General features: G+C 68.1%; 91 protein-coding genes and 1 pseudogene (2 of these 92 running past the window's edge). 49 read left to right on the forward strand and 43 right to left on the reverse strand.

Annotated elements, in window-relative coordinates:
- Positions 1 to 2,470, forward strand: the 3' portion of a protein-coding gene (gene hrpA, locus FJ887_RS15495; RefSeq protein ID WP_140955580.1) for an ATP-dependent RNA helicase HrpA. The gene continues 1,850 nt to the left of window position 1, outside the view; 2,470 of the gene's 4,320 nt are visible here — the last part of the coding sequence; its start codon lies off the left edge, out of view; it ends in the stop codon at positions 2,468 to 2,470.
- A gap of 104 nt (positions 2,471 to 2,574) precedes the next feature.
- On the opposite strand, the gene FJ887_RS15500 is transcribed toward hrpA, so the two are convergent.
- Complete coding sequence (locus FJ887_RS15500; RefSeq protein WP_140955581.1) at positions 2,575 to 2,955, reverse strand: hypothetical protein; 381 nt, start codon at positions 2,953 to 2,955, stop codon at positions 2,575 to 2,577.
- Between the two features lie 103 nt (positions 2,956 to 3,058).
- Between FJ887_RS15500 and FJ887_RS15505 the strand changes: the two genes are divergently transcribed.
- The 6 genes from FJ887_RS15505 (at position 3,059) to FJ887_RS15530 (ending at position 10,745) form a co-directional block, all read left to right on the forward strand.
- Positions 3,059 to 4,651 (forward strand): peptide chain release factor 3, encoded by a 1,593-nt coding sequence (locus tag FJ887_RS15505; RefSeq protein ID WP_140955582.1) that lies wholly within the window; start codon positions 3,059 to 3,061, stop codon positions 4,649 to 4,651.
- Between the two features lie 124 nt (positions 4,652 to 4,775).
- A complete protein-coding gene (locus tag FJ887_RS15510; protein WP_137824246.1) occupies positions 4,776 to 5,861 on the forward strand; it encodes an inositol-3-phosphate synthase in 1,086 nt (361 codons plus the stop codon).
- A gap of 280 nt (positions 5,862 to 6,141) precedes the next feature.
- Positions 6,142 to 7,725: an AbgT family transporter gene (locus FJ887_RS15515; RefSeq protein ID WP_137824245.1), complete on the forward strand. Its 1,584-nt coding sequence runs from the start codon at positions 6,142 to 6,144 to the stop codon at positions 7,723 to 7,725.
- Between the two features lie 242 nt (positions 7,726 to 7,967).
- Positions 7,968 to 8,753, forward strand: a complete 786-nt coding sequence (locus FJ887_RS15520) for a Bax inhibitor-1/YccA family protein (RefSeq protein ID WP_137824279.1) — start codon at positions 7,968 to 7,970, stop codon at positions 8,751 to 8,753.
- Between the two features lie 36 nt (positions 8,754 to 8,789).
- Positions 8,790 to 9,119, forward strand: coding sequence for a hypothetical protein (locus tag FJ887_RS15525; RefSeq protein WP_137824244.1), 330 nt, complete (start codon positions 8,790 to 8,792; stop codon positions 9,117 to 9,119).
- Between the two features lie 3 nt (positions 9,120 to 9,122).
- Positions 9,123 to 10,745: a molybdopterin-dependent oxidoreductase gene (locus tag FJ887_RS15530; RefSeq protein ID WP_137824243.1), complete on the forward strand. Its 1,623-nt coding sequence runs from the start codon at positions 9,123 to 9,125 to the stop codon at positions 10,743 to 10,745.
- A 4-nt stretch (positions 10,746 to 10,749) separates the two neighbouring features.
- On the opposite strand, the gene FJ887_RS15535 is transcribed toward FJ887_RS15530, so the two are convergent.
- Positions 10,750 to 12,765, reverse strand: a complete 2,016-nt coding sequence (locus tag FJ887_RS15535; protein WP_137824242.1) for an acetoacetate--CoA ligase — start codon at positions 12,763 to 12,765, stop codon at positions 10,750 to 10,752.
- Positions 12,766 to 12,968: 203 nt separating this feature from the next.
- Between FJ887_RS15535 and FJ887_RS15540 the strand changes: the two genes are divergently transcribed.
- The 4 genes from FJ887_RS15540 (at position 12,969) to FJ887_RS15555 (ending at position 16,664) form a co-directional block, all read left to right on the forward strand.
- A complete protein-coding gene (locus tag FJ887_RS15540) occupies positions 12,969 to 13,181 on the forward strand; it encodes a hypothetical protein (protein WP_137824241.1) in 213 nt (70 codons plus the stop codon).
- Complete coding sequence (locus FJ887_RS15545) at positions 13,178 to 14,716, forward strand: sodium/proline symporter (protein ID WP_137824240.1); 1,539 nt, start codon at positions 13,178 to 13,180, stop codon at positions 14,714 to 14,716. The genes FJ887_RS15540 and FJ887_RS15545 overlap by 4 nt, the downstream gene beginning before the upstream one ends.
- Positions 14,717 to 14,954: 238 nt before the next feature.
- On the forward strand, positions 14,955 to 15,359 hold the full coding sequence (locus FJ887_RS15550; protein ID WP_137824239.1) for a hypothetical protein: 405 nt from the start codon (positions 14,955 to 14,957) through the stop codon (positions 15,357 to 15,359).
- 156 nt (positions 15,360 to 15,515) lie between these two features.
- Positions 15,516 to 16,664: a DUF8462 domain-containing protein gene (locus FJ887_RS15555; RefSeq protein ID WP_137824238.1), complete on the forward strand. Its 1,149-nt coding sequence runs from the start codon at positions 15,516 to 15,518 to the stop codon at positions 16,662 to 16,664.
- 79 nt (positions 16,665 to 16,743) lie between these two features.
- Here the strand turns inward: FJ887_RS15555 and FJ887_RS15560 are convergent, their stop codons facing one another.
- Complete coding sequence (locus FJ887_RS15560; protein ID WP_232623537.1) at positions 16,744 to 17,154, reverse strand: VOC family protein; 411 nt, start codon at positions 17,152 to 17,154, stop codon at positions 16,744 to 16,746.
- A gap of 18 nt (positions 17,155 to 17,172) precedes the next feature.
- Between FJ887_RS15560 and FJ887_RS15565 the strand changes: the two genes are divergently transcribed.
- A complete protein-coding gene (locus FJ887_RS15565; RefSeq protein ID WP_137824236.1) occupies positions 17,173 to 18,108 on the forward strand; it encodes a helix-turn-helix transcriptional regulator in 936 nt (311 codons plus the stop codon).
- A 2-nt stretch (positions 18,109 to 18,110) separates the two neighbouring features.
- Here FJ887_RS15565 and FJ887_RS15570 read toward each other — a convergent pair whose 3' ends face one another.
- On the reverse strand, positions 18,111 to 19,673 hold the full coding sequence (locus FJ887_RS15570; RefSeq protein ID WP_137824235.1) for a malate:quinone oxidoreductase: 1,563 nt from the start codon (positions 19,671 to 19,673) through the stop codon (positions 18,111 to 18,113).
- Between the two features lie 108 nt (positions 19,674 to 19,781).
- On the opposite strand from FJ887_RS15570, the gene FJ887_RS15575 reads away from it, so the two are divergent.
- Positions 19,782 to 20,702, forward strand: a complete 921-nt coding sequence (locus FJ887_RS15575) for a LysR family transcriptional regulator (protein WP_137824234.1) — start codon at positions 19,782 to 19,784, stop codon at positions 20,700 to 20,702.
- Here the strand turns inward: FJ887_RS15575 and FJ887_RS15580 are convergent.
- Positions 20,699 to 21,619 carry a LysR family transcriptional regulator gene (locus tag FJ887_RS15580; RefSeq protein WP_137824233.1) on the reverse strand — a complete coding sequence of 307 codons (921 nt, stop codon included), beginning with the start codon at positions 21,617 to 21,619 and terminating at the stop codon, positions 20,699 to 20,701. The two genes, FJ887_RS15575 and FJ887_RS15580, sit on opposite strands and share 4 nt — an antisense overlap.
- 167 nt (positions 21,620 to 21,786) lie before the next feature.
- Here FJ887_RS15580 and FJ887_RS15585 point away from each other — a divergent pair, with 167 nt between their 5' ends.
- From FJ887_RS15585 to FJ887_RS15600, 4 genes are all read left to right on the forward strand, one after another.
- Entirely contained in the window at positions 21,787 to 22,950 is a 1,164-nt protein-coding gene (locus FJ887_RS15585; RefSeq protein WP_212743271.1) for a PrpF domain-containing protein, read from the forward strand.
- 176 nt (positions 22,951 to 23,126) lie between these two features.
- Positions 23,127 to 24,494 (forward strand): SLC13 family permease, encoded by a 1,368-nt coding sequence (locus FJ887_RS15590; protein WP_137824232.1) that lies wholly within the window; start codon positions 23,127 to 23,129, stop codon positions 24,492 to 24,494.
- Positions 24,495 to 24,764: 270 nt separating this feature from the next.
- Positions 24,765 to 25,898 carry a metallophosphoesterase family protein gene (locus FJ887_RS15595; protein WP_137824231.1) on the forward strand — a complete coding sequence of 378 codons (1,134 nt, stop codon included), beginning with the start codon at positions 24,765 to 24,767 and terminating at the stop codon, positions 25,896 to 25,898.
- Positions 25,895 to 28,540: an AAA family ATPase gene (locus FJ887_RS15600; RefSeq protein ID WP_137824230.1), complete on the forward strand. Its 2,646-nt coding sequence runs from the start codon at positions 25,895 to 25,897 to the stop codon at positions 28,538 to 28,540. The genes FJ887_RS15595 and FJ887_RS15600 overlap by 4 nt, the downstream gene beginning before the upstream one ends.
- Before the next feature lie 49 nt (positions 28,541 to 28,589).
- Here the strand turns inward: FJ887_RS15600 and FJ887_RS15605 are convergent, their stop codons facing one another.
- From FJ887_RS15605 to xsc, 6 genes are all read right to left on the reverse strand, one after another.
- Complete coding sequence (locus FJ887_RS15605; RefSeq protein ID WP_137824229.1) at positions 28,590 to 30,338, reverse strand: class I adenylate-forming enzyme family protein; 1,749 nt, start codon at positions 30,336 to 30,338, stop codon at positions 28,590 to 28,592.
- A 180-nt stretch (positions 30,339 to 30,518) separates the two neighbouring features.
- Positions 30,519 to 31,685, reverse strand: a complete 1,167-nt coding sequence (locus FJ887_RS15610) for an acyl-CoA dehydrogenase family protein (RefSeq protein ID WP_137824228.1) — start codon at positions 31,683 to 31,685, stop codon at positions 30,519 to 30,521.
- Positions 31,686 to 31,829: 144 nt separating this feature from the next.
- Complete coding sequence (locus FJ887_RS15615) at positions 31,830 to 32,756, reverse strand: CobW family GTP-binding protein (RefSeq protein WP_137824227.1); 927 nt, start codon at positions 32,754 to 32,756, stop codon at positions 31,830 to 31,832.
- Positions 32,756 to 34,432 carry an amidohydrolase gene (locus FJ887_RS15620; RefSeq protein ID WP_137824226.1) on the reverse strand — a complete coding sequence of 559 codons (1,677 nt, stop codon included), beginning with the start codon at positions 34,430 to 34,432 and terminating at the stop codon, positions 32,756 to 32,758. Before FJ887_RS15620 ends, FJ887_RS15615 begins: the two co-directional genes overlap by 1 nt.
- Positions 34,422 to 35,888: a sodium:solute symporter family protein gene (locus FJ887_RS15625; RefSeq protein ID WP_137824225.1), complete on the reverse strand. Its 1,467-nt coding sequence runs from the start codon at positions 35,886 to 35,888 to the stop codon at positions 34,422 to 34,424. Before FJ887_RS15625 ends, FJ887_RS15620 begins: the two co-directional genes overlap by 11 nt.
- Positions 35,889 to 35,949: 61 nt before the next feature.
- Positions 35,950 to 37,770, reverse strand: a complete 1,821-nt coding sequence (gene xsc, locus FJ887_RS15630) for a sulfoacetaldehyde acetyltransferase (protein ID WP_137824224.1) — start codon at positions 37,768 to 37,770, stop codon at positions 35,950 to 35,952.
- 178 nt (positions 37,771 to 37,948) lie between these two features.
- On the opposite strand from xsc, the gene FJ887_RS15635 reads away from it, so the two are divergent.
- The 3 genes from FJ887_RS15635 (at position 37,949) to FJ887_RS15645 (ending at position 41,610) form a co-directional block, all read left to right on the forward strand.
- A complete protein-coding gene (locus tag FJ887_RS15635; protein ID WP_137824223.1) occupies positions 37,949 to 38,764 on the forward strand; it encodes an IclR family transcriptional regulator in 816 nt (271 codons plus the stop codon).
- 73 nt (positions 38,765 to 38,837) lie between these two features.
- Entirely contained in the window at positions 38,838 to 39,845 is a 1,008-nt protein-coding gene (locus FJ887_RS15640; RefSeq protein ID WP_249356414.1) for an AAA family ATPase, read from the forward strand.
- A 1-nt stretch (position 39,846) separates the two neighbouring features.
- Complete coding sequence (locus FJ887_RS15645) at positions 39,847 to 41,610, forward strand: cobaltochelatase CobT-related protein (RefSeq protein ID WP_350457230.1); 1,764 nt, start codon at positions 39,847 to 39,849, stop codon at positions 41,608 to 41,610.
- Positions 41,611 to 41,671: 61 nt separating this feature from the next.
- Here the strand turns inward: FJ887_RS15645 and FJ887_RS15650 are convergent, their stop codons facing one another.
- From FJ887_RS15650 to FJ887_RS15680, 7 genes are all read right to left on the reverse strand, one after another.
- Complete coding sequence (locus FJ887_RS15650) at positions 41,672 to 43,219, reverse strand: APC family permease (protein ID WP_137824221.1); 1,548 nt, start codon at positions 43,217 to 43,219, stop codon at positions 41,672 to 41,674.
- Positions 43,220 to 43,280: 61 nt separating this feature from the next.
- The gene (locus tag FJ887_RS15655; RefSeq protein ID WP_140955585.1) at positions 43,281 to 44,450 is read right to left on the reverse strand and encodes a phosphotransacetylase; all 1,170 of its coding nucleotides are present in this window, start codon (positions 44,448 to 44,450) and stop codon (positions 43,281 to 43,283) included.
- Between the two features lie 7 nt (positions 44,451 to 44,457).
- Positions 44,458 to 45,831, reverse strand: a complete 1,374-nt coding sequence (locus tag FJ887_RS15660; RefSeq protein ID WP_250786265.1) for an aspartate aminotransferase family protein — start codon at positions 45,829 to 45,831, stop codon at positions 44,458 to 44,460.
- Positions 45,832 to 46,001: 170 nt separating this feature from the next.
- A complete protein-coding gene (gene pdxR, locus FJ887_RS15665) occupies positions 46,002 to 47,519 on the reverse strand; it encodes a MocR-like pyridoxine biosynthesis transcription factor PdxR (RefSeq protein WP_140955587.1) in 1,518 nt (505 codons plus the stop codon).
- Between the two features lies 1 nt (position 47,520).
- The gene (locus FJ887_RS15670) at positions 47,521 to 48,414 is read right to left on the reverse strand and encodes a universal stress protein (protein WP_140955588.1); all 894 of its coding nucleotides are present in this window, start codon (positions 48,412 to 48,414) and stop codon (positions 47,521 to 47,523) included.
- Positions 48,415 to 48,671: 257 nt separating this feature from the next.
- On the reverse strand, positions 48,672 to 49,514 hold the full coding sequence (locus tag FJ887_RS15675) for a fumarylacetoacetate hydrolase family protein (protein ID WP_140955589.1): 843 nt from the start codon (positions 49,512 to 49,514) through the stop codon (positions 48,672 to 48,674).
- 52 nt (positions 49,515 to 49,566) lie between these two features.
- Positions 49,567 to 50,445, reverse strand: coding sequence for a VOC family protein (locus FJ887_RS15680; protein WP_140955590.1), 879 nt, complete (start codon positions 50,443 to 50,445; stop codon positions 49,567 to 49,569).
- Positions 50,446 to 50,542: 97 nt separating this feature from the next.
- Between FJ887_RS15680 and FJ887_RS15685 the strand changes: the two genes are divergently transcribed.
- Positions 50,543 to 51,262, forward strand: a complete 720-nt coding sequence (locus tag FJ887_RS15685) for a FadR/GntR family transcriptional regulator (RefSeq protein ID WP_137824214.1) — start codon at positions 50,543 to 50,545, stop codon at positions 51,260 to 51,262.
- A gap of 33 nt (positions 51,263 to 51,295) precedes the next feature.
- On the opposite strand, the gene FJ887_RS15690 is transcribed toward FJ887_RS15685, so the two are convergent.
- Positions 51,296 to 52,267, reverse strand: a complete 972-nt coding sequence (locus FJ887_RS15690; protein ID WP_181365668.1) for a helix-turn-helix domain-containing protein — start codon at positions 52,265 to 52,267, stop codon at positions 51,296 to 51,298.
- A gap of 152 nt (positions 52,268 to 52,419) precedes the next feature.
- Here FJ887_RS15690 and FJ887_RS15695 point away from each other — a divergent pair, with 152 nt between their 5' ends.
- The 3 genes and pseudogenes from FJ887_RS15695 (at position 52,420) to FJ887_RS15705 (ending at position 56,237) form a co-directional block, all read left to right on the forward strand.
- Positions 52,420 to 54,249: an FAD-dependent oxidoreductase gene (locus FJ887_RS15695; protein ID WP_140955592.1), complete on the forward strand. Its 1,830-nt coding sequence runs from the start codon at positions 52,420 to 52,422 to the stop codon at positions 54,247 to 54,249.
- Positions 54,246 to 55,274, forward strand: a pseudogene (locus FJ887_RS15700) (maleylacetate reductase); the annotation flags it as partial. The gene FJ887_RS15695 and the pseudogene FJ887_RS15700, both read left to right, overlap by 4 nt.
- Before the next feature lie 33 nt (positions 55,275 to 55,307).
- Positions 55,308 to 56,237: a hydroxyquinol 1,2-dioxygenase gene (locus FJ887_RS15705; protein ID WP_181365674.1), complete on the forward strand. Its 930-nt coding sequence runs from the start codon at positions 55,308 to 55,310 to the stop codon at positions 56,235 to 56,237.
- Between the two features lie 19 nt (positions 56,238 to 56,256).
- Here the strand turns inward: FJ887_RS15705 and FJ887_RS15710 are convergent, their stop codons facing one another.
- The 4 genes from FJ887_RS15710 to FJ887_RS15725 are packed head-to-tail and all read right to left on the reverse strand — an operon-like array spanning position 56,257 to position 60,922.
- The gene (locus FJ887_RS15710) at positions 56,257 to 56,979 is read right to left on the reverse strand and encodes a DeoR/GlpR family DNA-binding transcription regulator (protein WP_140955593.1); all 723 of its coding nucleotides are present in this window, start codon (positions 56,977 to 56,979) and stop codon (positions 56,257 to 56,259) included.
- Positions 56,979 to 58,025, reverse strand: a complete 1,047-nt coding sequence (pdxA, locus tag FJ887_RS15715; RefSeq protein ID WP_140955594.1) for a 4-hydroxythreonine-4-phosphate dehydrogenase PdxA — start codon at positions 58,023 to 58,025, stop codon at positions 56,979 to 56,981. Before pdxA ends, FJ887_RS15710 begins: the two co-directional genes overlap by 1 nt.
- Before the next feature lie 42 nt (positions 58,026 to 58,067).
- Complete coding sequence (locus FJ887_RS15720) at positions 58,068 to 59,438, reverse strand: four-carbon acid sugar kinase family protein (RefSeq protein ID WP_140955595.1); 1,371 nt, start codon at positions 59,436 to 59,438, stop codon at positions 58,068 to 58,070.
- Positions 59,435 to 60,922: a GntP family permease gene (locus FJ887_RS15725; protein ID WP_140955596.1), complete on the reverse strand. Its 1,488-nt coding sequence runs from the start codon at positions 60,920 to 60,922 to the stop codon at positions 59,435 to 59,437. Before FJ887_RS15725 ends, FJ887_RS15720 begins: the two co-directional genes overlap by 4 nt.
- A gap of 179 nt (positions 60,923 to 61,101) precedes the next feature.
- Between FJ887_RS15725 and FJ887_RS15730 the strand changes: the two genes are divergently transcribed.
- On the forward strand, positions 61,102 to 63,378 hold the full coding sequence (locus FJ887_RS15730) for a heavy metal translocating P-type ATPase (RefSeq protein WP_140955597.1): 2,277 nt from the start codon (positions 61,102 to 61,104) through the stop codon (positions 63,376 to 63,378).
- 4 nt (positions 63,379 to 63,382) lie between these two features.
- Here the strand turns inward: FJ887_RS15730 and FJ887_RS15735 are convergent, their stop codons facing one another.
- The gene (locus tag FJ887_RS15735; protein ID WP_140955598.1) at positions 63,383 to 64,297 is read right to left on the reverse strand and encodes a VOC family protein; all 915 of its coding nucleotides are present in this window, start codon (positions 64,295 to 64,297) and stop codon (positions 63,383 to 63,385) included.
- 288 nt (positions 64,298 to 64,585) lie between these two features.
- On the opposite strand from FJ887_RS15735, the gene FJ887_RS15740 reads away from it, so the two are divergent.
- The 4 genes from FJ887_RS15740 to FJ887_RS15755 all read left to right on the forward strand — a co-directional run bounded on the left by FJ887_RS15740 (position 64,586) and on the right by FJ887_RS15755 (position 69,015).
- Positions 64,586 to 66,109, forward strand: coding sequence for a sugar ABC transporter ATP-binding protein (locus FJ887_RS15740; RefSeq protein ID WP_140955599.1), 1,524 nt, complete (start codon positions 64,586 to 64,588; stop codon positions 66,107 to 66,109).
- Entirely contained in the window at positions 66,110 to 67,165 is a 1,056-nt protein-coding gene (locus FJ887_RS15745; RefSeq protein WP_140955600.1) for an ABC transporter permease, read from the forward strand.
- A 38-nt stretch (positions 67,166 to 67,203) separates the two neighbouring features.
- Complete coding sequence (locus tag FJ887_RS15750) at positions 67,204 to 68,175, forward strand: ABC transporter substrate-binding protein (protein ID WP_137824203.1); 972 nt, start codon at positions 67,204 to 67,206, stop codon at positions 68,173 to 68,175.
- 135 nt (positions 68,176 to 68,310) lie between these two features.
- Complete coding sequence (locus FJ887_RS15755; protein ID WP_137824202.1) at positions 68,311 to 69,015, forward strand: FadR/GntR family transcriptional regulator; 705 nt, start codon at positions 68,311 to 68,313, stop codon at positions 69,013 to 69,015.
- Positions 69,016 to 69,018: 3 nt separating this feature from the next.
- Here the strand turns inward: FJ887_RS15755 and FJ887_RS15760 are convergent, their stop codons facing one another.
- The 7 genes from FJ887_RS15760 to rraA all read right to left on the reverse strand — a co-directional run bounded on the left by FJ887_RS15760 (position 69,019) and on the right by rraA (position 75,729).
- Positions 69,019 to 69,780 (reverse strand): SDR family NAD(P)-dependent oxidoreductase, encoded by a 762-nt coding sequence (locus tag FJ887_RS15760; RefSeq protein ID WP_140955601.1) that lies wholly within the window; start codon positions 69,778 to 69,780, stop codon positions 69,019 to 69,021.
- Between the two features lie 60 nt (positions 69,781 to 69,840).
- Positions 69,841 to 70,863, reverse strand: a complete 1,023-nt coding sequence (locus FJ887_RS15765; protein ID WP_140955602.1) for an aldo/keto reductase — start codon at positions 70,861 to 70,863, stop codon at positions 69,841 to 69,843.
- Positions 70,860 to 71,750, reverse strand: a complete 891-nt coding sequence (locus tag FJ887_RS15770; RefSeq protein WP_140955603.1) for an amidohydrolase family protein — start codon at positions 71,748 to 71,750, stop codon at positions 70,860 to 70,862. The genes FJ887_RS15765 and FJ887_RS15770 overlap by 4 nt, the downstream gene beginning before the upstream one ends.
- Positions 71,747 to 72,163: an RbsD/FucU family protein gene (locus tag FJ887_RS15775; RefSeq protein ID WP_137824198.1), complete on the reverse strand. Its 417-nt coding sequence runs from the start codon at positions 72,161 to 72,163 to the stop codon at positions 71,747 to 71,749. The genes FJ887_RS15770 and FJ887_RS15775 overlap by 4 nt, the downstream gene beginning before the upstream one ends.
- 26 nt (positions 72,164 to 72,189) lie before the next feature.
- Complete coding sequence (locus tag FJ887_RS15780) at positions 72,190 to 73,572, reverse strand: sugar porter family MFS transporter (RefSeq protein ID WP_212743269.1); 1,383 nt, start codon at positions 73,570 to 73,572, stop codon at positions 72,190 to 72,192.
- A gap of 105 nt (positions 73,573 to 73,677) precedes the next feature.
- Positions 73,678 to 75,018: an enolase C-terminal domain-like protein gene (locus FJ887_RS15785; RefSeq protein ID WP_137824197.1), complete on the reverse strand. Its 1,341-nt coding sequence runs from the start codon at positions 75,016 to 75,018 to the stop codon at positions 73,678 to 73,680.
- 243 nt (positions 75,019 to 75,261) lie between these two features.
- Entirely contained in the window at positions 75,262 to 75,729 is a 468-nt protein-coding gene (rraA, locus tag FJ887_RS15790; protein WP_137824196.1) for a ribonuclease E activity regulator RraA, read from the reverse strand.
- Between the two features lie 112 nt (positions 75,730 to 75,841).
- Here rraA and FJ887_RS15795 point away from each other — a divergent pair, with 112 nt between their 5' ends.
- The 3 genes from FJ887_RS15795 to FJ887_RS15805 all read left to right on the forward strand — a co-directional run bounded on the left by FJ887_RS15795 (position 75,842) and on the right by FJ887_RS15805 (position 77,689).
- Positions 75,842 to 76,003 carry a hypothetical protein gene (locus tag FJ887_RS15795; protein ID WP_171006940.1) on the forward strand — a complete coding sequence of 54 codons (162 nt, stop codon included), beginning with the start codon at positions 75,842 to 75,844 and terminating at the stop codon, positions 76,001 to 76,003.
- A 100-nt stretch (positions 76,004 to 76,103) separates the two neighbouring features.
- Positions 76,104 to 77,447: a Na+/H+ antiporter NhaA gene (gene nhaA, locus FJ887_RS15800; RefSeq protein WP_137824195.1), complete on the forward strand. Its 1,344-nt coding sequence runs from the start codon at positions 76,104 to 76,106 to the stop codon at positions 77,445 to 77,447.
- Positions 77,448 to 77,539: 92 nt separating this feature from the next.
- Complete coding sequence (locus FJ887_RS15805; RefSeq protein ID WP_171006942.1) at positions 77,540 to 77,689, forward strand: hypothetical protein; 150 nt, start codon at positions 77,540 to 77,542, stop codon at positions 77,687 to 77,689.
- A gap of 57 nt (positions 77,690 to 77,746) precedes the next feature.
- On the opposite strand, the gene FJ887_RS15810 is transcribed toward FJ887_RS15805, so the two are convergent.
- Positions 77,747 to 79,360, reverse strand: coding sequence for an NERD domain-containing protein (locus FJ887_RS15810; RefSeq protein ID WP_137824194.1), 1,614 nt, complete (start codon positions 79,358 to 79,360; stop codon positions 77,747 to 77,749).
- 116 nt (positions 79,361 to 79,476) lie between these two features.
- Entirely contained in the window at positions 79,477 to 80,415 is a 939-nt protein-coding gene (locus FJ887_RS15815; RefSeq protein ID WP_137824193.1) for a LysR family transcriptional regulator, read from the reverse strand.
- Positions 80,416 to 80,536: 121 nt separating this feature from the next.
- Between FJ887_RS15815 and FJ887_RS15820 the strand changes: the two genes are divergently transcribed.
- Both FJ887_RS15820 and FJ887_RS15825 read left to right on the forward strand, forming a co-directional pair.
- Entirely contained in the window at positions 80,537 to 81,559 is a 1,023-nt protein-coding gene (locus FJ887_RS15820; RefSeq protein WP_249356408.1) for an MBL fold metallo-hydrolase, read from the forward strand.
- Between the two features lie 5 nt (positions 81,560 to 81,564).
- Positions 81,565 to 83,010 carry an MFS transporter gene (locus tag FJ887_RS15825; RefSeq protein WP_140955604.1) on the forward strand — a complete coding sequence of 482 codons (1,446 nt, stop codon included), beginning with the start codon at positions 81,565 to 81,567 and terminating at the stop codon, positions 83,008 to 83,010.
- Between the two features lie 29 nt (positions 83,011 to 83,039).
- Here the strand turns inward: FJ887_RS15825 and FJ887_RS15830 are convergent, their stop codons facing one another.
- The gene (locus FJ887_RS15830) at positions 83,040 to 84,005 is read right to left on the reverse strand and encodes a LysR family transcriptional regulator (RefSeq protein ID WP_137824190.1); all 966 of its coding nucleotides are present in this window, start codon (positions 84,003 to 84,005) and stop codon (positions 83,040 to 83,042) included.
- 113 nt (positions 84,006 to 84,118) lie between these two features.
- Here FJ887_RS15830 and FJ887_RS15835 point away from each other — a divergent pair, with 113 nt between their 5' ends.
- The gene (locus FJ887_RS15835) at positions 84,119 to 87,172 is read left to right on the forward strand and encodes a cytochrome P450 (RefSeq protein WP_137824189.1); all 3,054 of its coding nucleotides are present in this window, start codon (positions 84,119 to 84,121) and stop codon (positions 87,170 to 87,172) included.
- Positions 87,173 to 87,259: 87 nt separating this feature from the next.
- Positions 87,260 to 88,612, forward strand: coding sequence for an MFS transporter (locus FJ887_RS15840; protein WP_137824188.1), 1,353 nt, complete (start codon positions 87,260 to 87,262; stop codon positions 88,610 to 88,612).
- Between the two features lie 47 nt (positions 88,613 to 88,659).
- Here the strand turns inward: FJ887_RS15840 and FJ887_RS15845 are convergent, their stop codons facing one another.
- Positions 88,660 to 89,364, reverse strand: coding sequence for a response regulator transcription factor (locus FJ887_RS15845; RefSeq protein ID WP_137824187.1), 705 nt, complete (start codon positions 89,362 to 89,364; stop codon positions 88,660 to 88,662).
- A 69-nt stretch (positions 89,365 to 89,433) separates the two neighbouring features.
- A complete protein-coding gene (locus FJ887_RS15850; RefSeq protein WP_249356405.1) occupies positions 89,434 to 90,807 on the reverse strand; it encodes a sensor histidine kinase in 1,374 nt (457 codons plus the stop codon).
- Between the two features lie 551 nt (positions 90,808 to 91,358).
- On the opposite strand from FJ887_RS15850, the gene FJ887_RS15855 reads away from it, so the two are divergent.
- Positions 91,359 to 92,249: a DUF4352 domain-containing protein gene (locus tag FJ887_RS15855; RefSeq protein WP_137824185.1), complete on the forward strand. Its 891-nt coding sequence runs from the start codon at positions 91,359 to 91,361 to the stop codon at positions 92,247 to 92,249.
- Between the two features lie 110 nt (positions 92,250 to 92,359).
- Here the strand turns inward: FJ887_RS15855 and FJ887_RS15860 are convergent, their stop codons facing one another.
- Positions 92,360 to 93,148 (reverse strand): fructosamine kinase family protein, encoded by a 789-nt coding sequence (locus FJ887_RS15860; RefSeq protein WP_137824184.1) that lies wholly within the window; start codon positions 93,146 to 93,148, stop codon positions 92,360 to 92,362.
- Positions 93,149 to 93,204: 56 nt separating this feature from the next.
- On the opposite strand from FJ887_RS15860, the gene FJ887_RS15865 reads away from it, so the two are divergent.
- Positions 93,205 to 93,933 carry a DUF429 domain-containing protein gene (locus FJ887_RS15865; protein WP_137824183.1) on the forward strand — a complete coding sequence of 243 codons (729 nt, stop codon included), beginning with the start codon at positions 93,205 to 93,207 and terminating at the stop codon, positions 93,931 to 93,933.
- Between the two features lie 29 nt (positions 93,934 to 93,962).
- Here FJ887_RS15865 and FJ887_RS15870 read toward each other — a convergent pair whose 3' ends face one another.
- A complete protein-coding gene (locus FJ887_RS15870) occupies positions 93,963 to 94,865 on the reverse strand; it encodes a macrolide 2'-phosphotransferase (protein WP_140955605.1) in 903 nt (300 codons plus the stop codon).
- A gap of 201 nt (positions 94,866 to 95,066) precedes the next feature.
- On the opposite strand from FJ887_RS15870, the gene FJ887_RS15875 reads away from it, so the two are divergent.
- Both FJ887_RS15875 and FJ887_RS15880 read left to right on the forward strand, forming a co-directional pair.
- Positions 95,067 to 96,203, forward strand: a complete 1,137-nt coding sequence (locus FJ887_RS15875; RefSeq protein ID WP_137824181.1) for a hypothetical protein — start codon at positions 95,067 to 95,069, stop codon at positions 96,201 to 96,203.
- Positions 96,204 to 96,271: 68 nt separating this feature from the next.
- On the forward strand, positions 96,272 to 96,418 hold the full coding sequence (locus tag FJ887_RS15880) for a GPGG-motif small membrane protein (protein ID WP_009374756.1): 147 nt from the start codon (positions 96,272 to 96,274) through the stop codon (positions 96,416 to 96,418).
- A 164-nt stretch (positions 96,419 to 96,582) separates the two neighbouring features.
- Here the strand turns inward: FJ887_RS15880 and FJ887_RS15885 are convergent, their stop codons facing one another.
- Positions 96,583 to 98,397: an FAD-dependent oxidoreductase gene (locus tag FJ887_RS15885; protein ID WP_137824180.1), complete on the reverse strand. Its 1,815-nt coding sequence runs from the start codon at positions 98,395 to 98,397 to the stop codon at positions 96,583 to 96,585.
- Between the two features lie 199 nt (positions 98,398 to 98,596).
- Here FJ887_RS15885 and FJ887_RS15890 point away from each other — a divergent pair, with 199 nt between their 5' ends.
- From FJ887_RS15890 to FJ887_RS15915, 6 genes are all read left to right on the forward strand, one after another.
- Complete coding sequence (locus FJ887_RS15890) at positions 98,597 to 99,283, forward strand: FadR/GntR family transcriptional regulator (protein ID WP_137824179.1); 687 nt, start codon at positions 98,597 to 98,599, stop codon at positions 99,281 to 99,283.
- A 69-nt stretch (positions 99,284 to 99,352) separates the two neighbouring features.
- A complete protein-coding gene (locus FJ887_RS15895) occupies positions 99,353 to 100,672 on the forward strand; it encodes an amidohydrolase (protein WP_137824178.1) in 1,320 nt (439 codons plus the stop codon).
- Positions 100,673 to 100,729: 57 nt separating this feature from the next.
- Positions 100,730 to 102,235 carry a succinyl-CoA:acetate CoA-transferase ScpC gene (gene scpC / locus FJ887_RS15900; protein ID WP_137824177.1) on the forward strand — a complete coding sequence of 502 codons (1,506 nt, stop codon included), beginning with the start codon at positions 100,730 to 100,732 and terminating at the stop codon, positions 102,233 to 102,235.
- A 175-nt stretch (positions 102,236 to 102,410) separates the two neighbouring features.
- On the forward strand, positions 102,411 to 103,385 hold the full coding sequence (locus FJ887_RS15905) for an alpha/beta hydrolase (RefSeq protein ID WP_137824176.1): 975 nt from the start codon (positions 102,411 to 102,413) through the stop codon (positions 103,383 to 103,385).
- Positions 103,386 to 103,436: 51 nt separating this feature from the next.
- Complete coding sequence (locus tag FJ887_RS15910; RefSeq protein WP_137824175.1) at positions 103,437 to 104,429, forward strand: hypothetical protein; 993 nt, start codon at positions 103,437 to 103,439, stop codon at positions 104,427 to 104,429.
- A 203-nt stretch (positions 104,430 to 104,632) separates the two neighbouring features.
- Complete coding sequence (locus FJ887_RS15915) at positions 104,633 to 105,574, forward strand: SDR family NAD(P)-dependent oxidoreductase (protein WP_137824174.1); 942 nt, start codon at positions 104,633 to 104,635, stop codon at positions 105,572 to 105,574.
- On the opposite strand, the gene FJ887_RS15920 is transcribed toward FJ887_RS15915, so the two are convergent.
- On the reverse strand, positions 105,571 to 106,878 hold the full coding sequence (locus tag FJ887_RS15920; protein ID WP_137824173.1) for an ArgE/DapE family deacylase: 1,308 nt from the start codon (positions 106,876 to 106,878) through the stop codon (positions 105,571 to 105,573). The genes FJ887_RS15915 and FJ887_RS15920 overlap by 4 nt on opposite strands.
- 319 nt (positions 106,879 to 107,197) lie before the next feature.
- On the opposite strand from FJ887_RS15920, the gene FJ887_RS15925 reads away from it, so the two are divergent.
- From FJ887_RS15925 to FJ887_RS15935, 3 genes are all read left to right on the forward strand, one after another.
- On the forward strand, positions 107,198 to 107,668 hold the full coding sequence (locus tag FJ887_RS15925) for a nuclear transport factor 2 family protein (RefSeq protein ID WP_137824172.1): 471 nt from the start codon (positions 107,198 to 107,200) through the stop codon (positions 107,666 to 107,668).
- The gene (locus FJ887_RS15930; protein WP_349290508.1) at positions 107,665 to 109,107 is read left to right on the forward strand and encodes a purine-cytosine permease family protein; all 1,443 of its coding nucleotides are present in this window, start codon (positions 107,665 to 107,667) and stop codon (positions 109,105 to 109,107) included. Before FJ887_RS15925 ends, FJ887_RS15930 begins: the two co-directional genes overlap by 4 nt.
- A gap of 1,124 nt (positions 109,108 to 110,231) precedes the next feature.
- Positions 110,232 to 112,628, forward strand: coding sequence for a DUF222 domain-containing protein (locus FJ887_RS15935; protein WP_137824171.1), 2,397 nt, complete (start codon positions 110,232 to 110,234; stop codon positions 112,626 to 112,628).
- Between the two features lie 94 nt (positions 112,629 to 112,722).
- Here FJ887_RS15935 and FJ887_RS15940 read toward each other — a convergent pair whose 3' ends face one another.
- From FJ887_RS15940 to FJ887_RS15950, 3 genes are all read right to left on the reverse strand, one after another.
- Positions 112,723 to 113,424, reverse strand: coding sequence for an MBL fold metallo-hydrolase (locus tag FJ887_RS15940; protein WP_249356401.1), 702 nt, complete (start codon positions 113,422 to 113,424; stop codon positions 112,723 to 112,725).
- A gap of 101 nt (positions 113,425 to 113,525) precedes the next feature.
- Entirely contained in the window at positions 113,526 to 113,750 is a 225-nt protein-coding gene (locus tag FJ887_RS15945) for a hypothetical protein (RefSeq protein WP_137824169.1), read from the reverse strand.
- A 389-nt stretch (positions 113,751 to 114,139) separates the two neighbouring features.
- On the reverse strand, positions 114,140 to 115,343 hold the 3' portion of the coding sequence (locus FJ887_RS15950) for an ABC transporter permease (protein ID WP_249356398.1). Its footprint extends 134 nt past the window's final position; the window shows 1,204 of its 1,338 coding nt (coding positions 135-1,338); its start codon lies beyond the right edge, outside the window; it ends in the stop codon at positions 114,140 to 114,142.

Consider the following 115,343-nt stretch of genomic DNA (forward strand, 5'->3'; position numbering starts at 1 on the left):
GGCCGAGTTCCTCAACTTCGTCCGGATCCGCGAATGGCAGGACCTCGTCGGCCAGCTCCGCTCCCTGCTCGGGTCCGCGGGCATCCGGGTCGACCGTCCGACCTGGCGTCAGGGCGACGCCGAGGCGGCTGCCGGCGGTGCCGATGACCGCGGCAGCCGTGCCGGGCGAGACGGCGGCGGACACCAGGGGGCGAACCGCCGTGGTCAGGGCCGCGGGCAGGGGGCGGTCGCCTCGGCGAGGTCATCGTCTGAGAACCGGATCGGATTCGCCGAACTCACGGCGGCGAAGAAGCAGGCGAAGAAGGCCCGCGGGGGAGTCGACCCGGGCCGCGGAGCCGACGCCGCGGCGATGAAGCTCGACCCGCGGGCCGTGGCGATCCACCGCGCGCTGCTCACCGGGCTGCTGTCGATGATCGGGTCGCGCTCGGAGAAGCACAAGGACTACCAGGGGGCGCGCGGCACGCGGTTCGCGATCTTCCCCGGATCGGGACTGTTCAAGGTCAACCCCGACTTCGTCATGGCCGCCGAGCTTGTCGAGACCTCGCGGCTGTGGGCGCGCACGGTGGCGGCGATCGACCCCGACTGGGTCATCGACGCCGCCGGCGACCTCGTGACCCGGCAGCATTCGGAACCGCACTGGTCGCGGACGGCGGGGGCGGCGATGGTGCACGAGAAGATCGCGCTCTTCGGCGTCACGCTTGCCAGCGACAGACGGGTCGGCTACGGCACGATCGACGCGGCCGCGGCCAGGGACATGCTCATCCGCAACGGCCTCATCGACGGTGACTGGCGGGAGCGCTTCGGTTTCCTCGACCACAATGCCGCCGTCGTCGAGGAGGCCGAGGAACTCGCCTCGCGGACCCGGAACCGTCGGGTCCTCGATCAGGACGACGCCCTCTTCGACTTCTACGATGCCAGGATCCCCGCCACCGTCACCTCGGTGGCGGACCTCCGGTCGTGGTGGAAGGGGCAGAAGCGGCGCGATCCGCACCTGCTCGACCTCACGACCGCGGTGCTGCTCAGCGACGACAGCGAGTCGCTGACCGCCTCGGTGGCGGAGGACTATCCCATGGAATGGGAGCTCGCCGATGGGACGGCGGCGAAGCTGCGCTACTCGTTCGACCCCGGATCGACGGAGGACGGGGTCACCGTCGAGATCCCGGCAGCCGCGGTCCCGCTCGTCGATCCCGACGAGTTCAGCTGGCAGGTGCCGGGTCTGCGCGAGGAGCTCGTCGCCGCCTACATCCGGTCGCTGCCGAAGAACAAGCGGCGCTACTTCGTTCCCGCCCCGGACGTGGCGCGGGAGATCCTGCCCGCCCTCACCCCGTATCAGGGAAGTCTTCCCGAGGTGCTCGCCGCCCACCTCAGTGACCGCGCGGGCGGCGGGGGCCTCCAGGACCTCGTGCCGATCACCGTGTCGGCCGACGACTTCGATCGGGAGCGGATTCCCGCGCACCTGCGCATCCGCTTCCGCCTCGTCGACGGGACGAGGACCGTCGGCCTCGGTGAGGATCTCAGCGTCCTGACGAAGAGTGCGAAGCCGCAGGTGAAGAAGGCACGCGTGAAGGCCTCGGCATTCACCGAGAAGCGGGGACTGACCTCGTGGAGCGTCGGGCAGCTGGCCGATCCGGACACTGCCGAGGCCGGTGTCGTGCCCGGACTCGCCGATCGGGGCGAGAGCGTCGATCTTGTCGCCTTCGACACCGCGGTGCAGGCGCGGTTGGCCAGCCGGGAGGCCGTCATCACCCTGCTCAGCCTGGGCGCGGGTGAGGCGCTGAAGTATCTGCGCGAGGGGCTGACGACGGAGGAGAAGCTCGTCCTCGCGGGGCATCAGAAGCGCTCCGATGAGCTGCTCGCCGCCATCGTGCGCGCCGGCGTGCGCGGCATCGTCGAGTCCGAGCTCGGACCTGCCGAGACGTCGTGGGTCGGCGATGAGGCGGCATTCTCGCAGCTTCGGACTGCGGTGAATGCGCAGATCACCGAGGTGACGGCGACATTGCTGCCTGCGGTCGTCACGGCGCTGCGCCGCGCCACCGAGCTCGAGAAGCTCATGTCGTCGGCGTCGTCCCTGACGATCCTCGCCAATCTCGCCGATGTCCAGGCGTGGAGCGGATCACGGGTCAGTGCGGCGGCGATCGCGGCGATGACACCGGCGATGGTGAGCGCTCTGCCGCGGTGGGTCGAGGCGGAGAAGGTCCGCATCGGCGCCATGCAGGACTCACCGATGCGCGACCGTCAGCTCATGGATCGGGTGACCGGCAGCGCCGAGGCGGTGGCGAAGAAGCTCGCGGCCCGTTTCCCGGGACTGGGATCCGAGTCGTGGGACCGCTGGCTGGTCGCGGTGCCGAGTGAGTGGCGAACGGTGCTCGTCCAGCTCGAGGAGCTGCGTGTCAGCCTCTACGCGAACGGGTTGGGCACTCCGCAGCCGGTCTCTGAGAAGCGCATCGCGAAGGCCCTGGCCCTCCTGTAACGGGCCGCCGGTATCGCCTCGGTGCCCTCGACCCATCTCGCACGTGGAGTCGCATGCACACCGCGGGCACGGGGTGCAGGTCGCGCCGCGGCGAGGTCCCGGACCTACATCGGGGCGGGGTTGCCGCTGAAGAATCCGGCGAACAGCCACCACAGGGGTAGCGCCGCGGCGACGAGCAGCGCCGCAGCCGCCCAGGAGATCCGCCAGCGCCACGTGCGGCGGCGCGAACCGATGAAGAGGAACGCGATCCACAGCAGCACGCAGAGGGCACCCGAGAGGCTGAGGAAGACGATTCCGATGGTGTTCCACCCCGTGGTGCCGAGATCGAACATGTACTTCGCGATCTGCGCGATCCACAGGGAGAAGATCACCGCCAGCGCGAGCAGCGGGACCCCGAGGACGCCGGCGATGATGAGCGGGGAGGCTCTCAGCCACCGCTCCTTCGGCTCCGACCGGCCGGCATAGTCAACGTATTCCTCAGTCATCGCCCCTCAGCCTAAGCGGACTCTTCGAAAGGAGCCTGAGATCGCGGTCGACTGTGACTGATCGGACAGGGACTCCCGGCTCGATCGGCGGTAGGATATTTTGGTGACTTCTGGCCAATATTCTGACAAAGAGATCCGCACGCAGGCGGCGCGTCGCCGCACCTTCGCGGTGATCTCACACCCGGACGCCGGCAAATCGACGACCACCGAGGCGCTCGCCCTCCACGCGAAGGCGATCGGTCAGGCCGGAGCCACCCACGGTAAGGCGGGCCGCCGCGCGACCGTCTCCGACTGGATGCAGATGGAGCAGGACCGCGGAATCTCGATCTCCTCGGCCGCCCTCCAGTTCGAGTACCGCGACGCGGTCTTCAATCTCGTCGACACCCCCGGCCACGCGGACTTCTCCGAGGACACCTACCGCGTGCTCTCCGCCGTCGACTGCGCGGTCATGCTCATCGACGCCGCGAAGGGCCTCGAATCGCAGACGATGAAGCTCTTCGAAGTCTGCGCCCACCGCAACATCCCGATCATCACCGTCGTCAACAAATGGGACCGCCCGGGCCTCGACCCGCTCGCCCTCATGGACGAGGTGCACGAGCGCACCGGCCTCCTGCCGACGCCGATGACCTGGCCGGTCGGCCATTCCGGTGACTTCCGCGGCGTCCTCGACCGCGTCACTGGCGAGTACACGAAGTACACGCGCACCGACGGCGGTGCGACGATCGCCGGTGAGGAGACGCTGTCGGCAGAGGCCGCCGCTGAGCTCGAAGGCGATGCGTGGACGACGGCGGTCGACGAATCCGACCTCCTCGACATGGAGGACCAGAACCACGACCAGGCGACGTTCCTCGCCGGCAGGTCGACGCCGGTGATGTTCGCCTCGGCGGTGCTCAACTTCGGCATCCACAAGCTCCTCGACATGCTCGTCGACCTCGCCCCGGCCGCCGAGGCGCGCGAGGACAAGGACGACAACCCCCGGGACGTCGACGCTCCCTTCTCCGGGTTCGTCTTCAAGGTGCAGGCCGGGATGGACTCCAACCACCGCGACCGTCTCGCCTACATCCGGGTCTGCTCGGGCGTGTTCGAACGCGGCAGCGTGCTCACGCACTCAGCCACCGGCAAGCCGTTCGCGACGAAGTACGCGCAGCAGGTCTTCGGCCGTGACCGCGACGTCGTCGATGAAGCGTTCCCCGGTGATGTCGTCGGCCTCGTCAATGCCAGCGCGCTGCGCGTCGGCGATTCGCTCTACCTCGACAAGAAGGTCGAGTTCCCCGGCATCCCGACGTTCTCGCCCGAGCACTTCATGGTCATCCGCGCCAAGGACTCCTCGAAGTACAAGCAGTTCCGGCGCGGCATCGAACAGCTCGACCACGAAGGAGTCATCCAGGTGCTGCGCTCTGACCTGCGCGGGGACCAGGCACCGGTCCTCGGGGCCGTCGGTCCGATGCAGTTCGAAGTCGCCGAGGACCGGATGAACAACGAGTTCAACGCCCCGTGCTCGCTCGAACGCCTCAACTTCTCCCTCGCCCGGCGGACGACTCCCGAGTGCGTGCCGACCCTGGCCAGGGAACGCAACGTCGAGGTGCTCAGCCGCTCCGACGGCGAGCTGCTCGCGCTGTTCTCCGACCGCTGGCGCCTGCAGGGAGTGGAGAAGAACCACCCCGACCTCGTGCTCGAACCGCTCGTCGTCAGCTGACGAGGCCCCGGCGCGGACGGGTGCTCCGCGGTTTTGACGTGATCACTAAGATGGATATTCGGGTTCGCGCGCACGCGCAGCAGCCCGGACTGCGGGGAGACCCGAGAGGACAGAAGGAGAGTTCGTGGGAACGAAGAAGATTCGAGTCGCCATCGCCGGTCTCGGCAACTGTGCGTCGTCGCTGATCCAGGGTGTTGAGTACTACCGGGATGCTGCCCCCGGCACGAAGGTTCCCGGACTCATGCACGTGGAGTTCGGCGACTACCACGTCGGTGATCTCGAATTCGTCGCCGCGTTCGACGTCGACGGCAAGAAGGTCGGCACGGACATCGCCGAGGCGATCACCGCGAGTGAGAACAACACGATCACCATCGCCGAGGTGCCCCCGACCGGTGTGACCGTCCAGCGCGGTCCCACGCTCGACGGTCTCGGCCAGTACTACCGCGAGACGATCGTCGAGTCCGACACCGACCCCGTCGACGTCGCCCAGGCCCTGCGCGACGCCGAGGTCGACGTCCTCGTCTGCTACCTGCCCGTCGGTTCCCAGGACGCCACCGAGTACTACGCGCAGGCCGCGATCGACGCGAAGGTCGCCTTCGTCAACGCCCTGCCCGTGTTCATCGCCGGGACGAAGGAATGGGACGAGAAGTTCCGGGCCGCCGGGGTCCCCATCGTCGGTGACGACATCAAGTCCCAGATCGGTGCGACGATCACCCACCGCGTCATGGCGAAGCTCTTCGAGGATCGCGGCGTCGTCCTCGACCGGACCTACCAGCTCAACGTCGGCGGCAACATGGACTTCAAGAACATGCTCGAACGCCAGCGCCTCGAGTCGAAGAAGATCTCGAAGACCCAGGCTGTGACCTCGAACACCCACGCCGAGCTCTCCGCCCGCGACGTCCACATCGGCCCCAGCGACTATGTCGAATGGCTCGATGACCGCAAGTGGGCGTTCGTCCGACTCGAGGGCCGCAACTTCGGCGACGCCCCCGTCTCCCTCGAATACAAGCTCGAGGTCTGGGACTCCCCGAACTCCGCCGGCGTCATCATCGACGCTGTGCGCGCCGCGAAGATCGGCCTCGACCGCGGTGTCGGCGGTGCCCTGATCTCCGCGTCCTCGTACTTCATGAAGTCCCCGCCGGAGCAGAAGAACGACGACGCGGCGCACGAGGCCGTCGAAGCCTTCATCCGCGGAGACAGCGAACGCTGACCGTCCCCGCGCCGAACGCGACCTGCCGCACAGATGCCGGTCACCCCGACAGGGTGGCCGGCATCTGTGCATCCAGTCCGGCCGCACCATCGCCGGGTCATCCTGCCGCACGTCACATGACGGGCAGTCCTCATCGCGACCGGTCCGGCAGCCGGCCGAATCCTGGTATCTTGTCTCAGTGACTGCGCTCACAGGATGACACGATCCGCCGGGTGACGCAGTCGGCCGCAGAGCACCGAGGTGCCCGGCGGCGCACCGCCGACCCGACCCAGGAGACACCATGTCGACGAGAACAGCCGACACCGACACCCAGGCGCAGAACCCCGACCGACTGAGCTGGCTGATGCGCGTGCTCGTCGTCATCGAGAAGGCCGGCAACAAGCTGCCGCATCCCTTCTGGCTCTTCCTCTCCCTCGCCGTCATCGTCATGATCCTCTCGGCGATCTTCTCGGCCACCGGACTCAGCGCCGTCAACCCGGCCACGGGGGAGACGGTGTCGGTGACGAACCTCTTCACGACCGAATCCCTGCGGGAGATCGTCGGCGGGGCCGTGATGAACTTCGTGACGTTCCCGCCCCTCGGGCTCGTCATCATCGTCCTCCTCGGCGTCGCCGTGGCCGAACAGTCCGGTCTCATCCCGGCGATGCTGCGCGGCACGATCGCCGGGGCCTCGCCGAAGTGGATCACCTTCATCGTCGCCCTCGCCGGCACCGCCTCGTCGATCGCCTCCGACGCCTCGTACATGATCATGATCCCGCTCGGCGGGCTCGCGTTCCGGGCCGTGGGCCGCAACCCGCTCCTCGGCTGCATCGTCGCCTACGCGGCGACCTCCGGCGGGTACTCGGCGGCACCGATGGTCAACGCGATGGACACCGTCCTCGGTGGTCTCTCCACCTCGGCGGCGCAGATCATCGACCCCGACTACGTCGTCAGCCCCGTCGCGAACTTCTACTTCAACTTCGTCTCGATGTTCGTCGTCGCCGGTGCCATCACCCTCGTCACCGAACTCCTCCTGTCCAAGCGCGCCGACGCGATGGTCCTCGACGAACCCGACGAGGACGATCCGGAGGTCTTCGACGTCAAGATGGCCCTCGACGCCAAGGAGAAGCGCGGCGTCCTCTTCGCCGTCATCACGATCGTCGTCTGCGCGGTCGTCCTCTTCCTCCTTGCCCTGCCCGCCGATTCGTTCCTCCGTGACGACGCCGGCGGCTTCGGCCCCGAATCCGGACTCATGGCCGGCATCGCCGCGATCATCGGCTTCGGCTTCTTCATCGTCGGCATCGTCTACGGGTACGCGACCGGGTCGATCACGAAGATCTCCGACATCCCCGACATGATGGGCAAGGGGCTGCTGCCGTTCGTGCCCGTCATCGTCCTCTTCTTCGCCGCCAGCCAGTTCCTCGCGCTGTTCAAGATGTCGAGCCTCGGCGAGATCCTCGCGATCCGAGGCGCGGACCTCTTCGGCTCGCTCGAGACGAGCACTTTCGTCATCCTGCTCGGCGGCTGGCTGCTCGTCGCCCTCGGCGCGCTCTTCCTCACCTCCGGGTCGGGTCTGTGGACGCTCATGGCCCCGGTCCTCGTGCCGATGTTCATGCTCCTGTCGATCTCCCCGGAGACGACGCAGGCGCTCTACCGGATCGGCGATTCGACGACGAACATCATCTCCCCGATGTCGCCGTACTTCGTCGTCGTCCTCGGCTTCATCCAGCGGTACAAGAAGGACGCGGGCATCGGCACGCTGCTGTCGTTCACGATCCCGCTCTCGTTCACGATGTTCCTCTTCTGGGGTCTGCTCTTCTTCATCTGGTGGTTCACCGGCATCCCGTGGGGCCCCGGCGCGGCCCTGCACTACTCGATGAACTGAGCCCCCACCTCGCCGAGGCGGTCCACCGCTGGCCTGGGCACGCCGGGGACGGCCCGGTCCCGTCCCCGGCGGCGGAATACCCGGGCAGGCAGAAGTGTTGCAATCATGCAACGCTCTGTCCCCGGACCCCGCAGTCCTCAGTGGTCGTCCAGGTGGCCCGGCTAGACTGAGACGCGACGTTCGACTCGCACGACCGCGAGACCACTGCTCAGATCGAAAGGAACTCGACCGTGAGTAACCCCATGATGGACCGCACCATCAGAGAAGGCGTCCAAGCCGGACGCAACCAGCAGCCGGTCATGTCCGACCAGCAGCTCAACGACCTGTTCAACCAGCCGGCAGCGCAGGAGCGCAACACCGGTCGTCCCGTCGACGACCGGGCGATGACGTATGACGACGTCATGATGAAGACGGGCATCCTCTTCGCGATTCTCCTCGCCGGCGCCGTCCTCGGATGGTTCGTGCCCGTGCTCGCCTTCCCGGCGATGCTCATCGGCCTCGTCCTCGGTCTCGTCAACGCGTTCAAGCGCGAACCGAACAAGGGCCTCATCATCGGCTACGCCGCCTTCCAGGGCGTCTTCCTCGGCGGCATCTCCGCGATCTTCGAAGCCCAGTGGGACGGCATCGTCCTCCAGGCCGTGCTCGCGACGCTGTCCGTCTTCGGCGTCATGCTCGCCCTCTTCAAGTTCAAGGGTGTGCGCTACGGCTCGAAGATGATGAAGTTCATGCTCATCGCCGTCGGCGGTTACGCGGTATTCTCGCTCATCAACTTCGGCTTCGCGCTCTTCACCGGCACCGGCGGCGCCCGATCGATCGAGGTCTTCGGCATCCCGCTGGGCATCGTCATCGGCATCGTCGCGACCGTGCTCGCCGCGATGACCTTGATCATGGACTTCCAGATGATCGAGGAAGGCGTCAAGCAGCGCATCCCCGAGCGCTTCTCGTGGCTGTGCGCGTTCTCGCTCATGACCACGCTCGTCTGGCTCTACATCGAAATCCTGCGCCTCCTCTCCTACTTCAGGAACTGAGGCCTGCGCGCCGAATCCGGCGCGTAGGATGAGGACATGAACGACACGACGGCGGACCTCGACACCGAGGTCCGCCGTCTGCGTGTCCGCATCATCGGACTCACCCCCACCCAGCTCGCGCAGGTCGGGGAGTCCGCGGCGGGGACGCGGAGGCAGACCATCGCCGAGGCGCTCGCGGAGTTCTCGCGGATCGGCTCGGCGGGCCGCCCGGTGCCCGACATCGGCGACCACAGTCTCGCCGACCAGGTCGTCGTCCTCATCGACACCGGCATCGCCGCCGCGAAGGCCCTGCCGCCCGCACAGGGGCAGGAGATGCTCGAGCGTCTCCACACCGCCGCCGTCGACCTCCGTCGGAACCTGGCCTAGACCATGGCCGGCCGCCGCACGCTCGTCTTCGCCGCCGCCGGTGCGGTCGCCGCCCTCGTCTACTTCGGTGCCTCCGAGTTCCTTGCCGGGGTGCTCGGAGGCGCCTCGGCGCCGCTGCTCGTCTTCGGGCAGACGCTCATCCCGCTCATGCCGACGGTCCTCATCAAGGCCGCCATCGCGGTGTTCGGGACGCACGACAAACTCGCCCTCATCATCACAATCGCTGCCGTCGGCGTCGGCGGCGGCGGCCTCATCGGTCTGCTCGGGCGCACCCGACGCGGCCTCTCACTCGTCCTCCTCGCCGGCCTCGGTGTCCTCCCGATCGTCCTGCTCGTCACGACGGGCGGAACGCTGCTCGACGTCGCTCCCGCGCTCGGCGGCGTGCTCCTCGGGTGCGCGGTCTACCTCGGGCTGCTGCGCCTCGGCGCTCCGGAGGCGGCCCCGGGCGTACCCGCGCCGGAGCACACACACCTCGTCGGGGTCGGCACCGGCGGGACCGGACTGTCCGAGCCGGCGTCGCCCGCCGTCGACCCATCCACCGCCGCCGGTCCGGATCGGCGGATGTTCTTCGGCATCGCTGCGGGTCTGAGCGCTCTCGGCATCGCCGCCATCGCCGCCGGCCAGTCCGCGGCGGTGCTCGCACGGAATGCGGCAGGCACGGTCACCCGGCTCGTCCTGCCCCGCCCGGCCGCCTCGGCGCCTCCGATCTCCGACGGTGCCGACTTCGACGTCGAGGACCTCGCCCCGATCGTCACCCCGAATGCGGAGTTCTACCGCATCGACACGGCCCTCGTCCCGCCCGCGGTCGCCGCGGATTCGTGGTCGCTGCGCATCCACGGCATGGTCGACCGGGAGGTCACGGTGACGATGGAGGAGCTGCTCGCTCTCCCGCTCGAAGAGCACTATGTGACGCTGACCTGCGTGTCGAACGAGGTCGGCGGCGACCTCATCGGGAACGCGAAATGGCTGGGGTACCCGGTCCGCGAACTCCTCGCCCGGGCCGGTCCGCAGGCAGGCGCCGACATGGTGCTGTCGGGGTCCGATGACGGCTTCACCGCCTCGACGCCGCTCGAGGTCCTCACCGACGACCGTGCCGCGCTGCTGGCCGTGGGGATGAACGGGTCGCCCCTGCCGCGCGACCACGGGTTTCCCGCCCGCCTCGTCGTGCCCGGGCTCTACGGGTTCGTGTCAGCGACGAAATGGGTGACGAGTCTCGAGGTCACACGGTTCGCCGACAAGCAGGCGTACTGGACGACGCGCGGGTGGTCGACCCACGGACCCGTGCTCGTGGCCTCCCGCGTCGACGTGCCCCGGGCGGGGTCGACCGTGGCGGCACAGGACGGTCGCGTCGTCACCGCGGGCATGGCGTGGGCGCAGCACTCCGGGATCGCACAGGTGCAGGTGCGCATCGACAACGGCGAGTGGAACACTGCCGAGCTCAGTGAGGAGCTCACCGTCGACACGTGGCGGCAGTGGAGGTTCGTCTTCACCGGAGTCGCACCCGGGTCGCACACGGTGACGGTGCGGGCGACGGACAAGGACGGCAACGTCCAGATCTCCGACCGCAGGCCGGCGATCCCCGGCAGCGCGACTGGACTGCACGACCGGGATTTCCGCGTCGCCTAGGGCATCAGCCGGTGGCGTGGCTGCGGGCGAAGTCGACGTACCAGTCGACGATCGTCGGGTCGACCGCCGTCGTGCGGTTGACGGCCGCGGGGTCACCGCCCTGGATGACGCGCTTGATCGGCACCTCCATCGTCTTGCCCGTCCGCGTCTTCGGGATGCCGGGGGCTGCGATGATCTCATCGGGCACGTAGCGCGGGGACAGGCGGGTGCGGATCGCCTCGGTGATCGCCGACCTCAGGTCGGCGTCGACGTCCGTGCCCGGACGGGGCACGACGAAGAGCGGCATGTAGTAACCGCCACCGGGCAGTTCGGCACCGAGGACCATCGATTCGGCGACACCGGGCACCTGGTCGACGACATGGGTGATGTCGGCCGAGCCCATGCGGATGCCGCCGCGATTGATCGTCGCATCCGACCGGCCGTGGATGACGTATCCGCCGCCGGGGATCTTCGTCGCCCAATCGCCCTGTCGCCACAGGCCCGCGAAGTCGTCGAAGTACGCCGCCCGGTACTTCGCCCCGTCCGGGTCGTTCCAGAACATCACGGGCATCGAGGGCATGGGGGCGGCGATGACGAGCTCACCGACCTCTCCCTCGACGCTCTGCCCGTCGCCGTCGACGATGCGGGCGTCGACGCCGAGGTAGGGGCCCTGCAGTTCGCCGAGCCACACCGCCCCGAGCGGGTTCGACCCGAGGATGCCTGAGGCGACGTCCGTGCCGCCGGAGTCGGAGCCGACGAGCATGTCGGCCCTGATCGCCTCGTACGCCCAGGTCCAGGTCTCCGCCGGCAGGGGAGAGCCGGTCGAGATGATCGTGCGCAGGGAGGAGAAGTCGAGGTCGTCCTTCGGCACCACCCCGGCGCGGGCACCGATCGAGAGGACCGCGGCGCCTGCGCAGAAGAGGGTCGCACGCTCGGCGCTGCAGATGGCCAGGTGTCGATCCGGTCGCTGCCAGGTCGGGGCGCCGTCGTAGGTGATGATCGTGGCCCCGCGCATCATCGCGTCGATCATGAGGTTCCAGACCATCCACGTCGTCGAGACCGCGAAGTGGACGCGGTCGCCGGGGCGGACGTCGTACTGGAGGGCATTGGCCTTGAGCGATTCGAGGACGACGCCGCCGTGGGAGTGGACGATGCCCTTGGGCCGACCGGTCGTGCCGGAGGAGTAGAGCACCCAGAGCGGATGGGAGAAGTCGACCCGCACATACTGCGGCTGCGCCTCCTCGGCGATGATCTCGCTCCAACGTGCGCTCGGAACCGTGAGGGACGCGGTGTCCGCGTCGCTGCCGGGGCCTCCGTTCGCCTCGTGGTCGTCGGCGGCCGGCGGTGTGAGGGTGTCGATGAGGATGTGCTGGCGCACGGTCGGCAGGGCCTCGAGGATGGCCGGCAGCTGGGCCAGCTGGTCGCGGTGAGCCCCGCCGAATTCGTGGGAGTCGACGGTGAAGAGGACGCGCGGTTCGATCTGGGCGAAGCGGTCGGCGATGCCGTCGACCCCGAAGTCGGTGTTGACGACCGACCAGATCGCCCCGAGGCTCGCCGTCGCGAGCAGGGCGACCGGGGTCTGGGCGATGGCGGGCAGCACCGCGCACACGGTGTCGCCGGGGCCGACGCCGAGGCGGCGCAGATGGGCGGCGAGCGAGGCGACCTGGGCGCGCAGCTGCGCCCACGTCAGGGTCTCCCGCGCCCCGGTTTCGTGGAGGCCGACGACCGCCTCGGCGTCCGGGGTCTCTTCGGCCTGCCGGAGCAGGTTCTCCGCGTAGTTGAGGGCGGCATCGGGGAACCAGCGGGTCGCGGAGATCGACTCGCCCTCGCGGACGGGACCGGTGCCGCGTTCGCCGATGACGTCGAAGTGGGACCAGATGGCCTCCCAGAACTCGTCGAGGTGGGAGACGCTCCAGGCGTGGAGGTCGGCGTAGTCGCTCGTCTCCACCCCGTGCGTGTCGGCGAGCCAGGTCATGAACGCCCGGAGCTGCGAGTCCTCGACGCGCTGCGGGCTCGGCTGCCAGAGTTCGGTCCTGTCCATGCGTGACTCCCATCGGTCGGTCAAGACGATCGAGCACGATTCCTGACCGCAGAGGCCGTCGCACCGCGCTGAGCTGGTTCCATCTTGTCACGACGAGGGGCGGGTGAAGCGCAGGCTCGGGTTGGGCGGTAGTGTCGCTGACACAGACGCGCAGCGCGGAGCATGGTCTCCGACTGCTGCGCTCCGTCCCGCGTCACAAAGAGGTGGTTCTCGTGTTCGGTCTGCCGACGACGACCGTCGTCATCATCTTCGGCATCCCCGCGCTCTGGGTGGTCTACACCCTCGTCTTCGTGTTCCTCTCACGCCGCTGGGGTGCTGAGGACGCCGCCGGCGGCGCACCCGGTCCCCTCACCGACGGACCGGGCGGCCCCACCGGCACGGGCGGCCTGGGGCATGGAACCGGAGACCGGTCATGAATATCGAAACCTGGTTCCTCATCATCTATTTCATCGCCATGGCCGGAATCGGCGTGTGGACGGTGCGCATCGGGTCGCAGGGATCGGAAGGCTACCTCCTCGGTGGGCGCAGCCTGGGACCGGCGGTCACGGCTCTGCGACTCCAGTCCTCATCGATGTCGGGGTACATGTTCCTCGGCGCCGGGTCGCTCGGCTACACGCAGGGGTACTTCTCGCTGTGGTACGCGATGGGGGACATCGGCGGCGGAGTGCTCAACCTCTCGATCCTTGGCCGGCGGATGCGCAAGCTCTCCCAGATCCTCGGTTCGCTGACGTCGATCGGCTATCTCGAACAGAGGTACCCGTCGAAGTGGATCCGGTTGATTGCCGCCCCCATCGCCCTGTTCTGCATCTTCTTCTACGTCATGAGCCAGTTCATCGCCGGTGGTCGCGGCCTCGAGATGGTCACCGGGATTCCGTACGCGTGGGCCCTCCTCGTCGCCGTCGGCGTCATCGTCTTCTACACCTTCCTCGGCGGGTACCTCGCGGTCGCCTATACGGACTTCGTCCAGGCGATCATCATGTGCGTGGGCATGGTGTGGATTCTCATCGGCACGCTCCAGGCCGTCGGCGGGTTCACCGCCGGCAATGAGGCGGTCGGCGAGATCAATCCGAATCTGCTCACGATGTGGGGCCCCGGCGGCTACGCCGATGTCCAATGGGGCGTCATCGTCGGCGCTGTGCTCGTCTTCTCGATCGGGTACATGGGGTGGCCGCACGTCAACGTCAGCCACATGGCGATGAAGAAGCCGTCGGTGGCGCGGGCCGCGAGCCTCTACGCGACCGGATTCAACCTGCTCTTCATCCCCGCGCCCTACATCGTCGGCATCATGGCGCTCGTCATCCTGCCGGGCCTCGACAATCCGGAACTCGCCGTGTTCCAGGTCGCCGATGCCGTGCTGCCGAGCTTCGCCGTCGGCATCGTCATGGCCGGCATCATGGCCGCGATCATGTCGACCGCCGATGCCCTGCTGCTGCAGTCCGGGACGATCGCCAGTCAGGACCTCTTCCAGCGCTTCGTCAAACGAGACATGAGCGAGCGCGCTTCTGTGTGGGTCTCACGCTTCACCGTCCTCATTCTCGCCGCGGTCGGCTATGTCGTGGCGGTGGGCGATCCGCCCGCCGTCGCCGAGGTGGTCATCTTCTCCACGACCGTGCTCGGTGCCGCGTTCGTCCCCGTCTACGTCGCCGCCGCGTGGTGGAAGAAGGCGAATGTGCCCGGGGCGATCGCTTCGATGGTCGCCGGCACCGTGTCGTCGGTGGGGTGGCAGCTCAGCGGACTCGTCGACGTCACCGGCATCGACCCGATGGGTGTCGGGATCGTGACCTCGACCCTGGCGATCATCGTCGTTTCCCTGGCCACGCAGCGGTCATATCCGGTGCCCGCGCACATCGTCGAAGCGCTCGAGGAGACGGCGAAGATCGGACCGATTCCCGCACGGATGCTCACCGGGCAGAACGACGCGCTCTCCTCTCAGGTGCCCAAGGATGCGTGATCCGACGTCGTCTGCCGACTCCGCCGACCAGCCACCGAACCCAATGCGAGGGCCCGAACTCGACGAGGACGGGTCCGACGCGATCGAGTCCGGTGACGGTCGTCGATCCGCTCGAATCCTTCGGTTGACGGCCCCGGTCACTGCCGCCGAGGCGGTCGCGGTGTTCCGACGCAAGCTCCCTGGTGCGGAGGCTGAGGCCAGAGCCGAGGTCCACCCGTTCTGGTGGTGTGCGATCGGCGTGCGGACTCGCGGCAATTTCTCTCGGCGGGGACAGCCAGCCCACGGTGGCATCGTCCACGTCCTCGTCAACGCCGCAACGGGGAGAGCCGCAATTGCCGACTTCAGTCCGCGGACCGAACCGTTGACGATTTCGGATCGGCACAGCGCTTCAGCCTGGTCCCACCTCGTCGGCGACGACGCCGGTCGGGCCGACGCCGAGCGCGCCGCGCGCAACCTGGTGCGCACCAGCGTGACGCGGACCGTCAAGCTGGGCATGCGCATCGAGCTCGAACAGGCGGGACAGGCCGAGTTCGTGCTCAAACCGAATTGGCTGGTCACAGGCGCGAATTCGACGCACACCGCAACGTTTCTCGTCGACGGTCTCGACGCGTCGCACTACATCGTGCGGGTTGCGAAGCGGTGACCGCGGGAGCGCCGCACCTCGCGACACCCACCGGTCGTGAGGTGCGCGAATTCGGGAGCACACCCGAAGTCGCCGACCGCGTACGGGAAATACGGAATATACGGTAATGTACGGTCGAGAGTGAAGACCTATCGTCACACCCACCTGGGGGTCCCGATGACCATTGTCATCCCGCCGTCGTCGGCGGCCAACGAGGAGTCGCCGTATCGGCCCGGATTCGGCACGACACCGCCTGTGGCGGTCGGTCGCCAACCGGAGGTCAACGCGTTCGCGCGGGCGCTCGATCAGCGCGGCGGCACGGGACGCACCGTGTTCGTCACCGGCCAGCGCGGTGTCGGCAAGACGGTGCTGCTCAACATCTTCGAAGACGTCGCGGAGTCACGGCAATGGCTGACCGTCCGGGAACAGGCGTCGCCGGGATTCGTCTCCCGGCTCACGCAGGCCCGGCTGCCCGAAGCGCTCGAGGCCCACGACGCCCATGAGACGACGAAGTCGAAGATCGTCGGCTTCACGCTGCCCGGGGGTGCCGGTGGTCTGACCACCCGGACCGAGACGACGAGCGCCCTGCAGCCGGACTTCCGACACCACCTCATGTCCGTCCTCGAGATCCTCGACGCCCACGGCACCGGGCTCGTCATCGCCCTCGACGAGGTGCACCGGTCGAACCTCGACGAGTTCCGGGCCGTCACCGACGCCGTGGCGTATGCGATGTCCCAGGAGGCCCCGCTCGCGTTCGTCGCCGCGGGCCTGCCGGCGAGCATCGACACGATCGTCAACGACGAGGTCTCGACCTTCCTCCGCCGGGCCGACCGGATCAACCTCGGCAGCTTCTCCGCTGAGGACACGACACTCGCCCTCCGGCTTCCCGCGGAGGAGGCAGGGAAGGACTTCGACGAGGAGGCCCTCGACCTCGGCACGCAGGTCTCGCTCGGCTACCCGTACATGGTCCAGATCATCGGCGATCTGGCCTGGCGGGCGGCCGGAGAGGCCGACCGCATCACCCGCGCCGACGTCGAATCGGTCGTCGACGAGGCCAAGCAGATCCTCATCCAGCAGATCTACGAACCGACGCTCGCCGCACTCACCCCCGGGGCGCGGAAGTACCTGTCAGCGATGGCCGACGACGAGGACGTCTCGCACACCGGGGAGATCGCCGACCGCCTCGGCGCGAAGAAGCAGACCGCCAACGACTACCGCCGCATGCTCCTCGCCCACGGGGTCATCGAGGCGCCGGCGCACGGGATCGTGCGCATCGTCATTCCGCACTTCCGGGAGTACGTGCGCGACCGCACCGGGGACAGCTGACCGTCAGTGCCCGCGACGGGCGGGTCGGTGCGGGCACCAGGGCTCCAGGTGGGCGCCCCGACACCGAGGCGGTCGGCACTCAGCCCCAGGCCTTGGCGTCCGTGACGCAGAACGGATGACCGGCGGGGTCGAGGAGGACGACCCACGTGTCCCCGGGCTGCGGATCGGCCCGGGTGGCGCCGAGCTCGACGATCTTCGCGGCCGCAGCCTCGACGTCGTCGGCGGCGAGGTCGAAGTGGAACTGCTTGCGTCCATCGTCGGGCCAGTCGGGTCGCTGGTAGTCGGGGATCGTCCCGATGCCGAGCGCATTCGACGGCCCGGTGAGCATCGCATAGTTCTCGTCGGAATAGGAGATCGGCCAACCGAGGACCGCCGACCAGAATTCGCCGAGTGACGCGGCGTCCGGAGCGTCGAGGGTGACCATCGCGAGCGCCGCGACGGGGGCCTGGGAGGTGTCGGTCGGGGTCGAGTTCGTCTCTGTGTCAGTCATGTCTGCCATTCTGGTGTCATGGACGACGACGTCGCTAGGAAAAATCCGCCAAGTGCGGCGTCCGGCGCGCTCGCCTTCGGGCCTGCGAACCGACCGCCGGATCACTGGCTCGGGCGGGTGCTGCGCCCGAGGGAACTCCTCGATCACGCGCGCTACGCCACCGCGGTGCCCGATGAGGCGCTCAGCCCGTGGGTGGAGCGCTACTGGTCGGTGACATGGGATCTCGGGCCGGGGGAGCGGTACCGGGCGACGACGGTGTCGGAGCCGGCGGTCAACCTCACCTCCGAGTGGGGTCGGCTGCGGCGCGCCGATACACCGGGGCCGGGGATGTGGGTGACCGGTCCGGTGACGCGGACGTGCTTCGACGTCGGACTGTCCGGCCGCGGCGGGGTCGTCGGGGTGAAGTTCCGCCTCGGTGGGACGCTCGCCTTCGCCCGGGAGCGACCGGCGAGCATCCGCGATACAACGGTCCCTGCGGCGCAGTGGTTTCCCGGCATCGATGAGGATCTCGAGGTGCCGCAGGCTCTGCCCGCCGCCGCCGAGGTGCTCGACCGTTGGCTGCTCGCGCGCGGTCCCGTGGTCACGGACGGGTACGCCCGGGTCCGTCGCGCGCTCGCCCTCATGGCCGATCCCGCAATGACGAACCTCGGCAGGCTCGCCGCGGGCATGGCGATGAGCGAGCGCAGTCTGCAGCGTCTCTTCCTCGACCACTGCGGGGTCGGCGTCAAGCGGATCCTCATCAAAGCGCGGGTGAGCGACGCGGTGGCCGCACTCGATCGCGGGTGGGACGGCCCGCTCGGTGACTTGGCGAACGAGTTGGGCTGGTTCGACCAGTCGCACTTCACCACCGACTTCCTCCGCCACACCGGTTACCGGCCCGCCGAGTACGCGGCGGCATCGACGCGTCAGGCACCACAGACTGGGGCCGGCCGCGGAGAGGAGGTCCGTCTGTGAGCTCAGAGCCCTGATTCGAGCGTCCGCGACGGTGACCCCAGCCCGAGCGCCCGGTTCGTGGCGGCGGTGCTCGACGCCACGGCCTCGGCGTCCCAGGAATCTCGCTCGAGATCGGGAATCGCCCGTCCCAGCGTCGCCTTCCACCGGCGGCGCCACGGCGCCGGGAACGCGCGGCGCAGCAGATCGACCATGATCGGCACCGCCGTCGACGCACCGGGCGAGGCACCGAGGAGTCCGGCGATCGACCCATCGGCGGTCACGACGAGCTCGGTGCCCTGCTGGAGCACACCGATCCGCTGCGGATCCGGGGTGACGAGCTGGGCGCGCTGGCCGGCGGGGATGAGCTCCCATTCGTTCTGCCTCGCCCGCGGATAGTAGCGGCGCACCTGCGCGAACTTCCGCGCCGGGCTCGCGGCAAGCTGGCCGATGAGGTACCGGACGAGGCCGAGATTCTGCAGACCGGCAGCGGCGATGACATGGAGGTTGTCGGGACGCAGCGTCGTGAAGAAGTCACTGAGCCGGCCGTTCTTGAGCAGCTTCGTGCTGAAGGTCGCGAACGGTCCGAACAGCAGGTGCTCCTCGCCGTCGATGATGCGCTTGTCGAGGTGCGGCACGGACATCGGCGGAGCGCCGACCTCGGCCTGGCCGTAGACCTTCGCGTCGTGGCGGCGGACGACCGACGGCGTCGAACACCGGTAGAACGCCGCCCCGACCGGCAGCACCGCATACCCTCTGACCTCAGGGATTCTCCCTTTCTGCAGCAGGCGCAGGGCATAGCCGCCAGCCCCGACGAACACCGTGCCGGCGCGCAGCGAGAAGCGACGCGACCCTCCACCGGAGTCCGTGGGGTGCGCAGTGCCGGTGACGACCCAGCCTTCGCCGTCGCGGCGCAGCCCGGTGACCTCGTGCCCGGTGAGCACCTCGCCGGCCGCGTCGTGCCGGTCCCGCGTGTTCCCATCGGTCCCGGTGAACACTGCCGTCAGCGCTGTCGTCAATGCTCCGAAGTCGATGTCGGTGCCCCGCGGTGACCGGGCAGCGGCCATCGGCTCGTCCCCGGATTCTCTGCCGTCCATGGTCAGCGGCGCCCACTCGGCGATGACCTCGGGGTCCTCGGTGAACTCCATGTCGGCGAAGAGCGGATCGGTGCGCAGCGTCGCCACGCGCGTGCGCAGATAGTCGACGTCACGGTCACCGAAGACGAGATTGACGTGGGCCGCGGAGTGGATGAAGTCGGATGGGTCGATGAGACCCGCCTCGGCGAGGAAGGACCACCACTGGCGGCTGAGCTGGAACTGCTCGGCGATCGCCGCGGGCTTCCGTCCGTCCTGCGGATCGGGCATGTAGTTGAGCTCGCAGAACCCCGAGTGCCCGGTCCCGGCGTTGTTCCACGGATCGCTGCTCTCCGCGGCGATGGCGGAGGCCTTCTCGAGCATGACGATGCGCCATGTCGGTTCGAGGACGGCGAGCATCGAGCCGAGCGTCGCCGACATGATGCCGCCGCCGATGAGGACGACGTCGGCGGCGACGAGATCGGCGGTCGAGTCCGACCGAGTGCGGGTGGTCATCGTGGGCTCCTCGTGGTCGAGCGTGAGAACGGGCGGTGGGTTCTCCTCCACGATGCGCCCGTGCAGAATCATCCGTCCAATGAGCAGATCGATGGGTATGATCCGAATATGGATGAATTGGTCGATGCGCTCTTCCCGCAGCTGCGGGCCCTCGTCGAACTCGCCGATCAGGACGGCCATATGACCGATGCCGCTGCCGCGCTCGGGGTTCCCCAGTCGACGATGAGCCGACGCATCCACGGTCTCGAGCGTCACCTCGGCGTGCCGCTCATCGTGCCCGCGGGGCGCGCGGTCGTCCTCACCGCGCAGGCGCGGACCCTCGTCGCAGAGATCCGCAGGCCCCTGGCGGAGATCGGCGGGGCTGTCACCGACCTCGCCGAGGCGGCCGATCCCGACCGCGGCGTCATCCGGTTCGGCTTCCCGCTGACGATGGGTGCCGGGGTCATCCCCGACCTGCTCGCGGCCTTCAGTGCCGAGCATCCCGGCATCCGCCTCGACCTCAAGCAGGCCCACGGCGCCGTGCTCGTCGACGACCTGCGCAGTGGTCTGCTCGACGCGGCGATCATCATTCCGCCGCCGCGGCAGCTGCCCCACGAAGTGCTTGCGAGCCAGCTCATCGTCGCTGTCGTCCCCACCGGACACCGCCTGGCGAACCGGAGAACCGTGTCGCTGACCGAACTCGCCGAGGAGCGCTTCATCGCGAATCCCGAGTCCTACAACCTCCGCACCCTCACCGATGCGTGGTGCCTGCAGGCCGGTTTCGCGCCCCAGGTGAAGACCGAGGTCACCGAGTTCTCGACGATCCGCGAGTTCGTCAGCCGGGGCATGGGCGTGGCTCTCCTGCCGCGCAGCGTCCGCCCCGTCGACGGCCTCGCCGAGGTGGCCCTTCGCGGTTCGGGCTATGTGCGCGAGGTCGCCCTCGTCACCGCGGTGCGCCGACCCAGCCGGGTCGTCCAACGTCTCCACGACTTCATCGTCGACCGCGCAGGGGAGTGGACGGTCGCCGACGGGATCCGCCGGCCCTCCTAGCTGCGCCACTCCTTCGACCCGCTCACTGCACGGAACGAGCGGACGAGAGCGAGCGTCGCCGGGGACTGAACGCGTTCAGCGAGCTTGGCGAGCACGATCCGCCGCGGGGCGGGATTGCCGCGCAGGGCGACGACCTTGACGTCGGGCCCATGCGATCGCACCGCCAGGCGCGGTGCGATCGCGACGCCGAGCCCGGCGGCGACCATCCCGAGGAGTTCGGGGTAGTCATAGGCCTCGAAGACGACGCGCGGGTCGAACCCGGCGTCCCGGCAGATCCGGCTGAGCACCGAGGCGACCGGATGCGACGAGCGGGTGATCCACGGATCGCTCGCCACCTCCTCGAGCTCGACGATGCGGCGGCGGGCGAGCCGGTGGGTGGCCGGCAGCAGCAGCATCGTCGGCTCCCGGACCAGCGTCGTCTGGACGGGGATGTCGGCGCTGATCGGCGCCCATGGATAGTCCCACAGCGTCGCGAGGTCGACCTCCCGTCGCTCGAGCGCCTCGGCGATCCGGTCGAGTCGATAGCTCTTGACGGTCACCTCGATGTCGGGATGGAGGTCATGGAAGTGGAGGAGGACCTTCGGCATGATCGAGGCGGCGAACGTCGGGAACGTCGCGATTCTCACCTCACCGCGATCGAGCTGCGCGAACGCCGCCATATCGTTCTTCGCCGCGGCAAGCGCATTGTCGATCGTCATCGCATGCGCGCAGAGCTTGATGCCGGCATCGGTGAGCCGCATGCCCTTGGGATGCCGAACGACGAGCGGAAGCCCGACCTCGCGTTCGAGTTTGCTCATCTGCTGGGAGACCGCCGAGGTCGACAGGGCCAGTTCGTCGGCCGCCGCGGAGAGGCTGCCTGTCCGATAGACGAGAAGCAGGAGGAGAAGCCGGTCGACGTTATACGGCGCTGAACTCATGGTTTAAGAATAGCTTAGATCAAGTCAACTAAGTATTGATTGAACTTAATCAGCACCCGTGACACCTTGATTCCCATGCATCGCTGCAGTCCCCGCACTGCAGACGAACAGCCGAACAAACAGTTGCCGGCACCGCAGCCGGGTCGAGACGAATCGAGGACATCCAGGTGGACAGCCAACTCCACGGACAGTGGTACCGAGGCGGCACATCGAAGTGCTGGCTCTTCTCCGGCGACGAGATGCCGGCCGACCGCGCGCAGATCGCACTCGCCCTCACCGCGGCCTTCGGCTCCGGTGACGACCGCCAGCTCAACGGCATCGGCGGGGCGTCGTCGACGACGTCGAAGGCGGCGATCATCTCGCCCTCGGCGATCCCCGGCATCGACATCAGCTACCTCTTCGCCCAGGTGGGCATCGGGGCGACCGCCGTCGAATTCACCTCGAACTGCGGCAACTGCGCCTCGGCCGTCGCTCTCTACGCGATCCAGAACGGACTCGTCCGCCCCACCGGGGACCGCACGAGCGTGCGCATGATCAATGAGAACACCCGCTCGGTGCTCGTCGCCGAGGTGGCCACCCCTGACCGCCGGATCCCGACCGACGGCGTCGAGACCATTCCCGGCAGCGCGATGCCCGGCGTGCCCGTCAACGTCTTCTTCGACAACGTCGACGGCGTCTCGACCGGGGAGCTCCTGCCGCTCGGTCAGGCGACGACGGCGCTCGACGTCGGCACCCGCACGGTGACGGTCAGTGCGATCGACGCCGGGGCGCCGGCCTGCTTCGTCGCAGCAGATTCCCTGGGCATGACCGGCACGGAGACCCTGCCCGAGGTGCGTCTGCGGGTGCCGGAGCTGCTCGCCGTGCGCACCGCGGCCTCCCCGGCGATGGGGCTGAGCGTCGAGGGGGAGGAGGTCAGCCCCGCCGTGCCGAAGATCGGCATCGTCGCCGCCCCGCAGGACTACGTGACGTCGACGGGGGAGCGGATCGCCGCCGGCGACTGCGACATCCTCGTCCGGATGGTCTCGATGTTCGATCCGCACCCGGCGATCGGCATCACCTCGGCGATCGCCGTCGCCCGCGACGCCTTCGTCGAAGGCAGCCTCGTCCACGACATCCTCGGCGCCGACCACCCCATGCGGGACACTCCCACCGACGACGACCGGGAGGTGAGCATCCGCATCGGCACCCCCGCCGGTGTCGTCGCCTGCCGCGTCCAGCTCGACGCCGCCGGCCGGGTCATGCGCCTCGGCGTGCGGCGGGTGGCCCGCCGGATCGCCAACGCAGCCATCGACCTCCCCGACGTCGACATCGCCCTGCCGCTCGTCGGCTGAGGCCAGCACCGGAGGTGGGCCCGCACCCGCACGATACCGCCGCCCCAGCACCAGCGACACCCGTCGCACACACGGTGACCGACGCGGCCACCTCGGCGCCCAGAGCCCGGACCGACCGGACAGCGCCCAGCAAGTTCAGGCACGATCACACTGACAATGAAGTTGGAGGACACCTCATGACCCTCGTGCAGATTCTCATCCTCGTCGTACTGGTGGTGATGTTCATCGCTGCCACGAAATGGCCGATCAACATCGGGATCATGGGGTTCGTCGGCGCCTTCGTCTTCGGCACCTTTGTCTTCGGGATGGATGACAAGGAGATCCTCGAAGAGTTCCCGGCGAGCATCGTGCTCACGATCGTCGGCGTGACCTTCTTCTTCAGCATGGCCCAGCGCAACGGGACCATCAAGATCCTCGTCGACCTCGCGGTCAGGGCGGTGCGCGGGAGACTCGGCATCGTGCCGTGGATCTTCTTCGGCATCGCCTCGATCCTCACCTCGCTCGGCACCTTCTCCCCGGCCGCCGTCGCCCTGCTCGCCCCCGCCGCCATGGGCTTCAGCGCGGCCTCGGGCTACAGCGGAGTCGTCATGGGCGCGATGATCATCAACGGCGCCCACGCCGGGGCCTTCTCCCCGATCTCGGTCTCGGGCATCATCGTCCGCGACATCGCGAAGGAGAACGGGTTCGAGATCCACACGGGCGCGCTCTTCCTCGCCTCCTATGTCATCAACGTCATCGTCACGATCCTCACCGTCATCGTCATGAAGGCCCTCGGCCGGCTGCGCACCACCCCCGAACCCGAGGCCGTCACTGACGGCACGGACGACAACCTCGGCGCGGGCAGCAGCGGACCCGGCACGGGACGCGACGGCAGTGCGGGTCCCGGTCAGACGGACGGGGGCGGCGGTCTCGCCCTCAAGGCACCGGAGCAGGTGCGGACGTCGACCCTGACCCCGCAGGTGTGGCTGACGCTCGGACTCATCGGGGTCATGGTCATCGGCGCGGTCGGCTTCGAACTGCCCATCGGCTTCCTCGGCCTCACGTGCGGTCTCGTCCTCGCCTTCACCTCGATGCGCCATGCGGACACGTTCGTCTCCGGGATCTCATGGTCGACGGTGCTCCTCGTGTCGGGAATGATCGTCTACATCAGCCTCCTGACCAAGGCCGGAGTCATCGATTCGCTCTCGACGATGGCGGTGGCGCTCGGCGTGCCCCTGCTCGTCGCCGTCGTCCTCTGCTACGTCATCGGCATCAGCTCGGCCTTCGCCTCCTCGACGGCCCTGCTCACCGCGTTCATCCCGCTGTCGATCCCGCTGCTCGAGCAGAGCGATCTCAGCGCGACCGCGGTGATGGCGGCGCTGGCGATCTCGGCGACGATCGTCGACGTCTCCCCGTTCTCGACCAACGGCGCTCTCATCATCGCCAATGCCAAGGGCACGGCGGCGAGGACGATCTGGCGCGACCTCATCATCTACGGGGCGATCGTCGTCGCCCTTGCCCCGCTGCTCACGTGGCTGCTCCTCGTCGTCACCGGCATCATGTGACGCGCAGACGCCGCCGTCACCTGGCATCGCACTGCCCGTGCTGATCCCCTGGGACGGCGCAGCGGCCCGGAGGGGTCCGACCGAACGGTCGGGCCCCTCCTCCCGTCCCGCCGCCTCATTTCCCGCCACCTCGGCCATTGCGCCGGCAATCGCCGAGGTGGCGGGACGGGAGCCGCGCCCGGTCATGACGTGCGTCACTGTCCGTGTCAGGCCCGTCCCGTAGCCTCGGGAGCGTACATAGGATTGAGGCAGACGTGAGGAGGGAGACCGATGAGATTCATCGCCACCGGGGACTGGCAGCTGGGCATGACGGCCCACTTCCTCAGCGCCGAGGCGCGCCCCCGCTACCAGCGCGCCCGGCTCGACGCGATCCGCCGGATCGGTGAGCTCGCGACCGCGCGCGAGGTCGACTTCGTCCTCGTCTGCGGGGACGTCTTCGAATCCAATCAGCTCGACCGGGCCATCGTCTCCCGCACCTTCGACGTCCTCGCCGACTTCACGGTGCCCGTCGTCCTCCTCCCCGGCAACCACGATCCCCTCGATGCGTCCTCGATCTACGACTCCCCGTCGTTCGTCTCCCGGCAGCCGGCCGGGGTCCGGGTCCTCCGGGACTCCACCCCCACCGAGGTGGTCCCCGGCGTCGAGGTCGTCGGGGCTCCGTGGTTCTCGAAGCGACCGCTGACCGATCTCGTCGCCGCGGCCACGAAGAACCTCGCCGAGGTGCCCGCCGGGCAGGTGCGCATCATCGCCGGCCATGGTGCCGTGAGCTCGCTCGACCCCGACCGCGATTCGCTGGCGACCATCGACGAGGCGGGGCTGGAGAAACTGCTGAGGGAGGACCGTGCGCAGTTCGTCGCCCTCGGCGACCGGCACGCCACCTACTCTGCGGCCGAGCGGATCTGGTACCCCGGGTCACCCGAAGTGACCTCGCGGCGCGAGGATGATCCCGGCAACGTCCTCCTCGTCGACATCGACAAGGAGACCCACGCCGTCGACGTCGAGAAGATCCCCGTCGGGCAGTGGACGTTCACGGTCATCGAGGCCGATGTCGACTCCGACGACGATGTCGCTGCCCTGGAGACCCGCCTCGGGCAGATCCCGGAGAAGGATCGGACCGCGGTGTGGCTCATCCTCCGCGGCACCCTGTCGACGGCAGCGAAGGCCCGCCTCGACGAAGTGCTCGACCATGCCGGGGATCTCTTCGCACTCGTGTCCGTGTGGGAGCGGCATTCGGACATCGCCGTGGTCGCCGCCGATGAGGACTTCGCCGGGCTCGGGCTGAGCGGGTACCTTGAGGATTCACTCGATGAGCTCGCCGCACGCGCCACCGCGGACGACGCCGCGGCCCTCACGGCGCAGGACGCTCTGGGCCTCCTCTACCGATTTGCGAGGAGCGGAGCATGAGACTGCACTCGATCCGACTGCGGAACTATCGCGGCATCACCGACGCGAGGGTGGAGTTCTCCAACGGCGTGACGATCGTCGAGGGCCCCAACGAAGTGGGCAAGTCCTCGATCCATGAGGCGATCACCCACCTGAGGGAGGACAAGGCAAGTTCGAAGAAGGCGAGCATCAAGGACCTCCAGCCCATCGGCGTCGACGCGGGCCCCGAGGTCGAACTCCACCTGACCAGCGGCGACGTCGAGATGACGTACGCGAAACGGTGGCTGCGCAGCCAGTCGACGACACTGTCGATCCTCCGTCCGCACCCCGAGCAGCTCTCCGGCGATGAGGCCCATGAGCGCTTCGCAGCGATCCTCGCCGACACCGTCGACGTCGACCTCCTCGTCGCCCTCGACGTCGCGCAGGGAGAGAGCCTCGCACAGGCGCCGATGGCCCAGATCAGCGCCCTGCAGTCGGCGCTCGGGGAGACGGGCGTCGAGGTCGCCGACCACGATGCGTTCCTCGAGAGGGTCGACGCCGAATACGCGAAGCACTTCACGAAGTCGGGCCGGCCGACGGGGGAGTACGGTGAGCTGCAGAAAGCCGTGCCCCAGGCGCGTGAAGCACTCGCGTCCCTCGTCGACCGCAGCGAGAGCCTCGATGCGCTCGTCGACCGGCATGCGCGGGCAACGGCCCGACTCGAGTCCGTCCGGGATGGGCTGGCCCGGGCGCTGAGCGAACGCGAGGACGCCGACGCTGCGTTCGCCGCCGTCGCCGAGCTGCGCACCGCGGTCGACGCGGCCGAGGATCGCGCCGAGGCGGCCCGACGGGAGTCCGCGCTCGCCGCCGATGCGGTGGAGCGGCGCACGACCCTCCTCGCCGAAGCCACTGCCGCCGAGACAGCGGTCCGGACAGCGCAGACCGCTGCGGCCGATCTCGAATCCTCGCACGCGGAGAGGGAAGCTGCGTTCGAGGACGCCAAGCAGCTCCTCGGGGAGAAGCGGTCTGCGCTGGTCGACGCCCGGGAGCAGACGAAGAATGCCGCCCGCGATGTGGCACGCGCGAGGGCCCGCGGCGAGGTCACCGCGCTGAGGACTCGACTCGACGAGATCCGGACGCTCGAGGACAAGCGGAGCCGGGCACGGGCGGTCGTCGGGTCGATCGCTGTCACCACCGCCGATGTCGACCGTCTGGTCGGGCTCGGCACCGAGGTGCGCATCGCGACCGGCGCGAAGCGGTCGGCGGCCGCACAGGTGCGAGTCACCCGCCTCGGAGAGATCCCCATCGCCGTCGACGGCGTCGACATCGCCGCCGAGGAGACGGGCGAGGCCGCCGTCGTCGACGATGTGCGCATCGCCATCGAGGGCGTCGCCGATATCACCGTGAGCCCGGGAGCCTCCCCGGTCGACCTCGATCGTGCCGTGACGACTGCCGAACGTGCGCTCACCGCCGAGATGGAGCGCCTCGGTGTCGAGTCACTCGACCAGGCGCGGGCGCAGGCGAATCGCCGAGCGGATGCCGAGGCGATCGTCACCGAGACGACGGCGACGCTGACGGCGGTGCTCGGGCGGGACAAACGTGACGACCTCGATGCGAAGCTCGCGCGCGCCGAGGCGCTCATCGCCGGTGATAACGGCAGCACGGAGGACGCCCACGACAAGGCCGCCCGTGACGACCGGAGCGCCGACGGTGTCGCGTCCGTCGACGAGCTCGAGGAGATCGTGGCGGAGGCCGAAGCAGCGGCGGACGCGGCGCAGACAGCGGTCGCCGAGGCCGAAGCCGACCTCGAGCGCACCCGCGCCGTCCGTGACGATTCGCGGGTCGACACGGTGCGTGCGCAGACGACGCTGCAGGAGGCTCGGACGCAGTCTGAGCGGTTGCAGGCGGCGGTGGCCGCCGCGCAGGCCGACCACTCCGATGAGAGTCTCGACGCTGCCCGGAATGCGGCTGGGACACGGGCTGAGGAGGCCGAGGCGGCGTTCGGCGAGGCGAGAGCGGCCTATGAGGCGGCCGATCCTGAGACGCTTGAGGCCCGGCGCGACAACGCCCGCAAGGTCGTCGCCGACAACGAGGCGCAGCAGACTGCGGATCGGCAGGAGGTCGACCAGCTCACGGCGCTCATCGACGATCGCCTCAGTGAGGGCATCTTCGAGAAGGTCGAGGCGGCACGGGAGTCGCTCGAGACGGCGGAGGCGAGACTTGCCAGGGTCGAGCGGAGTGCGCAGGCGATCGCGCTGCTGCGCTCGACGGTCTATGCGCACAAGGCCGAAGCCCAGCGGAAGTATGTGGCGCCGTTCAAGGAGCAGATCGAGCGGCTGGGCCGGATGGTCTTCGGACCGACCTTCGCTGTCGAGGTCTCCGAGGACCTCGAGATCGCCTCACGGACGCTCGACGGCACGACCGTGCCCTTCGACTCGCTCTCGGGCGGAACGAAGGAGCAGCTCTCCCTCATCGGGCGCCTCGCTGTGGCCGCCCTCGTCGATCCGCGGACCGGTGCCCCGGTCATCCTCGACGATGCGTTCGGGTTCGCCGACCCCGAGAGGCTTTCCGCCCTCAACGTCATCCTCGGCCGGATCGGCGAGACCGCGCAGGTCGTGCTGCTCACCTGCCAGCCCGACCGGTTCGCCCGTGTCGGCGGGGCGTCCCGGGTGAGCCTGGGGTAGGTCGGTGGGGCCGGGTCGGTGCGATCTGGGGGTCGGCCCGGACATGGGATCAGCCGGCTGCGGCTCCACGGTCGCCTGAGGCTGCCTCCGTGGCCGCCTGCGCCGCCTCGGCGGCATCGGCGCGGATCGTGCGGCGCAGGATCTTGCCCGAACTCGTCTTCGGCAGCTCGTCGACGAACGTTACCTGGTGCGGAGCCTTGAACGAGGCGAGACGGTCACGGCAGTAGGCGATGATCTCCTCACGCGTCGCCTCGGCGCCGGGCTGCAGGGTGACGAACGCGGCGACGTCCTCACCGCGGTACTCGTCGGGAACACCGACGACGGCAGCCTCCTGAATCGCCGGATGGGTGTAGAGGACGTCCTCGACCTCACGCGGCCACACCTTGTAGCCGGAGGCGTTGATCATGTCCTTCTTCCGGTCGACGATGAACAGCCACCCGTCCTCGTTCATGTAGCCGACATCCCCGGTGCGCAGCTCTCCGGCCGGGATCTGATCGGACGTGGCCGTGGGGTTGTTGATGTACTCCGAGGCCACCTCGGGGCCCGAGATCGCGACCTCGCCGAGTTCGCCCGGGCCCACCGGCTCACCGGAGTCGTCGAGGATCCGCACCATCGTGTCCGGCTGGGGGAGTCCGCATGAGAGGTTGCCGCTGTCGGGATCGACCGGGGCCTGCAATCCGTACGGCACGCTGACCGCCTGCCCCATCGTCTCCGTCAGCCCGTACCCCTGGCCGATGTCGATGCCGAGCTTCTCCTTGAACTTCGTGACGAGTCCCTCGGGCAGTGGCGCGCCTCCGGACATGACGCGCTTGAATGAGGAGAAATGGTCAGCGGTGACGGCGGGGTGGGCGAGCATCGCCGTGTAGACGGTGGCCGGTCCCGCCATGTACGTCGGCCGCTCCCTGACGATGAGTCCGAGGAACGACTCCGGTTCGAACCGGTAGTTGAGGATGAGGCGCGCGCCACCGGAGACCGCGGCGATGAACTGGCAGATGAACCCGGTGATGTGGAAGATCGGGGCGAGTGTGAGGTAGCCGTCGCCGGGTTCGAACCACGAATTGCGCATGTTGTAGCGGGAGTTGCTCGAGACCGCCGCGTGCGTGCCCGATGCTCCCTTCGACCGACCCGAGGTTCCTGAGGTGTAGACGACGAGTGCTTCGTCCTCGGGCGCGACGTCGACGGGTGTGAAGTCCGAATCGAGGTAGGCGCCGACGACGGCTTGGAAGTCCGGCCCGCCGAGGTGGTCCGGCGCACCCGGTTCCGGACTGACCCCGGGGGTTCCGGGAAGGGCGTCGAACATCCCGAAGAGCTTCTCGGGACCGTCGACCTGGTAGCTGCGGTCATCGGCGAGCACGATGGTGGGAATGTCCGCGGCAAAGGGCCGGACGCGATCGAGATAGGCCGCCTTCGACACGACGAGCGCTCTGACCTCGGCGTCGGAGAACACGTGCTCGAGTTCCCCGCGGTACATCGGATTGAGGGGAACGACGACACCGCCGGCCTTCCAGATCCCATAGGTCGCGATCATGAAGGCCGGGGTGTTCTGGTCGTAGATGCCCACCCGGTCCCCGGGTGCGATGCCCTGGTCGCTGAGGTAGGCGGCGAACGCTGTCGAATACCGGTCGAACTCCGCCCAGGTCGGTGCGAACCCGAAGTACGTCAGCGCCACCTCGTCGCCGTGCGCCGCGACGGTTGCCGCGAGGTCCCGCAGCGTCGTCGACGTATCGAGGACGTGCGGGGTCGGGGCGATGTCGCCCCACGTCGTCATCCACGGTCGAGTATCGAACCAAGAGCTCATCGCGTCATCGCCTCCAGCGTCGTCGGCGGTCGCGCACGCGCATCGTCGGTGATGAAGTCCGCGCCGACCCTCCGAGTGAACATTCGTTCAGTGCCATTCACCCTATTGAGGAGAAGCCGGGTGCGTCAATGATTTTCTGTGATCGGCATCACAGGTTGATCGGGCTCTGGTGCCACGGCCTCAGCGTGTGCGGTGGCGCTGCGCGATGTCGCGGCCGATGAGTTCCTTCATCACCTCATTGGCTCCGCCGAAGATCGCCTGGATCCGGTTGTCTTTGAATACGCGCGCGATGGGGTATTCGAGCATGTAGCCGTAGCCGCCGAAGAGCTGGAGGCAGCGGTTGACGACTTCGATCTCGAGGTCGGAGCCGAGGTATTTCGCCTTGGCGGCGTCGACTGCGGTGAGTTCGCCGGCGTTGAGGGCCAGCGCGCACCGGTCGATGAACGCCTCGAGAGCGTCGACCCGGGTCTCGAGCTCGGCGAGTTCGAAGCGGGTGTTCTGGAAGTCCCCGATCGTTTGGCCGAACGCCGGTCGGTCGAAGACGTAGTCCGCCGTCCATGTCAGGGCGGCGCGCGCTGCAGCCAGGGTGCCCGAGCCGATGAGGAGGCGCTCGGTGGGGAGGTTGACCATGAGGTGGATGAAGCCGTTGTCGAGTTCGCCGAGGAGGGCGTCGGCCCGAACGCGGACATCGGTGAACGAGAGCTCCGCGGTGTCCTGCGCGTCCATCCCGAGCTTCCTGAGCTTGCGCCCGCGCTCGAAGCCCGGAGTGTCGGCGTCGACGATGAAGAGCGACGTGCCGCGCGCGGCCTTGGCCTCGGGGTTCGTGCGGGCGACGACGATGACGAAGTCGGCGTGGATGCCGTTGGTGATGAAGGTCTTCGCCCCGTTGAGGATCCAGTCGTCGCCGTCGCGCACGGCCTTCGTCGTGATGCCCTGGAGGTCCGAGCCGGCATTCGGCTCGGTCATCGCGATCGCGCCGATCATCTCACCGGTCGCGAGACCGGTGAGGTACTTCTCCTTCTGCGCCTGCGTTCCGAAGGCCATGAGGTAGCCGGGGACGATGCCGTCGGACACGCCCCAGCCGGCGGTGACGCCACCGACGCCTCGACGGGCGATCTCCTCCGACCGGACCATCTCGAAGCGGAAGTCCTCGACGCCGGCGCCGCCGAACTCTTCGGGAATGGCGAGCCCGATGATGCCGGCCGCCGCGGCCTTCTCCCACATGTTCCTGTCGACGAGGTGGTTCTCCTCCCACTCCTCGACGTGCGGCACGACCTCCCGGTCGAGGAAGGCGCCCACGGTGTCGCGGAAGGCTTCATGGTCATCGTCGTACAGGTTGCGCTTCACCGGGTTCGTCCTCCGTTGGTGCCGTGAGCGGGCCGCCTCCGCCTCGTCGCGGAGCTCGTGACTCCAGTCACTGATCGTTCGTTCAGTTTGGCACCCGCGGTGAGGACGGTCAAGCAGAGACGCACCGTCGGAAGGCTGAATCAGTCAGCGCACCGCCGCCAGCGCGGACGCGACCGTGTCCACGGTCCTCTGCGCGTCGTCTCCGGCGGCGATGAGCACGATGGTGCCGAGTGCCATGTCCGGCGGCGCACATGATCGCGGCAGGGGGCGTGACTCAGCGTGCCCGGACGCCAGATGCACTTCGTGCCAGCATCCGTGCGTGTCTCTGATGAACCCCTTGGCGCGAGCGAGCAGCGCTCGGTTGTGGGAGAGGATGGCGAGGATCTCGGCCGGATCCACAGCATCGAGTCCGTCAACCGTGCGTGAGCTGTGGATACCACCTGCATCGGGTGCCGACGCAGAGGAGCGGGGGACCGTGCCCGCCATGGGGCGGTCCTCGGTTCCGCGGAGCCGAACAGGGAAATCCGGGGGAATGTCGTCGAGGATCTCGGCGTTCGGGGCCAACCGCAGACTCGCCTGTCGGGTCCATGCGATGTCCGCGGCGGAGGCACGGTCCGATTTGGTCACGAGGACGATGTCGGCCCCGCCGATCTGGCGTTCGACGAGATCGGAGACGAACCGGTCGGACAGCAGTCTGCGGAGATTCGTCGCATCGGCGCAGACGATGATCGGACCCGGCGAGAAACCGGGAAAGCGCCGCCAGGCTCCGAGCACAGTGGGATCGCCGACCCCACTGACCTCGACGAGGACCTGGTCGACATCGTCGCGGTCGGAGAAGGCGCGCATCACGCGACTGAGGTCATCGGTGATCTGACAGCAGATGCAGCCGTTTGTCAGTTCGACGGTGTCCTCGGTCTGTGACGCCACGAGGGAGGCATCGATGCTGATCTCTCCGAAATCATTGACGAGCACAGCTGTGCGTCCGAGGGTCCCCGCCGCCAGCAGAGCGTTGATGAGCGTCGTCTTGCCTGAGCCGAGATAGCCGCCGATGATGCCCAGACGTGCGCTCATCAGCTGTCTGCAGGGTCGGCGATGCGGGAGTCGAAATGGCGGCCGCCGACGACGGTGCCGCGGACGTGAATATCGCCGATCCGGTCGGGGGCGACCTCGTACGGGTCGGCAGCGAGGATGGCGAAGTCGGCGTACTTGCCCGCCTCGAGCGAACCCACCTCGTGGTCCATGTGGAGCATATGGGCCGCTCCCAGCGTGATTGCCCGCACGGCCTCGTCGACGCTGATCGCCTCGCCGCCGCCGATCACCCGTCCGGTCTGGCTCTTCCGCGTCACGGCGTGAGTCATGGTGCGCAGCGGTCCCAACGGGGTGACCGGCGAGTCCGAATGCAGGGAGATCGGGACTCCCGCCCGCAGTGCGGTGGCGGCAGCGTCCATGCGTCGGGCGCGATCGGGACCGAGAGTGATGTCCATGTGCTGATCGCCCCACGCGAAGATGTGATTGGCGAAGATGTTCGCGCAGGCGCCCAGCGCTGCCAGGCGCCGGTACTGTGCGGCCGTCGTCAGCTGGGAGTGCGTGCACGTGTGCCGGTGGTCCGGCCGGGGGGATTCGGTGAGGACGCGCTGCAGAGTCTGGAGGAACAGCTCGGTGGCCTGGTCGCCGTTGCAGTGCACGTGGATGAGCAGTCCTGCGCGGTGGAAGACGCTGAACGCCGCGTAGAACTCCTCGGGGGTGACGTTCCACAGCCCATTGGGCTCATCCCCGAAATAGCCCGGCGCTTCAAGACGCGCGGTGAATCCCTGGATCGAGCCATCGAGCATGAGTTTGACATTGCCCAGACGCAAGTGCGCCGATGACTGTCCCGCAAGGTCGACGAGGCGCTCGGCATCATCGCTCAGTGACGGCCTCGGCGCTCCAACGCCCGCACCGAAATGGAAGACATTGAGCCGAGCCGGGAAGGTCTCGTCGACGACGCTGCGATAGAGGTCGACGCCGGCATCATCCATCAGCGTCAGTGACCCGAGGTCGGTCAGCGTCGTCGTCCCGGTGTTCACTCCCTCCTGTCCGAAGGCCCGCAGCGCCGCCGCGTCGATGCTCAGCGGACCGGTGCCCTCGGTCAGGTCACTGACCAGCGCCATCGCGGTGAACTCCCGCAGTTCGCCCGTCGGTGCTCCAGACGAGTCCTTGACCACGCCCGGCACCATCGTCTCTGCGCTGATGTCGTAACGCGACATGACCGCGGAGTTGACCACGCATGCATGCACGCTCGTGTGGATGACATGGATCGGCCGGTGCAGCGACACGGCGTCGAGGTCGGCTGCGGTGAATGCCTGCCCAGGGAAGTAGATGGGGTCGAATCCCCACGCGAGCAGCGGCTGCTGCGGATCGTCGAGCTCAGCCTCGGCGACCCTGAGCCGTTCGACGACTTCGTCGATGCTTGTGCAGCCGGGCCAGTGGTGTCCGCTGGGCTCTGTACGGTCGAGGTAGCCGACATACGTCTGCTTCCACACATTGCCCGTGCCGGCATGGGTGTGCGCTTCGACGAATCCCGGGAGGATGACAGCATCCGCGTAGCGCTCGTCGAGGACAGCCCCCGGGTAGGTGAGCAGCTCCTCGACGGTGCCCACCGCACGGATCCGCTCTCCGCGCACGGCCACGGCCTCAGCGGTGGGGTACGACGGATCGCCGGTGTGGATCCGCCGCGCGGGGTAGACGATGGTGTCCTCAGGATTCATTGCTCAGTGTCCTCGATTCGTGGTCGGCGGCCGATTCGTCGGTCGGTGTCTCGCGTCCCTCCAGCGCGTAGGCGGTGACGGACTCGTTGGCAGAGTGCCGAGACACCAGGCTGACGGTCACCAGGGTAATCGCTGAGACGAGAAGTCCTGGCGCGATCTCGTGCAGACCGAAGGGAGTGCCCGACAGCCTCCACACCACCGCCGCGGCGGCAGCCGCCACCATGCTGACGATGACCCCGGTCGACGTGGCCCGGCGCCAGAACATCGCCGCGAGGACGGGCATGACGAGCGTCGACGCGGTGAACGTCAGCGCCAGCTCGTAGATTGCGATGATGTCGTCGATGAGCAGGGCAATGACCAGCCCGAGCACCGCCATCGCGCCGACCGACATCCGCGAGACGAAGAGGATCTTCCGGTCCCCGGCACCGGGGTTGACCCACCCCTGATAGATGTCCTTGGAGATGTTGATGGCCCCGCTGAGGAGAAACGAGGTGGCGCCGGTGAGCAGCGCAGCGACGAGCGAGACCATGAGCAGGCCTCCGAGCCACGGCGGGAAGATCTCGGAGATGAAGCTCGTGTAGACGAGGTCAGGTTTGGTGTCGGCGGGAAACCGCTGGAGGGCGGCGATGCCGATGAGGACGGCGACGACGCTGACGAGGCCGGACACGATGAAACCGATCGTCACGGCCGAGTATCCGATCCTCGGCGTCCTGGCGGCGGTCAGCCGCTGCCAGGTGGTCTGCCAGACGATGTAGAAGGGCCCGAAGATGAGGAACCAATTGAGGAGTTCCATGCCGCCGATGCTGTCGAACTCGAGCAGCTGCGGGGGAGTGGCTGCCACGACCTCCGCCGGACCGCCGAGCGCGGCGATGCCGACGACGAGAGCGAGGACCACCCCGACGAGGATGACAACAGTCTGGATCGCGTCCGTCCAGGCCACACTTGGCAGTCCGCCGATCATGGTGAACGCGAGCGTGACGAGGAAGCCGAGGAGCACTCCCCAGAACGTCGAGATCGGCGTCACCGACGACAGCAGGGCTGCCATACCGACCAGCTGCATCCCGAATGTCGGAGTCATGTAGAGCAGTCCGGTGATGAGGGCAGGGATGAGGGCTGCGGCTTTGCCGAACCTGCGGGCGAAGAGCTCCGGCAGCGTATAGAGCCGGAGCCTGCGGATCGTCGGGCCGAGGACGATGACGGTGGCGATGGTGAAGCCGACGAAGGCGAGGCTGGTGATGAGGTAGGAGACACCGAGGGTGAACCCCTTGCCGGCGGCGCCGATGAGGGCCGCGGAACCGGTGACGGTGGCGATCACCGATCCGCAGATGGGGAAGAAGCCGAGACTGAAATCGCCCATGACGTAGTTGTCGGCCGTCTTGACGGTCTTCGACGAGCGGAGGCTGACGGCGAAGAGCAGGGCGAGGAACGCGAGTATCCAGACGATGTACCAATTCAATGGAGTCTCCCTACGGCGAAGGGGCGCACGGCCTGCTGCCGCGCGCCCCTGGTCCTCATCCTCAGACGTAGTCCTTGTACTTGTCGAGTGTGCGGACCGGCATCCGCAGTGCGTCGCGCCGGAACGGATCGCCGAGCTCCTTCGTGCACATGATCTCGATGACCGTGGTCCTGCCCTCGTTCATCTGCGCATCGACGGCTCGCTGCAGCGCAGGGCCGACGTCCTCGAGCCTGTCGACGACGATCCCATCGGCGCCCATGCTCTCGGCCATCGCCGCGAAGCTCTCCCCGTTGTCGAGCTCGCCGGCGATGAAGCGGCGACCGTAGAACTCGACCTGGTTCTTCTTCTCCGCACCCCACTGGCGGTTGCGGAAGACGACTGCAGTGACGGGGATGTCATGGCGGACGGCAGTGAGGACTTCGACCATGCTCATCGCCCATGCGCCGTCACCGGCATACGCGATGGCCGGGCGCTCCGGAGCGGCCCGCTTCGCGCCGATGATCGTCGGCAGCGCATAGCCGCAGTTGCCGAAGCTCATCGGGGCGAAGAAGCTGCGCGGTCGCTCGAACCGCAGGTAGCTGTGCGCCACCGAATTGATGTTGCCGATGTCCGTGGAGACCATGACGTCGGCGGGCATCGCCTTCTCGAGTTCACGCAGAACCTGACGCGGATGGAGCCAGTTGCCCTCCTCCTTCTCTGCTTCGTCGATGACATCGAGGGAGAACTCGTCCTTCTCGTGTGTCCAGGAGTCGAGCTCGGCCTCCCAGGCCTCCTTCTCCGCACGGATGAGATTCGCCCGTTCGTCCTTGGTGGCGTCGCTGACGACCGTTTTGTCGTTGAGGCGTGCGAGCAGCTCTGTGGCCACTGCCTTGGCATCGCCGCAGATGCCGACGTCGATCTTCTTCACCAGCCCGAGCATCTTGTGGTCGGCATCGACCTGGATGATCTTCGCATCCGTGGGCCAGTACTCGAACTGGTACTGCGGGAGCGTGCCGAACGGGCCGAGGCGGGTGCCGAGTGCGAGGACGACATCGGCCTGATTGAGCAGGGTCATTCCCGCCTTCGACCCCTGGTACCCCAGAGGGCCTGCCCACAGCGGATGGCTGGCGGGGAACGAATCGTTGTGCTGGTAGCTGTTGACCACGGGGGCGCCGAGGCGCTCGGCCAGGGCGATGCACTCCTCGACTCCGTCGGCCATCACGACTCCGCCTCCGGAGATGATCACCGGGTTCTTCGCCCGGGCCAGCAGTTCTGCGGCATCGTTGAGGCTCTTTTCGCCGCCTGCACCGCGATCGATGCGCTGGGGCTGCGGGATGTCGGGGGTCGCCTCGCCGTAGAAGTAGTCGCGGGGAATGTTGAGCTGCGTGGGCCCGATCTCCGACTGGGCCCGATCGAAGCAGCGGGCGGTGAACTCGGCCATGCGAGCAGGGTTCGTCACGTGGCCCTGGTACTTCGTGAACTCCTGGAACATCGGCAGCTGGTTGGCCTCCTGGAATCCACCGAGCCCGATCGAGTTCGTCCCGGCTTCGGGAGTGACGATGACGACCGGGGAGTGCGCCCAGAAGGCCGCCGCAATCGCAGTCACGCAGTTCGAGATGCCCGGGCCGTTCTGCCCGATGACCACTCCGTGACGGCCGGATGCGCGAGCGTAACCGTCGGCCATATGGGCTGCACCCTGTTCGTGGACGACCGGAACGAAGTCGATGCCGGCCGGCGCGAAGATGTCCATCGCGTCCATGAACGCCGATCCCATGATGCCGAACACATCGGTGACGCCGTTGGCCACCATGGTTTCGACGAATGCCTCCGAGGAGGTGATCTTCTGCGGTTTCGGAGCTTGTTCGGGTGCTTCGACCTCAGTCCGATCAGCGAGTTCTGTCATGCCAACTCCTCCTTGAGGTTGGGAAGACCACATCTTTGAGGTCTCGTTTATTCGTTCAATTCAGCTAAAAAAGTTGAACACCTAGAACACTAGGCGGAGGCGGGCGACCGCGTCAATACGTGTTCCGGTTATTAATCCGTTTGGTATGATTTTCCGAGACACCAAGGAGGGCGTGCTCATGGACAATCTTGCGGAACCGGGCCTCGGCACCGAACTCTCGCTCGTCGGGGAGACGCCGGCGCTGCGCCTCATCTCGCTGCTTGAGCTGATCTCGACGCGCGACGAGATCTTCACCCTGCAGTCCCTCGTCGTGCAGACCGGACTGCCCAAGCCCACGCTTCACCGAATGCTTCAGCAGCTCGAGAGCGCCGGTCTCATCACGCGGCACAGCGACGGCCGCCATTACGGAACGGGTGCGCGACTGCGGCGGATGGCCGAGGACATTCTGCTCAACGACACTCGGCACGGGGCTCGTCGTGCGATCCTGGCTCAGCTCGCCGAGGATGTCGAGGAGAGCTGCAATCTCACGACGGTCGCGGGCAGCGACGTCATCTATCTCGATCGTGTCGAGACGCAGCATCCCCTGCGGGTCCACCTCGAAGCGGGAGCCCGAGTGCCGATCCACGCATCGGCCAGCGGGAAGATGATCATGTCCCAGTACGGTGAGACTCAGCGCCGCCGTCTGCTGGCCGGTTCGCAGCTGCCGGCCTTCACCCCTCACACGATGACCGATCCGGACCGCATCGACGCGGAGCTCACCGAGATCAGGGAGCAGGGATTCGCCGTCGACCGCCAGGAGTACCTCGACGGGCTCGTGTGCCTGGCCGTGCTCGTCCCCGGGGAAGCGGGGCGGTCGAATCAGTGTGTGGCCATTCAGGCTCCGGTGCTCCGGAAGTCCGAGGAGGATCTCGTCGCTCTCCTGCCGCTGGTGCAGGCTGCGGCCGAGAAGATCTCCCGTATCGACGACATCGACCGCAGCACCGAGATCGCCTGATCTGACCACGAGTGCGTCGCCGGAGCGGATCGCCTCTCGCTTCGGGGAACACCAGACGAAGGGAGCGCCGACCATGCACACCGCCACGGATCCGCGCAGCGCCATGTCCGACCCACCACCGGCCGCGGCCACGACCACCTGGGAATCCGCACGTCAGCTCTTCGGTCTCGACGGCGACCTGCAGGTGCCGAGGCTGGCCGGCGAGGACAGCCTCGTCCCGGACATCGATCCGAACTACCGCTTCGACCCGGAGGTGACCAGAGCCATTCTCGCGGGGTTCACCCACAATTCGCGCGTCCTCATCCAGGGTCTGCACGGCACGGGAAAGTCCACGCACATCGAGCAGGTCGCGGCACGCCTCAACTGGCCGGTCATGCGGATCAACCTCGACGGTCAGATCTCCCGCACCGATCTCGTCGGCAAGGACCAGGTCGTCATCGAAGACGGCCATCCGCGCACCCGCTTCGAAGACGGAATCGTTCCGTTCGCCCTCGGCCGACCGATGGCGCTGATCTTCGACGAGTACGACGCAGGCCGGCCCGAGGTCATGTTCATCATCCAGCGGCTGCTCGAGCGGGAGGGCCTCTTCACGCTCACCGAACAGAACCGCGTCATCCGTCCGCACCCCCAGTTCCGTCTCTTCGCGACGGCGAACACCGTCGGATTGGGCAACCTCAACGGTCTCTACAGCGGGGTCAAGCGACTCAACCAGGCCCAGCTGGACAGATGGGGCATCGTCGCGAAGCTCGACTATCTGACGCCGCAGCGTGAGTTCGACGTCGTCACCGGCCAGGTGCCGGGATTCGTCGAGCGGTTCGGGAGGGAAACGGCGGAGACCATGGTCTCGGTGGCGAACATGACCCGCACGGGCTTCGCCGCCGGGGATCTCTCCGCTCTCATGTCTCCGCGCACCGTCATCTCCTGGGCGCAGAATGCGCTGATCTTCAATGACGTCGAACTCGCCTTCAAGTTCTCCTTCGCCAACCGCTGCGACCCGTCTGAACACGTCCTGCTCGGCGAATTCCTCCAACGCGGCTTCGGCACCGATCCCGCCGTGCTGACCTCGCTGTCGGTGGACTGAGGTGGACCCGTCGACCCGACCGCGAGTCGCGTCGGGAAACCGCGACGACGCCGCCCGATCCCGTTCGCGGAGCGCCGACGAGCAGCGACGCATCGACCGGACACTGGCAGGTGTGATGCGGGCACTGTCGGGAGACCCCGACCTCGACCGCTGGGGCGCCCGTCCCATCGGCGCCCACGGGAGACTTCCTCTCAACGCGCCGCATCTCTATCCCTCGGTGGCCGATGCCGGCCTCTCGTCCCTGCGCGGAGCCGCCGATGCGATGGCGCTGCGGATGCGGCACAGCGACCTCGGCGAGCACAGGTCAGCCCTTCCTGACTCGACGGCAGAACGGCTCGTCGTCGAGGTCCTCGAGCAGTTCCGGTGCGAGGCCCTGGCGGACCTGCCCGGGGTGCGACAGAATCTCGCGCAGCGCCACACCGAGTGGTGCCGGGAGTTCCTCGGTTCGCGGCTGCACGAGACCCACCAGGGGATCCTCCTGCTCACGATCACGGTGGTCGCGCGCTCGACGCTCACCGGAGAGCCGATCAGCGAGGACTGCGTCGACCTCGTCGAGGCGACGCGAGCGGATCTCGCCGCCGACATGGGTGGGCTCCTGGTCCGCCTGCGACGGACTCGGACGTCCCAATCGGCGTTCCTTCCCGCCGCACTCGACTTCGCCGCCTTCGTGGCGGCGCGCATGGCCGAGAACGAGGAGCAGTGGGGCCAGGGCGTCCGACCGCGCCGCGGGGTCACCGCGTCGGCGTTCTCGCTCGTTCTCGATGTCTCCGAGAGCCCCTTCGCCGCCCCCGGCGGGTCGTCGGAGTCGCCGGGAACGGCCGGTCGCGGCTACGCGATCTGGGACGCGAGCTTCGACACCACGCGTCACATCGCCGAGGTCGTCCGCCCGGCTCAGCTGCGTGATCTGCGTCGGCAGCTCGATGAGCAGACGCAGGACCGGCGAGCTCCGGTGGCGCCGATCATCAGTCGACTCCAGCCCGTCGTCGCCGCTCCGGTCGAGGTCTGCGATCTGGAGGACGGAGAATCCGGCGTCCTCGATCCGCGCCGACTCTCCCGTCTCATCACCTCACCGGGGGAGCGCCGTGTCTTCAGGGATGTGACGACGACAGGTCAGCCGGACACTGCGGTGGCGTTCCTGCTCGACTGCTCGGGGTCGATGAAGCCCCACGCCGCCGGAATCGCCGCACTTCTCGATGGTCTCGTCACCGCCCTCGATCGTCTCGACGTCGTCACCGAAGTCCTCGGCTTCACCACCGGTGCGTGGAACGGCGGACGACCGAAGACGTCCTGGCAGAGGTCCGGTTCGCCGCCAGGCATCGGTCGACTCAATGAGATCGACCACCTCGTCTTCAAGGATTCCGCCACCACCGCCCGCCGGGCTCGCTTCGATCTGGCCGGCGTGCTCAAGCTCTCGCTGTACCGGGAGGGCGTCGACGGGGAAGCGGTGCGCTGGGCGCTCACGCGCCTCGACCGGGTCGGTGCCGCGCGCACCGTGCTCGTCGTCGTCAGCGACGGCAGTCCGGCAGACGGGGCGACCGCGGAGGCCAACGACGAGGACTATCTGGCGCGGGACCTCGTTGCGACGATCACGGCCGAAGCGCGTCCGGACCGTCACCTCATCGGAGTCGGCCTCGGATGCGACGTCTCCGATTTCTACCAGTCGGCGATCGCTCTCGACCCGGAGACGCTGGGCGATCGCGCCTCGACCCGCGCGGTCGTCGAGGCTCTGCGAACCGCGCTGGGACGTCACGGCGGTCATGTCTGAGCGTGACCGGTTGCTCAGACATCATCGCCGTGGCGCTCGGACTTTCAGCCCGCGAGCATTCTCATCCCTCGCGTGACGTCCTGTCATCGGCCTGCGGCAGTGCGCCCTCACGGCGCAGCTCCGCGCGTTCTCTGAAGCGGGTCGGCGCCGGACGCTCGCTTCCGAGGACGAGCATGTCGACCTGAGCGTCCGTGAGGCGGCGGTTGTGCCTGATCCGGGAGACGAAGAAGACGATGCCGATGACGATCCAGACGGCCAGAGCGATGAGGGACTCTTTGCCCAGTGCTCCGGGCGAACCCGGAATGAGGAGCAGGCACATGAAGAAGATTGCAATGACGGCACCGAGACCGCTGAGGACCTTCTTCACCGTCGAATAGGTGCCCGGCAGGGCATCCGCGGCCGGAGTTTCACTGCTGGGACGGAAGATGCGGAAGGCGCACAGGCAGGTGTAGAGGTAGGCGATCGTCACGCCGATCGAGGACATGTCGACGACCCACGTCAGTGCGGCACGGCCGAACCATGGGCTGATGAGGCAGATGAGCATGACGGCGAGGATCCCGATGTGCGGGGTCTTGTACTTCGGGTGGAGACGGGCGAAGACCGGCGGAATCATCTGTGCCCGGCCCATGGCGAGCAGGATGCGACTGGCGGAGACGTAGAAGCCGTTGAGGCCGGTGCTCACCCCCATCGTGATGGCCACGGCCAGCAGGAACAGGCCGGAGCCGCCCATGATTCCGGTGACCGCCTCGGCGGTGCCCCACGCCGATCCGGACGTCGCGAGCTCCTGCCACGGTTCGGCGACCGCCACGGCGAAGACCATCGCCATGTAGAGGGCCGCGGCGGCGAGGATGGCGAGGATGATCAGCCGCATCGCCTTGCTCGGGGAGAAGTCGAACTCCTCTGCGGCTTGGGGGACATTGTCGAATCCGATGAAGGCCCACGGGGCGATGGCGACGATGGCGAAGATCGCCGCCGACGGGTCGACGCCGTCGGGCAGACTCGGCGACATGTTCGCCATGACGGAGATCGGACTCGCGAGCACGGCGATGAGGATCGCGGCGACGGCGACCATCATGATCACGCAGGCCCAGAACTGGATGCGGCCGGAGATCGCACTGCCGCGGATGTTGAGCAGGGCGAACACGATGAGCGCGGTGATTGAGATGAGGACCTCCGGCAGGTAGACGTCCCATCCGGCGACCGTGTAGAGATATCCGGTTTCGATGATCGAGGGCATGAGCGTGCGGAAGAGGAGCGCGAGCGCCGAGGCATTGAGGGCGACGATGCAGATGTAGCCCAAGGTGAGGAACCACCCTGCGAAGAACGCCTGCACGCGACCGAAGCCGATGAGCGCGTAGGCGAGCTCACCACCGGACACAGGAAAGGTGCGGATGAGGAAGCCGTAGCTGACCGCGATGACGATCATCAGTGCTGCGCCGATGCCGAAACCCGTGAGCACGCCCAGTGGTCCGCCCGTGGCGAGCCAGTCCGTGGGAAGGATGAATGCTCCCCACCCGACCGCCGAGCCGAGGGCGATGGCGAAGACCCATTGCGGTTTGAGCGTCTTCGCAAGTCTTTCAGGCTGATTGTGGTCGTGGTGTGCGGTCATGGCTGGGGCTGTCTGTGGGGTCGAATGCTCTGTTGACTCGGACATGGAACCTCTTCTTCAATCACGAACGTGTGATCGTTCGGCGCGGTGAATGGGGGCGCTGAGGGCGGGTGCCCGTGGCGCCGGTGCGCCGCGCGGCCGCACGTTGAGTGGGATCTGCGCCGGAGTGCCGGTTGCGGCTCTGCGTCGTCAGATGCTGGAGGGCGGTGATGAGGGCGACATTGACGATGTCGGCTGCGCTGGCCCCGCGCGAAAGGTCGTTGACAGGCGAAGACAGGCCCTGGAGCAGTGGCCCGAAGGCCTGTGCATGGGCGAGGCGCTCAGCGATCTTGTAGCCGATGTTGCCGGCGGCGAGATTGGGGAAGATGAGCACATTGGCGTGCCCCGCCACGGTCGAATCGGGTGCCTTGGCGCGCGCCACGGAGTCGATCAGGGCAGCGTCGAACTGGAGCTCCCCGTCGACTTCGAGCTCGGGGTGATCTGCGCTCAGGGCGGCTGTCGCCGAGCGGATGATCTCGAGGTCGGGGTGATCGGCTGAGCCGGCGGTGGAGAACGAGAGCATCGCCACCGCCGGCGACTCCCCGGTGATCGAGGTGAAGGTGTCCGCGGTGGCGCGGGCGATCGCGGCGAGCTCGGCGGCATCCGGGTTCGGCACCACGGCGCAGTCGCCGAACCCGAGATACCGGCCGTCAGCGAGCTTCATGAGAAACGACGAGCTGAGCAGTGCGGTGCCCGGAGCCAGACCGAGGATCCGCAGCGCAGCGCGGATGACGTCGGCAGTGGGGCGAGTCGCACCGGCGACGACGACGTCCCCGATGCCGGCCTCGACGGCGGCCATTCCCAGGTGGACGGGATCGCTCAACCAGGTGTCGGCCGCTTCCGCATGTCGTCCCACCGCCTTCGCTCGGATGATGCCGCCGGCCGCGCCGTGGGCGAGGTCGGCCGCATCGATCGACGGGAGGTCCCGCCGACTCCGGCCGCCCTCCGCGCTGAGTGAGCAGACCGTGCTCGCATCGCCGACGAGCATGGGAGCCAAACCGAGGTCAGCGAGCACACCGGCCGCACGCACCACCCGTTCATCGTCTCCCTCGGGGAGGATGATCCGGGGTGCAGGTAGCCCCGCGCCCTCCTCGCACACTCGTGAGACGAGCAGATCGTCGATGCCGTCCGGCGTCGCAGTCGGCTTCCCGGCGAGGTCGGGCGCGGCGTCTGCGACCGGTGAGCTGCTCATCGCTGCCTCAGACGGTGGTGAGCAGCGAGGCGCCGAGGTGGGCGTCGACTGAGCTCATGACGTGATCGACCTTCGTGAGCAGGTCGTCGAGGACGTCCTGGTCGGCGGTCAGCGGCGGTGAGAGCACGAGCATCGTCGCCCCGCGGTTGTCGGGCCGCGTGATGAGCTGAACCTCTCTCATCGCCGCGGGGATCACCTCGGTGAGAACGGTCTTCGACTCCTCCGGGGTGAGTTCGCGACCGGTCTCCCGATCACCCATCATCTCGATGGCATAGAAGAATCCGGCCCCCCGATACTCCCTGATGCTGCGATGATCGTCGACGATCCGGTCGAGGCCGTTCTGGAAGTAGGGTTCGAGGCTGCGGACGTTGCCGAGCACGTTCTCGTTCTCGACGGCCGTCAGATTCGCCACGGCGACCGCGGTGCTCACCGGATGCCCGCCCCAGGTGGCGCCGTGCGTGAACAGGCCCGCCTGCGGTGAGGCCAGCACTTCTTCTGCCAGCGGTTTGCGGATGATGACGCCGCCCAAGGGCGCATAGCCGGAGGTGGAGCCCTTGGCGAAGGTGATGAGATCGGGGACGACGTCGAACTTGATCGAACCGAACCACTCGCCGAGGCGTCCGAATCCGGTGATCACTTCGTCGGCGACGAGAAGGATCCCGTGCTCGTCACAGATCCTGCGAAGCTCCTGCCAGTAGCCGTCAGGAGGAACGAGAGCACCGCGGGAGTTCTGCACAGGCTCGGCGAAGAGCGCTGCGAAGGTGTCCCCGCCCTCGGCGGCGATGAGCTCGCGGATGGCGCGGATCGAGGGAAGATCCGCAGCCGTGCCGCCTTCGGGGATCGTCTCCCCGAGGGTGTTGGGGACGTGGAAGACGCCCGGCATGAGATCGCCGAAGGGTGCCTTGTAGGCCGGAATCCCCGTCACGGCGAGGGCCCCGAGAGTGGTCCCGTGGTACGCCATGTCGCGGGCGATGATCTTCGTGCGCTGCGGTTCGCCCTGCGCGACGTGGTACTGGCGTGCGAACTTCACGGCGGATTCGACGGCTTCGGACCCGGAGTTGACGAAGAACACGGTCTCCAGGTCGCCCGGTGCGTGCTCGGCGATGAAGGTCGCCGCGTCGATGGCTGCTGGGTGGGCTGAGCCCCAGTTCGTCCAGTAGGCGAGTCGGCTCATCTGCTCGAAAGCGGCCTGTGGGATGTCCGCGCGCCCGTGTCCGATGTTGACGCAGAATAGGCCGGCCAGGCCGTCGAGGTAGCGGTCGCCGTTCTCGTCGGTGAGATAGCTTCCCTCACCGCCGACGATGATCGGCAGACTGTCGTCGTTCCACACCTTCCCGGTGGTGAAGTGAGGGAACAGGTGCTTCTGTGCACGGCTTCTCATATCCGAGTTCGTCACGCGACTCTCCAATCCTGCAGTCGTGGCCGTCACGACGTTGTGCACGGCCGAGATCACCGATGGAAGTGATCCTGGTCTCACTCTGGTTCCGACGGGCGCGCGGCTGAAGTCCCAATCCGGTGGCATTTCTTTGGTACCAGCTGGGAGGAAGCATCTCAGCTGGTCAGAGGACTGCCGAGCAGGGATTCGAGCGCGATTCTCAACTCCTTGACACCGGAGGGGATTGCGTCGAGTCCGATGACGGAGAAGCCGAGGCGGAAATGGTTGCGCGAGCGTTGCGGTTCGAGGAAGTATGCGTCACCGCCTTCGATGACGACCCCTCGCCGCAGGCATTCGGCGGTCAGCTCGCGGGCGTCGAGTTCGGGCGGACCGGCGATCCATACGCTCACCCCGCCGGCCGGGAAGGGGATCGTCCACCGCAGTTCGGCTGTCAGCGCCTCGGTGAGGCACAGCCATTTCTGCCGCAGATGATTGCGGCGGCGAACGACGGTGCGCTGATACTGCCCGGATTCGATGAGCAGACCCATGGCGCGCTGCGTGTGCCCGGAGACGTGGCGGATGGAATAGCGGCGGTGGGTGCGCAGCCGTCGAATGAGCCCGGCATCGGCGACGATGTATCCCAGCCGCAGACCGGGGGCGAGGAACTTGGAGAACGACCCGAGGTAGATGACATGATCGGACCCCGACAGTGCTTTGAGTGCAGGGGTGGGCTTGCCACGGTAGCGGAACTCCGAATCGTAGTCGTCCTCGATGATGAGCGAGTCGGCGGCGCGTGTCTGCGCGAGGAGCTGTCGCCGCCGTGCTGAGTCGAGGGTGACATTGCTCGGGCAGTGATGGCTGGGTGTGACGTAGAGGAGATCGGGCGGGCTGTCGGGAACGACCATTCCACGGCGGTCGACGGGGATGCCCTCGAGGCTCCCTCCCATCCGGGCGAAGGAGTGCTTGGCATCTGGGTATCCGGGATCTTCGACTCCGACGCGCATTCCGGGGCGGACGAGCATCTGCGCGAGAAGGTCGAGACCCTGTTGCGAGCCGGCGGTGATGAGGACGTTCTCCGCGCCGACGTGAATGCCGCGCGCCGGCAGGATTCGCTGACACAGCATGTCGACGAGCATCGGATCGTCCTCGTCGACGGCGTCGCGCACGGAGTGCCAGAGATGTTCGGGGTCCATCGCGGTGCGCAGCACCTTCGCCCAGGCGAGGCGGGGAAACTCCTCGGGATCGATCTGGCCCGCCACGAAGGGGTACGGACGGGAGCGCCAGTCTTTGGGCTTGACGATCTCCGGCAGTGCGGCGTCCGCCCCCACGCGCACCTTTGCGGCCCAGTCGATCGTCTCCGCTCGATCCGGCACTCGCTCAGTCGTCTCCGTCTCTCCCTCGACGAGCTCGCGATTGACGAAGTGGCCGCTGCGCGAGCGGGCTTCGACGAGTCCGCTGGCGACGAGTTCCTGGATCGCCGCGTTGACGGTGTTGCGTGAGACTCCGATCTCGCGAGCCAGCGTCCGGGAGGACGGCAGGGGGGTGTCGAGGTTGAACGCTCCGGACATGATCTGATGCTCGAGGGCTTTCCGCAACTGCCGGTACAGGGGTTCATCGGCAGCGGCGCTGATCTCGATCGGCGATCGGATCTCGGTCCGGCGACGGTCGTGCTGATCGTCGGATTTCGCGCTCATCTCAGATCGGCTGGGACGGACTGTCCGCACCGTCGAGGGGATGGTACCGGGGGATGACGACCATGGGCACGGGCAGACTGCGCAGCATCTTGTTGGCTGTCGTTCCGAGGAAGATCGTGTGGCGCTGAGCCAGTCGGCTCGACCCGATGAGGACGATCTCTCCCTCGCTCCAGTCGAGGCTCTCGATCGCAGCTTCCGTCGAGCGTCCGCGAGCGATGTCGACGGAGACGTCGACGGCGCCGTCGACGCTGGCCGATGCCTCCTCGAGCACGCGCTCGGCGTGTTTGTCGGGGGCGTTCGCCGCGGGAACGGCGGCGCGGGCGTCGAGGGAGACGAGTGAGATGATCCGCAGCGGGACGCGATGGAGGACGGCCGAGTCGACGGCCACCTGGAGCACCGCCTCGGCGCCGGTCCGAGTGCCCAGCGCACACGTGATGCGGGTGAGATCGCTGGGCGGCAGGTAGCCTGCCGGAGCGAGGGCCACCGGGGCGGTGGCGGTGTGGAGAAGCGCGTTGGCGACGGATCCCACGGTGAAACGGCGGAACGGTCCGTGGCTGGCCGCTCCGACGATGATGAGATCGGTGCGCCCGGCGGCGGCCACCTCGAGGATCCCCTCCGCCATCGAGTCGGCGAAGTGGATCGTCGCGCGCGCTCGCAGGGTCTTCGGGATGAGGAAGAGGGACTTCGCCATCCACTCCTCCGCTTCGTCCGCCTTGAGGCGCTGGTACTCCCGCTCCTGAGGGGTGGCGGCATCATCCGGGCGCGCGCCGCTGATGACGTGGACGAGATCGATCTCTACCGCGCCGGGGTCATCGAGTGACTGCGCCAGAGTCGTCGCCAAGGAGATCGCGTCGCGGCCCCTGCTGTCCTTCGTCAGTCCGACTACATAGCGCATGGCTCACCCTCCGGCAGGTCGAAACGAGTCGGCATTGAGAACGTCGGTGTTCGCGCCGATGCTCGCCACTATAGGGGCGAGGGCGAATCGATCACAACCTCGTTCGGCATGAGAGATGAGCAAAGGCAACTTGGTTTCGAATTCTGTGGAGTTTCTCCGCGCAGCGTTCCGGTTTTTCGAGAGAGACGTACAGAGGGGCGGAGGCCTGCGCCTCCGCCCCTCTGTGCCGACCCGACCTCAGCGGCCTGGCTTGGTGATCAGCCGACGAACTCCTGGCGGATCGTGCCGATGCCCTCGATCGTCGTCTCGAGGACCTGCCCCGGCTGGAGGAGCTTCGGCGGTTCGCGGGTGAAGCCGACTCCCGACGGGGTTCCGGAGAAGATGATGTCCCCGGGGTGAAGGGTGATGATCTCGGCGAGCTTTTCGACGAGAGAGGGCACGTCGAAGAGCATCTGACTCGTGCGTCCGTCCTGGACGACCTCTCCGTCGAGGGTGCCCGAGATCGCGAGATCGTCGCGGTTGGGCAGCTCATCGGGAGTCACGAGCCACGGACCCGTGGGGGAGTAGCCGGGGAAGGACTTGCCGAGCCCGAACTGCGGAGCCGGGCCGTCGAGCTGGATCACGCGCTCCGAGATGTCCTGGCCGATCGTGACGCCGGCGACGTAGTCCCAGCCGGTGCCCGTGGCGATGTCGTGGGCTTCGCGGCCGATGACGATGACGAGCTCGGCCTCCCAGTCGTTGTCCCCCTCGGCGACGAGCTTGACGGTCGTGTAGGGCCCGGTGATCGAGGACTGGAACTTCGGGAACACGGGCGGCAGCTTGTCCGGGGTGTCGAAGCCGCTCTCCGTGACGTGCTCTGCGTAGTTGAGGCCCACTCCCATCGACTGCAGCGGTCGCGGGGAGACCGCTCCGAGCTGCGCGGGGTCGATGGTCACGGTCTCTCCGGTCGCCTCCGGTGCCCAGGCGAGGAAATCCTCCCACTGGTCGTAGACGTTCTGGATCTCGGGTCCGAATCGACCGTCACTGGCAGTGGCGACATCGATGCCCTGGTTGTCGGCGGTGACGATGACGGCGCGGGAGTTGTGGTTGGCGAGTTTCATGGGTGTCCTTCTGTCTCGGTGGCGTGATCGTGATGGCGGTCAGGCGCGAAGCTCAGCGCTGACGATTGGGAATTCCGTGATCGAGGATCTCTGCCGGCACCTGACCGTCCCACTGGTTGATCCAGTAGAGATCGTCGGGATCCCAATGGCGGGCCGGGCGATCCTTGTCGCGGATCGTCTCCATGTCGCAGTAGTACTCGATGACCGCGCCGGTCGGCTCCACGTAGTAGACGGCGACGTTGTCGCCGGCCCCGTGTCGCACCGGCCCCCAGGCCAGTCGCGCACCCCGCCGGGCCAGGCGGTCGCCGAGGCGGACGAGGTCGTAGACATTCCCGGCCTGCCAGGCGTGGTGATGGATGCCCGTCTTGTTCGAGGTGAAGATCGCGACCCCGTGATGGTCGTTGTTGCACCGCATGAAGAAGTGCTCGTTGCCGATCTGGTCGGAGACGGCGAAGTTGAAGACGTCCTTGAAGAATTCCGTCTGCGCCGGGGCGTCGAGGACCTGGATGTTCGTGTGGCCGAGACGGTCCGGCGCCGTCGTGCCCCGCTTGAGCATGCTGTAGTCGAGCTTCTCGGTGTAGATCTGCCACGTGAAGCCCTCGGGACCGACGAAGGCGAAGCCCTCCTCGATGTGGTCCTCGATCGGCTGCTCGGAGACGATCCGGTATCCGCCGCGATCGACCTTGGCACGGATCGCCTCGAGCTCCGCGGAGTTCTCGACGACGAGTCCCTGATGGTCGACGGCGTCCTGGTCGGACTGTGTGTAGACGAGCTCGTGGTGCTTGTTCTGCGCGGTGAGGAACGCCTTCTTCGCCGTCGACTCCGTCTCGACGAGACCGAAGACGTCGACGGCATTGGAGATGGAGGCGTGGAGATCCCTGGTGAGCAGGGAGACGTAGCCGATTTCCGAGATGGATCCTTGTGCGGTCATGCCGTACTCCTCATTGAGCTAATCGATATAATGATTATGATGATTACGATATCAGCGAATCGTGGATAATCAAGAGTGACGTGACAAGGAGGTGGCGATGACTGCAACGAAGCAGATCGCCGAGGCGGCGGCGACGTCCGCCGGAACCGCGGCGAGCCGCACGGAGACCGCGACAGCGATGATCATCGCGATCGCCCAGCGCCATGCTGCGGGCACTCGATTGGGGACGAAGGAGACCCTGCGCACCGAATGCGGAGTGTCCGTCGGCACCTTCAACGAGGCGCTCGCCCTGGCCCAAGCGCGCGGATACGTGACGATGAAGCCCGGACCCGGAGGCGGCATCTTCGTCGACGAGCAGTCCGCCATCGCCAGACTCGGCAATGCGATGCTCGCCCTCGACACCGCCGAACCGTCGGTCCCCGACGCCATCCGCATCCGTGACGCCCTCGACCCGCTGCTCATCGACGACGCCGTGGCCTCCGCACAGGCGGCCGACATCGCCGGGATGCGCGGACAGCTGGAGAGAATGCGCGCTGCCCTCGACGCCGGCGAGCACCTCGAGTTCGCCCGGGCGAACTGGGCGCTCCACCGCGTCATCGCCGAGGCGTCGCCGAGCCAGATGCTCCGATCCGTCTACCTCGGCGTCCTCGGGCTGCTCGAGGACCACGCCGTGAGCATCGCCGGCAGCGCGGACGCCCCGCTGCCGGAGTACGTGCGGTCCCGCTTCGACCTCCACGTCGAGATCGTCGACGCGATCGAAGCGCGCAGCGGGGAGCGCGCCCGCGAGCTCATCGCCCTCCACAACCTCAACGGCTGACACGCCGCTCATCTGGCCAGTTCGCCCACCAGCTCAGCTGCCGGGGAGTTCGGCTGAGAGCTGTCGGCGGTGACGCAGGGGAGGGATGCCGAAGCGGTCGCGGTAGGTGCGGGAGAACTGCGCTGCCGACCGGAAGCCGCTGCTCGCGGCGACCTCAGCCATGCTCAGGCCCGCGGCGTGCGGATCGGCGAGCAGCCCGGCCGCCGTGTCGAGGCGGGCACCGAGCACGGCGCGGGGCACGCTCAGCCCCGCCTCGGCGAGGATGCGGGTCAGCTGCCGCTCCGAGACCCCGAGGTGACCGGCGATGCGCGCGGCACTCAGATCGGGCTCCCGGTGATGGTCGGCGATGACGGTGAGCGCCTCCTCGACGATGCCCCCGCCGGGCGCGGCCGCGCCGAGCACGCTGCCGAGCAGGTCGAGGAGGCGGCCCTCAAGAGGCGCGCCCCCGCCGAGGCCACGGTCGATGAGGCCCTCGGCCACCTCGGCGAAGGCCCGGCCCGGGGCGGTCGGACTCGCGGAGTCGTCGAGGTCGAGAACGGTCGGGGTCGGCCACGAGGACCCGCCGGTGAGATCGGTGAGAGTGGGGCGGGGCAGTCGGACGACGAGCTCATCGACTCCGGCTCCGAGGCTGCGCGCGAACGCGGTGTCACCGTCGACGACGATGCCCCGGCCGGGCCCCAGCGTGAGCTGTCCTCCCCGATGGGCGAACGTGCTCGCTCCCCGCAGCGGCAGATAGACGAGTGCCCCTGACGCCGGGTGGCCGGCGATCTCGGCAGGCCCGCGCCGCACGGAGTGCGGAGTGCCCGTGACCTTGGCGATGCGCACCTGCGGGAGGTCGAGGGTCGAGGTCACCGCGCGGAAGGCGGCGCCGCCGGCGGAGACGGTGCGCAGCCCCACGAGGGCCGCGGCGTGGTAGGCCTCCCAGTCCTCGACACGGCGCGCGGGAGGCGCGGCGTCGGTGGAGAACCGCGCTCGCACCGGTGGGTCTCCCGCACTCGCGATCATGCCTCTCATCGTAGCCGTGCCCGCGTGACCCAGATCTCAGCTTTTTGACGATTTCGGCCACGATCACCTCGGCGAGATGACCCCGCGCACCGGCCCGTGCCACCCTCGAGGCCAAGCGGAAACCACCGCACCACACGACAAGGAGAGTCACCATGGTCATCTTCGACGACGGAGTCGCAGAGACAGCCACCCCGGACGGGGACATCGTCGACACCGACGTCCTCATCGTCGGTTCGGGGCCGGCAGGCGCCTCAGCGGCGCTGTTCCTCTCGACCCTCGGGATCCCCAACATCATGATCACGAAGTACCGGTGGACGGCGAACACCCCGCGTGCCCACATCACGAACCAGCGGACGATGGAGATCTTCCGCGACGTCGGCATCGAGGATCAGGTCCTCGCCGAGGCGACCCCGCACGAGATGATCGGCGACACCGTCTTCTGCACGTCCATCGCCGGCGAGGAGATCGGCCGGATCCTCACCTGGGGAAACCACCCGGCCCGGCACGCCGACTACGAACTCGCCTCGCCGTCGCTCAACTGCGACATCCCGCAGACCTACCTCGAGCCGATCCTCGTGAAGAATGCGACGATGCGGGGCACGCAGGCCCGCTTCTCCGCCGAATACCTCTCCCACACCCAGCATCCCGACCACGTCGACGTCGAGGTCCTCGACCGCCTGACCGGCCGGGTGCTGACGATCCGCGCGAAGTATCTCATCGGCGCCGACGGCGCCCGGTCGAAAGTCGCCGCCGACATCGACCTGCCCATGGTCGGGGACATGGACATCGCCGGGTCGATGAACATCACCTTCACCGCCGACCTCGAGAAGCTCGTCGGGCACCGGCCCTCGGTCCTCTACTGGGTCATCCAGCCGGGATCGAACATCGGCGGCATCGGCGCGGGACTCGTCCGCATGGTCAGACCGTGGAACGAGTGGCTCATCGTGTGGGGCTTCGACATCGCGCAGGGGCCGCCGGAGGTCACCGAGGCCGACGCGCTGCAGATCGTGCGCAACCTCATCGGCGACCCGGACCTCGACGCGACGATCACCGGGATCTCGCTGTGGGGCAACAACGAACAGTATGCGAGCCGCCTCCAGTCGGGCCGGGTGTTCTGCGCGGGGGATGCCGTGCACAAGCACCCGCCGTCGAACGGACTGGGATCGAACACCTCGATCCAGGACTCCTACAACCTCGCGTGGAAGATCGCAGCCGTCCTCCGCGGCGAGGCCGGAGAGGACCTGCTCGAGACCTACAGCGCCGAGCGCGCCCCGGTCGCCGAGCAGATCGTCACCCGGGCCAACAAGTCCGGTCGTGAGTTCGCCCAGCTCTTCGACGCCCTCGGGCTCACTCCCGACCAGACCGAGGAGGAGATGAACGAGGCGATCGCCGCCCGCAAGGATGCCACCGCCGACGGCGCAGCGATGCGAGCGAAGGTGAGGGAGGCGATGGAGGTGAAGAACTACGAGTTCAACGCCCACGGTGTCGAACTCGGACAGCGCTACGTCTCCACGGCCGTCGTCGCCGACGACCGGGAGCCTGCGGAGAACCCGCGCGATCCCGAACTCTACTACCAGGCAGGCACGGATCCCGGTGTGCGCCTGCCCCATGCCTGGGTCGGCAACTCGCGGGAGAAGCTCTCCACTCACGACCTCGCCCCGTACACCCGGTTCACCCTCCTCACCGGGACGACCGGCGCCGGCTGGGAGGAGGCGGCGCAGACGGCCGGGCAGCGCCTCGGCGTCGACATCGGCACCGTCGTCATCGGCCCCGACCGCGACGTCACCGACCTCTACTTCGACTGGGATCGCCTCCGCGACGTCGCCGAGGACGGTGCGATCCTCGTCCGTCCCGACAAACACGTCGCGTGGCGGGTGCCCTCCCTGCCCGACGACGCCGCCGACCAGCTCACCTCAGCTCTCGCCGCTATCCTGGCGACGAGACCGGCAGACTCCGACGAAAGGCTCGGTGACATCGCATGACCCTCGATTTCACGCACACCACCCTCGGCCAGCGCGTCGTCTTCGGCACCGGGCAGGTCGCTGCCTCAGTCGCCGCGGAGGTCGAGCGCATCGGGGCCGAACGGGTCATGGTCATCGTCTCCGGGTCCGCCGCGGACAAGGTCACCGACTTCACCGAGCACTTCCCGGTCGCCCTGTGGCACCGTGAGGTCGTCATGCACGTGCCCGCCGAGGTGGCTGACCGTGCCGTGGCCGCCGCCGAAATCGGCGACATCGACCTCGTCGTCAGCGTCGGCGGCGGTTCGGCGACGGGGCTGGCGAAGGCCGTCGCACTGCAGACGCGGATCCCCGTCATCGCCGTGCCCACGACGTTCTCCGGCTCGGAGGCGACGAACGTGTGGGGGCGCACCGAGAACGGCCGCAAGCGCACCGGGGTCGATGATGCGGTCCTGCCGCGCACGGTCATCTACGACGCCGAACTGCTGCGCGGCCTGCCTCACGACCTCGCCGTCGCCTCGGGCCTCAACGCCCTCGCCCACTGCATCGACTCGCTGTGGGCCCCGGCCGCCGACCCGATCAACCGGGCGCTCGCCGTCGAAGGCATCCGGGTGCTGAGCGAGGGGCTGCCGCAGCTCGGCGCGGAATCCTCCGCACTGGCCGGGCTCGAGTCCACGCTCTACGGCGCCTACCTCGCCGCCGTCGCCTTCGCCTCGGCGGGATCGGGCATGCACCACAAGATCGCCCACGTCCTCGGCGGCACCTTCAACCTCCCGCACGCCCAGACCCACGCGATCGTCCTGCCCTATGTGCTCGCCTTCAACGCCCCCGCCGTGCCCGAGGCCGAAGCGCGGATGGCGGAGGCGTTCGGAGCCGAGACCGCGGTCGCCGGACTCCAGCGGCTGCGCGAGGCCGTCGGCGCCCCGCGGGCACTGTCGGAGCTGGGGTTCGCCTCCGGGGACATCGCCGAGGCGGTCGACCTCGCCCTCGAAGCGATCCCAGGTGACAACCCCCAGCCGGTGACGCGGGAAAACCTCACCGCGCTGCTCACCGCCGCCTGGCGCGGCGACGACCCGCAGACCATCGCTGCGCAGGGCCCGACAGCCGGGACCGCCGAGGCGGCCGGGGACGATGCCGGGCTCACCCCGGCCGCGGTCGAGGAGAGGCTCATCGACACCGTCATCTCCTCGTTCTCAGGCACCCCCGACGACCGCCTCCGGCAGCTGATGACCGCGGTCGTCACCCACCTCCACGGACTCATCCGCGACGTGCGGCTGACCGAGGACGAATGGAATCAGGCGATCGGATTCCTCACCGACGTCGGACACATCACCGACGACCGCCGGCAGGAATTCATCCTCCTCTCCGACGTCCTCGGCGCATCGATGCAGACGATCAACGTGAGCAACCAGCCGTACCGTGATGCCACCGAGGCGACGGTGTTCGGACCGTTCTTCGTCGACGACGCCCCGCTCATCCCCGCCGGAGGGGACATCGCCGGGGGCGGTGTCGGAGAGCCCTGCTGGGTCGAAGGCGTCGTCCGCGACACCGACGGCAATCCCGTGTCCGGTGCCCGCATCGAGGTCTGGGAAGCCGACGAGGACGGTCTCTACGACGTCCAGCACGATGACGACCGCGTCTACGGGCGGGCGCATCTGTTCTCCGACGACGACGGGTCGTTCCGGTTCTGGGCGCTCACCCCCACCCCGTACCCGATTCCCGACGACGGCCCGGTGGGGCGGCTGCTGGCGGCGACGGGGCGCTCGCCGATGCGGGCGAGCCACCTGCACTTCATGGTCACGGCCTCAGGCTTGCGCACGCTCGTCACCCACATCTTCGTCTCCGGTGACGAACTGCTGACCAGCGATTCGGTCTTCGGTGTCAAGGACTCCCTCATCAAGGACTTCGCGCAGCAGCCGGCGGGCACCCCCACTCCCGACGGCCGGGACCTCGGTGACGTGCCGTGGTCGCGCACGCGCTTCGATATCGTGCTCGCTCCCGCAGGCGTCTGACGACGGGTGCTGCCGCAGGTCACCCGGTGGCTCGTGCGCCGGTCTCGTCGATCCAGATCCACCCGTCGGGCAGCGGCGCCCACGCCGCGACCTCGCGAACGGACTTCGAGGAGTCGGCGAGGACGATGACGCTGCGGGCGCGCTCGGCGATGAGCTCCTTCGTCCGCGCCTCGGCGAGCGTCGGCTCTCCGATCCCGACGTCCGGGTCGACGGCGTCGGCGCCGAGGAACGCGACGTCGACGTGGAGGCGTGCGAGTGCGTGATCGCTCAGCGCTCCCGTCGTCCCGTGTGAGAGCGTCGAGACCTCACCGCCGACCATGGTCACACGCGGACCGTTCGGGTGTGCGAGCGTCAGGGCGATCTCGAGACCTCGCGTGATGACGATGAGGTCATCGCGGTCACGGAGGCGCTCGGCCACCCGCACGGTCGTCGATCCGGCGTCGAGGAAGATCGTGCGGACCTGCCCGCTCAGGTGGCTCACGGCGTGGGCGGCGATCGCGTCCTTCGCCTCGGCCTGGTGCTCCATCCGCTGACCGAGCGGGGGTTCGACGTACCCGGCGGCAGTCGCCCCGCCGATCGTGCGGATGACCTCGCCGGCCTCGGCCAGCTCCCGCAGATCCCGCCGGATCGTCGACTCCGAGGTCCCGAGTTCAGCGGCCAGGCGCGGGATCGACCACGCCCCCGACTTCAGCCGGGACCGGATGTCGTCGCGGCGTTTGGCCGTGCCGCTGCGCACGGCCATCACCGCGGCAGGTACTCCGCGCGGATGCCGTCGACGAAGGGCGCATAGCCGATCGCCGCACGGTAGGCCGAGCGCATCGTGCCGGCATCGGCGAGTCCCCGTCCGGCGATGTCGAAGGCCGTGCCGTGGTCGACGGAGGTGCGCAGGATCGGCAGGCCCACGGTCACGGAGATCGTGCCGTCGAAGTCGTACGTCTTCGAGGCGATGTGCCCCTGGTCGTGGTACTGCGAGAGGACCCCGTCGAAGCGGCCGGTCAGCCCCTGGTGGAAGACCGAGTCGGCGGGGATGGGGCCGGCGACGTCGAACCGGCCGGCGGCGTTGACGGCATCGACGGCGGGTCGGAGGATCTCGATCTCCTCGTCCCCGAACGCCCCGTTCTCCCCGCCGTGCGGATTGAGGGCGGCGACGGCGAGGCGCGGAGCGGTGACCCCGTAGAGCTGCAGGGCCCGATGGGCGCGTTCGATCGAATCGATCTGCGTCTCGACGGACAGCGCGTCGATCGCCTTCCGCAGCGACATGTGCCGCGTGGCGAAGAAGATCTGGAGCTTGTGGTCGGGGACCTTCGCGTTCTCGACGACGAACATCGTGTCCTGCTTCGTCACCCCGGTGAGCTCACCGAGCATCTCCGTGTGCCCGAGGTGCTCAGAGCCGGACTGCCACACGGCCTCCTTGTTGATCGGTCCGGTGACGATGCCGGCGATCTCCTCATCCATCGCCGCCTTGGTCGCGACTTCGATGGCCGTGACCGCGGCCCGGCCGGCGCGCGCGTCGACGACGCCCCAGTCGGGCAGGTCGTCACCGAGCACGCCGATGTCGAAGACGTCGATGACGCCCTCTCCCGCCGAGGCGGTCGCGAAGTCGGTGATCGGGCGGAGTTCGACGTCGAGTCCGAGGACGTCGACGGCGCGTCTCATCACAGCGAGATCGGCGACGGCGACGCCGTGCTGGTCGTCGCGGGCGGAGAACTCCGCGAGCACCTGGGCGGTGATCTCCGGGCCGATCCCGACGGGATCTCCCACGGTCACGGCGAGGACGGGTGCGGTCATGTCATGCTCCTTCGGTGGTGCGGTCAATGGTCGGCATCGGGCTCATCCCTGCCCGACCCGGGAGGTCGCCATGAGGTAGTCGAGGCAGAGGGCTGCCGTGTCGGCATCGCCGATGAGCCCGCCCTTGGTGACGATGGGCAGACCGTCGGCGCGTCCGCCGACGAGGCGACCGCCGACGGCGAGCGGGATGATCTCCCGCTCGAGTTCCATCCCGACGGCGCCCACGGCGCGCATCACCGCGGCAGTGACATCGCCGCCGGTGGTGTAGAGGCCGGTGACGGCCGGAGAGGTCATGATGAGCTCGGCGATGGCAGCGAGCCTGCGGGTCGTCTCCTCGGACGCGGCGCTGCTGAGCTCGCGCAGGTCGGAGGCGTCGACGACGGTGGCGATGATGATCGCCTTCGCCGAGGTGACGCTGTCGACCCGTGCGATCGTGGCCTCGACATCGGGCAGCCCCTCGTCGTCGAGGACGACGCGGAGGACGGAGATGAGCGGGTCCTCGTTCAGCGTCGCGAGCTGGGCACGGGTGACCTCGGTGGCCGACCCGGAGATCCCGAGGATGACACCGTTGGGGCGGGTCGGCAGCAGCGGCAGGGCGAGGGCGAGACTGCCGGGGCCGGGATCGATCGTCACCCAGTCGAGGAGCTCGCCCGTGCCCGGATTCGCCGGCAGGCGGGTCGCCCCACCGGCGGCGATCTCGCGGGTCACGGCGGCGACGACGGAGCCGACGAGTTCGATGTGCTCGGTGGTGAGCGCATCGACGATGATGACGTCGGCACCTGAGGCGATGCCGGCGAACACCGCCTCCCGGACGGCGTGGCGACCGGCGAGCACCTGGGAGATGTCGATGAGATGGCAGTCGAGGTCGGTGCCGTCGCGCAGGATCTGCGCGACATCGGAGGTGTACATGGGGGAGCGGACGTCGCGGCGCAACTCCGTGTGTTCGAGCAGGCGTCCGTCGAGCAGCTGCAGCCCCTCGACCGTCGTGCGGCCGGCGGCAGGGAAGGCGGGAATGCAGAGGCCGATGACCCTGCTGGCCGGGCCGTCCGCGCCGGCGGCGAGCTGCCGGCGGGCAGTCAGCGCCGCCTCGGCGCTCACCCCGACATTGCCCCGCAGCGTCGTGTCGATCCGGCAGGCGACGAGGTCGACGTCGCCCGCGCTCGCCACGAGCTCTGCGATGAGCTCGGCCGCGGTGGCCGCGGGCAGGTGCCGGGAGTCGGCGTTGAGGACGACGGCGTCGTAGTCGTCGAGGAGGACGTCGAGGTCGACCGTCTCCGTCGCACTCGTCCCGGTCACGGTGATCGTCCGCAGACCCGCCTCGGCGAAGAGGGCCCCGCACGCGTTCCCGCCGGTGAGGTCGTCGGCGATGATGAGGATGCGCGACGTCTCAGCGTCGCCGTCTGCACTGCTCATGCGACCGCGTCGAGGACGAAGAGGAGCGGGATGGAACCCAGCCACACGGCGGTCGTGATTCCCGACCAGCCCTTGATCGCCTGCACCCCGTCGAGGCCGGCGAAGCGGGTGACGACCCAGAAGTACGAGTCGTTGAAGTAGGAGAAGACCATCGATCCCGCGGTGCACGCCATGACCGCGACGAGCGGGCTGAGTCCGAGCGGGGCGATGAGCGGGGCCGTCACCGAGGCGGCGGTGATCATGGCGACCGTGCCCGAACCCTGTGCGATGCGCACGAGGGAGGCGATGATGAACGGGACGAGGAGAGCGGGCAGGCTGATCGAGGCGATCGCCTCGGCGAGGGCGTCTCCGACCCCGGATTCACGCAGCACCATGCCAAAGCTGCCGCCGGCGCCGGTGATGAGGAGGATGAGCCCGGCCGACGCCGCGGCGTCGGCGAGCCAGCTCTGGACCTGGGTGCGCGGGGTCAGACGCGGCAGGAGGGTGTAGACGGCGAGGACGAGGCCGATGATGAGGGCGACGACAGGGTTGCCGAGGAACGCGATGGGAGCGACCCAGGCAGACGGCTCATAGTCATCGCCGGCGAGCATCCCCTGAGCGTTGCGGTCGATCGCCGTCGACACCGTGTTCGCGACGATGAGGAGCAGCGGGATGATGAGCGGGAGGAAGCCGAGGAACGCACCCGGCTGCTTGGCTCCCGAGATCCGCGGGCCCGCGATGCCGTCACCGGTGTCCGGCGCTGCGGATCCGGCGGCCGTCGCATCAGCGGCGGGCGTGCCCGTAGCCGCGGTCGCCGTTGGTCCTGCAGACTCCGGGGCTCCCGCGGTCACCGTCGCGTAGACGTCGTGCTTGACCTTGACGTTGAGGAAGGGTTCGAGCTTCGGTCCGATCCAGCGGGCGTAGATGACGACGACCGGCAGGAGGATGACGGTGAAGATGAGACCGGTGAGGATGACGGCTCCGAGATCCGCGCCGAGGATGCCGGTCGCCGCGAGCGGGCCAGGGGTCGGCGGGACCATGTGGTGGGTCAGCGTCATGCCGGCCCCGAGGGCGAGGGCGAGCGTGATGTAGCCGCCGCGCTTGACGCGGGCGATCGAGCGGGCGAGGGGGTTCATGATGACGTACCCGGAGTCGCAGAACACGGGAATCGAGACGAGGGATCCGACGGTGCCCATCGCCCAGGGCTCACGGCCCCTGCCGAAGGCGCGGAGGAAGGCGCGGGCGAGCGAGTCGGCGGCGCCGGAGACCTCGAGGATCTTGCCGATGCCCACGCCGAGGCCGATGACGATGCCGATGCTCGCGAGGGTGTTGCCGAACCCGGTGGTCACGGCGTCGACGATCGAGAGCAGATCTTCACCGGCGACGATGCCGGTGACGATCGCTGCGAGGAGGAGTGCGATGAAGGCGTCGAGGCGGGTGGCCAGGACGATGACGACGATCGTCGCGATCCCGGCGACGAGGGCGAGGATGAGCTGCAGGTCCATGGGTCCTCCACGTTGAGGCTGACCGGTCGGTCCGGTCAGAGGTGCGGTGTCAGCAACGCATCAATATGCACAGCTTGAGCAAGTATGCGCCAGAACTGCACAGAAGTGCAAAGAAGATTTCTCGCAGATTCGTGCGGATCGCCCTTGATTCATACCCCTAGGGGGTATAGGTTGACGATATGGACACGGAACGGGATCACCAGAGAGCGACGGAACTCGAGCAGGGCCATGCGAGTCACGACCATATGAGCCATGCGGACGCAGCGGGTGCGGACCCGGTCGGCCGCCACCACTCGGACGCTGATCACTCCGGACACCAGCAGTCCGGGGCCGATCACGCGGGCCATGATCACTCCGGCCACCAACATTCGGGCCACGATCACTCCGGGCACGGGGCGATGGACCACTCGGGCATGGACCACTCCGGGCACGGAGGCCACGGTGGACATGCCGCGGTGTTCGGCCGGCTCTTCGGGATCATGGCGGTCATCGCGGTGCCGGTCATCGCCTTCAGCCCGATGTTCGGCCACCTCGTCGGCTACATGGTGCCCGAATCCGGGCCGTGGGGCTGGGTGCGCTGGATCGCACCGGTGCTCGGCACGGTCATGTACGTGTGGGGCGGCAAGCCGTTCCTCACCGGCGGATGGAGCGAGCTCAGGGCCCGCAAGCCGGGGATGATGCTCCTCATCGCGCTCGCGATCACCGTCGCCTTCGTCGCCTCGTGGGGCGCCTCGCTGGGGATCCTCGACGCCCAACTCGACTTCTGGTGGGAGCTCGCACTCCTCATCGTCATCATGCTCGCCGGCCATTGGCTGGAGATGCGCTCGCTCGCGCAGACCACCTCGGCGCTCGACAGCCTCGCCGCCCTCCTGCCCGATGAGGCGGTGAAGATCGTCGACGGCGCTACCGTGACGGTCGCACCGGGCGACCTCGTCGTCGGCGATGTCGTCCTCGTCCGTCCCGGATCCGCGGTTCCGGCGGACGGGCGCATCGTCGACGGCACTGCGGAGATGGACGAGTCGATGATCACCGGGGAGTCCCGGCCGGTGCGCCGCAGTGTCGGCGACACCGTCGTCGCAGGCACCGTCGCCACGGACTCGGGCCTGCGGATCGAGATCACCGCAACCGGTGACGACACCGCGCTGGCCGGCATCCGCAAACTCGTCGCCGACGCCCAGAACTCCTCCTCGCGCGCCCAGCGACTCGCCGACCGCGCCGCGGCCTGGCTGTTCTGGTTCGCCCTCGGCGCCGCCGTCATCACCGCGATCGTCTGGACTCTCGTCGGCATGCCCGACACGGCGGTCGTGCGCACGATCACCGTCCTCGTCATCGCCTGCCCCCATGCCCTGGGACTGGCGATCCCGCTCGTCGTCTCGATCGCCACGGAACGCGCCGCACGCGCCGGGGTCCTCATCAAAGACCGTCTCGCGCTTGAGACGATGCGCACCGTCGACGCTGTGCTCTTCGACAAGACGGGAACCCTGACGAAGGGCGAGCCGACCGTCACCGCCGTCGAGACGACCGGGACCCGCAGCGACGACGAGGTGCTCGCTCTCGCCGCTGCCGCCGAGACCGACAGCGAGCACCCGCTGGCCCGAGCGATCGTCCGCGCCGCCGAGCAGCGGGGACTGACCGTGCCGGCAGCGCAGAACTTCTCGTCCTCACCGGCCGTCGGGGTGCGTGCCGAGGTCGACGGCACCGAGGTCGAGGTCGGCGGACCCCACCTGCTCAGCGCCCGCGGTGCCGCCGAGGCCACGATCGCCGAGACCTGGCGGGCGGAGGGGGCGATCATCCTCCACGTCCTCGTCGCCGGGCAGGTCGTCGGCGCCCTGCGCCTGGCCGATGAGATCAGGGCAGAGTCCCGGCAGGCCGTCGAGGCCCTCCACGCCCAGGACATCGAGGTCGTCATGATCACCGGCGACGCCGAGGCGGTCGCCCGATCCGTGGCCGCTGACCTCGGCATCGACCGGGTCTTCGCCGGTGTGCGACCGGCGGACAAGGCGGCGAAGGTCGCCGAACTCCAGGCCGAGGGAAAGACGGTCGCGATGGTCGGCGACGGCGTCAACGACGCCCCCGCCCTGGCACAGGCCGATGTCGGCATCGCGATCGGTGCGGGCACCGATGTCGCGATCGGCTCGGCGGGAGTCATCCTCGCCTCCGACGATCCGCGCTCGGTGCTCTCCGTCCTCGAGCTCTCGCGGGCCAGCTACCGGAAGATGAAGCAGAACCTCTGGTGGGCCGCCGGCTACAACCTCCTCGCCGTCCCCCTGGCCGCGGGCATCCTCGCGCCGATCGGGTTCGTCCTGCCGATGAGCGTCGGCGCGATCCTCATGTCGGCCTCGACGGTCGTCGTCGCCCTCAATGCGCAGCTCCTGCGTCGCCTCGACCTGCGCCCCGCGGCTGTCGTCGCCGCGGCCGAGAGGCACCCGGCCGGCCGGCATCCGGCCGAGCGCTGAGACCTCAGCGCTCGAGGGTCTCCTCGAGCGTGCTGCCACCGACCCCGACGGTCACCTGCGTGCCCCACGGGTCGGTGAGCCGCACCGAGCGCTCGTCGTCGGCGAATGGCAACGATCGTGCCGTCAGTCTCTCGACGAGGGCGTCGAGGTCCTCGCGGGCCGGCACCGTGATCGCGAGATCGCCGAGGCCGAGGCTCGCGGCCCGGGGTCCCGCGCCGAGGCTGTTCCATGTGTTCATCGCGACGTGATGGTGGTAGCCGCCGGCCGAGGCGAAGACGGCCCCGGGCATCGTCGAGTTCGTCGGTTCGAAACCGAGCGCGCCGACGTAGAACTCGCGGGCCCGGTCGAGATCGCCGACCTGGAGATGGACATGGCCGACGGTGCCGGGCAGCTCCGATGCGCTCGTCAGTGCGCCGCTGTCGAGATGCTCGCGGAGGAAGGCGTTGGGATCGAAGCCGATCGAGTCCATCTCGATCTCACCGGCGGGGGAGTGGCCCCACTGCGCGCGGTCCCGATCGACGTAGAGTTCGATGCCGTTGCCCTCGGGGTCGGAGAAGTAGAACGCCTGCGAGACGAGGTGGTCCTGGGCGGCGAGGAACCGGCTGCGGGTGTTCGCCGCGGCGTGTGCGACGGTTGCGGCCAGGGATTCGGGGGTCTCGAAGAGGAACGCGGTGTGGAAGAGTCCGGCGCTCCGGCGGCTGCCGACCGGCAGGTCCGGGGTGGAGACGAACTTCACCATCGGCGTCGCGCCGCGCCCGAGGACGCGATGGACCTCGCGCCCCCGGGCGGCCTCCTCGAGCGGTTCGAGGGCGAGCGCATTCCGGTAGTAGTCGGTCATGAGGTCGAGGTCGCCGACACGCAGGGTCACGGCGTCCATTCCGGCATCGGGTGGGAGGACGGTGCTGGGGGCAGAGGTCATCGGGCGCTCCAGATCAAGATGATTGAATATTGAAGTATATCTGCAGTGAGGCGCGGTGGCCATGTCCGGTGGGGCTGGAGAGCATTCTCGCGCTCGCCCAGGACCCGAGCCGGCACGGTGAAACCCCGGTCAGTCATCCAATGTATTGACGGTCCCTCAGTTGCGTTTCGACAAATAATCCCGTCGGGATCTTGTCTTTGCTCGACTGTGCCCCTAGTCTGAGCAACAGACATAGGATGTCTCGCGTGATGACGTGGGACACGGTATTCAACGAGGAGTCACCGCCACATGTCAGAGACGACGAGCATTCCGCTGCTCGACATCCGCGGCGCCGCCAAATCCTTCCCGGGCGTGAGAGCCCTGGCGAACGTCGACCTCGACCTGTTTCCCGGCGAGGTCCTCGGCCTCGTCGGGGAGAACGGAGCCGGGAAGTCGACGCTGATGAAGCTGCTCTCGGGCGTCTACACCCCGGATGCCGGCGTGTTCCGGATCGACGGCACCCCGGTGACGATCGGGTCGACGACCGACGCCGAACGCCTCGGCATCGCCATCATCCACCAGGAGTTCAACCTCGTCGAGGATCTCACGGTGGCCCAGAACATCTATCTCGGTCGCGAACCGCGGATCGGTCCCTTCATCAGCGAACGTCAGCTCAACCGGGATGCGCAGACCCTCTTCACCCGGCTCGGCCTCGCACTCGACCCGCGCGCCGTCGTCGGGCGGCTCACCGTCGCCGCGCAGCAGATGGTCGAGATCGCGAAAGCGCTCAACCAGGACGCGCGGATCCTCATCATGGACGAACCCACCGCCGCCCTCAACGATGAGGAGGTCGAAGTCCTCCACGGGCTCATCCGCCGCTTCATCACCCCGGAGACCGGCGTCATCTACATCTCGCACCGGATGCCCGAGCTCAAGGCGATCACGGAGCGGATCACCGTCATCCGCGACGGAGAGAAGATCGGCACCGTGCCGACCGCAACGACCGAGATGCCCGAGGTCATCCGCATGATGGTCGGGCGCGAACTCGCCGCCGTCGCCGACGCACCCGCCCACGACGACTCCGCCGAGGTGGTCCTCTCCGTGACGGACCTGCAGACGAAGGCGAAGCTGCGGGGCATCAGCTTCGATCTTCGCCGTGGCGAGATCCTCGGTCTCGCCGGTCTCATGGGAGCCGGTCGCACGGAGACCGCCCGCGCGATCATCGGCGCCGACCCCCTGACAGCCGGGACGGTCAGCGTCGACGGCCGAGCGGTGACGATCGGCAGTCCGGCGGCGGCTGCGCGACTGGGGATCTGCTATCTGTCCGAGGACCGCAAACAGCTCGGCGTGCTCGTGGGCCAGAGCGTCCGCGACAACATCGCCCTGCCGAGTCTGCGGCGCTTCAGTCGCTTCGGGTTCACCGACGAGACGGCCATCGACTCCACCGCCCGTGACCTCGTGTCACGGCTGCGGATCCGCACGCCGTCGATCACGCAGGTGCTCGAGAAGCTCTCCGGCGGCAACCAGCAGAAGGTCGCCATCGCGAAATGGCTCGTCAAGGACTGTGATGTCTTCATCTTCGACGAGCCCACCCGGGGCATCGACGTCGGCGCGAAGGCCGAGATCTACGCCCTGCTGCGGGAGCTCAGCGCGCAGGGCAAGTCGATCATCGTCATCTCCTCCGAACTGCCCGAGGTCCTCCTGCTCTCCCACCGCATCGCCGTGCTCAGCGAGGGCCGCCTCACCGGCATCCTCGCCGCCGCCGATGCCACGCAGGACTCCGTCATGGCCCTGGCCACGCAGCACACCGAATCGATGGGAATCGTCGCCTGAATGAATGCCGAAACCGCTTCCGCCGCCCGCCCGCAGACCGCTGATGCCCCGGCGACCGACACCAGTCGTCCCGCCGGGACGCGCAGCTTCTGGCGCAACTCGCTGCAGCAGCTCCTCGCTGTGGCGAGCCTCATCGTCATCATCATCGTCTTCGCGATCATCAACCCCGATTCGTTCCTCACCGTCACGAACCTCTCGACGATCCTCACGACCGTGACGACCGTCGGGCTGCTCGCCCTCGGCGTCACGTTCATCATCATCACCGGCGGCATCGACCTGTCCGTGGGCACGGGGATGATCCTCTGCGGTGTCATGGCCGGCGTCTTCATCACGAACATGGGTCTGCCGCTCATCGTCGGGATCGCCCTGACGATCGCCTTCGGCGGCCTTATCGGCCTCGTCAACGGCGTCAATGTCGCCGTCCTCGGGCTGCCGCCGTTCATCGCCACGCTCGGCATGATGATGATCACGCAGGGGCTGTCGCTCGTCGTCAGCGGGACCAAGCCGATCTACTTCACCGACAGCCCCGGCTTCGGGGCGATCATGAATGTCTCGCTCATCCCCGGGATGCGGCTGCCGCTGGGCACCGTGCTCTTCCTCATCCTCATCGTCGTCTCGGTCGTCGTCCTCCAGCGCACCCTCATCGGCCGCACGGCGTTCGCGATCGGCTCGAACGAGAAAGCCACGAGGCTCTCGGGCGTCAATGTCCGCGGCTGGCTGATCTCCGTCTACGTCCTCTGCGGGCTCTTCGTCGGCCTCGCCGGGGTGCTCTCGGCCTCCCGGCTCAGTTCGGCGCAGCCGACGGGCGGCGCCGGCATCGAGCTGCAGGCGATCGCCGCGGTGATCATCGGCGGCACGTCGCTCGCCGGAGGTCGCGGGTCGATGGTCGGCACCGTCATCGGCGCCCTCATCATGGCCGTCCTCGACAACGGTCTGCGCATGGCCGGCGTCGCCCAGGAATGGCAGCAGGTGGCCATCGGCATCGTCGTGCTGCTCGCCGTCTACCTCGACATCGTGCGCAAGAAGAACTCCTCCACCGGATCCGCACCGCTCTGACCCACCATCGCCCTCACGAAGAATCGAAGGAGATCACCATGAGGATAGGAAAGCTGCTCACCTCGCTCGCGGCACTGTCGTCCATCGCCCTCATCGCCACCGGCTGCGGTTCGGCCGACACCGGATCGAGCGGAGGGGACGGGGAGAGGACGATCGCGATCATCTCGAAGGGCTATCAGCACCAGTTCTGGCAGACCGTGAAGAAGGGTGCGGAGGAGAAGGCGAAGGAACTCGGCGTCACCGTCACCTTCGAAGGGCCCGACAGCGAGACCGACGTCGAACAGCAGGTCACCCAGCTGCAGACGGCGCTCGACAAGCAGCCCGACGCCGTCGCGATCGCGGCACTCGACAGCAAGGCCGTCATCCCGCTGCTCCAGCAGGCGCAGTCGAACGACATCCCCGTCATCGCCTTCGACTCCGGAGTCGACAGCGACATCCCGCTGACCACGGTGGCCACGGACAACAAGGCGGCAGCCGCCGAGGACGCGAAGAAGCTCGCCGAGGCACTCGGCGGCACGGGCAAGGTCGGCATCGTCACCCATTCGGAGACGGCCCAGACCGGGGTCGAACGCCGGGACGGCTTCGTCGAGTACCTCGAGCAGAACGAACCGAACATCGAGATCGTCGCCGAGCAGAACGCCGACGGCGATCAGGCGAAGTCGGCGGACGCGACGAAGGCGATGCTCCAGGCCAACCCCGACCTCGCCGGTCTCTACGGCACGAACGAAGGCGCGGCGATCGGCGTCGTCCAAGGAGCCAAGGAGCTCGGCAACACTGACGCGACGATCGTCGGCTTCGACTCGGGCAAGGCCCAGCTCGACGCGATCCGGGACGGGTCGATGCTCGGCGCAGTCACGCAGAGTCCGCTCGACATCGGATCGCAGACCGTGCAGGCCGCCGTCGACGCCATCGACGGCAAGGAGCTCGAGAAGCAGATCCCGACCGCGTTCTACTGGTACGACAAGACCAACATCGACGATCCGAAGATCGCCGAACTCCTCTACGAATGAGCATCGGCCGCCTCGGCGAGGTCTCTGCCGGCCGTCGCCGAGGCGGACGAACCGGTCGTCGCCGACGAGGACTGGGCAGCCGCCGGCCGCGGCGCTGCCGACGATCATGCCCGGTGAGGACATAAGGTTGGAGCCATGGCACTGACGGACGACGCGCTCGACAAGATCAAGGATCTCATCGTCACCGGTGAGCTCAGACCGGGGGACCGGCTGCCCCCTGAGGCCGAGCTCTCCGAGCGGCTCGGCCTCTCCCGCAACTCCCTTCGGGAGGCGGTCAAGGCCCTCGACTTCATCAACGTCCTCGACGTGCGACGCGGTTCGGGAACCTACGTCACCTCGCTCTCGGCCGAGGATCTCACCGAGGCGGTGTCGTTCCTCGTCGACGTCCATGCCTCGGGGTCGCTGCGGGAGATCCTCGAGGTCAGGCGCATCTTCGAAGCCGAGACCGCGTACCGCGCGGCGACCCGCATCGACGCGGCCGGGCTCGAGGACCTGCGGCAGACGATCAGAGACACCGACGCTGACTCGGTCGAATCCCTCGTCTCCCACGACTTCGACTTCCATGCGACGATCGCCAAGCACGCAGGCAACGACTACCTCGCCGCGATGCTCGAAGCCGTGTCGATGAAGACGACCCGAGCGCGGACCTGGCGGGGCATGACCGATCCCGGCGCCATCGAGCGCACTCTCGATGAGCACCGGGCGATCATCGACGCCCTCGCCGCCGGAGACGCACGACTGGCGCAGTCGATGATGATCCTCCACGTCACCGGTGTGCAGCGCTGGGTCGACGAGGTCGACGTCGTCGCCGACGACGACCCCGGACCGGGCGCGGGCTGAGGCTCACTCCGCGCGCAGACGCAGCCCCTGCATGCCGCCGTCGACGGCGATCGCCGAACCGGTCGTCGAGCCCTGGAGAGGACTGGCGAGGAAGAGGATCGTCCGGGCCACCTCGGCGGGTTCGACGAGACGGCCGTGGGGTTGGCGCGCATTGAGCTGGCGCAGCTCCTCCTCGGGATTCTCCGCCTTCGCCATCAGGCCCTTCATCACCCATGGGGTGTTCGCGGTGCCCGGGCACACGGCGTTGACGCGGATGCCTTCGCGGACGTGGTCGGCGGCCATCGCGAGCGTCATCGAGTGGATCGCCCCCTTCGAGGCGGAGTAGAGGACGCGGTCGGGCAGACCCGCGGTCGCGGCGATCGACGAGGTGTTGACGACCGCGGCATGCTCGGACCGGCGCAGATGGGGCAGCGCGGCTGCGGTGACCCGGGCGACGGAGACGACATTGACGCCGAGCACGCGATTCCATTCGGCGTCGTCATTGGCATCGACCTGTCCCTGCGCTCCGATGCCGGCGTTGTTGATGACGATGTCGATGCCGCCGTACTCGGCCGCGGCCGCGGCGACGGCGGCGTCGACCGAGGCGCGGTCGGAGACGTCGCACTCCAGGGGCAGGGCACCCGCGGGGGAGCCCGCGGGGTTGAGGTCGAGGACGGCGACGTTCGCGCCGGCCGCCAGGAGCTGCTCGGCCACGGCGGCGCCGATGCCCGAGGCGCCTCCGGTGACGATGGCGGTGAGGCCGGCGAATTCTTCAGCGGTGGTCATGGTGGTGACGGTTCCTTCCGGTCGGGGTGGTGCGGTGAGGGCGGGGCACGGGCTCGTGCTCTACCGGTCGCCTGTGCCGTGCTCGCCTGCGCTCAGGGCGTAGGTGCGCGGGTCGACGGCGAGCAGACCGTCGGCCACGGCGGCGGCCCAGAATGCTTCGGGGACCTCGGCGTGGGCGAGGGCGACGTTGCGTTCGACCTGCTCAGCCGTGCGCATGCCCAGGGTGACGTTGGTGATCGCAGGGTCGCGGAGGCTGAATTGGACGGCGGCGGCCGGCAGGCTCGTGCCGTGCGCGGTCGCCAGTGCCGCGAGCTTCTCCGCCTTGTCGAGGACCTCCCGCGGCGCGTCCTCGTAGTTGTACTTCGCCTGCTGCCGTGGGTCGGCGTTGGCGAGGATGCCCGAGTTGAAGACACCGACGTTGACGACGCCGACCCCACGACTCGCGGCTGCGGGGATGAGCTCGTCCCGCCCGCCCTGTTCGAGGAGGGTGTAGCGGCCGGCCTGCATGACGACGTCGATGTCGGTGTCGCGGACGAAGCGAGTGAGCATCTCCGCCTGATTCATCCCCGCGCCCCACGCCCCGATGACGCCTTCGTCGCGCAGACGGTTGAGCTCGGGGACCGCACCCTCGAGGGCTTCCTGCCAGTAGTCGTCGGGGTCGTGGATGTAGACGATGTCGACCCGGTCGAGGCGCAGGCGCGTCAGTGATTCCTCGATCGACTGGCGCACCCCGGAGGCAGAGTAGTCGCGCACCCGGTGGAGGTCACCGGGGACGGCGAAGCCCTCGTCGTCCCAGTCCCGGGGTGCGTCGGCGGGGCGGATGAGCCGGCCGACCTTCGTTGAGACGAGGAAGTCCTCACGGGGGCGGTCGGAGAGGCCCTCGCCGAGGCGGCGCTCACTGAGCCCGAGACCGTAGTGAGGCGCGGTGTCGAAGTACCGGATGCCCTTCTCCCATGCCTCGGCGACCGCCGCTGCCGCCGTCGCGTCGTCGATCTGCCGGTAGAGATTGCCGATCGGGGCGCCGCCGAAGCCGAGCGTGCGCAGGTCGTGCAGGCGCTGCACGACGGGATTCCTGAGTGTCACTGGTTCCTCCTCGTCAGATAGAAGTCCGCCGCAGTCGCGGCCATGACGGCGGCGAAGTCCGTGTCGTCGACGACGCGGCGCAGCCCCGCGGCCGCGGCCTGCTCCCACTGGTGGTCGGGCAGGCCGTGGCCGGTCGTCGAGACGGGATGATCGGAGCCGTACATCGTCCGCTCCGGGCCGAAGGCGGTGATCACATCGCCGGCGAAGCTGTTCGCAAGGGCCAGCGCCACGTCGGCGTCGACGGCGTCGGGTGCCTGGCCGGGCAGCCCGGAGAACTTGACGTGGAGTCCGGAACGGGACGCCAGGACCGTCATCGCCTCCGCCCACTCCTCGTGGGAGAAGTCCGGATCGAAGGGCAGCGGCTTGCCGAGATGGTCGAGGACGAAGCCCTCAGCCGACCCGCGTCCTGCGAGCAGGGCATCGAGTTCGATCAGCTGGTCGGCACGGACGCAGAGATCGACGGTCAGTCCCGCAGAGCGCACAGTCTCGATTCCGCGCAGCAGCTCCCGGGCGGTGGCGCTCGGGCCAGGGTCGAGGTCACCGGCTGGGCGGGACTCGAAGTTGTCCCGCACCCCGACGACGAGCGGGCGGTCGGCGAGCCGGGCGACCACCTCGGCGAAGTGGGGGTCGGTGAAGTCGACGGCGGCGACGATGCCGCGGATGAGCGGATCCTCCGCCGCGAGGGCGGTCAGCCAGTCGACCTCATCGGCTCGCTGATCAGTGCTGATGCCGGCCTCGACGACGATCGCCGCGGTCGCGGTCGCACCTCTCCCAGCAGGCAGGCTCGTCTCCGGCAGGGCGGGCAGCTCCGCCATCCACGGGTAGGAGAAGCGGCGACGGTCCCACAGGTGGAGGTGGGAGTCGAGGATCTGCGGGGGTGCGGTCACGGGGTCACGACTCCGACGGTGATCAGGAGGTTCGCGTACTGGCGCTGGTCACCGGTGGCGATGACGAGACCGACGTCGGGCTGGCGCGCGGTGTCGTAGAAAGCGAAGCGCTCGTGTCCGGTGAAGGGGACGTCGGACAGCAGCGCGGCGTACCCGTCGACCGCCGGTGCCGTCCCGGAGTCCGCCGTGAGCATGTACTCGCACGCTTCGATGGGGAGCGTGCTGGCAAGAGGCTCGAGGACCTGGTCGACGGTGAGCAGGCCCGGGGTGACGTTGAGGGCGATGCGGGTCGTGCCGGCCGGGACTCCGGTGAGGTGGGGGTAGTTGCCGTCGGCGATGAGGATCTTCGTGCCGTGACCGCATCGGGCGAGTGCGGCGAGCAGTTCGGGATGGGTGATCGGGGTGGTGAGCATGAGCGCTCCTCTCGTGTGCGCTGGGGTCAGTCCTGCTGCTTCGCCGAGGCGGCCGACGACCTCCAGTATGCTTCGATCTCCTCGAGCGAGCGCCCCGAGGTCTCCGGGACGCGGGTGAGGACGAACCACAGGGCCGCGGCCGAGAGCAGGGCGAAGATGAGGAAGACGACCGGTCCGATCGTGTCGAGGGCGACGGGGAACGCCCACGCGAAGGTGGCGTTGAAGAGGTACTGGGCGAAGGTGATGACGCCGGTGCCGATCGCGCGCACCGACAGCGGCAGCACCTCGGGAACGAGGAGCCAGAACACCGGGCCCATGCCGATGCCGAACGCGAAGGTGTAGGCGAAGACGGCGGCGATGCTCAGCCATCCGGCGTCGGGCAGCAGCCACAGGACGACCATCGCCACGGTCTGTCCGAGCATGGAGATCGCCAGCAGTCGGACGCGACCGAGCCGGTCGATGATCGGCAGGGCGATCGCGGTGGAGACGACGAGGGCGATGCCGACCCCGTAGTTGGCGTAGCTGCCGGCCCGGTCGCCCATGCCCGACTGGGCGAAGATGATCGGGGCGTAGTAGACGACGGCGTTGATGCCGGTGAAGACCTGGAAGAACGTGAGGATGAGGAGAACGGTCATCGGCCGCCTCGCCGAGTGGGTGAGCGCCTGCAGTCCGCTGTCCTGCTGGGCGAGGCTCGACTTGATGTCGTCGAATTCGAGCCGTGCGATCTCCGGTGTCCCGCGCAGCGAGGTGAGGACGGCGAGTGCGTCGTCGTCGCGTCCGCGGGTGATGAGCCAGCGCGGGCTGGCGGGGGAGAGGATCATGCCGACGAAGAACACGGCGGCGGGGATCGCGCCGATGCCGAGGATCCACTCCCACAGACCCGAGGCCTGGAATGCGTCGCCGACGATGTAGGCGGCGAGGATGCCGAAGTTGACGGCGAGCTGGTAGAGGCCGGTGAGCAGTCCGCGGATGCGGGTGGGGGAGAGTTCGGAGAGGTAGATGAGCCCGAACATGTTGGCGATGCCGACGCCGAGGCCGAGGAAGAAGCGGGCGGCGCCGAGGACTTCCGGGGTGGGCGCGAAGGCGCAGGCGAGGGAGCCGACGAAGAAGATCACCGCGGCGACGATGAGGAGGTGACGGCGGTCGAAGCGGCGGGCGGCGAGGGTGGCGCCGATGATCGAGGGGAGTGCTCCCCAGAGCAGGAGGGAGGTGATGAGTCCCTGCTGCCCGGCATCGAGGCCCATCTGCTCGGTGAGCAGGGGCAGCGCTCCGGAGATCGCTCCGGAATCGTAGCCGTAGAGGAGGCCGGAGAAGCCGGCGAGGATGGCGATGAAGATGATCTTCGTCGGGATGGGTTCGTGCGCATGGCTGCGCGCGAGCCCGGTGTCCGTGGTCGAGTGGTCAGTCACAACGGTGTACCTGGTTTCTCACGAGGTGGTGTGGTGCTTGTGTCGGGGAGGTTCTGCGGGGTGCGGCGCCGTTCGGTGTCCGTGGAGTGCGGGTGTGGGGCCGGCTCAGGCGGATTCGGGGACGGGTGTCGCCGAGGTGGTCGCTGAGGCGGCTCGTGCCCGCCATTGCGGTCCGGTCGGGTAGGCGAAGTCGGAGAGCGTCTGGGAGAGGATCTCGGCTCCCGCACCGGGAGCCGAGGGCGGCCAGTACCTGCCGTCGTGGACGTCGACGGGGGTGACGAAGTGCTCGTGGAGGTGGTCGACGAATTCGATGCAGCGGTCGTCCATGGTCGCGGAGACCGCGACGAAGTCGAAGAGCGAGAGGTGCTGGACGAGTTCGCACAGTCCCACCCCGCCGGCGTGCGGGCATACCGGGACTCCAGCGTGCGCGGCGAGGAGCAGGTTGGTGATGTTCTCGTTGACCCCGGCGACCCGGGTGGCGTCGATCTGCATGACCCGCAGGGCGTCGGCCTCGAGCATCTGCTTGAAGACGATGCGGTTCTGGCAGTGCTCGCCGGTGGCCACGGGCACCGGGGCGATGCCCTGCTGGATCGCCGCGTGGGCGAGGATGTCATCGGGGGAGGTCGGCTCCTCGACCCAGCGCAGATCGAAGCGCGCGAGGTCGCCGATCCAGTCGATCGCCTCGGCGGTGTCCCAGTGCTGGTTGGCGTCGATGGCGATGGGGAACCCGGGACCGCAGATCTCACGGGCGATGCCGAGGCGCCGGATGTCATCGTCGCGGTCGGCTCCGACCTTGAGCTTGATCTGGGTGAAACCCTCGTCGATGGCCTCCCGGCACAGTCGGGCGAGCTTCTCATCGGAGTATCCCAGCCAGCCGGGCGTCGTCGTGTAGGCCATGTAGCCGGTGTCCCGGAGTTCGGCGATCCGCTCGGCCTTCCCGGGCTCGGCGGCGGCGAGGATGGCGCGGGCGTCGTCGCGGGTCATGAAGTCGCTGAGGTAGCGGAAGTCGAGGAGGTCGAGGATCTCCTCGGGGCTCATCCCGGCCAGCAGCTCCCACAGGGGCAGGCCCGCGCGTTTGGCCTTGAGATCCCACAGGGCGTTGACGATCGCGCCGATGGCCATATGGCTCACGCCCTTCTCCGGGCCGAGCCAGCGCAGCTGGGAATCGTGGACGAGCTCACGCCAGAATGCGCCCATGTCGGTGAGGATCGGTTCGACCTCGCGGCCGATGAGGGTCTCGGCGATGACCCGCACCGCCTCGGTCTGGATGTCGTTGCCGCGGCCGATCGTGAAGACGAATCCGTGACCGGAGTCGTCGGCGTCGGTGGAGACGATGAGATACGCGGCGGAGTAGTCGGGGTCGGGGTTCATCGCATCCGAACCGTCGAGACTCGCCGAGGTGGGGAATCGCAGGTCGACGACGTCGATCGCAGAGATCTGAGACATTTCGTCCTTTCGCACAACAGCAGCGTTGTGATCGGATGTCTGAACGGCCGGTCCGCGAAGCGATCGGTCGGTTCAGGGAATCGTTTCGCTGACCCGAGTCTAAACATAGGATGTTTAAGCGGTCAAGGGTGTGCTGTGCGGAATGAGTCGCCGAGGTGGGAGTGCGTGAGGCGCGACGCGACGGAGAGTTGGGAGAGCGGCGCGGGGGCTGAGATCGGATGTCTGGTCGTCAGCAGTCGACGCTCAACGGTCGACGACGACTCCGTCGGCGTCGGCGAAGACCATGGCGCCGGGGCGGATCGTCGCGCCGCCGAACTCGACGGTGACGTCGTGGTCGCCCTCGCCCGTCTTGCCGCTCTTGCGCGGATTGCTCGCGAGCGCCTTGATGCCGATGTCAAGGGTCGACAGGACCTCGCGATCGCGCACGGCGCCGTTGATGACGACACCGGCCCAGCCGTTGTCGATCGCGAGCCCGGCGATCATGTCGCCCATGAGCGCGGTGGCGATCGAGCCGCCGCCGTCGATGACGAGGACCGCACCGTCTCCGGGTTGGGAGAGCACCGTCTTGACGAGGGCGTTGTCCTCGAAGCACCGCACGGTCCGCGCCGGTCCGGAGAACGCGACCTTGTCCCCGAAATCGGTGAAGTCCAGTGCGATCGAGTAGAGCTCGGGACCGCGTTCATCCCAGAGGTCGGCGGTTGAGACCGTCATCGATTCTCCCTGTTCTCGTGGGCGCTGGAGGTATGCCAGCACGCTAGCACGAGGACGAGTCCAGATGCCGAACCGTTTGGAACCGGGTCGAGCGACTCGCTAGGGTGGTACGGTGCCTTCTTCCGTCGTCTCTCGTCTCGAAGCGGCTCGTGCTGCCGATTTCCCGAAGGCGAAGATCGTGACGACGCTGTCGAACGGCACGAACGGGTGGATGAGCTCGTGGGGCACGAACGCCCACGGTGAGATCGCCGGCTGCCCGCCGCCACGGCGCTGATCGCGCGCATCCGCATCCCATCCGGGCGGCAGGGCCGACCACGCACCGGATCGTCGCGCACTCGCGTTCTCTGCTCACCTCTGCGAAAGCGATCCCACCGATGTCTTCGGCTGTTCCGAACCCCACTGATTCGTCCACCTCCAACCTCACCGCACCGCCTGCGCGGGAGCGCCTTGCCCGCCTCCTCAAGCACGATGCCGTCGGCGGCATCCTCCTGCTCGCGGCGACGGCTGCGGCTCTCATCATCGCGAACTCGCCGGCCGCCGACTGGTATGAGACCGTGCGGTCGACGAAGTTCGGCCCTGAAGCGCTCAAGCTCAACCTCTCGGCGAGCAGCTGGGCCTCCGACGGTCTCCTCGCGATCTTCTTCTTCGTCGTCGGCCTCGAGCTCAAGGAGGAGTTCGTCGCCGGCAAGCTGCGCAACCCGAAGACAGCCGCGGTGCCCGTCGCGGCGGCCGTGGGCGGCGTCGCGGTCCCCTCCCTCCTCTACGTCTTCGTCAACCTCAACTCCGGCGGCAGTGCGTTGGGCGGCTGGGCGATCCCCGCCGCGACCGACATCGCCTTCGCCGTGGCGATCATCGCGATGGTCGGCAAGTTCCTGCCGCCGTCGCTGCGGACGTTCCTGCTCACCCTCGCCGTCGTCGACGATCTGCTGGCGATCGCCATCATCGCGATCTTCTACACGGACGATCTCTCCTGGCTGCCGCTGGGCTTGGCGCTGCTGCCCCTGCTCGCGTTCGCCGTCGCCGTGCAGCGGGGCATCCACGCCTGGTGGCTGCTCTTCCCGCTGGCGTTCGCCACCTGGACGCTCGTCCACGCCTCGGGGATCCACGCGACGATCGCCGGTGTCCTCCTCGGGTTCATGGTGCCGGTGGCGGCGAAGCGCCGCGGCGAAAGACGGACCGGAGACCAGCGGGGCTTCCACGCGCACGACGGCATCCACGGTTCCGAAGGCCACGGTCCGGCTGCGCAGTTCGCCGACACGTGGAGCATCCCCTCGGCGGTGATCGCGGTGCCGATCTTCGCGTTCTTCGCCGCCGGCGTCAACGTCGGGGGACTGTCCGGCCTCGCCGAGTCGCTGAGCAGTCCGGTCGCCCTGGGAATCATGCTCGGCCTCGTCGTCGGCAAGCCGCTGGGCATCAGCCTCGCGACTTTCCTCATCACCCGCGTCCGCGGATTCTCCCTCGACCGGACGATGCAGTGGATCGATCTGGTCGGAGTCTCGTGCCTCGCCGGTGTCGGCTTCACCGTCTCCCTGCTCATCGGCGACCTCAGCTTCGGTGCCGAGGATGCGCGGGCGCAGGTCGTCAAGGTCGGTGTGCTGTTCGGCTCGCTGCTCGCCGCTCTGCTCGGAGCCATGCTTCTGGGGCTGCGCAACCGGCATTACCGGATCCTCGCCGCCCACGGCGATGCGGGCTCGCCGACGACCGCAGCCCAGGACTGAGCGGGGTCGCGGCGGTCCCGGTACCCAGATCCTCTCTGACCGGGCAAGATGGAGATAGCAGATCCGTTCGCTGGCATTGGAGGTCACTGATCATGTCCGAGACACCGGAACCCACCGAGGCGACCGAGGAGTCGTCCGCGCAGAAGGACGCCCGCGACGCGGCTCGCGAGCATGATGATCAGCTCGTCGAGGAGTGGGGCGACGAATCGTTCCCGGCCAGCGACCCGCCGGAGAACTACTGAGGCGACACGCGACCGGACTCCTCAACCGGCAGTCGAGGAGTCCGGCCGCGGGCGAACTCAGCGCCGAAGTTCGTCGATCCGGCCGGTCTCGCCGACGATGACGAGCTTGGTCGTCGCGCGCGACATTCCGACGTAGATCATGTCCGCGGCGCGGGACTCGTCGCGGAACCCGTTGAGGCAGAGGACGACGGCGGGACGTTCGAGCCCCTTGAAGCCGAGGACGTGCCCGTAGAAGACCGCCTCGGCGGAGAAGAACTGATCCCAGTACGCCTGGTAGCCCTCCTCCTCGACGATCTCCCGCTGCACCGGATGCCTGCTGCCGGTGGTGAGCAGGGCGATGTCACCGGGCTGCCATCCGGCGTCCATGAGGGCTTCGACCTGTCCGTCCGCCTCGGCGAGGGCCTGATCTGCCGGGACGGGGATGACATCGATGTCCTCCGCGGGGCCGTTGCGGCTGATCGGAGGGTCGGTGGCGAAGCCGGAGAACGCGGTGACGATCTGTTCGGAGTTCCGGAGGTTCTCGTCGAGCTGGATGGGGTTCATCGTGATCGGGGAGGAGCCGTGCCTGCCGAAGACGCGCTGGCGCTCGTCGGTGAACACGTAGAGGGTGCCTTCGGCCTGGTTGCGCAGGCACGACGCCACGGCCTCCCACCACAGCGGACTGAAGTCCTGGCCCTCGTCGATGATGATCGCGTCGAAGAGCTGGCGGCGGGGACGGTCGTCGGCGAGCTCCCGGAGGCGGCGAGGCAGCTCCTCCTCCCAGTAGGCGGAGTCGTCGTCGCTGCCCTCCTCGGCGCCCCAGCTGATCGGCAGGTCGTGGAAGAGGCCGACGTAGGCGGGTCGGTCCGCCTCGGGCCACGCCGAGGTGACGAGCTGGAGGAATCTGCCCAGGCCCCGCGAATAGCACATGAGCGCGACCGACTTGCCCTCCTGAGTCAGGGCCTGCGCCTTCCGGAGTGCGAGGTAGGTCTTGCCGGAGCCGGCGCCCCCGCTGATCTCGGCGCGGGTCTGATGGCGAAGGACGCGGATGAGCCGCGCCTGCTCCTGGGAGAGCTGGTTGGCCCGATCTTCGATGGCCTGGGCGCGCACGCGGAGGTTGGCGATCGCCAGATGAGTCCGTCGCAGATTCTTCGTCACCGGTTCCATCGGAAGGCTCGGGTCATCCCGGTCGGGGATGCGGGCGTGACGGAAGGCCGCGGCGATCGCCTCGGCCAGTCGGGGCATATCGGTGGAGTCTCCGAGGAAGTGCCGTGGTGCGTCGGGCAGGTCCCAGTCCGCAGGCAGCTGGGTGTAGGGGAGAACGGCGAAGTGGATGACGGGACCGGGCAGGCGGGAGAGGCGGGGTCGCAGGTAGCGGATGAGTCCGTGTTTGGCGACCATCGCCTGGTCGATCGGAGACTGCTTGAGCCGGTGGCGCTGCTTCCGCCTGTCGTGGGTGTACCAGGTGCCGTCGACGACGTCGATCCGTCCGCCCTTGACCTCGACGACGGCAATGCCGAGTCCGGGCCAGAGGACGAGGACGTCGATTTCGACGTCCTTCGTCGCGGTCGTCACGCGTTGGCCGTGGATGAGAGTGGCAGTGTCGGGAAGCTGCCGTTTCAGCGCCTTCCACACCGCTGCCTCGGCGCTCGACTTTCCGAAATCCGGTTCCTCCGGGATCAACGTCACCATGTCGTGAGCCTACCGGCTGGACGCCGGATGTCACGACTGCGGTAGTGGGGAGTTCGGGTGGCATTCCGCCGGAGGACTGCTGTCGGTCGTCGCGCCCGCCAGGCTGCTGGGCCGGATCATCCTGGACGGGTGTCCCAGTTCGCCGGGTCGGTCTCGTCGGCGACCGCCCTCAGCACACTGAGGACCGTGCTGAGCTTCTTCGACATCCTCGCCTCCGCCAACGCCACGCCGACGAGGGTGTTCGACAGTCCTGCATCGGTCACCGGCACATAGTCGAGCGACAGCCCTTGGAAGGCGCGGACGGTGGGGTGCGGAACGGCGTAGGTGAGCGAATACCCCAATCCCATCGACACCATTGACCGAATCGTCTCGACGTTGGGGATGAGCCAGCGGACTCGAGGTTCCAATCCGATGTCGCGGACCATGCTCAGCAGGATCTCGGCCGTCGGGGGTGCGTCGAGGAGGATGAGAGGCTCGTCGATGAACTCGCCGATCTCGACCTCGGTGCGTCCTGCCAAGGGATGATCGTGGGCGAAGAGCGCGTACAGCTGCACCTCGCAGAGGGTGTGGCGCCGGAGCCCGTCGATCTGCACCTGCTTGCGATACATCACGGCGATGTCGATCTCACCGCCGAGGACCATGCGCTGAATCGACATCGGGCGCGCCTCGATGAGTTCGACGTCGACGTCCGGGTGGCGCTGTCCGAACGCGGCTGCCACTCCGGGCAGCATCCGCGGTGCCACCGGGGGAATGCACCCGACTCGCAGTGGTCCTCGCAGCGCTGTGGCGTCCTCATCCACGGATTCGACCGCCTCGGCGACCGAGGAGACGATTGCTCTGGCATGGAAGCCGAACTCACGTCCCGCGCTTGTCGGGCTGGCTTTGCGCGCGGGTCCGCGGGAGAGCAGGGTGACCCCCAGCTGCTTCTCGAGCTGACTGAGCGCCGCCGACACCGTCGCTTGGGAGACGTTGCTGTAGAGGGCGGCAGCGCTCACCGAACCTCGATCGAGGACGGCCAGGAAGTATTCGATCTGCCTGAGCGTGATGTCCTTCATTGAAAACACCTATGTTTTCCACGGGTTTATTTTGATTTTGCTTTTGATCCTGATGGGAAAGACTGAATGAGTCAACCCACACCGAAGAAGCTGAGGGGAACACCGGACTATGGACAGTTCAATGATGAAAGTCGTCACCCTGGGAACTGCGGGCGGACCGCGCTGGTTCGCCGGAGACACGAAGGACCGGACCGGCATCGCCACGGCGATCGTCGTCGGAGAGAGGTTCTACCTCGTCGACGCCGGCCATGGTGTGGGCCGCCGGATCCGGCAGGCCGGCCTCGATCTCGACGACCTCGGGGGGATCTTCATCACCCACATGCATTCGGATCACACGATCGATCTTCCTTCGCTCATCGTCTTCGGCATGCAGGCGCTGCACAATCGCGCCGATGACCCGGTGCCGATCGTCGGCCCCGGTCAGCGCGGTGCGCTTCCTCCGGTGTCCCCGCGGGCGCTCGTCCCACCGCGACCGGTCGCTCCGGCGAATCCGACCCCCGGCGTCTCCGGCCTGTTCGCCGGCATCGTCGCTGCGTACGCCACCGATATCAACGACCGCGTCCTCGATGCCCTGCGTCCGTCGCCGGAGGTTCTCTTCGATCCGCGTGACATCGTCGTGCCGGAGGGGATCGGCTACCACCCGAACACTGACTCGCACCCGGAGATGGAGCCCTTCGTCATCTTCAAGGACGACCTCATCACCGTGACGGCGACTCTCGTCGACCATCCGCCTCTCGCACCGGCCTTCGCGTTCCGGTTCGACAGCGAGCACGGGTCGGTGACGATCTCCGGCGATACCTGCGAATCCGCGAACCTGGTCCGTTTGGCACAGGACACGGACCTGCTGCTGCATGAGGCGATCGACTTCGAATGGGTCGACGGCATGTACGCTCAGCGGCAGGACGACAACGGACGGGCTGTGCGGGATCATCACTACAAGTCGCACACGTCCGTGGCCGGCGCGATTCGCGTGGCCAATGCCGCGGGAGCGAAGACGCTCGCGCTTCACCATCTTGTGCCGAGCATCGCCGACGACGCGGTGTGGACGCGCGGTCGTGAGGAGTTCACCGGGACGTTCCTCGTCCCCGACGACCTCGATGTCCTGACGGTCGGTGCGGCCGTCGATGCTGCTGTCAGGAGCTGACCGCGATGGAGAACAACAAAGACGTTGTTGACGCTGACGGCCTGCAGACCTCGCTGCGCACTCCGGAGATGAAGCGGATCCTCGCCTCGAGCTTCATCGGCTCGGCGATCGAGGTCTACGACTTCCTCCTCTACGCGACGGCCTCGTCGATCGTGTTCGCCCAGCTGTACTTTGCGGACCTGGGGCCAGGGCTCGCGCTGTTCGCCTCGTTCACCACCCTGGCTGTCGGCTACCTGTCGCGGCCATTGGGCGGGCTGATCTTCGGACACTTCGGCGATCGTGTGGGACGGAAGAAATCCCTCGTCGTCGCCATGGTCATGATGGGCACGGTGACGGTGCTCATCGGTCTCATGCCGCCGACGGCGACGATCGGCATGATCGCACCGACGCTGCTTCTCATCCTGCGGATCATCCAGGGACTCGCGGTCGGAGGGGAGTGGGGAGGCGCTGCGCTCATGGCCCTCGAACATGCCCCGAAGAACCGGCGGGGACTCGCCGCTGCCTTCGCCAACGCCGGCGGACCGTTCGGCGCGATGCTCGCGACGCTCGCGCTCTCGCTCGCTGCCACACTGACCGGGAGCGGCTTCGTCACGTGGGGCTGGAGGATACCGTTCCTCTTCTCGGCCGCGCTCATCGTCATCGGTCTCGTCATCCGCCTCAAGGTGAGCGAGACGCCTGCCTTCCAGAAGCTGGAGGCGGAGAGCGATCGCCGGAAGATGCCGGTCGTCACGGTGTTCGCGAAGTACAAGAAGCAGATGCTCATCGGCACGCTCGCGGCGATGACCCTCTATGTCACACAGGGACTGACGACGGTGTGGGGCGTCTCCGTCGCCGTGGCAGCGGGCGAGGACCAGCCGACAGTGCTCAACTGGAAGGCGCTCGGTGCACTGACGACCTTCGTCGTCACTCTCATCGTCGCGCGCCTCAGCGACCGGCTCGGGCGCAAGCGCACACTCATCGGCGCCCATCTCATCGCCGCCGTGTGCGCTCTGCCGATCGTCATGCTCATCGTCAGCGGCAATATCGGCGGCTTCGCGATGGCCATCCTTCTCGGCAACGGACTCGTCCAAGGGCTGCTCGCCGGGCCGATCGCGGCGTACATCTCCGAGCTGTTCACCGCCGACGTGCGGTATTCGGGTGCGTCCTTCGCCTACCAGCTCGCATCGGCTCTCGGGGCAGGTCTCTCACCGATGATCGCCTCGGCGCTCATGCTCGTTCCCGCCTCCGGGCCGTATCTCATCGCCGCATTCTGGGCGCTGTGTGCGGTCCTCGGACTCATTGCAGTGGTGACGAGCCGACCGACGAATGACCTCGGCGACCAGCCTCGGGAGGCTGAGGCCGCCGACGACCGTCGTCACGGCGCCGAGGTCGCGTCCCGCCCGGCGTCAGCCGCGGCATCGAACCGTCTCGCTCCGGCCCGCCGGGCGGTGACCCGGCGCACTGCGATCTGACGAAGTCGCAGCCGCGACAGACCTCTGCCTCAGGTGTCGTTTCCGCGCACCTGAGGCAGAGGTCTGTCGCCGTTCTGCCGTCGACCCCAGTCGACGTCGAGTGCGAAGTCGATGAGGGCCTGCACGTGCGCCGACACCGCGATGTCGGAGGGCCAGATCACCTCGACGGCGACGGGTGCGACGGCCGGTTCGATCTCCTTGACCAGCAGCGGGTAGCCCTCGTAGCTGGCCGGGTTGTTCTGCCGCTGGACGAGCACGCCGTATCCGAGGCCGCGTGCCACGAGCGTGCGCACGACCTCGTAGCTCGTCGTCCGGTGGCGGACATGAGGATGCAGGCCGCGCTCGTGGAACATCGTCAGCGTGTGCTGGCTCGAGGGAGGGGAGTCGAGCAGGATCATGTCCCGGTCGACGAGATCCTCGAGACGCACCGTCTCCGCCGCGGCGAACGGATCGTCGGGGGAGAGGATGACGTGCGCCGGCAGAGCGACGAGCCGCGCACGCTTCGGAGCGCCCGGGATCAGCGTCTCGTAGACGAAGGCGACGTCGATCTCTCCCGACTCGAGCTTTCCCGCCAGCCGGTCCTGCGGCGTCTCGACGATCTCGAGACTCACCCGAGGATGCTGCTGGCCGAAGTCGGCGAGGAGGACGGGCAGGATCATCGGGGCCAGCGTCGGATAGCACCCGATCGTGATGGGACCGACGAGCTCGCCGTCGACAGGGGTGAGCTCGCGTTCGAGTTCGTTCGCCTCAGCGAGGAGTGTCTGAGCGCGCGCGGCGACCTGGCGACCGGCGGCCGTGAGGACGAGACCGTGGGCCTTCTTCCGGATGCACAGGTGGGCGTCGAGCTGATGTTCGAGCGCGGTGATCGCATCGGAGATCGCCGAGGAGGACACATGGAGCTCGGCCGCAGCGGCGGAGATCGTTCCCAGCCTCGCTGCCGTGACGAGGTAGGAGAGCTGCCGAAGGCTGAAGCGAGGAGGCTGATCAGACTGCATATCCGTTTTTCCTGAATTTGATGTGCGATTAATTCCGCTTTTCCTTTGTTCTCATTCTCCACAGACTGGTCTGTGAACACCACCACAGCTCACAGTCGAGGGGGAAGACGACGATGACTTCTCAGATCCACACCGGTTCGCCGACCGGAATCGAGGCCGCACCGGTTGCCGATTGGGTGACGATCCCGGAGCTCTACGCCGATCCGTTCCCCATCTACGACCGTCTGCGGGCCGAAGGCGGAGTCCACTGGGTGCCCTCGGTCAACCGCTACCTCATCACGAGCTACGAAGCCGTCAGTGAGACCGAACACGACCAGGAGACTTACTCCGCCAACGAGAAGGGCTCGCTGCAGATCCGCGCGATGGGCCACTCGATGCTCCGCCGCGACGATCCCGAGCACTACCCCGAGCGCCGTGCCTGGCAGACCGTCCTCAAACCCGGCTACGTCAAGCGGGTGTGGACGCAGATGTACCGCGAGGTCGCCGAAGACCTCCTCGCCGGTCTCAGGGACAAAGGAGACGGGGCAGATCTCATCTGGGACTTCGCTGCCCCCTATGCCGCAGAGACGCTGCGTCGGATGCTCGGTCTCTACAACGTCGACCAGGCCGATATGCAGCGGTGGTCGCAGACCCTCATCGACGGGGTCGGCAACTACGCCGACGATCCTGAGGTGTGGGCGAAGTGCGAACGTTCCTTCACCGAGGTCGATGACGCGCTCGATGAGATGCTCGACTACCATCTCACGCATCGGGACGACTCCCTGCTGTCGGGTCTGCTCTCGATGCCGGGGGAGACGATGCCGATCGAGAAGATCCGCGCGAACATCAAGATGACCATCGGCGGTGGGCTCAACGAACCGCGCGACGCCCTCGGGGTCGCCGCCTACGCGATGTTCACCCACCCCGAACAGCGGGCCGCGGCGATGGCCGATCCGTCACTGTGGCCGACGGTGTTCGAGGAGACCATTCGGTGGATCGCCCCCATCGGCATGTACTCGCGCCAGGTCACCCACGACACCGTCCTCGCCGGCACCCCGCTGCCCGCCGGTGCCCAGCTGGGCATCTGCGTGCTGTCGGCGAACCGGGACGAGAGCATCTGGACCGATGCCCACACCTTCAACATCCACCGGGAGGTCAAGCCGCACCTCGCCTTCAGCAAGGGCGTGCACGTGTGCCTGGGCAACTGGGCGGCCCGGTCGGAGATCGCCGAGGTGGCGCTGCCCCTGCTCTTCAACAGCCTGGGAGGACTCGACATCGACGAGAGCCGGGAGACCCGCATCGGCGGCTGGGTGTTCCGCGGAATGCTCTCCCTGCCGATCACGTGGACCTCCGCCAGCCGCACCCCCGACTACGGTGCCGCCCACACCGGCGCCACCGCCTCGGCGACGGAGAAGGACAAGGGGCCGGGCCCGCGGATCGCGATCGTCGGCTCGGGACCCTCCGGGTGCTTCAGTGCGAAGGAGATCCTCCGCCGGGTGCCCGGCTCCGCGGTCGACGTCTACGACCGGCTCCCCGTGCCCTACGGCCTCCTCCGCTACGGGGTCGCTGCCGACCATCAGGGCACGAAGTCCGTCGAGACGCAGTTCGACAAGCTCTTCGCCGACCCGCGGGCCCGGTTCATCGGCAACACCGAACTCGGTCGGGACGTCAGCCTCGACGAACTCAAGGCGAACTACGACTCCGTCGTGCTCGCCAGCGGACTCTCCCACGATCGGGCACTCGAGGTCCCCGGTGCCGAGCTCGACGGCGTCTACGGGGCCGGCCGGATCACGCGCCTGCTCAACGGGCATCCCGACGAGGAGTTCGCTGACGAGGTCCTCCCACGGCTCGGGGCGCGGATCGCCGTCGTCGGTCAGGGCAACGTCGCCGTCGACATCATCCGCCTGCTCACCTGCGAGTCCTCAGCACTCGAGGGCAGCGACATCGACGACCGCATCCATTCCCGGCTGCGCAACGATGTCTCCCGCATCGATGTCATCGGCCGCTCGGGCGCGACGGCGGCGAAGTTCGATCCCGTGATGATCCGCGAACTCGCCCGGACCCCCGGCCTCCGCCATGTCCTCCACGGCGTCGATCTCGACTCCACGGCACCGGGCAAGGATGCGAAGCTCGACGCCCTCCGCGATCTCGGCGCCGCCAACGGCGGCCCGGCGGCGATCGAGGTCCACTGGTGGTTCGGTGCGACCCCGCAGGCGATCACCGGAGACACTGCCGTGGCCGGCATCGACGTCGATATCTCCGGGTCCGCCGTCCGCCTCGACGTCGACTCGGTGATCTCGGCGATCGGATTCGTCCGTGACATCCCGACGATCGGGCAGCTCGGGATCTGTCCGGTCTCCCCGATCCCCGGTGACGGCAGGATCGATGACCGGCTCTTCGCGATCGGCTGGCTCAAGGGCAACGGTCGGGGGACGATCCCCGACCAGCGCACCGAGGCGAAGGCCCTCGCCGCGCTCATCTCCGCCGAGGTCGACGCCGGGACGATCACCGTCGGCGCCACCGGCCTCGACCCCCGGGACGGGGCCACCGACTTCGACGGATGGCGTCGCATCGACCTGCGCGAGCGCCTCGGCGCCGGCCTCGGACGGTGTCGGTCGAAGATCACCGCGCGACACGAGTTGCTCGAGGCGGCCCGGGACGCCAGCCTCGACGCGCAGCTGACGGTCGCCTCGGCGAGTACGAGCAGTGATCTGGCCCCCGATGTGCCGCTGACGATCCTCTTCGGAACGGAATCGGGCAATGCCGAACTCGTCGCCGAGGAGCTCGGAATGTTCCTCGGCGAACGCGACGACCTCGTCATCTCCGATCTCGCCGCGGTCGATCCGACTGAACTCGACCCCACACGGTTCCACCTCATCGTGTGCTCGACCTACGGCGACGGAGACGTCCCGAGCTCGGCGGCGGACTTCTTCGCCCGCCTCCACGATGACGACGTTGACTGCGCCGGGATGCGCTTCGCGGTCTTCGGGATGGGCGATGCCAGCTACACGAAGACGTATTCGCGGGGCAGCGAACGCCTCACCGAAGCCCTCGAGGCCACGGGCGCGGTCCGGGTCGGCGAGTACGGACGCCACGATGCCGGCGGCACCGTGCCGGCGGCCGAGGCGGCCTGCGAATGGGCGGAAGGAGTGCTGACGAACCTCACGACAGAACTCTCCCCGGCCTGATCTGCCGCACAGCCCAGCCCCGCTGCGAGCCCGCCCCCGCACCAGGGGCGGGCATTCCCCGACCCTCACCTGAACAAGGACGTTCACATGACTGCGACACCTGCACTCACCACCCCTGCCCAGAAGCGAAACCAGCGGAAGGTCGCGTTCGCCGCGGTCATCGGCACGACGATCGAGTGGTACGACTACTTCACGTACTCGACGGCGGCCGCGCTCGTCTTCGCCCAGCTCTACTTCGCCCCCGCCGGGGAGGCGATCGGACAGATGCTCGCCTTCGCGACGATCGGCATCTCCTTCCTCTTCCGCCCGCTCGGGGCGTTCCTCTCCGGGCACTTCGGCGACAAGCTGGGGCGCCGCTTCATCCTCGTCGTCACGCTCGTGACGATGGGTGTGGCGACCGCGCTCATCGGACTCATCCCCACGTACGAGACGATCGGCGTGACCGCACCGATCCTCCTCATCCTCCTGCGCATCATCCAGGGTCTGTCCGCCGGCGGCGAATGGGGCGGGGCGGCGCTGCTGGCCGTCGAACACGCCGACGCCGACAAGCGGGGACGGGCCGGATGCTACCCGCAGCTCGGGGTGCCGCTGGGCATGCTGCTGTCCTCGGGCGTCATCGCGATCATGACCGGTGTCATCTCGCCCGGTGACGCGTTCATGGAATGGGGCTGGAGGATTCCGTTCCTGCTGTCCGTCGTGCTCATCGGCATCGGCTACTGGGTGCGCCGCTCGGTCGAGGACACTCCCGTGTTCAAGGAGATCCAGGTCGAAGCGGCCAAGCGCAAGGCGCCGATCATCGACCTGTTCCGCAAGCACTGGCTGCTCGTCATCGTCGCCGCCCTGATCTTCGCCGGCAACAATGCCAGCGGCTACATGACCACTGGCGGATTCGTCACGAAGTACGCGACCGATCCCGTCGGCTTCGCACCGACTCAGGTGCTGCTGGCGATCACCTTCGGGTCGTTCGTCTGGCTCATCTCCACCGCAGTCTCCGGCGTCCTGGCCGATCGGATCGGGCGCGTGCGCACGTATGTCATCGGGTTCATCGTCCTCATCGTCACGGCGTTCCCGCTGTTCTGGCTCATCGACACCGGCAACCTCGGCCTGCTCTACCTCGCCCTCGGGGTGTTCTCCATCGGGCTCGGCCTCTCCTACGGTCCGCAGGCCGCGCTCTACGTCGAGCTCTTCCCCGCCTCGATCCGCTTCAGCGGCGTGGCGATCTCCTATGCGCTCGGCGCCGTGCTCGGCGGGGCCTTCGCTCCGACGATCGCGCAGGCGCTGCTGCAGGCGACCGGAACGACGGCTTCGGTCTCGCTCTACCTCGTCATCATGGCGGCGATCTCGCTGCTCGCCGTCTCCGTCGTCCGCGACCGCCGCGGCATCGACCTGTCCGTGGGCAACGAAGAGGAGCAGGCGACCGGAGTGTGGCGCCGCCGCTGACCTCGCCGAGGCGGCCGTCCGTGCCGGGCGGCCGCCTCGTTGGTCGGTCAGTGCGGCCGGTCGCCGAGGTGGGGCGGCATGGGCCGTGTCACCCGGGCCCGCTCGACGAGCACGGCGATGCGCACGCGGTTGTTCGTGTCGAGTTTGATGTTGATCCGGTTGAGATGGGTCTTCACCGTCGCCGGACTCATGAACGTCGCCTCGGCGATCTCCTGGTTCGACAATCCATCGGCGACGAGCACGGCGATCTGAAGCTCTCGTTCGGTGAGGGCGGCGAGCTGCTCCTCGGCCGCGCGCTGGCTGCGCTGGTCGGGATTCGCCGTGACCTTCTTGATCATCCGCTTCGTCGCCTGCGGGGAGAGGAAGGACTCTCCGTCATGGATACGGCGGATCGCCTCGGCGAGGGCAGTGGGACCGATGTCCTTGAGGATGTACCCGACGGCGCCGGCATCGAGGGCACGGAAGAGATAGTCGTCGGTGTCGAAGCTCGTCAGCGCCACGACCTTCGGCGGACGCACGCCGTTTGTGAGGCGCTCCATGGCCTCGATGCCGCCGATGCCGGGCATGCGGATGTCCATGAGGACGAGATCGGGGAAGTGGAGCGCAACCTTCTCCAGCGCTTCTTCTCCGCTGTGGGCCGATCCGACGACGTCGATGTCCGGGGCCGCGTCGAGGATTCCCCTGATCCCGGTGACGACCATCTGATCGTCGTCGACGACGATGACGCGGATGGGTGCGGCGGTCTCGGTCATGAGCGCAACACTACCGGAGGCCCACGACACCGCGAGTCCGGTGCCGCAGGGCCTCCGGTCGACCCGGACTCACCCCCGGCGGGGGAACGGCGGCAGCGACACGTCGACGACGAACTGGCCGTCCCGGACGCCGATGTCCGCGGTGCCGTCGAGCATCGCCGCCCGCTCCCGAATCCCTTCGAGCCCGGCCCCCGAGCCCGTTGAGGACAGGCCGTGCCGGCCCACCGCCGGCGAGGGATCACCGGGCGTGAACGGCAGGGTCGACGGTCGGGGCGGAATCACCTCGGCGCGGGCATCACGGGGCTCACCCGGCCGACCGGCCTGCGGGGCGGGATTGGCGATGACGATTCGGGCCCCGCTGTCGGCCGACACACCGACGTCGACGGTGACAGGAGCGCCCGGGGCATGCTTGATCGCGTTCGTCAGGGACTCCTGGACGATCCGATAGACCGCCCGGTCGAAGACCGTCGACGCCGCCTCGACGTCCTGGATGATGATCGAGGGCCGAATGACGGTTCCAGTCGCCTGCACGGAGGCGATGAGCTGCGGAATCGACTGCATGGACGCCAGGCTCGGGGGAGTGGACTGCTCCTTCTTCGGACCGGTGCCCGTCAGCGTTCCCTCCCGCACCCCGCCGACCAGATGACGCAGGTCTTCGAGAGAGGCGTGGGCCTCCTGACGCAGCGCCGAGGCGGTCGAGGCGACATCCGAATCGCCCTTCCCGCCGACCTCGAGGGCACCACTGTGCAGGGAGATCACCGAGAGCCGATGGGAGAGCGTGTCGTGGAGCTCGCGGGCGAGCAGCTCACGCTCGGACTGCCGGGCGAGCTCGGCGCTCAGCGCTTCATTGCGCTGCGCCTCGTGCGAGGCGAACGCCTCAACGGACTTCATCCGCCGGGTGCGGCGGAGGAGGAAGCCGACCCCGAGGCTGATGCCGAGAGCGAGCAGACCGATGGCGATCGTCACCCCGTCGACGGCCAGTCCCAGATCGCGCGGCGGAGCAGGCGTCGTGACATTGCCGGGGGTGGAGCCGGAGGTGATGAAGAGGAAGCTGAACGGGTTGAGCGCGGTCGGCAGCAGGCACATGCGCACGATCGCGAGGACAGTCACGCCGGATCCGACGATCGCAGCGGTCGCTGCCGAGCGGCGGGTGCCGCGGATGATGAGGTGGAACATGCCGATGAGCATGAGCAGGCAGTCGCCCCAGGCCAAAGCCAGTCCGAGCCCGACGGCGAACGGCACCCACGGCCATTTCCGGCGCACGAACACCGTGCCCCACAGGGGGAGCAGGAAGAGGACGACGAGCACGCCGATGACACTGACCACGCCGGCCTCGAACGCCCACGTGTTCGCGACGAGCGCCATCACCGACTGCAGATAGCCGATGGCGAAGAGCACGATGCTGACGAGGATGCTCAGGGTTACCGACAGCCAGCGGGGCATGCGTGTCCGTTGGGGCGGGGTGAATGCCGGCCCGGTCTCGGGTGTGTGCGCCGGCGGCATGCTCGGCTGCTGGCCCGGCCGCGGTGGGACGCTGAGGCCGGGACGCCTCGGCGCCTCCGGATGCGGCGTCGGGGTCGACCCGTGGCCGGCCGACATCGGACCGGGGTGCGGCGACCGTCCGCGCTGGGGCGGGAGGGCACCGCGCTCAGGCGGGAGGGCACCGTGCTGCGGCGGCTGCGACCCGCCGGCAGTCGGCTGCCCGTCGCGCTGAGGCGGCTGTGGCCCGCGCTGCGGCGGGAGTGGATGACCTGACACAGAAGAATCGTAACGGGACGGTCTGACACGCGTAGTCCACCGATCGGGTCGCGCGGCCTCCACCGATCGGCTAACCCGATCGAGCCGATGGGCGGACGCGGCCGGTTCGGTGCTGATCGAAGCTGGGTGGGTCACAATCACCCGCTTCGCCGGTCGCCTCGGGCGGCGAAGCTCCCACTGAGCCTCCGGTGTCGAACGACACCGGTCCAGGCCACCTCAGCCGATCAAGGAGCGCCATGTCGAACCCGCAGAACCCTCAGCAGCCCGGACCCCAGCAGCCGCGTCCCCAGCAGCCCGGCCAGCCATCCCACCAGGGGCATCCGCAGGCGGGGCAGCCGATGCAGCCGCAGTATGTCTCTCCGTACCCGAACGTCCAGGGCGGCTACGCTCCCGCGGGCACCGGACCCCAGCAGTCGGCGCCCCACGGCCAGCCTGCTTACGCCCCGGCGTTCGGACAGCCCGGGCCGCCGAACGGCCAGAAGCCCGCGAAGCAGAAGAAGCCGCTCCTCAAGCGCTGGTGGTTCTGGCTCATCGTCATCGTCGTCGTCATCATGCTCATCAACGCCATCAACGGCGGAGGCGGCGACACCACCGAGGACACCGGGTCGACGACGTCGCAGGAAGGCAGCGAGGCGGGCTCCGCCGAGGAGAACAACGCCGAGGAGCAGCCCGCCGAGGAGAACGGCACGGAAGGCCAGCCCGCCGAGGACAAAGCCGCCGCGCCCGCCGAGTACGGCATGGGTGACGCCGTCGCCGCCGACGGGTGGGAGATCACCGTCGACAAGGTCGAGGACGGCGTCTCGACGGTCGGCAGCGAATACCTCAACACGAAGGCTCAGGGGCAGTTCGTCAAGGTGTCGGTTTCCGTGAAGAACACGACGTCAGAGCCGGCGTTCTTCTACGAGGACAACATCAAGCTCGGCGATGACAAGGGCAACGCGTACTCCTCCGATTCGGAGGCCGGGCTCTACGCCGATGAGGACTCGATTCTCTTCCTCGAGGAGATCAACCCCGGCAACACCGCTGAAGGCGTCCTCGTCTTCGATGTGCCCAAGGACGTCAGCCCCGACCGGCTCACGTTCGCAGGCGGAATCTTCTCCGATCCCGTGGAGATCTCCCTGAAGTGATGCCCTCGCCGAGGTGACCGCTCCCCAGCCGGCACCGGTCCGGTCCGGTCCTCGGGCCGGACCGGTGCCGGCTGCTCGAGCCGGTGTGGAGAGTGATGGGCCGCCGATGCTCAGCCGTCGAGTTCGTCTCTGCGTGCGACGACGGCCCGCGCGGCTGCGAGCGTCTGTCCGAGGAAACCCCTGCCGAACAGGCGGACGTGGGCAAGCAGGGCGAAGAGCGAATGCGCCGGCAGGTCGCCGCGCCATCCGCGGGGCAGCGGGTGCTCGGCCTCGTAGCCGGAGAAGATCTCCTCGAGGTACGGTGTGCCGAAGAGCGCGAGGAGGGCAAGGTCCTCGAGACGGTGGCCGCCGTGCGCGGCAGGATCGATGAGTGTGCCGCCGTCGGGAGTCCACATGAGATTGCCTGACCACAGGTCGCCGTGCACGCGCGACGGCGGCTCGGTGCCGGTGCCGGAGATTCCGTCGAAGGCTCCGGACTCGATGGCCTCGATCGCCGAGGTGATCGCTGAGTTCTCCTCGGCCGTCAGCTCTCCGGCGATGGTCGAGGCCGTGGGCGCCAGACGAGTGCGCACCCAGAAGTCGGAGAAGGACGAGTCAGCGGACACGGGCACCTCGAAGGGCGAATCGAGAGGACCGAACCACGCCGTGCCGGCTGGTGCCCATCCGAATGCCGCAGCGCCCGAGTCGTGCAGTCGCGCGAGCCTGCGACCGAACTCGGCTGCATCACCGGCATTCGGGCTGATCGTCTCAAGCCGGGTAAGTCGCAGGGAGTCCTCGTCGACCCCGCGAACGCCGACGACGGGCACGACTCCCGGTGCGGCAAGCCATTCGAGCCCGGCCGCCTCAGCCGCGAAGAATCCCCGTGGGGCACCGTAACGCTGCTTGATGAAATCACCCATGCCACCAGGCTATCGGGGAGCCGGAGCCTGCCGCAGTCGCTTGCTAGCCTGACACCATGAAGTATGGCGGAGTCGATCTGGCGGCCGATCCCAAACGCACCGCTCTCGCCATCATCAGTGACGACAACGGCCTCGTCATCGACGACCTTGAGGTGGGAATCGACGATGATGCCGTGGTCGATGTGATCGTGTCGACGGAGAAGGTCGGTCTCGATGTTCCCTTGGGGTGGCCTGATCCCTTTGTTCAACTGGTCAGCGACCATGCCCACCGCACACTCAGAGCGCCGCAGACAACGGGACCTGATTGGCGACGCACCATGGCGATGCGAGCAACGGACCTGGCTGTCCGCGAGCGCACGGGGAAAGTTCCGCTCAGCGTTTCCACCGATCGCATCGCTTACCCTGCGTTGCGGTGGGCAGGCATCGACGCGCGACTCAGAGCGGACGGGGTCGACGTGTCTCGGGATGGTTCTGGCCGAATCTGCGAGGTGTATCCCGGCGCAGCACTGCACTGCTGGTCATTGCCGAGCAGTGGATACAAGGGCCGTGACCGCTCCGCCGAGCGGGTGTCACTTGTGGAGGCACTCTCACGGATCTTCGATGGCATCGACTGGAATGGGAGCGAAGCCCTCTGCACCGATGACGATAACGCTTTGGACGCAGTCGTCTCGGCTCTGCTGGCGCGCGCCGTTGCACGAGGCGAGGCCACTCCGCCGCCCGTGCAACTGCAGGACCGCGTCAGTCGGGAAGGATGGATCTGGCTCCCGAGCGAGTCGAGGCTCTGAGTCCGACTCGGTCCTGACTCCGCCTACCCTCACCCCGCGACGGGATTGAGCTGTTCGCGTGCGGCCTCGAGGTGGTCGACGTCGCCGGTGTCGAGGGCATAGAGCCCCAGGTCGACCGCCGCGGTCGAGAACATCTCCGCACAGTGCTCGGCGAGTTTGGGCCACACCCTCCCGCCGTGCTCGACATAGCGCGCGACCGTCCTGTCGAACGCCTCGGGAGACACGCTCATCTGGTGGAACATGAAATCCCGCGCAGGATCGCCGACCGCCGCCGTCGTCCAGTCGAGCAGGCCGACGATGCGGGTTCCCTCCATGAGCTGATGCGCAGGGTAGATCTCCCCGTGCGTCACCGTCGACCACGTCGGCCAGTACCGATCGTCGTCGAGCCACGCCGCCCAGCGCTCCCGCAGATCCTCTGCGACCTCGAACTCCCTGACCACGGCAGCGATGTCCTCGCGCTTCTGCTGCCTCACCTCGGCGGGGGAGAGGACGGGAATCCCCGAATCGCGCACCACCGCCGGATCGACAGCATGGAGTTCCGCGAGGACATCACCGAGCGAGTGCGCATAGTCGAGCGCTTCGACATCGAAATGCCACCGAGGCTGCGCATCGTCGTCGAGGGTGAGGCCAGGACTGCCCGGCAGCAGAGGATAGGCGATGAGGCGGTCGGTGTGGATCTGCCAGTCGGGGACGTCGACGCTCAGGTGCCGGGCGACGCTGCCAAGGAACCGTCCCTCGATGTCGGCACGCTCGGTGACATCCGGGCGGCGCGGAATGCGCAGCACCCACGCTGAACCGTCGGCTGCCTCGGCGAAGGCGACACGGAAGTCCAGGCCGATCTCATCGATGGAGACCGACTCGGGAACGAGCGCGAGGCCGTGCTCGGCGGCCAGTTCGCTGATGGCGAGGGGACTGCGGGGTGACTGGTCCATCCCTCCACTGTTGCCCAGCAGGGGAGCGAAGTACAGCCGACTCGGGCCCGTCGTCCAGCTTGTGACGAACTTGTGTCATTCGGCAAGACATATGCGCAATAATGCTTGCTGGCAAACGGCATCCGTGCCACGATGAGACCACGCTGGTGTTTACCTCACCTCGATCGATGTCGATCGAGCGGGCTGAAAGGGAATAGAGACATGAACGGCACCACCATCATCTGGATCGTCGTCGCAGCCGTCGTCGTCATCATCGCCATCATCGTCATCGTCGCGCTCGCTCGGCGAGCCCGGGCCAAGAAGATGGAAGAGCGCCGCCAGCAGGCCGCCCAGATCCGCGAGGAGGTCGCCGCTGCCGCTCCGACGACGGCGGCCTACGAAACGGAGGCAGAGGCGGCACGAGCACGTGCCCGCGACGCCCAGGCCGAAGCCGACGCGAAGGCCGAGGCTGCCCGCCAGGCGGAAGTCGAATCCCTCAAGGCCGCAGCTCGTGCCGACGAATACGACACCGCGGCCAACCAACTCGAGGACTCGGCTGAGAAGTCCCGGCTCGAGCAGGAGCGCTTCCTCCAGCGTGCCGATGAGCTCGATCCGGACACGAACACCGACGCTGATCGCCGCGCCGATGGCGACGCCGATCGTCGCCGCGATGGGGACGTCGATTCTCGCCGCGATGGGGAGTGGGACCGCACGGATCGCGACGGCCGCGACGGCCGCGATCGTGACGGCCGCGATCGTGACAGCGGCTACGCTGCGGCAGCGGGAACCGGTTATGCGGCGTCCGAGAGCCGCACCTATGACACCGCCGATGGCGTCGCCTCGGAATCGTCAGACGTCCGTGGGTTCGAGACCGCGGACGGCCGCGGTTACGCCGGCACCGAACAGCGGACGTTTGAAACCGCCGACGGCCGCGGCTACGCCGGTACCGAGCAGCGGACATTCGACACCGCCGACGGACGCGGATACGCCGAATCCGACACCCGTGCCTACGAGGGTGCCGATGGTGTCGGCTACGAGACCACGGAACGCCGCGCCTTCGACACGGCCGACGGACGCGGTTATGCCGAATCCGACACCCGTGCCTACGACGGTGCCGATGGCGTCGGCTACGAGGTCACGGAACAGCGGACGTTCGACACCACCGACGAGGCGGGGGTCGACACCACTGACGGCAGGGGAGTCGATGGAGCCGACCAGCGCCGCGGAAACCCGAACGGAGTCGACCCCGACCAGTACCGTCTCTCCCGCAACCGCGGAGGCGGCGACCGCAACCGCGTCGACCCTCGCACGGATCTCACCGACGGCCCTGACTCGCGCACCGGGACGCCGAGGCACTGAGCTTCACCGAGGCACTGAGACCACAGCAAACCCCAACCCCATGCTCCACACCTAGGAAAGGACACATCATGCTCGCCACCATCCTCTGGATCATCGCCGCGATCCTCGTCATCTCCGGCATCTTCGCGATCTTCCGCAAGCAGATCCTCTGGGGAGTCATCCTCATCGTCGTCGGCCTCCTCGTCGGCCCCGGAGGCGTGAGCATCTTCGCCTAGCGCGCCGACCTCCGCCGCACGGCGCCCCGATCCGCACTCGGATCGGGGCGCTGCTGCGTCATGACGCTTCGTCAGATTCCCGCACGCATCCCTCGTTCCGCACCGAGGAGGCGGACCCCACCGAGGCGGCGGACCAACCCGAGTCCCGCCGCGGTCCGCAGAGGTCAGGCCCCCGCCTCGGCGAGGGACTCCTGACCGGCGGTGCGGTGTTCCTCCGAACCCGACTCCGACGACCCCCGCCCCAGCGCCGTCGCCATCGCCGTCCGCAGCGCGGCTTCCGGGTCCGATGGCCGGGTGGGAGCGTTCCACGCGATGATCCGGTCGGGCCGGACGAGCAGCGCTCCCGAATCGTCGACATCGCTGATCTCGATCCACCGATGCAGGACATCGTTGAAGTCCCCGCCCATGCTCACCTGCGCCGTCCTCACTTCGACGCCGAGGTCGCGGGAGACCGCCGCCGCGGCCTCAGCCCAGCCCTCATCGGCCTGGCCGGTGATGAGCGTCCATCCGGTGCGCCCGACGAGATCGAGGGTGGACAGCCGCTGACGGTCATGGTCGACCCAGGCGTGGGGCAGCGGGGCACCCGGTCGCGTCGACGGCACATGGTCGAGATCGACGTCGACGTCAGGACCTGCCGCCGGTTCTGCCGCCGGGACGATGGCGTCGGACTCGTAGAGCTGACCGAGCTCGATGCCGTGGGCGTTGAACTGGTAGTTCTGCAGCTCGATCGCCTCGATGAGCTCTCGACGGCGGTCCGGATCATTGAAGAGCGAGTCGAGACTCGCCCAGCCGTCCTCGGCCGACTGCCCGGGCGCGAAGCCGAGCGCCTTGGAGATCGGACCCATGTCGACGACGCTCTTCATCGCCCGGTCGACGACGCGCCTGCCCACCGGCTGCCGCTCCTGGCTGTACGTGTCGAGGAGCGCGTCAGGGGCTTCGCCCTTGAGGACGGCGCAGAGCTTCCAGCCGAGGTTGAAGGCGTCCTGGATCGAGGTGTTCGTGCCCAACCCGTTGGCCGGCGGATGCCGGTGCGCGGCGTCACCGGCGAGGAACGCCGGCCCGCGCCGGTAGGCGTCGGCGACGACGTGGTTGATCTGCCACTTCGACACCTGCTTGATCCTCACCTCGACGTCAGGGTCCCCGATCGTCGCCTGTGCCCGGGCGACGAGCGCCTCGGTGTCGGTGTCCGGTTCGCCCTCGGCCGGGTCGTACATCGCCAGCAGCACCCATTCGGTGAACGGCTTGACGCAGATCCACGTCCCCGACCCCACCCAGTAGTCATTGCCCGGCTGTGCCATCCAGTAGAGGGTGCCGGGGCGGTAGTCGCAGTACTTCGTCAGATCGGCCTCGAGCCAGACGTTGAGGGCCGCCCCGAGGTTGGACTCGCCGCTGAAGGTGAACCCGAACTCCTCGGCCACGGTCGACCGGCCGCCGTCGGCGCCGACGATGTACGTCGCCAGGATCGTCGACTCCTCCCCGGTGTCCCGGTTGCGCACCGTCGCCTCGACGCCGTCAGGGGTCTCGACGGCGGAGACGAGCTCCGTGGAGAAGCGGATGTCGGCACCGAAGTCGCGAGCCGCCTCGGCGATGACGGGTTCGAGGATGTGCTGGGGGATGTTGCACATCGCGCTGGGGCTGGCGACCTCGTAGTCGCCGGAGCGCGCGGTGCCGGTGCCCCACGTCTCGAGCCGCGCGATCTCCTGCCCGGCGAAGCTCGTCGCCCACACGTTGTTGCGCATGTAGGGATTCGGCGTCGCCGCGGCGATGATGGCGTCTTCGAATCCGAGGTCGCGGAAGACCTCCATCGTGCGCTGGTTCGTGATGTGGGCCCGCGGCGAGTGTGCCGTCGTGGGGTAGCGAGTGATCGTCATCGCGTCGACGCCGTCGCGGGCGAGGATCGCTGAGAGTGTCAGGCCGGTGGGGCCGGCGCCGACGACGAGGACGTCGGTGCGGACGGGAGGCGTGGTTGGTGTGCTCATTCGTCGTTCTCCTTCGGACGAGAATGTCGATCATGATCGTCTGATCGCCGAGGCGGGCGAGGACCGTCGACCAATTCAGCATAATTAATCATGATGAATTGTTGGGAACCAGAATGCCGCGCGGATCGTCATGATGTCAACCACCACGGTCGGGTACCCTCGGGACTGGCAGGCGCACACCGGTGAAGGGGAGGATGACATGGCCACGACGTCGCGGGGAGCATCCTCGTCGGTCGATCGTGCCGTCGACATCGTCGCCGCCCTCGCCGAAGGGCTCGACCCGGGACAGCGGTTGGGGACCAAGGGCGCGATCCAAGCCGAGTGCGGGGTCTCGAAGGGCACCTTCAACGAGGCGCTGCGCCTGCTCCAGGCGCGCGGCGTCATCACCCTGCGTCCGGGGCCCGGCGGCGGACTGTTCGCGGCCTCACCGACGCCGATGGCGAAGCTCGGCAGCTCGCTGCTCGCGCTCGATGCGGACTCGACGACGGTCGAGGATGCCATGCAGGTGCGGGATTCGCTCGAACCCCTGCTTGCCGCCGAGGCGGTCGACCATGGATCGCTCACTGACATCCGCGAGCTCTGGGCGCTCATCGAGGACATGCGCGCCGCCGTTGCCGCCCGTGACCCCGATCAGTTCCTCGAGGCCAACTGGTGCCTGCACCGGCGCATCGCCGAGATCACGCCGAACCAGCTGCTGCGCCAGGTCTACCTCAACATCATGGGGATCATGGACGATCACACGGTCAATGTGCTGCCCGGCCCGCACGTGCCGCTGTCGGACTACATCGACGAGCGGTTGCAATTGCATGTCGACATCGTCGCGGCGATCGAAGCCCGCGACCACGACCGAGCCGCCGAGCTCATACGCGCCCACAGTATGCACTGACGTCCGCTGTCCACGGACCCAACCCAGCAGCCCACAGCAGACAGCCCTGACCCGAAGGAGACCGGCCTGATGACACCCGCCCCGACGCTCTCCGCGCAGCTGCGGTCGAATCTCACCCGCTGGCGCCGGGACTTCCACCGGCATGCGGAGACGGCGTGGACGGAGTTCCGGACCACCTCGGCGGTCATCGGAGCACTCCGGGACCTCGGCTGGGCGACGATCTACGGTCCCGAACTCCACGAGGCCTCCGCCCGCCTCGGGGTGCCCGATGCCGAGGTCCTCGCCGCTGCCCGTGCACGGGCCGTCGACCAGGGAGCGGATCCGGAACTCGTCGAGGCGATGGGCGAGGGCTTCACCGGGGTCCTCGGCGTCCTCGAGACGGGACGGCCCGGGCCGGTCGTGTGCTTCCGCTTCGACATCGACGCCAACGACCTCAACGAACTCGCCGACGACAGCCACCGGCCGTTCGCCGAGGGCTTCGCCTCGATCAACGACGGCGCCATGCACGGCTGCGGGCACGACGGGCATGCGGCGATGGGGCTGGGGCTGGCGAGCGTGCTCACCGACATCGCCGCGGACCTGACGGGCACCGTGAAGATCATCTTCCAACCCGCCGAGGAGGGGGTGCGGGGTGCGCATTCGATCGTCGCGGCCGGGTGGTTCGATGACGTCGACCTCTTCGTCGCGACACACCTGAAGTCCGACGACGACAAGGGCAACGTCCTCACCGGCGTCGACGGATACCTCGCCTCGACGAAGTTCGACGTCAGATTCACCGGTGTCGGCGCGCATGCCGGAGGCGACCCGGAGAAGGGGCGGAACGCGCTGCTGGCGGCCGCCTCGGCGACCCTGGGCCTCCATGCGATCCCACGCCATTCGGAGGGCGCGAGCCGGATCAACGTCGGCACCCTCACCGCAGGCGAGGGGCGCAACGTCGTCCCGCGCGCTGCCCTCCTCGCCGTCGAAACGCGCGGGGAGACGAGCGAGATCAACGACTTCATGGTCGACCGCGCCGCCGAGGTCGTCGCCGGGGCTGCCCTCATGCACGGCGTCGACCATGAGGTGACCGTCGTCGGCCGCGCGGACACGGCGTCCCCGAGCCCGGAGCTGCTGCCGTTCATCCGCGCATCCTTCACCGGTGTGCCCGGGGTCGCCGAGATCCGCGACACCGGCGGGCTCGGCGGCTCCGAGGACGCGACGGCGATGATGAGGCGGGTCACGGAGCGCGGGGGACTGGCGACGTACCTCCAGATCGGGATGGAGACCTCGTGGGGCCACCACACGGAGCGGTTCGACGTCGACGAGGACATGCTCGCCGTCGGAGTCGCAGCCGAGGCACGGATCGCCCTCGACGCCCCGGAGTTCCTCGCCGGTCTCGAACGGGAGTGAGAGGCGGCGGGCCACCCGCTCACCGCGGCCGTAGTGCGCCTCGATAGACTGCGGGACATGTCGAGGATCACCTGCCCCACCCTGCGTCCCCGAGTCGTCACCGCCGCTGAGGCGGCCGCGCACATCAGGAACGGCGACCGGGTCGCCACGAGCGGCTTCACCGGATCCGGGTACCCGAAGCTCGTGCCGCCGGCGCTGGCTGCCAGGGCGAAGGACGAACACGCCGCGGGCCGCGACTTCGCCGTCGAACTGTGGACGGGTGCCTCGACGGCGCCGGAGCTCGACGGAGTCCTCGCCGAGTCGGGAGCGGTGAGCAAGCGCCTGCCGTTCCAGTCCGATCCCCGCATGCGGCAGTCGATCAACGACGGGCAGACGGAGTACATCGACACGCATCTCAGCCATTCGGCGCAGCAGGCGTGGTTCGGCTTCTACGGGAACCTCGACGTCGCGGTCGTCGAGGTCGCCGCGGTCCTGCCCAACGGCCTGCTGGTGCCCGGCAGCTCGGTGGGGAACTCGAAGACGTGGCTCGACCTCGCCGACAGAGTCATCCTCGAGGTCAATGAGTGGCATCCGCGGGCGTACGAGGGCTTCCACGACGTCTACTACGGGACGAGGCGCCCGCCCGAGCGGCTCCCGATCCAGCTCCTCGAGTCGATGCAGCGCATCGGCGATCCGTACCTGCGGGTCGACCCGGAGAAGGTCGTCGCGATCGTCGAGACGAACCACCCGGACCGGAACCTGCCGTTCAAACCGGCCGATGCGGATTCGCAGGCGATCGCCGCCCACCTCGTCGACTTCCTCCGTCACGAGATCCGCGCCGATCGGCTCCCGCCGTCCCTGCTGCCGCTGCAGTCGGGCGTCGGCAACGTCGCCAATGCGGTCATGGCCAACCTCGCCGACAGCGAGTTCGAGGGACTGCGCGCCTACACCGAGGTGATCCAGGACGGCATGCTCGACCTCATCGACTCGGGCAAGCTCACCTCGGTGTCGGCGACGGCGTTCTCGCTCTCGGCCGAGCGGGCCGAGGAGTTCAACGCGAACATCGAGTCGTACAAGGGGCGGATCCTCCTGCGGACGCAGGAGATGTCGAACCATCCCGAAGCCGTCCGCCGCCTCGGCGTCGTCGCGATCAACGGGATGGTCGAGGCCGACATCTACGGCAACGTCAACTCGACCCATGTCATGGGGTCCTCGATCATCAACGGCATCGGCGGGTCCGGGGACTTCGCCCGCAACGCCTACCTCAACTTCTTCGTCTCGAACTCGCTGGCCAAGGGCGGTGCGATCTCCTCGATCGTGCCCTTCGCCAGCCACATCGACCACACCGAGCACGACACCCAGGTCCTCGTCACCGAGCAGGGACTGGCCGACCTGCGCGGACTCTCACCCGTGGCCCGGGCCCGCCGGATCATCGCCGACTGCGCCCACCCGGACTTCCGCGACCGACTCACCGACTACCTCGACCGGGCGATCGCTGCGAACCCGCACGGTCGGCACACCCCGCACCTGCTCGCCGAGGCGCTGTCGTGGCACGAGAGGTTCCAGACGACCGGGCAGATGTGAGGCTCTGCCGCCGGGGGTGAGAGTGACTGCGCAAGCGGCGGGGGAGCCGCGCGCCCAGCGCGGGAACCGCGCGATCGGCGGGGAGGGCCTGCCTGATCTGCCGCATCCGGCGGTTCCGGCCCGCTCCCTGCCGCGGTGAGGATGGAACCGACCACTCACTCAGCGAGGAGGAACCATGACCGTGACCCGACCACCTCACGACCCCGAACTCGATGCGGCACTCGAGGTGATGCTCGAATCCCTGCCCGCGGGGACGATGAATGCCGAGACCGCCGCCGCGATGCGCGATGCGGACGGGGCACAGCTGCCCGGCCTCGACCCCGAAGACCTTGCGGCCCTCGGCGTCATCAGCCGCGACGTCGTCATCCCCGTCGCCGATGGCGCCGAGCTCGCCGGGACGATCTTCTCCCGTGCCGACCACACCGGCACCGGTCCGGGGATCTACCACGTCCACGGCGGCGGGATGGTCACCGGCCACCGCCTCCTCGGCGTGCAGCAGACTCTGCCGTGGATCGTCGAGCACGATGCCGTCGTCCTCACCGTCGACTACCGGCTCGCCCCTGAGCATCCCGACCCCTACCCCGTCGAGGACTCGTATGCGGGTCTCGTGTGGATGGCCGAGCACGCCGCTGACCTCGGCGTCGATCCCGACCGCATGATCATCGTCGGCGCGAGCGCGGGCGGCGGCATCGCCGCGGGCACCGCGCTGCTGGCCCGCGATCGATCGGGGCCGCGGCTGGCCGGGCAGGTGCTCATCTGCCCGATGATCGACGACCGTGACGCCACAGCGTCGGCGGCGCAGGTCACGGAGCGGACGACGTGGACGAGGGACAGCAACCGCTACGGCTGGTCGAGCCTCCTCGGCGATCGGGTCGGCACCGAGGACGTCTCGATCTATGCCGCACCCGCGCGGGCGACGGACCTGTCGGGCCTGCCGCCGACGTACATCGACTGCGGCAGCGCGGAGGTCTTCCGTGATGAGGACGTCGCCTATGCGCTGGGGCTGTGGGAGGCGGGCGTCGATGCCGAACTCCACGTGTGGGCCGGCGGGTTCCACGGTTTCGAGATGCTCGCCCCGCATGCCGCGGTGAGTCAGGCGTCGCTTGCCGCACGGGATTCCTGGGTGGCGAGGACGATCGGAGACCGTTGAGGTCCCAGCGGTGCGCGCCCTACCATGGGGTCATCGGACAGCGGAGCTGATATGCGCGATCTCCTCGGAAAACTCACCGCCCTCGACCCGGAGGCGAGCGAAACGCTCAAGGTCGTCGGGTACTTCGACGCCCTGACCTCCCGTGGGGCGGGGCTCGGGAGCCTGCTGCGTGCCGCTGCGGCGCTCGCCGGCTGTCCGGCGGTCGCCGAGGTGGACGGCAGGGTGACCGCGTACGATCCCGCCGGCAGGCGCCTCGCCGAGGCGGCCGACCGTCCCCGCGGATCCGTCGTCGCCTTCCGCTCCGGTGCGGTGTGGCTGGTCCGCGAGGGCAGCCCGCACGCCAACGATGCGATGATCACCGATCGCCTCGGCGTGGCCGTCGAGGGACTGGCGTCCCAGCACTCCGCGACGCGGGAGATCGAAGTGGTCGTCGACGCCGAACGGGCGGTGGCCGAGAGGCGGACGGCGCTCGTGCGGCTCGGGATCGATCTCGGCGCCTCGGTGCGGGTCATCCTCAGCGACGACGACCCGGGAGCGCGCTGGACGAAGACCGCCCCGGTCCCGACTCCGCTCGGCGTCCTCCACACGACCCTCGAGGTGCGCCCCGGCGGAGTCGCAGCAGCTGATCACGCGTGGGACGGTCACTCCCGCGTCGGCATCGGCACGTGGACCCGAGCGGACTCGGCCCCGGACTCGTGGGAGGCTGCGCTCGTCGCCCACCGCCTCCTCGGCGAGGGACCGGGAACCGTGCTCGACGCAGCGGATCTGGGTTCGATGCTCATCCTCGCCCGCGCCTACGATCCCACCTCCCCTCACCCGGACGTCACAGCCCTGGAATCCCTCGACGCGGTGACCGCAGAGATCCTGCGCGAACTCGTCGACGCCGACAGCCTGCGCGCGGCCGCGGCGCGGCTGGCGATGCACCATTCGACCCTGCAGGCCCGGCACGAGTCGATCACGACGCGGCTCGGCTACGACCCGCGCACGACCGTCGGCCGACTGCGCTACATGAGCGCGGAGTTCCTGCGCCGCCTTGGCGGGTAACCGGTCGCGCCGGCCGGCACGCGTTAACCCAACGGCGGCCGGGCTGGCCGGCACGCGCTGACCCAACGGCGGCCGGGCTGGCCGGCACGCGCTGAGCGGCGGCCGCACCAGCAGACACCGGCTGATCCAGCGGTGCCCGCACCGGCGGCCGTTCCACGGTCGCCGTCACGAAGAGAGATCACCGAGAGAAAGCAGAAGAAGTCATGCCCGAAAACACCAGCAGCACCTCGACCCCGGACACCTCGAGTGCGGCACCGAGTGCCCACACTGAGCAATGGCCGCGCGGCGAGGTCGCCTTCGTCACCGGTGCGGCCTCCGGCATCGGACTCGGACTCTCCCGCGCCTTCGTCGCTGCCGGGGCGCGGGTCGGACTCGTCGACATCGACGAAGCCCGCCTCGCCCAGGCTGCAGAGGAGCTGCGGGCGGCCGGAGGCACCGTGACCACGGTGCGCCTCGACGTCGGCGACCCCGACGCCTGGGAAGCTGCCGCGGATGCCGTCGAGGCCGAACTCGGCCCGGTGTCGATCCTCTGCAGCAACGCCGGCGTCAACGGCGGGAGCTCAGCAGAGACCACCCCGTGGGAGGTGTGGCGCTGGGTGCACTCGATCAATCTCGACGCCCAGTACCTCGGCGTCTCGACGTTCCTGCCGCGGTTCCGCCGCCTGGGCAGGCCCGCGCACATCCTCAACACCGCGTCGCTGGCGGGCATCATTCCGATGGCCGACGTCGCCGCCTATGCCTCCTCGAAGTTCGCGAGCGTCGGCTTCTCAATGGTGCTGCGCAGCGAACTCGCCGGCAGCGGCATCGGCGTCTCCGTGCTCGCACCGGGAAGCGTATCGACCCGGATCGCCGAGACTGCGGCGGCGGGGCAGGCGGAGCTCCTCGGGGAGGAGACGAACGCCGAGGCGGTCGCGGCGAATTCGGCGATGCTCGCCGAAGGCGCGGACCCCGACGCCGTCGGGGCGCAGGTCGTCGAGGCGATGAGGGCGGGCCAGTTCCTCATCGTCACCCACGGGGAATGGCTGCCGCTCGTGCGCGCTGTGCATGCCGAGGTCGAAACCGCGTTCGCGGAGTTCGACGGGCGCCATGGCAGCGATCCGGCCGCCGCGCTCCTGGTGCAGGGCGTCAACCCGGTGAGCTCCTAGGACTGTCGACGATCGTCGATTCCGCACCACTGCGCGAGGAACAGGGCGATCGTCGTCGTGCAGCGGCGGATCGACTCCACGCTCACCCGTTCGTCGAAGCCGTGGATGTTCTTCGTCACCGGGCCGTAGACGAGCGCCGGCATGTCGGCGAAGTTCGCGAACACCTGAGCGTCGAGGTAGCCGGGGGTGGTGAACGCGGTCAGCTCCTTGCCGGCGACCGAGGCGTGCGCGGAGGCGAGCAGAGTCTCCGCATCGCTTCCGGGCTCGAGCACGTAGCCCCGCGCATAGAACCCGTTCGGCGTGAGCCCCGCGGTGAATGGGGGCACCGGCGGGCCGCTCAGCGGTCGGTCGGTGCCGCGGGCCGCCTCGGTGACGCAGTCGACGATCTCCGCCCACGCGTCATCGGGTTCAGTGCCGGGGTAGATGGCGACGCGGACCTGGAGTTCGCACCAGGCCGGGACGCTGGATGGCCAGTCGCCGCCGCGGATGCCGCCGAAGTTGACGTTGATGGGATGGTCGAGGTCCGCGAAGTGCGGGTGGTCGGCCTTCCGCTCGTTCCACCTCTCCTCGAGTCCGCGCAGCGCACCGATCACGTGGTAGGCGGCGTCGAGGGCGTTGAAGCCGCTGGCCATCTCCCGCGGGTGAGTGGGTTCTCCGCTGACGAGGACCGTGAACCAGATGACGCCGACATTCGCCCGGACGAGTGCGTCCTCCTCCGGTTCGGGAATGATGACGGCATCGGCGGTGTATCCGCGCAGCAGTGCCGCCAGCGAGCCGTTGCCGGTGCACTCCTCCTCGACGACGGATTCGATGTGCACCCGTCCGGTGAGGTCGAACCCTGCATCTCGGACAGCGGTGAACGCGAAGAGATTCGCCACGAGCCCGGCCTTCATGTCGCCCGCTCCGCGTCCGTACATCCACCCATCGCGGACCTCGGCGTCCCACGGTGACCGCGACCAACGGCCGGTCGGTCCTGCAGGGACGACGTCGATATGACCGTTGAGGATGAGGGAGCGGCCAAGGTCGCGCTCGGGGCGATGGGTCCCGACGACATTCGTCATCCGCGTGTAATCGACCGTGGCCGGACTGAATCCGCGATGGCCGCGCAGCTCGGCCGAGTCGATCGTCCAGCGGTCGACGTCGAGTCGGAGGCCGCGGAGGCTGCGTTCGATGAGATCCTGTCCGGGTTCCTCGTCACCGCGCGTGGTCGGCAGCCCGACGAGTTCGGCCGTCACCGCCAGCTGCTCGGCGAAGTTGGCGTCGACGGCCGCTCTGATCCGGTCCGTCGCGTCGTCTGTGCCCATGTCTCCTCCGCGGTGGGTCGTGACTGGTGTTCCATTCCAGGGTGGGCCTGGAAGCGCCTCGGCGTCGAGGGCCGAACCACCTGTCGAGACCGTGGAGACGTGGGGACGCCGGCGCTGCCGACGCTGTTCGGGCCCACTGACCCCGGTGCGAGGTCGCCCGCTTCCCGGGTTCGCTTCCCCTTGCGCGAGCTCGCCCGCCGTCCCCGCACGTATCCACGTTGGCGCGTGGCCAGGAAAACTTGTCCAGGGCGGATAGTGCGTCCTGAATCTCCGTCATTAGAGTTGCTCAACAACCATCAACAGGAAGTTGCCGAGCATCATGACAGAGAAGTCGATCCCTGTGCCCTCAGCCCCCTCCGCGCCGAGCGCCGAGGCCGTCGAACGAGCCGCCGCAGCCATCGTGGACGCCTTCGCCGCCACCGACACCGCCGCGTACTTCGCCGGATTCGCCGCGGACGCCTCGTTCGTCTTCCACCCGGAGAGCCACCGGCTGAACTCGCGTGCCGAGTACGAGGCGACGTGGAACGGCTGGCTCGACGACGGCTGGTCCGTCATCGACTGCGTCTCCAGCGATCCGCTCATCCAGACGTTCCCGGGCGGCGCCGTCTTCTCGCACACAGTCGACACGACCGTCGAGACCGGGGAGGGCCGGGAATCGTATCGGGAACGCGAGAGCATCGTGTTCCGCCGCCTCGGCGATGGTGATCTCATCGCGATCCACGAACATCTGTCCCCGGTCCCGGACACCGCCGAGGCGGACACCACCCCCGCCGCGGAGGTCGCACCGTGAACTGGTACCGCCGACTCGAAGCCCGGTTGGCTGCGGATTCGGACGATTCGGGAGTCGTGCGGGGCAGACTGGGCACCGGACGGATGTTCATGATCTGGCTCGCGGCCAACCTCGTCGTGACGACGATGCTCACGGGAACTCTCTTCGTGCCGGGCATCGACTACGGCACGGCGGCGCTGATGATCGTGGCGGGCACGGTGATCGGCACGATCGTCCTCGTGCTCATCGGCAACATCGGCACCCGGACGGGACTCGCGACGATGGCGGTGACACGGGGAGCATTCGGGGCGAAGGGCAGCTTCCTGCCGGTCGCGGCCAACATCATCATCCTCATGGGCTGGAGCTGGGTGCAGGCGATGCTCGCCGGCATCAGCGTCAACTACGTCGTCGAGCAGACCACGGGCTTCTCCAACCCGGTCCTCTTCTCCGTGCTCTGCCAGGCGCTCGTCGTCGGACTGGCGATCCTCGGCCACGAAGGCATCGAGAAGGCCGAGCCATGGTTCGCACTGCTCATCCTCGTCGTCATGGCCTACATCTTCGTCACCGCATTCATCGGCCACGCACCGAGCGAATACCTCAGCATTCCCGCAGATGAGAGCCTCGGCTTCACTCCGGTCCTCGCACTCGACATCGTCATTGCGACGGCGATCTCGTGGACTGTGCTCTCCGCGGATCTCAATCGACTCGCCGGAAGCCAGCGCGCCGGCATCGTCGGCTCGGGGCTGGGGTACATCACGTCGACGGTGCTGGCGATGCTGCTCGGGCTCACCGCCTTCAGCTTCATCCTCCTCGACGGGGGAGCGGCCGAACCCTTCGACCCCACCGCGCTCGCCGACCACTTCGGCTGGCCGCTCGCGATCGTCATCTTCCTCTCCGTCATGGCGACGAACACGATGGTCGTCTACGGCATGGTCAACTCCGTCATCGGCGCCAGGAAGCAGTCTCGGCTGCGCTTCCTGCCGGTGGCGCTCGTCCTCGGGGCGATCTCGATCATCGGGTCGACGTGGCTGGCGCTGCTCGACCAGTACACCGCGTTCCTCACCGTCATCGGGGCGTTCTTCGTGCCCGTCTTCGCGATCGTCATCGCCGACTACTACATCGTCAAACGCGGGTTCTACTCGAAGGACATCCTCCGTGACGAGGGCGGGATGTACGCCTACATCCGCGGGGTGAACTGGGCGGCGGTCATCGTGTGGATCGTCGGGGCCTTCGCCTCCTACTTGCTCACCTATGTGTGGGCAAGCCCCGTGGGTGCGACGATTCCGTCGTTCGTCATCTCGTTCCTCCTGTACCTGGCCCTGTCGTGGTCGACGCGGCACCGCTTCGCCGAGGCGGCTCTGCGTGACGCATCATCCCGCGGTTCCGTGGGCGGTCGGGACGACGCGATCGGCGGACGGCGCGGTTCGTCCGGTCCGCGAGGGCACCTGGCTGACCAGTGAGGGTGCCGTCGTAGGGGTTTGTGTGGATGACGAAGGTGCGTCCGGTCAGACCGGACGCATGGGTGACGGAAACATGGCTGACCGGACGTATGGCTGACCGGGGATGATCTGCCTCGCGGGGTCGCGCATCTCCGCGTGACGTCGCATGCTCTTGCCGTCGCGCTTGACATCGCATGCTCGTTCGGTCGTGCTCGGCTTCGCATGCTCGTGCAGCAGCGCCCAGCATCGCACAGCAGCGCCGGCATCGCCCAGCATCGCGCGGTCGCGCAGTGGCGCCCGGCATCGCACGGTCGCGCAGTGGCGCCTGGCACCGCGCGGTCGCGCGGTCGCGCTCGGCATCGCTGACGCGTGCAGTCGTGCCCCCCTCCACCACATGCTCGCGAAGAACCTCGCATGCTCGCGGCAGTCGTGTCCGGCATCATTGCCGAATCGTGCGACGGTCCGCGGTGGGGTCGAGAGGGTACCGGAAGCGGGCAGTTGTGGTGAAACGGGAATCATCGCAGGTCATCAGTGACATCCGAAGTCGTGTCAGTGACGAGTGCAACAATAGAGCTCACAAGGAGACATCAGTCAGAAAGAGATCACAATCTTTTTCTCATGAATATGACTCGCACTATTCCATTTGATGTTCGAATAGTCTAGCATTGACGTACTACGTATTACGATTCGCAGATCGCTTCCCCGACGCTGTTGTCAGAGGCAGGTGAGCCAGCGTGAAAGACCTCCCCGGTGGAGACGGACCGCGCCCCGGTCGTGCCACCGACGCGCCGTTCGACGCAGCTGGTGCAGGCTCTGCCCCTCGACAGCCCGACGTCTGCGACGATGCCGGTGTTCGTTACGGTGCTGTGGGTCATACGGGTGCCGGCGGTCGGGGCAACGCAGATGGTTGCGACGGTGCTGGTGTTCGCGCTGGCGCTGGTCGTCGCGAACGGGGCGCTGCGCGTGATCCGGGTGCAACCACCGGGCGCGATCCCGGTGAGGGATGCGGTTGCGACGGTGCTGCTCGCAGTGAATCCGCTCGACCGACGATTCGACTCGGGTCGAGGATCAGCGAACTCGCGGAGATCTCCGCGCAATCCGACCAGATCCAGCTCCGCACGTTCGACGTCACTGCAGGCATCACGTTGGAGCGCGTCGTCCGGCGTCTCGACGTCCCCCTGCCCGACGGCGACGCGCCGTATCGCTTCGCCACGATCGCCGCATCCGTGCTTCGGCACGAAGTCGCCGAGGCGGCCATGGACCCCGATCCCGCTGCGTCGGCCGACGAGACCGGCGCGGATCCAACCGCAGCACAGGGAACCGCAGCGAACGGCACCGCCGCGAAGACGACCACCGGGACGCGAGGGAAGCCGGCGCCCACGACTCCCTTCGCCGCGGCATTCGACGCAATGGCGGACGATGTCGACGTGAGCGCATCGACCGAACTCGTGTGGGTGCCGCGCACGTCGACGACCGTGGCTCTCCGCGACCCTGCACTGCTGGCGTGGCGGCAGTGGTGCGAAGCGGACCTCGCTCCGCCGTCGACGGCACTCGTCTCGGCCGAGACCACGGAATCCGACGGCGCGGCGGAAACCCCTGATTTCCCCGGCTTCCGCCTCGACACCACAGTCTCCGATTGGGTGCAGGACAACGTCGCCGATGAGGATGTCATCGAGACCGCGACCATCCTCGGTCAATCGATCGCCCGGACCTATCGGCATCTGCGCACGGCGATGACGATCATCCACGGGCTGCCGCGTTTCGCCGACCGTGTCCGTGCCGGCGAGTTCACGATTGCTCACGTCCAGGTCGTCGGCGATCTCTGCCGATCAGTGGCCCTCCGCTATCTCCCGGAGATCGACGACCATCTCGCCGAGCGCCGGGCCGATGTCACGAGTGACCGTCTCCGGACCGCTCTGCGGAAGTTCATCGCCGTGCTCGAACCGGCCGACGACCGATCGCAGACAGCCAAGGAGCGCCGCCGCGTCGATCTGCACACGTACAAGAACGGTTCGGCCTGCATGTCCCTGACAGGGCCGGCCGAGGAACTCCATGCGTGCTACCTGCGGGTCGAGGCGATGGCTCGCGCCATCCATTCGCGCAGAGGCGCCGCATTCGATCTGCCGCCGGGGGTCGAGATCATCGACGATCGTGCCTTCGACAACCTCATGTACGACATCGTCACCCGACCGCAGCCGAAGCTGAGCATCAAGGTGCGCCGCATCGACCCCGTGACCGGGATCCAGTCGGTCGAGGAGGAGCCGCTGCTCGACGACGACGGAAACCTGCTCTTCGACCTCGGGCCCGACGGCGCCATCATCATGAAGAACAGCGCCGCAGCGAACAATGCCTCAGGGGGCGGCACCGCGACGAACAACGCTTCAGGGGACGGCACCGCAGCGAGCAACGCATCAGCTAACGGCGCCGCGACGAACAGTGTCGGCGTGGAGGGACTGCCCCTTCCCGGACACGGCCCCGTCGACACCGAGGCGGCTGACCGGGGAAGCGCGTTCTGCAGAGCCGGGGCCGATCAGACGGAGACCGCTGAGAGTTGGATCGCCGCGGAGATGCCGATGCATTCGTGGTGGATCGCGCTTCAGGCGACGATGGTCACCACCGTTCCCGTGATGTCCCTCCTCGGCGAATCGAACCTGCCGGGCACACTGCCTGACGGTTCTCCGATCCCCGCCGACACCGCGCGGCGCATCGCCGGACACTGCTCCACCGTGACGAGGATCCTCACCGACCCGGCGACGGGCACTCCGATCGATGCCAAGGCCACGACGTATCGAATCCCCAATGAGGTGCGTAAGACGCTCATCGCCCAGTGGGAGTGCTGCAGCGTGCCGGGGTGCGCTCGCGCTGCCGTGAAAGCCGAGATCGACCATATCGTCCCGTTCTTCAAGCTCGATCCGCTCAAAGGCGGTCTCACTCGGTTCGGCAATCTCCATCCGCTGTGCAGGAAGCACCACGCACTCAAGACCGCTTGCCTGCTGCGGGTGCGGATGAAGGAACCGGGCTGTGTCGAGTACGAGTTCAGACACGGAGTGACGGCGACCTCACGCGCTCCTGACCAGCCGATCGAGGTGGCCCAGGCGATGGAGCTCGCTGCGATCAGCGGGATGAGACCCCACGTGGTGTGGAAGCCGAAGCATCCGGTCCCACCGCCGAAGTACATCATCGAACTCGAACCGAACGAACAACTCGTCAGGCAGCGCCGCGAAGCGATGCGGAAATCCGCCGAGGAGACCGAACGCAGGCGCAGGATCCAGGAGACATACGAGCGGGCCCGTGACTTCGCCCGACGGAAGCGGCTTGCTCAGCTGCTCAACTGGCGCAACGAGGAGTTCCCGCCGTGCCTGCCGCGAGGATCCGATCCGGTGACGATGAAGAGACTGATGCCCGGCCGCCGATTGTCGGTGAGGGAAGCCCAACGGCGTCGACAAGACGCCGGAGACACCTGGGTGGAGCCGCTCGACCAGTTCTGGAGCGTGCCGATCACATGGCATCAGGACAACCGCGATGATCCTCCGCCGTTCTGACCATCGTGACGTCGTGAAGAGCGCTCCGGCGTCGTCGCGTCCGGAACAGAGTGACCTTATGAAGAGTGCTCCGAGGCCGTCGTGCTCTGCAAAGTCAGGTGAGATCGTCGTACTCGCCGGAGACCCACCGCGCATAGCGCTCGGCAGAGGACTGCACTGCGGCGTGGGCTCCACCGGTGATCGTCTGCCCGAAGTTGCCGTACATGCGGTCGAAATCGAGATCCGACACCGAGGCGGCGATGCGCTGCACGACCGCGGCGGAGAGCGGCAGGTAGTTGGGGAAGCTGCGCATGAACGTCACCCATCCTTCGCGGACGACCGGGCCGATCGAATCACCGGCGAGCATGACTCCGCTGCCGTCTCGCCCCTCCCACAGGGCAAGCACACTGCCGGGGAAATGACCGCCGACTCTGTGCACCGAGATCTGAGGGAGCGGCTCGATGCCGTCGTCGAAAAATCTGATGGCGCGCCCCTGTTTCTGCAGCCATTCGCGATCTCGCGCGCAGACGTGAACCGGGGCATCATCGAACGCGGCGCTCCACGCGAGCTGCATGCCGAACATGTGCGGATGACTCGGGACGATCGCTGCGACTCCACCGAGCGCGGCCACGGTCGCCACGGCTTCGGCGTCGATGTACGGCGGCACGTCGAAGAGGAGATTGCCCTCCGACGTCCGGGCGAGATAGCACGTCTGCCCGATGCCGAGCCGCGGTTCGACGCGCAGAGCATGAAGCCCCGGTTCGCGCTCGTCGATGACGACGCGGTGGCCCTCGGCCTCGAGGGCATCTCGGCTCACCCACTCCTGGCCCGATGCCGGCACCCACTGGCGTTCATCGGCGCAGATCGGGCACACCGCCGGGGGAGGGGAACTGGTCTCCACTCCACAGTTGCGGCAGATCATCGCGCCGGGTTCACCGGGTTCACCGGGGCTACCCAGGTCACCCGGGGCAACTGCGCCACCCGGGTCAACTGCGCCACCCGGATCGCCGGGTTCACCGGAGCCACCCGGGTCAACCGCGCCACCCGGATCGCCGGGTTCACCGGAGCCACCGGGGTCACCAGGTTCACCGGCCCTTCCGGGCGCGGGTGAGCCTCGACCTGCTGCCTCGTCACGTGGATCACGGACGTTCTCCGACGCGGAATCGGTCACCGTCTCACCCTCCTCGCTGAGCGTCTGACGTCTCGGTCTGCTGTGGAGCCAGGTCGCTGCGGAGCCGGTTCGCTCCGGTGCCGGCGCCGCTGTCGGTTCCTGCGCCGGCGCCGTCCGCGGACCGAGGTTCGCAAGCCGACGGCCTCGTCATCCATTCGAGCCTATGCTGTCAGCGCCTGATCCTCCTACCCCCAGCCTGCCTGAATGCCGTGAGTCGACCCCGGACCCCGTGAGCCGACGCAGAATGCCGTGAGTCGACGCCGGACGCGGTATGTCACCCGTCGACGTGGACTGTCGTCCACGGATGCGGTGTGTCACCGCATCCGGGCCGACGAGTGTCTGTCCCCCAAGCCGTGAGCGCTCAGCCCTGTCCGGCATGCGCGGCGACGAGCTTCGCATGCGCACGCAGGTGGCCGATGAGAATGAGGGCGATGCCGAGGACGAACCATGCGATGAGCACCCACCACGACATCGCCATCGGCGCATCGGGGAAGTACGAGATGTCACGGAGCAGTGTGCCCGCCGCTCCCGGCACGAAGAACTGGCCGATGTCGCCCCAGGACCCGGCGAGGAACTCCTTGGGCTGAGTGAGCGAGGAGATCGGATTGCCGATGAACATCGTGAGCACCGCACCGATCGCGATGCCGCCCGGACCCATGAGCGACACGAAGCCGTTGATGATCGCCGCCGTCGACGCCACCGCCAGCCCCGCCGCGAGCACATTCAGCCAGAACTCTCCCTGCAGGATGCCGAACCATGTCTGGAGGATGAGCGAGAGCGCAAGACCGCCGAAGGCCCCATAAGCGACGACCGCAACGGCCCTCATCCTCCGCGAATGCACAAGAGTGCTGGTGAGCACACCGCCGACGATGCCGCCGATCGACAGCGGCAGGCCCGCGATCGCCAGTCCTGCTCCCGTCGCATCATCATCGGAGAGCGGCACGACATCGGTGACCGTGACCTGCGGGACGTCCATCGCCGCGGCATCCGGGAGCGCGCCCGCACCCTCGCCTCCACCTGCGTTGCCGGGAGCCTGGCCGGCTGCCTGCGGGTTCTCTGCCGCCCGCGCAGCCGCCTCGAGCGCCGCCTGCATCTGCTCCATGCCGTCCTGCATCCCCGAGATCGCCTGAGTGTCGATGGACTGCTGCATCTGCGCGGCGATGCCTCTCAGCTGCTGTGCCACCGCCGGCGACGCCGCCGAGGAGACGAGGATTTCCGGATCCTCACCACCGAGGACGAACGCCCCGTAGACCTCGCGCTCCCGGATCATCTGCTCCGCCTCGGCGCGGGTGTCCACGCGCTCGAGATCGAGCATTCCCTCCGGCGCACTGCTCGTGATCTGCTCGAGCTGAGCGCTGTCTCCGACAGCGGCCATGGGCAGGTCCTTCGGGTCAGCAGTCACCGTCGGCCAGCTGAATGCCAGAAGGACGATGCTGACGATCGCCGCCGCGAACAGGGCGACGAGGATCGCGCGTCCGACACTGTGCTTCGGCAGCTCATCGCCGATCTCGTCGGGGGCGGGGTCTGACTCCTGGTCCCTGCTCGTCTCGGCGGCCTTGCCCCGG

It is taken from the genome of Brevibacterium sp. XM4083, from assembly GCF_006489205.2.
Classification (GTDB): domain Bacteria; phylum Actinomycetota; class Actinomycetes; order Actinomycetales; family Brevibacteriaceae; genus Brevibacterium.

What these genes read in the sequence shown, in the direction of transcription:
- FJ887_RS15500 (WP_140955581.1), bottom strand. Translation starts at nt 2,955, where the DNA reads ATGACTGAGGAATACGTTGACTATGCCGGCCGGTCGGAGCCGAAGGAG.
- FJ887_RS15515 (WP_137824245.1), top strand. Translation starts at nt 6,142, where the DNA reads ATGTCGACGAGAACAGCCGACACCGACACCCAGGCGCAGAACCCCGAC.
- FJ887_RS15520 (WP_137824279.1), top strand. Translation starts at nt 7,968, where the DNA reads ATGATGGACCGCACCATCAGAGAAGGCGTCCAAGCCGGACGCAACCAG.
- FJ887_RS15525 (WP_137824244.1), top strand. Translation starts at nt 8,790, where the DNA reads ATGAACGACACGACGGCGGACCTCGACACCGAGGTCCGCCGTCTGCGT.
- FJ887_RS15530 (WP_137824243.1), top strand. Translation starts at nt 9,123, where the DNA reads ATGGCCGGCCGCCGCACGCTCGTCTTCGCCGCCGCCGGTGCGGTCGCC.
- FJ887_RS15535 (WP_137824242.1), bottom strand. Translation starts at nt 12,765, where the DNA reads ATGGACAGGACCGAACTCTGGCAGCCGAGCCCGCAGCGCGTCGAGGAC.
- FJ887_RS15545 (WP_137824240.1), top strand. Translation starts at nt 13,178, where the DNA reads ATGAATATCGAAACCTGGTTCCTCATCATCTATTTCATCGCCATGGCC.
- FJ887_RS15555 (WP_137824238.1), top strand. Translation starts at nt 15,516, where the DNA reads ATGACCATTGTCATCCCGCCGTCGTCGGCGGCCAACGAGGAGTCGCCG.
- FJ887_RS15560 (WP_232623537.1), bottom strand. Translation starts at nt 17,154, where the DNA reads ATGACTGACACAGAGACGAACTCGACCCCGACCGACACCTCCCAGGCC.
- FJ887_RS15565 (WP_137824236.1), top strand. Translation starts at nt 17,173, where the DNA reads ATGGACGACGACGTCGCTAGGAAAAATCCGCCAAGTGCGGCGTCCGGC.
- FJ887_RS15570 (WP_137824235.1), bottom strand. Translation starts at nt 19,673, where the DNA reads ATGACCACCCGCACTCGGTCGGACTCGACCGCCGATCTCGTCGCCGCC.
- FJ887_RS15575 (WP_137824234.1), top strand. Translation starts at nt 19,782, where the DNA reads ATGGATGAATTGGTCGATGCGCTCTTCCCGCAGCTGCGGGCCCTCGTC.
- FJ887_RS15580 (WP_137824233.1), bottom strand. Translation starts at nt 21,619, where the DNA reads ATGAGTTCAGCGCCGTATAACGTCGACCGGCTTCTCCTCCTGCTTCTC.
- FJ887_RS15590 (WP_137824232.1), top strand. Translation starts at nt 23,127, where the DNA reads ATGACCCTCGTGCAGATTCTCATCCTCGTCGTACTGGTGGTGATGTTC.
- FJ887_RS15595 (WP_137824231.1), top strand. Translation starts at nt 24,765, where the DNA reads ATGAGATTCATCGCCACCGGGGACTGGCAGCTGGGCATGACGGCCCAC.
- FJ887_RS15600 (WP_137824230.1), top strand. Translation starts at nt 25,895, where the DNA reads ATGAGACTGCACTCGATCCGACTGCGGAACTATCGCGGCATCACCGAC.
- FJ887_RS15605 (WP_137824229.1), bottom strand. Translation starts at nt 30,338, where the DNA reads ATGAGCTCTTGGTTCGATACTCGACCGTGGATGACGACGTGGGGCGAC.
- FJ887_RS15615 (WP_137824227.1), bottom strand. Translation starts at nt 32,756, where the DNA reads ATGAGCGCACGTCTGGGCATCATCGGCGGCTATCTCGGCTCAGGCAAG.
- FJ887_RS15620 (WP_137824226.1), bottom strand. Translation starts at nt 34,432, where the DNA reads ATGAATCCTGAGGACACCATCGTCTACCCCGCGCGGCGGATCCACACC.
- xsc (WP_137824224.1), bottom strand. Translation starts at nt 37,770, where the DNA reads ATGACAGAACTCGCTGATCGGACTGAGGTCGAAGCACCCGAACAAGCT.
- FJ887_RS15635 (WP_137824223.1), top strand. Translation starts at nt 37,949, where the DNA reads ATGGACAATCTTGCGGAACCGGGCCTCGGCACCGAACTCTCGCTCGTC.
- FJ887_RS15640 (WP_249356414.1), top strand. Translation starts at nt 38,838, where the DNA reads ATGCACACCGCCACGGATCCGCGCAGCGCCATGTCCGACCCACCACCG.
- FJ887_RS15650 (WP_137824221.1), bottom strand. Translation starts at nt 43,219, where the DNA reads ATGACCGCACACCACGACCACAATCAGCCTGAAAGACTTGCGAAGACG.
- FJ887_RS15655 (WP_140955585.1), bottom strand. Translation starts at nt 44,450, where the DNA reads ATGAGCAGCTCACCGGTCGCAGACGCCGCGCCCGACCTCGCCGGGAAG.
- FJ887_RS15660 (WP_250786265.1), bottom strand. Translation starts at nt 45,831, where the DNA reads ATGAGAAGCCGTGCACAGAAGCACCTGTTCCCTCACTTCACCACCGGG.
- pdxR (WP_140955587.1), bottom strand. Translation starts at nt 47,519, where the DNA reads ATGAGCGCGAAATCCGACGATCAGCACGACCGTCGCCGGACCGAGATC.
- FJ887_RS15670 (WP_140955588.1), bottom strand. Translation starts at nt 48,414, where the DNA reads ATGCGCTATGTAGTCGGACTGACGAAGGACAGCAGGGGCCGCGACGCG.
- FJ887_RS15675 (WP_140955589.1), bottom strand. Translation starts at nt 49,514, where the DNA reads ATGAAACTCGCCAACCACAACTCCCGCGCCGTCATCGTCACCGCCGAC.
- FJ887_RS15680 (WP_140955590.1), bottom strand. Translation starts at nt 50,445, where the DNA reads ATGACCGCACAAGGATCCATCTCGGAAATCGGCTACGTCTCCCTGCTC.
- FJ887_RS15685 (WP_137824214.1), top strand. Translation starts at nt 50,543, where the DNA reads ATGACTGCAACGAAGCAGATCGCCGAGGCGGCGGCGACGTCCGCCGGA.
- FJ887_RS15690 (WP_181365668.1), bottom strand. Translation starts at nt 52,267, where the DNA reads ATGATCGCGAGTGCGGGAGACCCACCGGTGCGAGCGCGGTTCTCCACC.
- FJ887_RS15695 (WP_140955592.1), top strand. Translation starts at nt 52,420, where the DNA reads ATGGTCATCTTCGACGACGGAGTCGCAGAGACAGCCACCCCGGACGGG.
- FJ887_RS15710 (WP_140955593.1), bottom strand. Translation starts at nt 56,979, where the DNA reads ATGGCCGTGCGCAGCGGCACGGCCAAACGCCGCGACGACATCCGGTCC.
- pdxA (WP_140955594.1), bottom strand. Translation starts at nt 58,025, where the DNA reads ATGACCGCACCCGTCCTCGCCGTGACCGTGGGAGATCCCGTCGGGATC.
- FJ887_RS15720 (WP_140955595.1), bottom strand. Translation starts at nt 59,438, where the DNA reads ATGAGCAGTGCAGACGGCGACGCTGAGACGTCGCGCATCCTCATCATC.
- FJ887_RS15725 (WP_140955596.1), bottom strand. Translation starts at nt 60,922, where the DNA reads ATGGACCTGCAGCTCATCCTCGCCCTCGTCGCCGGGATCGCGACGATC.
- FJ887_RS15730 (WP_140955597.1), top strand. Translation starts at nt 61,102, where the DNA reads ATGGACACGGAACGGGATCACCAGAGAGCGACGGAACTCGAGCAGGGC.
- FJ887_RS15735 (WP_140955598.1), bottom strand. Translation starts at nt 64,297, where the DNA reads ATGACCTCTGCCCCCAGCACCGTCCTCCCACCCGATGCCGGAATGGAC.
- FJ887_RS15740 (WP_140955599.1), top strand. Translation starts at nt 64,586, where the DNA reads ATGTCAGAGACGACGAGCATTCCGCTGCTCGACATCCGCGGCGCCGCC.
- FJ887_RS15745 (WP_140955600.1), top strand. Translation starts at nt 66,110, where the DNA reads ATGAATGCCGAAACCGCTTCCGCCGCCCGCCCGCAGACCGCTGATGCC.
- FJ887_RS15750 (WP_137824203.1), top strand. Translation starts at nt 67,204, where the DNA reads ATGAGGATAGGAAAGCTGCTCACCTCGCTCGCGGCACTGTCGTCCATC.
- FJ887_RS15755 (WP_137824202.1), top strand. Translation starts at nt 68,311, where the DNA reads ATGGCACTGACGGACGACGCGCTCGACAAGATCAAGGATCTCATCGTC.
- FJ887_RS15760 (WP_140955601.1), bottom strand. Translation starts at nt 69,780, where the DNA reads ATGACCACCGCTGAAGAATTCGCCGGCCTCACCGCCATCGTCACCGGA.
- FJ887_RS15775 (WP_137824198.1), bottom strand. Translation starts at nt 72,163, where the DNA reads ATGCTCACCACCCCGATCACCCATCCCGAACTGCTCGCCGCACTCGCC.
- FJ887_RS15785 (WP_137824197.1), bottom strand. Translation starts at nt 75,018, where the DNA reads ATGTCTCAGATCTCTGCGATCGACGTCGTCGACCTGCGATTCCCCACC.
- rraA (WP_137824196.1), bottom strand. Translation starts at nt 75,729, where the DNA reads ATGACGGTCTCAACCGCCGACCTCTGGGATGAACGCGGTCCCGAGCTC.
- nhaA (WP_137824195.1), top strand. Translation starts at nt 76,104, where the DNA reads ATGTCTTCGGCTGTTCCGAACCCCACTGATTCGTCCACCTCCAACCTC.
- FJ887_RS15805 (WP_171006942.1), top strand. Translation starts at nt 77,540, where the DNA reads ATGTCCGAGACACCGGAACCCACCGAGGCGACCGAGGAGTCGTCCGCG.
- FJ887_RS15810 (WP_137824194.1), bottom strand. Translation starts at nt 79,360, where the DNA reads ATGGTGACGTTGATCCCGGAGGAACCGGATTTCGGAAAGTCGAGCGCC.
- FJ887_RS15815 (WP_137824193.1), bottom strand. Translation starts at nt 80,415, where the DNA reads ATGAAGGACATCACGCTCAGGCAGATCGAATACTTCCTGGCCGTCCTC.
- FJ887_RS15820 (WP_249356408.1), top strand. Translation starts at nt 80,537, where the DNA reads ATGATGAAAGTCGTCACCCTGGGAACTGCGGGCGGACCGCGCTGGTTC.
- FJ887_RS15825 (WP_140955604.1), top strand. Translation starts at nt 81,565, where the DNA reads ATGGAGAACAACAAAGACGTTGTTGACGCTGACGGCCTGCAGACCTCG.
- FJ887_RS15830 (WP_137824190.1), bottom strand. Translation starts at nt 84,005, where the DNA reads ATGCAGTCTGATCAGCCTCCTCGCTTCAGCCTTCGGCAGCTCTCCTAC.
- FJ887_RS15835 (WP_137824189.1), top strand. Translation starts at nt 84,119, where the DNA reads ATGACTTCTCAGATCCACACCGGTTCGCCGACCGGAATCGAGGCCGCA.
- FJ887_RS15840 (WP_137824188.1), top strand. Translation starts at nt 87,260, where the DNA reads ATGACTGCGACACCTGCACTCACCACCCCTGCCCAGAAGCGAAACCAG.
- FJ887_RS15845 (WP_137824187.1), bottom strand. Translation starts at nt 89,364, where the DNA reads ATGACCGAGACCGCCGCACCCATCCGCGTCATCGTCGTCGACGACGAT.
- FJ887_RS15850 (WP_249356405.1), bottom strand. Translation starts at nt 90,807, where the DNA reads ATGCCCCGCTGGCTGTCGGTAACCCTGAGCATCCTCGTCAGCATCGTG.
- FJ887_RS15855 (WP_137824185.1), top strand. Translation starts at nt 91,359, where the DNA reads ATGTCGAACCCGCAGAACCCTCAGCAGCCCGGACCCCAGCAGCCGCGT.
- FJ887_RS15860 (WP_137824184.1), bottom strand. Translation starts at nt 93,148, where the DNA reads ATGGGTGATTTCATCAAGCAGCGTTACGGTGCCCCACGGGGATTCTTC.
- FJ887_RS15865 (WP_137824183.1), top strand. Translation starts at nt 93,205, where the DNA reads ATGAAGTATGGCGGAGTCGATCTGGCGGCCGATCCCAAACGCACCGCT.
- FJ887_RS15870 (WP_140955605.1), bottom strand. Translation starts at nt 94,865, where the DNA reads ATGGACCAGTCACCCCGCAGTCCCCTCGCCATCAGCGAACTGGCCGCC.
- FJ887_RS15875 (WP_137824181.1), top strand. Translation starts at nt 95,067, where the DNA reads ATGAACGGCACCACCATCATCTGGATCGTCGTCGCAGCCGTCGTCGTC.
- FJ887_RS15880 (WP_009374756.1), top strand. Translation starts at nt 96,272, where the DNA reads ATGCTCGCCACCATCCTCTGGATCATCGCCGCGATCCTCGTCATCTCC.
- FJ887_RS15885 (WP_137824180.1), bottom strand. Translation starts at nt 98,397, where the DNA reads ATGAGCACACCAACCACGCCTCCCGTCCGCACCGACGTCCTCGTCGTC.
- FJ887_RS15890 (WP_137824179.1), top strand. Translation starts at nt 98,597, where the DNA reads ATGGCCACGACGTCGCGGGGAGCATCCTCGTCGGTCGATCGTGCCGTC.
- FJ887_RS15895 (WP_137824178.1), top strand. Translation starts at nt 99,353, where the DNA reads ATGACACCCGCCCCGACGCTCTCCGCGCAGCTGCGGTCGAATCTCACC.
- scpC (WP_137824177.1), top strand. Translation starts at nt 100,730, where the DNA reads ATGTCGAGGATCACCTGCCCCACCCTGCGTCCCCGAGTCGTCACCGCC.
- FJ887_RS15905 (WP_137824176.1), top strand. Translation starts at nt 102,411, where the DNA reads ATGACCGTGACCCGACCACCTCACGACCCCGAACTCGATGCGGCACTC.
- FJ887_RS15910 (WP_137824175.1), top strand. Translation starts at nt 103,437, where the DNA reads ATGCGCGATCTCCTCGGAAAACTCACCGCCCTCGACCCGGAGGCGAGC.
- FJ887_RS15915 (WP_137824174.1), top strand. Translation starts at nt 104,633, where the DNA reads ATGCCCGAAAACACCAGCAGCACCTCGACCCCGGACACCTCGAGTGCG.
- FJ887_RS15920 (WP_137824173.1), bottom strand. Translation starts at nt 106,878, where the DNA reads ATGGGCACAGACGACGCGACGGACCGGATCAGAGCGGCCGTCGACGCC.
- FJ887_RS15925 (WP_137824172.1), top strand. Translation starts at nt 107,198, where the DNA reads ATGACAGAGAAGTCGATCCCTGTGCCCTCAGCCCCCTCCGCGCCGAGC.